This is a genomic window from Agromyces allii, assembly GCF_009749385.1.
Lineage (GTDB): Bacteria > Actinomycetota > Actinomycetes > Actinomycetales > Microbacteriaceae > Agromyces > Agromyces allii.
The window spans coordinates 1-109824 of the sequence record NZ_WBIN01000006.1 but is presented as its reverse complement, the minus strand read 5'-3'; the positions used below and the strand labels follow the sequence as shown (position 1 = coordinate 109824).

Annotated in this window: 124 protein-coding genes and 1 tRNA gene (1 of these 125 only partly in view); 24 read left to right on the top strand and 101 right to left on the bottom strand. The window is 69.0% G+C overall.

Annotation, left to right across the window (positions count from 1 at the left end; genetic code table 11):
- From GQR16_RS08720 to topA, 9 genes are all read right to left on the bottom strand, one after another.
- Nucleotides 1-16 carry the beginning of a DMT family transporter gene (locus GQR16_RS08720; protein WP_157414758.1) on the bottom strand. 317 nt of this gene lie to the left of the window's left edge, so 16 of the gene's 333 nt are visible here — the first part of the coding sequence; it begins with the start codon at nucleotides 14-16; its stop codon lies beyond the left edge, outside the window.
- The gene (locus GQR16_RS08715) at nucleotides 13-435 is read right to left on the bottom strand and encodes a DMT family transporter (protein WP_157414757.1); all 423 of its coding nucleotides are present in this window, start codon (nucleotides 433-435) and stop codon (nucleotides 13-15) included. Before GQR16_RS08715 ends, GQR16_RS08720 begins: the two co-directional genes overlap by 4 nt.
- 61 nt (nucleotides 436-496) lie before the next feature.
- Nucleotides 497-886: a PPOX class F420-dependent oxidoreductase gene (locus GQR16_RS08710; protein ID WP_157414756.1), complete on the bottom strand. Its 390-nt coding sequence runs from the start codon at nucleotides 884-886 to the stop codon at nucleotides 497-499.
- 97 nt (nucleotides 887-983) lie between these two features.
- The gene (locus GQR16_RS08705; RefSeq protein ID WP_157414755.1) at nucleotides 984-1130 is read right to left on the bottom strand and encodes a hypothetical protein; all 147 of its coding nucleotides are present in this window, start codon (nucleotides 1128-1130) and stop codon (nucleotides 984-986) included.
- A gap of 116 nt (nucleotides 1131-1246) precedes the next feature.
- A tRNA-Thr gene (locus GQR16_RS08700) sits at nucleotides 1247-1319 on the bottom strand.
- Nucleotides 1320-1396: 77 nt separating this feature from the next.
- Nucleotides 1397-2962 (bottom strand): alpha/beta hydrolase, encoded by a 1566-nt coding sequence (locus tag GQR16_RS08695; RefSeq protein ID WP_157414754.1) that lies wholly within the window; start codon nucleotides 2960-2962, stop codon nucleotides 1397-1399.
- A complete protein-coding gene (locus GQR16_RS08690) occupies nucleotides 2959-4146 on the bottom strand; it encodes a DNA polymerase III subunit delta' (protein WP_157414753.1) in 1188 nt (395 codons plus the stop codon). Before GQR16_RS08690 ends, GQR16_RS08695 begins: the two co-directional genes overlap by 4 nt.
- A gap of 73 nt (nucleotides 4147-4219) precedes the next feature.
- A complete protein-coding gene (gene tmk / locus GQR16_RS08685; protein WP_157414752.1) occupies nucleotides 4220-4840 on the bottom strand; it encodes a dTMP kinase in 621 nt (206 codons plus the stop codon).
- On the bottom strand, nucleotides 4837-7743 hold the full coding sequence (gene topA / locus GQR16_RS08680) for a type I DNA topoisomerase (protein WP_157414751.1): 2907 nt from the start codon (nucleotides 7741-7743) through the stop codon (nucleotides 4837-4839). Before topA ends, tmk begins: the two co-directional genes overlap by 4 nt.
- 207 nt (nucleotides 7744-7950) lie before the next feature.
- Here topA and GQR16_RS08675 point away from each other — a divergent pair, with 207 nt between their 5' ends.
- Nucleotides 7951-8187: a hypothetical protein gene (locus GQR16_RS08675; protein WP_157414750.1), complete on the top strand. Its 237-nt coding sequence runs from the start codon at nucleotides 7951-7953 to the stop codon at nucleotides 8185-8187.
- Nucleotides 8188-8281: 94 nt separating this feature from the next.
- The gene (locus GQR16_RS08670) at nucleotides 8282-8722 is read left to right on the top strand and encodes a VOC family protein (protein WP_157414749.1); all 441 of its coding nucleotides are present in this window, start codon (nucleotides 8282-8284) and stop codon (nucleotides 8720-8722) included.
- Nucleotides 8723-8799: 77 nt separating this feature from the next.
- Here the strand turns inward: GQR16_RS08670 and GQR16_RS08665 are convergent, their stop codons facing one another.
- From GQR16_RS08665 to GQR16_RS08645, 5 genes are all read right to left on the bottom strand, one after another.
- A complete protein-coding gene (locus tag GQR16_RS08665) occupies nucleotides 8800-9153 on the bottom strand; it encodes an Rv3654c family TadE-like protein (RefSeq protein WP_157414950.1) in 354 nt (117 codons plus the stop codon).
- Complete coding sequence (locus GQR16_RS08660; protein WP_157414748.1) at nucleotides 9153-9461, bottom strand: TadE family type IV pilus minor pilin; 309 nt, start codon at nucleotides 9459-9461, stop codon at nucleotides 9153-9155. Before GQR16_RS08660 ends, GQR16_RS08665 begins: the two co-directional genes overlap by 1 nt.
- Before the next feature lie 16 nt (nucleotides 9462-9477).
- Nucleotides 9478-9651, bottom strand: coding sequence for a DUF4244 domain-containing protein (locus GQR16_RS19900; RefSeq protein ID WP_246200688.1), 174 nt, complete (start codon nucleotides 9649-9651; stop codon nucleotides 9478-9480).
- 166 nt (nucleotides 9652-9817) lie between these two features.
- Complete coding sequence (locus GQR16_RS08650; RefSeq protein ID WP_246200659.1) at nucleotides 9818-10909, bottom strand: type II secretion system F family protein; 1092 nt, start codon at nucleotides 10907-10909, stop codon at nucleotides 9818-9820.
- On the bottom strand, nucleotides 10906-11664 hold the full coding sequence (locus tag GQR16_RS08645; RefSeq protein ID WP_343032904.1) for a TadA family conjugal transfer-associated ATPase: 759 nt from the start codon (nucleotides 11662-11664) through the stop codon (nucleotides 10906-10908). Before GQR16_RS08645 ends, GQR16_RS08650 begins: the two co-directional genes overlap by 4 nt.
- A gap of 35 nt (nucleotides 11665-11699) precedes the next feature.
- On the opposite strand from GQR16_RS08645, the gene GQR16_RS08640 reads away from it, so the two are divergent.
- Both GQR16_RS08640 and GQR16_RS08635 read left to right on the top strand, forming a co-directional pair.
- Nucleotides 11700-11990: a hypothetical protein gene (locus GQR16_RS08640; protein ID WP_157414745.1), complete on the top strand. Its 291-nt coding sequence runs from the start codon at nucleotides 11700-11702 to the stop codon at nucleotides 11988-11990.
- A gap of 30 nt (nucleotides 11991-12020) precedes the next feature.
- Nucleotides 12021-12914 (top strand): AbiTii domain-containing protein, encoded by an 894-nt coding sequence (locus GQR16_RS08635; RefSeq protein ID WP_157414744.1) that lies wholly within the window; start codon nucleotides 12021-12023, stop codon nucleotides 12912-12914.
- Between the two features lie 3 nt (nucleotides 12915-12917).
- Here GQR16_RS08635 and GQR16_RS08630 read toward each other — a convergent pair whose 3' ends face one another.
- Together GQR16_RS08630 and GQR16_RS08625 are read right to left on the bottom strand one after the other, a co-directional pair.
- Complete coding sequence (locus tag GQR16_RS08630) at nucleotides 12918-13232, bottom strand: hypothetical protein (protein ID WP_157414743.1); 315 nt, start codon at nucleotides 13230-13232, stop codon at nucleotides 12918-12920.
- A gap of 305 nt (nucleotides 13233-13537) precedes the next feature.
- Nucleotides 13538-13906, bottom strand: coding sequence for a hypothetical protein (locus GQR16_RS08625; RefSeq protein ID WP_157414742.1), 369 nt, complete (start codon nucleotides 13904-13906; stop codon nucleotides 13538-13540).
- Between the two features lie 110 nt (nucleotides 13907-14016).
- Here GQR16_RS08625 and GQR16_RS08620 point away from each other — a divergent pair, with 110 nt between their 5' ends.
- From GQR16_RS08620 to GQR16_RS08600, 5 genes are all read left to right on the top strand, one after another.
- A complete protein-coding gene (locus GQR16_RS08620) occupies nucleotides 14017-14538 on the top strand; it encodes a hypothetical protein (protein WP_157414741.1) in 522 nt (173 codons plus the stop codon).
- 84 nt (nucleotides 14539-14622) lie between these two features.
- Nucleotides 14623-15252, top strand: a complete 630-nt coding sequence (locus GQR16_RS08615; protein WP_157414740.1) for a hypothetical protein — start codon at nucleotides 14623-14625, stop codon at nucleotides 15250-15252.
- Nucleotides 15246-15866 carry an RES family NAD+ phosphorylase gene (locus GQR16_RS08610; protein WP_157414739.1) on the top strand — a complete coding sequence of 207 codons (621 nt, stop codon included), beginning with the start codon at nucleotides 15246-15248 and terminating at the stop codon, nucleotides 15864-15866. The genes GQR16_RS08615 and GQR16_RS08610 overlap by 7 nt, the downstream gene beginning before the upstream one ends.
- Nucleotides 15867-16337: 471 nt before the next feature.
- Nucleotides 16338-18902, top strand: a complete 2565-nt coding sequence (locus GQR16_RS08605) for a tetratricopeptide repeat protein (RefSeq protein WP_157414738.1) — start codon at nucleotides 16338-16340, stop codon at nucleotides 18900-18902.
- A gap of 713 nt (nucleotides 18903-19615) precedes the next feature.
- A complete protein-coding gene (locus GQR16_RS08600) occupies nucleotides 19616-19840 on the top strand; it encodes a hypothetical protein (RefSeq protein ID WP_157414737.1) in 225 nt (74 codons plus the stop codon).
- 507 nt (nucleotides 19841-20347) lie between these two features.
- Here GQR16_RS08600 and GQR16_RS08595 read toward each other — a convergent pair.
- Nucleotides 20348-21265 carry a hypothetical protein gene (locus tag GQR16_RS08595; RefSeq protein WP_157414736.1) on the bottom strand — a complete coding sequence of 306 codons (918 nt, stop codon included), beginning with the start codon at nucleotides 21263-21265 and terminating at the stop codon, nucleotides 20348-20350.
- A gap of 332 nt (nucleotides 21266-21597) precedes the next feature.
- Here GQR16_RS08595 and GQR16_RS08590 point away from each other — a divergent pair, with 332 nt between their 5' ends.
- On the top strand, nucleotides 21598-21972 hold the full coding sequence (locus tag GQR16_RS08590) for a hypothetical protein (RefSeq protein ID WP_157414735.1): 375 nt from the start codon (nucleotides 21598-21600) through the stop codon (nucleotides 21970-21972).
- 350 nt (nucleotides 21973-22322) lie between these two features.
- Here the strand turns inward: GQR16_RS08590 and GQR16_RS08585 are convergent, their stop codons facing one another.
- The 3 genes from GQR16_RS08585 to GQR16_RS08575 form a co-directional block, all read right to left on the bottom strand.
- Nucleotides 22323-23363 (bottom strand): hypothetical protein, encoded by a 1041-nt coding sequence (locus GQR16_RS08585; RefSeq protein WP_157414734.1) that lies wholly within the window; start codon nucleotides 23361-23363, stop codon nucleotides 22323-22325.
- Between the two features lie 137 nt (nucleotides 23364-23500).
- The gene (locus GQR16_RS08580) at nucleotides 23501-24376 is read right to left on the bottom strand and encodes a bifunctional DNA primase/polymerase (protein WP_170298445.1); all 876 of its coding nucleotides are present in this window, start codon (nucleotides 24374-24376) and stop codon (nucleotides 23501-23503) included.
- Between the two features lie 105 nt (nucleotides 24377-24481).
- Nucleotides 24482-24736, bottom strand: coding sequence for a MerR family transcriptional regulator (locus GQR16_RS08575; RefSeq protein ID WP_157414732.1), 255 nt, complete (start codon nucleotides 24734-24736; stop codon nucleotides 24482-24484).
- Between the two features lie 346 nt (nucleotides 24737-25082).
- Here GQR16_RS08575 and GQR16_RS08570 point away from each other — a divergent pair, with 346 nt between their 5' ends.
- The 3 genes from GQR16_RS08570 (at nucleotide 25083) to GQR16_RS08560 (ending at nucleotide 27102) form a co-directional block, all read left to right on the top strand.
- Nucleotides 25083-25265 carry a hypothetical protein gene (locus tag GQR16_RS08570; RefSeq protein ID WP_157414731.1) on the top strand — a complete coding sequence of 61 codons (183 nt, stop codon included), beginning with the start codon at nucleotides 25083-25085 and terminating at the stop codon, nucleotides 25263-25265.
- Nucleotides 25262-26323, top strand: a complete 1062-nt coding sequence (locus tag GQR16_RS08565) for an LPO_1073/Vpar_1526 family protein (RefSeq protein ID WP_157414730.1) — start codon at nucleotides 25262-25264, stop codon at nucleotides 26321-26323. Before GQR16_RS08570 ends, GQR16_RS08565 begins: the two co-directional genes overlap by 4 nt.
- Before the next feature lie 71 nt (nucleotides 26324-26394).
- Nucleotides 26395-27102 (top strand): hypothetical protein, encoded by a 708-nt coding sequence (locus tag GQR16_RS08560; RefSeq protein ID WP_157414729.1) that lies wholly within the window; start codon nucleotides 26395-26397, stop codon nucleotides 27100-27102.
- Here the strand turns inward: GQR16_RS08560 and GQR16_RS08555 are convergent.
- From GQR16_RS08555 to GQR16_RS20130, 5 genes are read right to left on the bottom strand one after another with little or no spacing between them, the layout of a single operon-like run.
- Nucleotides 27079-27825, bottom strand: coding sequence for a class I SAM-dependent methyltransferase (locus tag GQR16_RS08555; protein WP_170298444.1), 747 nt, complete (start codon nucleotides 27823-27825; stop codon nucleotides 27079-27081). The genes GQR16_RS08560 and GQR16_RS08555 overlap by 24 nt on opposite strands.
- A gap of 11 nt (nucleotides 27826-27836) precedes the next feature.
- A complete protein-coding gene (locus tag GQR16_RS08550) occupies nucleotides 27837-29420 on the bottom strand; it encodes a recombinase family protein (protein WP_170298443.1) in 1584 nt (527 codons plus the stop codon).
- A complete protein-coding gene (locus GQR16_RS19580) occupies nucleotides 29417-30004 on the bottom strand; it encodes a hypothetical protein (RefSeq protein WP_170298442.1) in 588 nt (195 codons plus the stop codon). Before GQR16_RS19580 ends, GQR16_RS08550 begins: the two co-directional genes overlap by 4 nt.
- Nucleotides 30004-30210, bottom strand: a complete 207-nt coding sequence (locus GQR16_RS08545) for a hypothetical protein (protein WP_157414726.1) — start codon at nucleotides 30208-30210, stop codon at nucleotides 30004-30006. The genes GQR16_RS19580 and GQR16_RS08545 overlap by 1 nt, the downstream gene beginning before the upstream one ends.
- A gap of 9 nt (nucleotides 30211-30219) precedes the next feature.
- A complete protein-coding gene (locus GQR16_RS20130; protein WP_157414725.1) occupies nucleotides 30220-30612 on the bottom strand; it encodes a hypothetical protein in 393 nt (130 codons plus the stop codon).
- A 465-nt stretch (nucleotides 30613-31077) separates the two neighbouring features.
- Here GQR16_RS20130 and acs point away from each other — a divergent pair, with 465 nt between their 5' ends.
- Nucleotides 31078-33033: an acetate--CoA ligase gene (acs, locus tag GQR16_RS08535; RefSeq protein WP_157414724.1), complete on the top strand. Its 1956-nt coding sequence runs from the start codon at nucleotides 31078-31080 to the stop codon at nucleotides 33031-33033.
- A gap of 110 nt (nucleotides 33034-33143) precedes the next feature.
- Here the strand turns inward: acs and GQR16_RS08530 are convergent, their stop codons facing one another.
- Nucleotides 33144-34220, bottom strand: a complete 1077-nt coding sequence (locus tag GQR16_RS08530) for a glycerophosphodiester phosphodiesterase family protein (RefSeq protein ID WP_157414723.1) — start codon at nucleotides 34218-34220, stop codon at nucleotides 33144-33146.
- 159 nt (nucleotides 34221-34379) lie between these two features.
- Between GQR16_RS08530 and GQR16_RS08525 the strand changes: the two genes are divergently transcribed.
- On the top strand, nucleotides 34380-35189 hold the full coding sequence (locus GQR16_RS08525) for a Bax inhibitor-1/YccA family protein (RefSeq protein WP_157414722.1): 810 nt from the start codon (nucleotides 34380-34382) through the stop codon (nucleotides 35187-35189).
- 139 nt (nucleotides 35190-35328) lie between these two features.
- Here GQR16_RS08525 and GQR16_RS08520 read toward each other — a convergent pair whose 3' ends face one another.
- The 7 genes from GQR16_RS08520 to GQR16_RS08490 all read right to left on the bottom strand — a co-directional run bounded on the left by GQR16_RS08520 (nucleotide 35329) and on the right by GQR16_RS08490 (nucleotide 44288).
- Nucleotides 35329-36273 carry an L-lactate dehydrogenase gene (locus GQR16_RS08520; protein ID WP_157414721.1) on the bottom strand — a complete coding sequence of 315 codons (945 nt, stop codon included), beginning with the start codon at nucleotides 36271-36273 and terminating at the stop codon, nucleotides 35329-35331.
- A gap of 111 nt (nucleotides 36274-36384) precedes the next feature.
- On the bottom strand, nucleotides 36385-37965 hold the full coding sequence (gene guaA, locus GQR16_RS08515; RefSeq protein WP_157414720.1) for a glutamine-hydrolyzing GMP synthase: 1581 nt from the start codon (nucleotides 37963-37965) through the stop codon (nucleotides 36385-36387).
- Nucleotides 37962-38456, bottom strand: a complete 495-nt coding sequence (locus GQR16_RS08510; protein ID WP_067878798.1) for a DUF3817 domain-containing protein — start codon at nucleotides 38454-38456, stop codon at nucleotides 37962-37964. Before GQR16_RS08510 ends, guaA begins: the two co-directional genes overlap by 4 nt.
- Before the next feature lie 9 nt (nucleotides 38457-38465).
- Nucleotides 38466-39335, bottom strand: coding sequence for an SURF1 family cytochrome oxidase biogenesis protein (locus GQR16_RS08505; RefSeq protein ID WP_170298441.1), 870 nt, complete (start codon nucleotides 39333-39335; stop codon nucleotides 38466-38468).
- A 148-nt stretch (nucleotides 39336-39483) separates the two neighbouring features.
- Nucleotides 39484-41253, bottom strand: a complete 1770-nt coding sequence (locus tag GQR16_RS08500; RefSeq protein ID WP_157414718.1) for a glycerol-3-phosphate dehydrogenase/oxidase — start codon at nucleotides 41251-41253, stop codon at nucleotides 39484-39486.
- Nucleotides 41254-41351: 98 nt separating this feature from the next.
- Nucleotides 41352-42479, bottom strand: coding sequence for a GuaB3 family IMP dehydrogenase-related protein (locus GQR16_RS08495; RefSeq protein WP_157414717.1), 1128 nt, complete (start codon nucleotides 42477-42479; stop codon nucleotides 41352-41354).
- Nucleotides 42480-42563: 84 nt separating this feature from the next.
- Nucleotides 42564-44288 carry an ABC-F family ATP-binding cassette domain-containing protein gene (locus GQR16_RS08490; protein WP_157414716.1) on the bottom strand — a complete coding sequence of 575 codons (1725 nt, stop codon included), beginning with the start codon at nucleotides 44286-44288 and terminating at the stop codon, nucleotides 42564-42566.
- Between the two features lie 162 nt (nucleotides 44289-44450).
- Here GQR16_RS08490 and GQR16_RS08485 point away from each other — a divergent pair, with 162 nt between their 5' ends.
- Nucleotides 44451-45611, top strand: a complete 1161-nt coding sequence (locus GQR16_RS08485) for a MalY/PatB family protein (RefSeq protein ID WP_157414715.1) — start codon at nucleotides 44451-44453, stop codon at nucleotides 45609-45611.
- A 6-nt stretch (nucleotides 45612-45617) separates the two neighbouring features.
- On the opposite strand, the gene guaB is transcribed toward GQR16_RS08485, so the two are convergent.
- Nucleotides 45618-47120: an IMP dehydrogenase gene (guaB, locus tag GQR16_RS08480; RefSeq protein ID WP_157414714.1), complete on the bottom strand. Its 1503-nt coding sequence runs from the start codon at nucleotides 47118-47120 to the stop codon at nucleotides 45618-45620.
- Between the two features lie 376 nt (nucleotides 47121-47496).
- Between guaB and GQR16_RS08475 the strand changes: the two genes are divergently transcribed.
- The 4 genes from GQR16_RS08475 (at nucleotide 47497) to GQR16_RS08460 (ending at nucleotide 51555) form a co-directional block, all read left to right on the top strand.
- Nucleotides 47497-48780, top strand: a complete 1284-nt coding sequence (locus GQR16_RS08475) for a branched-chain amino acid ABC transporter permease (RefSeq protein ID WP_157414713.1) — start codon at nucleotides 47497-47499, stop codon at nucleotides 48778-48780.
- 9 nt (nucleotides 48781-48789) lie between these two features.
- The gene (locus GQR16_RS08470) at nucleotides 48790-49770 is read left to right on the top strand and encodes a branched-chain amino acid ABC transporter permease (RefSeq protein ID WP_157414712.1); all 981 of its coding nucleotides are present in this window, start codon (nucleotides 48790-48792) and stop codon (nucleotides 49768-49770) included.
- Nucleotides 49771-49858: 88 nt separating this feature from the next.
- Nucleotides 49859-50818, top strand: a complete 960-nt coding sequence (locus tag GQR16_RS08465) for an ABC transporter ATP-binding protein (RefSeq protein ID WP_246200686.1) — start codon at nucleotides 49859-49861, stop codon at nucleotides 50816-50818.
- Nucleotides 50815-51555 carry an ABC transporter ATP-binding protein gene (locus GQR16_RS08460; RefSeq protein WP_157414711.1) on the top strand — a complete coding sequence of 247 codons (741 nt, stop codon included), beginning with the start codon at nucleotides 50815-50817 and terminating at the stop codon, nucleotides 51553-51555. Before GQR16_RS08465 ends, GQR16_RS08460 begins: the two co-directional genes overlap by 4 nt.
- 630 nt (nucleotides 51556-52185) lie before the next feature.
- Here GQR16_RS08460 and GQR16_RS08455 read toward each other — a convergent pair.
- The 3 genes from GQR16_RS08455 to groES all read right to left on the bottom strand — a co-directional run bounded on the left by GQR16_RS08455 (nucleotide 52186) and on the right by groES (nucleotide 55255).
- The gene (locus GQR16_RS08455; RefSeq protein WP_157414710.1) at nucleotides 52186-53472 is read right to left on the bottom strand and encodes an ABC transporter substrate-binding protein; all 1287 of its coding nucleotides are present in this window, start codon (nucleotides 53470-53472) and stop codon (nucleotides 52186-52188) included.
- Nucleotides 53473-53756: 284 nt separating this feature from the next.
- Complete coding sequence (gene rarD, locus GQR16_RS08450) at nucleotides 53757-54728, bottom strand: EamA family transporter RarD (protein ID WP_157414709.1); 972 nt, start codon at nucleotides 54726-54728, stop codon at nucleotides 53757-53759.
- Nucleotides 54729-54958: 230 nt separating this feature from the next.
- Nucleotides 54959-55255 (bottom strand): co-chaperone GroES, encoded by a 297-nt coding sequence (gene groES / locus GQR16_RS08445; RefSeq protein ID WP_067878828.1) that lies wholly within the window; start codon nucleotides 55253-55255, stop codon nucleotides 54959-54961.
- Nucleotides 55256-55402: 147 nt separating this feature from the next.
- On the opposite strand from groES, the gene GQR16_RS08440 reads away from it, so the two are divergent.
- The gene (locus tag GQR16_RS08440) at nucleotides 55403-56611 is read left to right on the top strand and encodes a class I SAM-dependent methyltransferase (protein ID WP_157414708.1); all 1209 of its coding nucleotides are present in this window, start codon (nucleotides 55403-55405) and stop codon (nucleotides 56609-56611) included.
- On the opposite strand, the gene GQR16_RS08435 is transcribed toward GQR16_RS08440, so the two are convergent.
- From GQR16_RS08435 to glmS, 10 genes are all read right to left on the bottom strand, one after another.
- Nucleotides 56602-57132 (bottom strand): hypothetical protein, encoded by a 531-nt coding sequence (locus GQR16_RS08435; protein ID WP_157414707.1) that lies wholly within the window; start codon nucleotides 57130-57132, stop codon nucleotides 56602-56604. The two genes, GQR16_RS08440 and GQR16_RS08435, sit on opposite strands and share 10 nt — an antisense overlap.
- 4 nt (nucleotides 57133-57136) lie before the next feature.
- Nucleotides 57137-57793: a DUF4190 domain-containing protein gene (locus GQR16_RS08430; RefSeq protein ID WP_157414706.1), complete on the bottom strand. Its 657-nt coding sequence runs from the start codon at nucleotides 57791-57793 to the stop codon at nucleotides 57137-57139.
- A 28-nt stretch (nucleotides 57794-57821) separates the two neighbouring features.
- Nucleotides 57822-58289, bottom strand: coding sequence for a DUF4190 domain-containing protein (locus GQR16_RS08425; protein ID WP_157414705.1), 468 nt, complete (start codon nucleotides 58287-58289; stop codon nucleotides 57822-57824).
- Nucleotides 58290-58423: 134 nt separating this feature from the next.
- A complete protein-coding gene (gene tsaD / locus GQR16_RS08420) occupies nucleotides 58424-59479 on the bottom strand; it encodes a tRNA (adenosine(37)-N6)-threonylcarbamoyltransferase complex transferase subunit TsaD (RefSeq protein ID WP_157414704.1) in 1056 nt (351 codons plus the stop codon).
- Complete coding sequence (gene rimI / locus GQR16_RS08415) at nucleotides 59476-60051, bottom strand: ribosomal protein S18-alanine N-acetyltransferase (protein ID WP_157414703.1); 576 nt, start codon at nucleotides 60049-60051, stop codon at nucleotides 59476-59478. Before rimI ends, tsaD begins: the two co-directional genes overlap by 4 nt.
- Entirely contained in the window at nucleotides 60048-60668 is a 621-nt protein-coding gene (gene tsaB / locus GQR16_RS08410; RefSeq protein WP_157414702.1) for a tRNA (adenosine(37)-N6)-threonylcarbamoyltransferase complex dimerization subunit type 1 TsaB, read from the bottom strand. The genes rimI and tsaB overlap by 4 nt, the downstream gene beginning before the upstream one ends.
- A gap of 9 nt (nucleotides 60669-60677) precedes the next feature.
- Nucleotides 60678-61184: a tRNA (adenosine(37)-N6)-threonylcarbamoyltransferase complex ATPase subunit type 1 TsaE gene (gene tsaE, locus GQR16_RS08405; protein WP_157414947.1), complete on the bottom strand. Its 507-nt coding sequence runs from the start codon at nucleotides 61182-61184 to the stop codon at nucleotides 60678-60680.
- Between the two features lie 29 nt (nucleotides 61185-61213).
- On the bottom strand, nucleotides 61214-62413 hold the full coding sequence (gene alr / locus GQR16_RS08400; RefSeq protein WP_157414701.1) for an alanine racemase: 1200 nt from the start codon (nucleotides 62411-62413) through the stop codon (nucleotides 61214-61216).
- Nucleotides 62410-62775, bottom strand: coding sequence for a holo-ACP synthase (locus tag GQR16_RS08395; protein ID WP_157414700.1), 366 nt, complete (start codon nucleotides 62773-62775; stop codon nucleotides 62410-62412). The genes alr and GQR16_RS08395 overlap by 4 nt, the downstream gene beginning before the upstream one ends.
- 19 nt (nucleotides 62776-62794) lie before the next feature.
- On the bottom strand, nucleotides 62795-64645 hold the full coding sequence (gene glmS / locus GQR16_RS08390) for a glutamine--fructose-6-phosphate transaminase (isomerizing) (protein WP_157414699.1): 1851 nt from the start codon (nucleotides 64643-64645) through the stop codon (nucleotides 62795-62797).
- Between the two features lie 185 nt (nucleotides 64646-64830).
- On the opposite strand from glmS, the gene coaA reads away from it, so the two are divergent.
- Nucleotides 64831-65736: a type I pantothenate kinase gene (coaA, locus tag GQR16_RS08385; protein ID WP_211373479.1), complete on the top strand. Its 906-nt coding sequence runs from the start codon at nucleotides 64831-64833 to the stop codon at nucleotides 65734-65736.
- Between the two features lie 180 nt (nucleotides 65737-65916).
- Here coaA and glmM read toward each other — a convergent pair whose 3' ends face one another.
- The 34 genes from glmM to rpsJ form a co-directional block, all read right to left on the bottom strand.
- Nucleotides 65917-67284: a phosphoglucosamine mutase gene (gene glmM / locus GQR16_RS08380; RefSeq protein ID WP_157414697.1), complete on the bottom strand. Its 1368-nt coding sequence runs from the start codon at nucleotides 67282-67284 to the stop codon at nucleotides 65917-65919.
- Between the two features lie 21 nt (nucleotides 67285-67305).
- Complete coding sequence (gene rpsI / locus GQR16_RS08375) at nucleotides 67306-67791, bottom strand: 30S ribosomal protein S9 (RefSeq protein WP_067878864.1); 486 nt, start codon at nucleotides 67789-67791, stop codon at nucleotides 67306-67308.
- A 41-nt stretch (nucleotides 67792-67832) separates the two neighbouring features.
- Nucleotides 67833-68279, bottom strand: coding sequence for a 50S ribosomal protein L13 (rplM, locus tag GQR16_RS08370; protein WP_157414696.1), 447 nt, complete (start codon nucleotides 68277-68279; stop codon nucleotides 67833-67835).
- Nucleotides 68280-68414: 135 nt separating this feature from the next.
- A complete protein-coding gene (gene truA / locus GQR16_RS08365; RefSeq protein ID WP_157414695.1) occupies nucleotides 68415-69353 on the bottom strand; it encodes a tRNA pseudouridine(38-40) synthase TruA in 939 nt (312 codons plus the stop codon).
- 123 nt (nucleotides 69354-69476) lie between these two features.
- Nucleotides 69477-69995: a 50S ribosomal protein L17 gene (rplQ, locus tag GQR16_RS08360; RefSeq protein ID WP_157414694.1), complete on the bottom strand. Its 519-nt coding sequence runs from the start codon at nucleotides 69993-69995 to the stop codon at nucleotides 69477-69479.
- 47 nt (nucleotides 69996-70042) lie between these two features.
- Nucleotides 70043-71032 (bottom strand): DNA-directed RNA polymerase subunit alpha, encoded by a 990-nt coding sequence (locus GQR16_RS08355; protein WP_157414693.1) that lies wholly within the window; start codon nucleotides 71030-71032, stop codon nucleotides 70043-70045.
- Between the two features lie 176 nt (nucleotides 71033-71208).
- Entirely contained in the window at nucleotides 71209-71607 is a 399-nt protein-coding gene (gene rpsK, locus GQR16_RS08350) for a 30S ribosomal protein S11 (RefSeq protein ID WP_156999966.1), read from the bottom strand.
- A gap of 32 nt (nucleotides 71608-71639) precedes the next feature.
- Nucleotides 71640-72020, bottom strand: a complete 381-nt coding sequence (rpsM, locus tag GQR16_RS08345) for a 30S ribosomal protein S13 (RefSeq protein WP_055860129.1) — start codon at nucleotides 72018-72020, stop codon at nucleotides 71640-71642.
- A gap of 171 nt (nucleotides 72021-72191) precedes the next feature.
- Nucleotides 72192-72305 carry a 50S ribosomal protein L36 gene (gene rpmJ, locus GQR16_RS08340; protein ID WP_047561540.1) on the bottom strand — a complete coding sequence of 38 codons (114 nt, stop codon included), beginning with the start codon at nucleotides 72303-72305 and terminating at the stop codon, nucleotides 72192-72194.
- 68 nt (nucleotides 72306-72373) lie between these two features.
- Nucleotides 72374-72595 (bottom strand): translation initiation factor IF-1, encoded by a 222-nt coding sequence (gene infA / locus GQR16_RS08335; RefSeq protein ID WP_011186713.1) that lies wholly within the window; start codon nucleotides 72593-72595, stop codon nucleotides 72374-72376.
- Nucleotides 72596-72760: 165 nt separating this feature from the next.
- Nucleotides 72761-74416, bottom strand: coding sequence for a phosphoenolpyruvate--protein phosphotransferase (gene ptsP / locus GQR16_RS08330; protein ID WP_157414692.1), 1656 nt, complete (start codon nucleotides 74414-74416; stop codon nucleotides 72761-72763).
- 120 nt (nucleotides 74417-74536) lie between these two features.
- Nucleotides 74537-75364, bottom strand: coding sequence for a type I methionyl aminopeptidase (map, locus tag GQR16_RS08325; RefSeq protein ID WP_281351379.1), 828 nt, complete (start codon nucleotides 75362-75364; stop codon nucleotides 74537-74539).
- 6 nt (nucleotides 75365-75370) lie between these two features.
- A complete protein-coding gene (locus tag GQR16_RS08320; RefSeq protein ID WP_157414691.1) occupies nucleotides 75371-76003 on the bottom strand; it encodes an adenylate kinase in 633 nt (210 codons plus the stop codon).
- On the bottom strand, nucleotides 76000-77319 hold the full coding sequence (gene secY, locus GQR16_RS08315) for a preprotein translocase subunit SecY (protein ID WP_157414690.1): 1320 nt from the start codon (nucleotides 77317-77319) through the stop codon (nucleotides 76000-76002). Before secY ends, GQR16_RS08320 begins: the two co-directional genes overlap by 4 nt.
- Nucleotides 77320-77436: 117 nt before the next feature.
- Entirely contained in the window at nucleotides 77437-78108 is a 672-nt protein-coding gene (gene rplO, locus GQR16_RS08310) for a 50S ribosomal protein L15 (protein WP_082462280.1), read from the bottom strand.
- Complete coding sequence (gene rpmD, locus GQR16_RS08305) at nucleotides 78108-78293, bottom strand: 50S ribosomal protein L30 (RefSeq protein ID WP_055860148.1); 186 nt, start codon at nucleotides 78291-78293, stop codon at nucleotides 78108-78110. The genes rplO and rpmD overlap by 1 nt, the downstream gene beginning before the upstream one ends.
- The gene (gene rpsE, locus GQR16_RS08300) at nucleotides 78293-78964 is read right to left on the bottom strand and encodes a 30S ribosomal protein S5 (protein ID WP_255353513.1); all 672 of its coding nucleotides are present in this window, start codon (nucleotides 78962-78964) and stop codon (nucleotides 78293-78295) included. The genes rpmD and rpsE overlap by 1 nt, the downstream gene beginning before the upstream one ends.
- A gap of 26 nt (nucleotides 78965-78990) precedes the next feature.
- The gene (gene rplR, locus GQR16_RS08295) at nucleotides 78991-79350 is read right to left on the bottom strand and encodes a 50S ribosomal protein L18 (RefSeq protein ID WP_067878886.1); all 360 of its coding nucleotides are present in this window, start codon (nucleotides 79348-79350) and stop codon (nucleotides 78991-78993) included.
- Between the two features lie 2 nt (nucleotides 79351-79352).
- On the bottom strand, nucleotides 79353-79889 hold the full coding sequence (gene rplF / locus GQR16_RS08290) for a 50S ribosomal protein L6 (protein WP_116083646.1): 537 nt from the start codon (nucleotides 79887-79889) through the stop codon (nucleotides 79353-79355).
- 4 nt (nucleotides 79890-79893) lie between these two features.
- Nucleotides 79894-80292 (bottom strand): 30S ribosomal protein S8, encoded by a 399-nt coding sequence (gene rpsH, locus GQR16_RS08285; protein ID WP_157414689.1) that lies wholly within the window; start codon nucleotides 80290-80292, stop codon nucleotides 79894-79896.
- A 168-nt stretch (nucleotides 80293-80460) separates the two neighbouring features.
- Nucleotides 80461-81048, bottom strand: coding sequence for a 50S ribosomal protein L5 (gene rplE, locus GQR16_RS08280; RefSeq protein ID WP_157414688.1), 588 nt, complete (start codon nucleotides 81046-81048; stop codon nucleotides 80461-80463).
- On the bottom strand, nucleotides 81048-81407 hold the full coding sequence (rplX, locus tag GQR16_RS08275) for a 50S ribosomal protein L24 (RefSeq protein ID WP_157414687.1): 360 nt from the start codon (nucleotides 81405-81407) through the stop codon (nucleotides 81048-81050). The genes rplE and rplX overlap by 1 nt, the downstream gene beginning before the upstream one ends.
- Nucleotides 81408-81410: 3 nt before the next feature.
- Complete coding sequence (gene rplN / locus GQR16_RS08270) at nucleotides 81411-81779, bottom strand: 50S ribosomal protein L14 (RefSeq protein ID WP_156999952.1); 369 nt, start codon at nucleotides 81777-81779, stop codon at nucleotides 81411-81413.
- Between the two features lie 32 nt (nucleotides 81780-81811).
- A complete protein-coding gene (gene rpsQ, locus GQR16_RS08265) occupies nucleotides 81812-82117 on the bottom strand; it encodes a 30S ribosomal protein S17 (protein ID WP_157414686.1) in 306 nt (101 codons plus the stop codon).
- Between the two features lie 2 nt (nucleotides 82118-82119).
- A complete protein-coding gene (rpmC, locus tag GQR16_RS20055) occupies nucleotides 82120-82443 on the bottom strand; it encodes a 50S ribosomal protein L29 (protein ID WP_157414685.1) in 324 nt (107 codons plus the stop codon).
- Nucleotides 82443-82862, bottom strand: a complete 420-nt coding sequence (gene rplP, locus GQR16_RS08255; RefSeq protein ID WP_149161171.1) for a 50S ribosomal protein L16 — start codon at nucleotides 82860-82862, stop codon at nucleotides 82443-82445. The genes rpmC and rplP overlap by 1 nt, the downstream gene beginning before the upstream one ends.
- Before the next feature lie 2 nt (nucleotides 82863-82864).
- Nucleotides 82865-83617: a 30S ribosomal protein S3 gene (gene rpsC / locus GQR16_RS08250; RefSeq protein WP_055860178.1), complete on the bottom strand. Its 753-nt coding sequence runs from the start codon at nucleotides 83615-83617 to the stop codon at nucleotides 82865-82867.
- Nucleotides 83617-83982: a 50S ribosomal protein L22 gene (gene rplV / locus GQR16_RS08245; RefSeq protein WP_055860181.1), complete on the bottom strand. Its 366-nt coding sequence runs from the start codon at nucleotides 83980-83982 to the stop codon at nucleotides 83617-83619. The genes rpsC and rplV overlap by 1 nt, the downstream gene beginning before the upstream one ends.
- Before the next feature lie 25 nt (nucleotides 83983-84007).
- Nucleotides 84008-84289 (bottom strand): 30S ribosomal protein S19, encoded by a 282-nt coding sequence (rpsS, locus tag GQR16_RS08240; RefSeq protein WP_055860184.1) that lies wholly within the window; start codon nucleotides 84287-84289, stop codon nucleotides 84008-84010.
- A 12-nt stretch (nucleotides 84290-84301) separates the two neighbouring features.
- Nucleotides 84302-85141 (bottom strand): 50S ribosomal protein L2, encoded by an 840-nt coding sequence (gene rplB / locus GQR16_RS08235; protein WP_067878922.1) that lies wholly within the window; start codon nucleotides 85139-85141, stop codon nucleotides 84302-84304.
- 16 nt (nucleotides 85142-85157) lie between these two features.
- Nucleotides 85158-85460 carry a 50S ribosomal protein L23 gene (rplW, locus tag GQR16_RS08230; RefSeq protein ID WP_157414684.1) on the bottom strand — a complete coding sequence of 101 codons (303 nt, stop codon included), beginning with the start codon at nucleotides 85458-85460 and terminating at the stop codon, nucleotides 85158-85160.
- Nucleotides 85457-86119 carry a 50S ribosomal protein L4 gene (gene rplD / locus GQR16_RS08225; protein WP_157414683.1) on the bottom strand — a complete coding sequence of 221 codons (663 nt, stop codon included), beginning with the start codon at nucleotides 86117-86119 and terminating at the stop codon, nucleotides 85457-85459. The genes rplW and rplD overlap by 4 nt, the downstream gene beginning before the upstream one ends.
- A 3-nt stretch (nucleotides 86120-86122) precedes the next feature.
- Entirely contained in the window at nucleotides 86123-86779 is a 657-nt protein-coding gene (rplC, locus tag GQR16_RS08220) for a 50S ribosomal protein L3 (protein ID WP_067878929.1), read from the bottom strand.
- Between the two features lie 8 nt (nucleotides 86780-86787).
- On the bottom strand, nucleotides 86788-87096 hold the full coding sequence (gene rpsJ, locus GQR16_RS08215) for a 30S ribosomal protein S10 (RefSeq protein WP_017201594.1): 309 nt from the start codon (nucleotides 87094-87096) through the stop codon (nucleotides 86788-86790).
- A 599-nt stretch (nucleotides 87097-87695) separates the two neighbouring features.
- Between rpsJ and GQR16_RS08210 the strand changes: the two genes are divergently transcribed.
- The gene (locus GQR16_RS08210) at nucleotides 87696-88160 is read left to right on the top strand and encodes an OsmC family protein (protein ID WP_157414682.1); all 465 of its coding nucleotides are present in this window, start codon (nucleotides 87696-87698) and stop codon (nucleotides 88158-88160) included.
- 55 nt (nucleotides 88161-88215) lie between these two features.
- Here GQR16_RS08210 and GQR16_RS08205 read toward each other — a convergent pair whose 3' ends face one another.
- The 6 genes from GQR16_RS08205 to GQR16_RS08180 form a co-directional block, all read right to left on the bottom strand.
- On the bottom strand, nucleotides 88216-89442 hold the full coding sequence (locus GQR16_RS08205) for an acyltransferase family protein (protein ID WP_157414681.1): 1227 nt from the start codon (nucleotides 89440-89442) through the stop codon (nucleotides 88216-88218).
- A gap of 151 nt (nucleotides 89443-89593) precedes the next feature.
- Nucleotides 89594-90787 carry an elongation factor Tu gene (gene tuf, locus GQR16_RS08200; RefSeq protein WP_157414680.1) on the bottom strand — a complete coding sequence of 398 codons (1194 nt, stop codon included), beginning with the start codon at nucleotides 90785-90787 and terminating at the stop codon, nucleotides 89594-89596.
- Nucleotides 90788-90921: 134 nt separating this feature from the next.
- A complete protein-coding gene (gene fusA / locus GQR16_RS08195; protein WP_157414679.1) occupies nucleotides 90922-93036 on the bottom strand; it encodes an elongation factor G in 2115 nt (704 codons plus the stop codon).
- Nucleotides 93037-93119: 83 nt separating this feature from the next.
- A complete protein-coding gene (gene rpsG / locus GQR16_RS08190) occupies nucleotides 93120-93590 on the bottom strand; it encodes a 30S ribosomal protein S7 (RefSeq protein WP_055860217.1) in 471 nt (156 codons plus the stop codon).
- A complete protein-coding gene (rpsL, locus tag GQR16_RS08185; protein WP_022889720.1) occupies nucleotides 93590-93964 on the bottom strand; it encodes a 30S ribosomal protein S12 in 375 nt (124 codons plus the stop codon). Before rpsL ends, rpsG begins: the two co-directional genes overlap by 1 nt.
- Nucleotides 93965-94211: 247 nt before the next feature.
- Complete coding sequence (locus GQR16_RS08180; protein WP_157414678.1) at nucleotides 94212-94859, bottom strand: spermidine/putrescine ABC transporter substrate-binding protein; 648 nt, start codon at nucleotides 94857-94859, stop codon at nucleotides 94212-94214.
- Nucleotides 94860-94966: 107 nt separating this feature from the next.
- Here GQR16_RS08180 and GQR16_RS08175 point away from each other — a divergent pair, with 107 nt between their 5' ends.
- Nucleotides 94967-95608 carry a YigZ family protein gene (locus GQR16_RS08175; RefSeq protein ID WP_157414677.1) on the top strand — a complete coding sequence of 214 codons (642 nt, stop codon included), beginning with the start codon at nucleotides 94967-94969 and terminating at the stop codon, nucleotides 95606-95608.
- A gap of 27 nt (nucleotides 95609-95635) precedes the next feature.
- On the opposite strand, the gene GQR16_RS08170 is transcribed toward GQR16_RS08175, so the two are convergent.
- The 14 genes from GQR16_RS08170 to GQR16_RS08105 all read right to left on the bottom strand — a co-directional run.
- Nucleotides 95636-96112 carry a DUF6121 family protein gene (locus GQR16_RS08170; protein ID WP_157414676.1) on the bottom strand — a complete coding sequence of 159 codons (477 nt, stop codon included), beginning with the start codon at nucleotides 96110-96112 and terminating at the stop codon, nucleotides 95636-95638.
- 76 nt (nucleotides 96113-96188) lie between these two features.
- Nucleotides 96189-96902, bottom strand: a complete 714-nt coding sequence (locus GQR16_RS08165; RefSeq protein WP_157414675.1) for a hypothetical protein — start codon at nucleotides 96900-96902, stop codon at nucleotides 96189-96191.
- Nucleotides 96903-96948: 46 nt separating this feature from the next.
- Nucleotides 96949-97386: a hypothetical protein gene (locus GQR16_RS08160; RefSeq protein WP_157414674.1), complete on the bottom strand. Its 438-nt coding sequence runs from the start codon at nucleotides 97384-97386 to the stop codon at nucleotides 96949-96951.
- An 11-nt stretch (nucleotides 97387-97397) separates the two neighbouring features.
- Nucleotides 97398-99209: an alpha/beta hydrolase gene (locus tag GQR16_RS08155; protein WP_157414673.1), complete on the bottom strand. Its 1812-nt coding sequence runs from the start codon at nucleotides 99207-99209 to the stop codon at nucleotides 97398-97400.
- Nucleotides 99209-99493, bottom strand: coding sequence for a hypothetical protein (locus GQR16_RS08150; protein WP_157414672.1), 285 nt, complete (start codon nucleotides 99491-99493; stop codon nucleotides 99209-99211). The genes GQR16_RS08155 and GQR16_RS08150 overlap by 1 nt, the downstream gene beginning before the upstream one ends.
- A 123-nt stretch (nucleotides 99494-99616) precedes the next feature.
- Nucleotides 99617-100498 carry a hypothetical protein gene (locus GQR16_RS08145; protein WP_157414671.1) on the bottom strand — a complete coding sequence of 294 codons (882 nt, stop codon included), beginning with the start codon at nucleotides 100496-100498 and terminating at the stop codon, nucleotides 99617-99619.
- Between the two features lie 67 nt (nucleotides 100499-100565).
- The gene (locus tag GQR16_RS08140) at nucleotides 100566-101447 is read right to left on the bottom strand and encodes a hypothetical protein (protein WP_157414670.1); all 882 of its coding nucleotides are present in this window, start codon (nucleotides 101445-101447) and stop codon (nucleotides 100566-100568) included.
- Entirely contained in the window at nucleotides 101444-102013 is a 570-nt protein-coding gene (locus tag GQR16_RS08135) for a hypothetical protein (RefSeq protein WP_157414669.1), read from the bottom strand. Before GQR16_RS08135 ends, GQR16_RS08140 begins: the two co-directional genes overlap by 4 nt.
- Nucleotides 102013-102621, bottom strand: a complete 609-nt coding sequence (locus GQR16_RS08130; protein WP_157414668.1) for a hypothetical protein — start codon at nucleotides 102619-102621, stop codon at nucleotides 102013-102015. The genes GQR16_RS08135 and GQR16_RS08130 overlap by 1 nt, the downstream gene beginning before the upstream one ends.
- Before the next feature lie 9 nt (nucleotides 102622-102630).
- The gene (locus tag GQR16_RS08125) at nucleotides 102631-103986 is read right to left on the bottom strand and encodes a hypothetical protein (RefSeq protein ID WP_157414667.1); all 1356 of its coding nucleotides are present in this window, start codon (nucleotides 103984-103986) and stop codon (nucleotides 102631-102633) included.
- Nucleotides 103987-103995: 9 nt separating this feature from the next.
- On the bottom strand, nucleotides 103996-104319 hold the full coding sequence (locus GQR16_RS08120) for a hypothetical protein (RefSeq protein ID WP_157414666.1): 324 nt from the start codon (nucleotides 104317-104319) through the stop codon (nucleotides 103996-103998).
- Nucleotides 104320-104442: 123 nt separating this feature from the next.
- Nucleotides 104443-104730, bottom strand: a complete 288-nt coding sequence (locus GQR16_RS08115; RefSeq protein WP_055860250.1) for a WXG100 family type VII secretion target — start codon at nucleotides 104728-104730, stop codon at nucleotides 104443-104445.
- A gap of 92 nt (nucleotides 104731-104822) precedes the next feature.
- A complete protein-coding gene (locus tag GQR16_RS08110) occupies nucleotides 104823-109334 on the bottom strand; it encodes a type VII secretion EssC family protein (protein WP_157414665.1) in 4512 nt (1503 codons plus the stop codon).
- Between the two features lie 3 nt (nucleotides 109335-109337).
- The coding region (locus GQR16_RS08105) for an FHA domain-containing protein (RefSeq protein ID WP_157414664.1) at nucleotides 109338-109824 on the bottom strand (487 nt) is incomplete at its 5' end.

Here is a 109824-nt window from a genome sequence, read left to right as displayed (position 1 = left end):
GCAGCACCCAGCTCATGCGCCCGCCCCGTCCGTGGTGTCGGATGCGCCCGCTGCGGCAGCGGCATCCGTGCCGGTCACGATGCGGGAGGCCTCCGCGCGCCGCGCAGCCCGCTGCGATCCGAGTTCGATGAGCAGCACGCCGGCCGCGATGAGGCCGATGCCCGCGAGCATCGTCGGCGTGAGCGGGTCGCCGAAGAGCGCCCACGCGAGCACGGCCGTGAGTGCGACCCCGGTCGCTCCCCAGATGCCGTACGCGACGCCGAGCGGCATGCCCATGCGCAGCACCTGCGAGAGCAGCACGAACGATCCGGCGTATCCCACGATCACGACCGCGTAGAGCCACGGATGCCGCTGGGCGGCGTCGAGGCTGAGGGTCGCCGTGACCTCGAGCGCGATCGTCGCGGCGAGCACGGCCCAGGCGCCGGTGCGCGGCATCCGCTCTCCTTCGGTTGAGGGAACTGTTCGGTGGGGCGCCCTCGCGTGGCGGGTCGGGGGGTCAGTCGAGCGTGACGCGCAGCATGACGTCGGGGGCGGCATCCTTGCCGCGGGGCCGGATGATCGCGTGCGCGAGCGTGTACATGAAGCCGTAGCGGCGTCGCAGGAGCCCCTGCAGGCGCGTGGCCTCGGCGGCATCCGTGACGATCTCGGCCGTACCGGCCTGCTCGGGCGCTCCGGCGGGCACGCGCCCGCGCATGTCGCAGGGCGCGATGACCACGCGGGTGTCGCGGCGCAGGCGCTTCAGCTTGCCGGTGCCCGCGGGGGTCTGCACGACGACGCGGCTCCCGTCGAGCGCGAACCACACGGGGGTCGGCACGGGCGTGCCGTCCTTGCGGAACGTCGTCAGGGCGACGTACTTGCCCGCCGTGATGGCCTCGGACGTCGTCATGTGCAGCTCCCGTTCGTGTGATGCCGGCCCGAGCCTCGTTCGGACCACGGTTCAGGCTAGTCGACGCTTCGGGACCGGTTCACGCCGCGAGCCGGGTTCAGAACGGGTACCTCCCCGGCCCGCTGCTCACGGTCGTGAGCCTCAGCTCGGTGAAGTCCTCGACGGAGTACAGGCCCGATCGGCCCCAGCCGCTGTCCTTCACGCCGCCGACCGGCAGGGCCGCCTCGCTGGCCATCGAGCGCATCGCGGACCCGCTCCTCGATCTGCTCGACGACGTGACCGCCTGAGACCGGGTGTCCGCCGCTGGGTGCCGGTGGAAACACGAAGGGCCCGGATCTCTCCGGGCCCTTCGTGTGTCGGAGCCGCCTGTGGGAATCGAACCCACGACCTTCTCATTACGAGTGAGATGCTCTGCCGACTGAGCTAAGGCGGCGTGCGTGACCGATGCTTTCAGCACCGATCGGCACGAGAGTCAATGTTAGCGGATGTCTGAGCCTCCGTTGACCACTCTCAGCAGGTGGTGCCGTCGGTCGGCACGGTTCCGTCGATGAAGTACTGCTCGACGGCGCCCGCGACGCAGTCGTTGGACTTGTTGTACGCCGTGTGGCCCTCGCCCTCGTAGGTCACGAGCACGCCGCTGTCGAGCTGGTCGGCGAGCGAGACCGCCCAGGCGTAGGGCGTGGCGGGGTCGTTCGTCGTGCCGATGACGACGATCGGCGCCGCTCCCTCGGCGGCGATCGGGGCCCGCTCGACGTCGGACTGGAACGGCCACGAGATGCAGCCGAGGTCGCCGTAGCCGAAGTACGGGCCGATCACGGGGGCGGCCTCGGTGATCTCGGCCGCCTTGGCGCGCATGACGGCGACGTCGGACTGGTAGCTGTAGTCGAGGCAGTTGATCGCGAGGAACGACTCGGTCGAGTTGTCGAGGTACGTGCCGTCGGCATTGCGGCCGTAGTAGCCGTCGGCGAACTGCAGGGCCGCGTCGGCGTCTCCGAGCATGACGGCATCGAACATCTGGCTGAGGTAGGGCCACGAGTCGGCGCTGTAGAGCGGGTAGACGATGGCCGTCACGAGGGTGTCGGCCCCGACCTCGCGACCGTCGGTGCCGCGCATGGGGCTGGCGTCGACGGAGGCCAGCAGCCGGCTGATCTCATCCATCGCCGCGTCGACGCTGCCCGTGAACGGGCAGTCGGTGCCCGCGAGGCAGTCGGCGAGGTACGCACGCAGGGCGGACTCGAAGCCGACGGCCTGCTCACGCGAGACGTCTTCTTCTTGCGCCGCGGGGTCGATCGCGCCGTCGAGCACGAGCCGGCCGACCTTGTCGGGGAACAGCCCGGCGTAGGTGGCGCCGAGGAACGTGCCGTACGAGTAGCCGAGGTAGTTGAGCTGCTCGTCGCCGACGGCGGCACGGAGCATGTCGAGGTCACGGGCTGCACTCGTCGTGTCGACCTCGCCGAGCAGGGCTCCGGTGTTCTCGCCGCATGCGGCGCCGAAGTCGGCCTTGACCTTGCCGACGTTCTCGATCCACTCGTCGCTGCCGCGTTCGCCCGGCACGATGTCGAACAGGAAGGAATCCATGCCAGCGGAGTCGTAGCAGGCGACCGCCGACGAGCGCCCGACTCCGCGGGGGTCGAAGCCGATGACGTCGAAGCTCTGCTGCAACGGCTCGCCGACGGCGTAGTCGAGCGAGTCCTTGACGAAGTCGTAGCCCGACCCGCCGGGGCCGCCCGGGTTCACGAGCAGCGAGCCGATGCGATCGCCCGTCGCGCGGTGGCGCACGAGCGCGAGCTCGATCTCGCCGTCGCCCGGCGCCTCCCAGTCGAGCGGGGCCTTCGCGGTGGCGCAGTCGAACTCCCCGCCGCAGTTCTCCCAAGCCAGCACCTGCCCGTAGAACGGCTGCAGGTCGGCTGCGACGTCTTCACCGGTGGGCGTCGACTCGGAGGTCTGCGGCTTCAGGAACGACGGGACGCACCCGGTCATCACGAGCAGGGCGACGAGCGCTCCGGCGAGCGCTGCGGCGCGGACTGCTCGGCGGCGCGGGCGCCGCATCGACATCGGGTCTGGTGTCGCGATCATGCGGCCCCTCGTTCGGAATCGGGTCGTCGGATGGCTGAGACGAGCATCGCCTCGAGCGCGAGTGCGGGCGCGACGTTGCCCTCGATGCGCTCGCGCGCCTCTTGGATCGCGTCGAGCGTCGCGAGCGTGCGCATCGGGGCGACGGATGCCGCGGCGCGCCGCAGTTCGTCGACGAGCTCGCGGTTGACGAGCTCGACCTCGGCGCCGAGCTGGAGCAGCAGCACGTCGCGGTAGAGCGAGGTGAGGTCGACGAGGATGCGGTCGATGCCGTCGCGCAGGCTGCGCGTGGCCCGACGCTTCTGGTCGTCTTCGAGGGCCTTGATCTGGGGTCGCAGCGCGGCGGGAACGGCCTGCCCCGGCGCGATGCCGAGCGAGTGCAGGGCGTGCTCGCGCTCTTCGGCGTCGCGCAGCTCGGTGATCGCCTTGGCGTCGTCGCCCGCGATCGCGAGGAATCGCGCGGCCGTCGAGACCGCGGTCGCCGCCGAGCGCACCTGCAGCGCGAGCCGCAGCGTCTCTTCACGGCGACGACGGGCGTCTTCGCTGGTGGCGAGGCGGTGCGCCATGCCGATGTGGCTCTGCGCCTCGCGCGCGGAGCGCTCGGCGAGCACCGGATCGACGCCGTCGCGCCGCTCGAGGAGCGCCGCGACATCCGCGATGCTGGGCATGAGCAGCCGCACCGAACGCACGCGCGAGCGGATCGTCGGGATCAGGTCGGCCTCGCTGGGTGCGCAGAGGATCCAGACGGTGCGCTCTGGCGGCTCTTCGAGCTCCTTCAGCAGGAAGTTCGAGGTCTGCTCGGTCATGCGGTCGGCGTCTTCGACGATGATCACGCGGTGCCGGCCGATCGACGGCGCGTAGTGCGAGCGCTTCACGATGTCGCGCACGTCGTCGCGCTTGATGATGACGCCCTCGGTCGCAAGCACGTGCAGGTCGGGGTGGCTGCGCGCCTCGACCTGGATGCGGGTCGGCTCGTCGCCGTCGGGGTCGCCCGAGATGAGCGCCACGGCGAACGCGTAGGCGAGGTTCGACCGCCCCGAGCCCGGCGGCCCGGTGACGAGCCACGAGTGCGTCATCTGCTGCGACGGCTGCGCACCCTGCGACGAGCGGGCCCGGGATGCCTCGGCCGCCGCCCGGAAGACGGCGATCGCCTGCTCCTGGCCGGTCAACTCGCTCCACACGCTCACGGAATCACGCTACCTTCCACGGGCGACATCCGCCCGACGGGCCGAAGCCCCTCGAACACGCCCCTGCACGGGATCAGACGAGGCTGGAGATCCGCGCGCGGATCTGCGCCTGGATCTCGTCGACGGGCGCCGACGCGTCGAGCACGAGGAACCGCTCGGGCTCGCGACCGGCGAGCGCGAGATACGCCTCGCGCACGCGGTCGTGGAACTCGGATGCCTCGGCCTCGAGCCGGTCGTACCGCGTGCGCGCGCTGTCGAGGCGCGCCCTGGCCGACGCGGCGTCGAGGTCGAGCAGCACCGTGAGGTCGGGCTGCAGGCCCTCGGTCGCCCACTCGGACAGCCCGCGCACGGCCTCGGGGTCGAGCACGCGCCCGGCGCCCTGGTAGGCGACCGACGAGTCGATGTAGCGGTCCTGGATCACGACGTCGCCGCGCTCGAGCGCGGGGCGCACGAGCGTGGCGATGTGGTGCGCACGGTCGGCCGCGTAGAGCAGCGCCTCGGCGCGCGGCGCGATGTCGCCGCGGTGGTGCAGCACGATCTCGCGCACCTCGACGCCGACGTCGGTGCCGCCGGGCTCGCGCGTGCGCACGACCTGTCGGCCCTGTTCGCCGAGCCAGGCCGCGAGCAACTCGGACTGCGTGGTCTTGCCGGTGCCGTCACCGCCCTCGAGGGTGATGAAGACGCCGCGGGTCACGCCTCGCTCGGCTTCGTCGCGGTCTTGCGCACGGCGGGCTTCCTCGCAGCCGCGGTCGTCGACGTCGTCGCAGCGCTCTTCGCCGCCGTGGTCTTCGCCGCGGTCGTCGTCTTCTTGGCCGCAGCGCTCGTCTTCGCCGCCGGCTTCTTGGCGGCGGGCTTCTTCGCGGCCGGGGCCTTCTTCGCCCGCGGCGCAGCCGGACCCTTGTCGCGCTTGATCTGCAGCAGCTCGACGGCGCGCTCGAAGGTGATCTCCTCGACCGTCTCGGCGCGAGGGATCGTCGCGTTCGTCGTGCCGTCGGTGACGTACGGGCCGAAGCGGCCGTCCTTCACCTTGATCGGCTTGCCGCTCACCGGGTCTTCGGCGAACTCCTTGAGCGCGCTCGAAGCGCGGCGGGCGCCGTACTTCGGCTGGGCGAGCAGTTCGAGCGCGCCGGGCAGGTCGATGTCGAAGATCGCGTCCTCGCTGGGAAGCGTGCGGGTCTCGGCACCCTTCTTGAGGTACGGACCGTAGCGCCCGTTCTGCGCGGTGATCTCGTCGCCCGACTCGGGGTCGAGCCCGACGATGCGCGGCAGGTCGAGCAGCTTCAGTGCGGTGTCGAGGTCGATCTCCTCGATCTGCATGCTCTTGAAGAGCGAGGCGGTGCGCGGCTTGACCGCGACCGGCTTCTTGGCGCCGCGCTTGGGCTTCGGCGCTTCGATGACCTCGCCGGTCTTCGGGTCGACGGATGCCGCGGCATCCGCCTCGGGCTCGGGCTCGAGTTCGGTCACGTACGGGCCGAAGCGGCCGTCCTTGACGACGACCTGCTTGCCGTTCTCGGGGTTCACGCCGAGCACGCGGTCGGTCTGCACGGGGGCGTCGATGAGTTCGCGCGCCTTGGCGGGCGTGAGCTCGTCGGGCGCGAGGTCCTGCGGCAGGTTCACGCGTCGGGGCGTGGCGTCGGGCCCGGCCTCGGGATCGACGGTCTCGAGGTAGGGGCCGTAGCGGCCGATGCGCAGGGTCACGCCCTCGCTGATCGGCATCGAGTTGATCTCTCGCGCGTCGATGTCGCCGAGGTTGTCGACGACCTGACGGAGGCCGCGGTGAGTCTCGTTGCCGAAGTAGAACCCGTTCAACCAGTCGACCCGGTCGGCCTCGCCCGAGGCGATGCGGTCGAGGTCGTCCTCCATCTCTGCGGTGAAGTCGAACTGCACGAGGTCGCCGAAGTGCTCCTCGAGGAGGCGCACGACCGAGAACGCGATCCAGCTGGGCACGAGGGCCTGGCCCCGCTGGGTGACGTACCCGCGGTCGAGGATCGTCGAGATGATCGAGGCGAACGTCGACGGGCGACCGATGCCGAGCTCTTCGAGCCGCTTCACGAGGCTCGCCTCGGTGTAGCGCGGCAGCGGGGAGGTCTCGTGGCCCTTGGCCTCGAGCTCCTCGAGCGTGATCTCCTGGCCCTCCTTGAGCGGCGGCAGCTTCGCCTCGCCCGATGCGTCGTCGGCGTTGCGCTCCTCGTCGCGGCTCTCCTCGTAGGCGGCGCGGAAGCCGGGGAAGGTGATGACCGTGCCGCTCGCGGTGAACTCGGCGATCGTGCCGCCGATCGCGGCGGTCGCGGACTCGGGGGCCGCCGCGTCGGCCGCCGTCGGGCCGACCTCGATGGTCACGGTGGCCGTCTGGCCCTTGGCGTCGGCCATCTGCGAGGCGACGGTGCGCTTCCAGATCAGGTCGTAGAGGTCGAACTCGCGTCCGCGCAGCGAACCCTTGAGCGACGACGGGGTGCGGAACTCCTCGCCCGACGGGCGGATCGCCTCGTGCGCCTCCTGGGCGTTCTTCGACTTGCCCGCGTAGGTGCGGGGGGCGTCGGGCACCGAGTCGGCGCCGTACAGGGCCGTCGCCTGCGCACGGGCCGCGTCGATCGCCTGCTTCGAGAGCGAGACCGAGTCGGTTCGCATATAGGTGATGTAGCCGTTCTCGTAGAGCGACTGCGCCACGCGCATGGTGTCCTTCGCCGAGAGGCGCAGCTTGCGGCCGGCCTCCTGCTGCAGGGTCGACGTCGTGAACGGCGCCGACGGGCGGCGGGTCCAGGGCTTCTGCTCGACCTTGGAGACGACGCGGCGCACGCCGGGCGCCTGCAGCGCCTCGACGAGGGCGCGTGCGGTCGCCTCGTCGAGCACGGCGGCCTTCGACTTCAGCTTGCCGAGGTCGTCGAAGTCGCGACCCGTGGCGATGCGGTCGCCGCCGAGGCGCACGAGCTTCGCATCGAACGCCGAGCCGGATGTCACGGGCGCGAAGCGCCCCAGGAGGTCCCAGTACTCGGCCGAGACGAATGCGAGTCGCTCGCGCTCTCGCTCGACGACGAGGCGGGTCGCGGCCGACTGAACGCGGCCCGCGGAGAGTCCGGGGCCGACCTTGCGCCAGAGCACGGGCGAGACCTCGTAGCCGTAGAGCCGGTCGAGGATGCGTCGGGTCTCCTGCGCGTCGACGAGCGCGGTGTCGAGCTCGCGGGTGTTGTCCTTGGCTTTCTGGATCGCGTCCTTGGTGATCTCGTGGAAGACCATGCGGCGCACGGGGATCTTGGGCTTGAGTTCCTGCAGCAGGTGCCACGCGATGGCCTCGCCCTCGCGGTCCTCATCTGTTGCGAGCAGGAGTTCGTCGGCGTTCTTCAGGGCGCGCTTGAGTTCGGCGACCGTCTTCTTCTTCGAGTCGGAGACTACGTAGTAGGGCTCGAACCCGTTGTCGACGTCGACCGAGAACTTGCCGAGGCCGCCCTTCTTGAGCTCGGGCGGCAGGTTCTTCGGCTCGATGAGGTCGCGGATGTGGCCGACCGACGAGAGCACCTCGTAGCCGTCGCCCAGGTACTGGGCGATCGACTTCATCTTGGTCGGCGACTCGACGATGACCAGTTTCTTCGCGCCTGACACCAGACTCCTCTTATATGTTCCGTGATGGAGATCGCACGCGGACCGCGCCCCCGAGCGGTGTGCCGCCGAACGGCTTCGATCGCCGTCCGACAAGCCACACCATACACACACAGACCGGGAGCGGACCGAATTCTCCCCCGCACGATCAGGCTCGGGATGCCGCGTGGCAGCCCTTGCGATCCTGCGGCACGAGAGGAGAATCGAAGCATGGAAACCTCTACCACGAGCTCGTACACCGCGAAACTGATCGACGGTCCGCTCGAGGGCAAGACGGTAGCGACCGCCTTCCTCGAGACGGGCGAACCACGCCCTCGACTCGAGTTGAGCGGTGAGCACGGCAAGCGATACGTCTACAGCCGCGCGGGCGGTCTGGAGTTCTCCTCCGAGAACGACGACCGGCCGTCGGCGGTCGAGTACCGCTTCCTCGAAACCGTCTTCGACTGATCGACGGACCGCTCTCGACTCGTCCTCGGGGGCGGTCCCCGCGGCGCCCACGGTTGTCGGCCGCGGGCTCGGCGCCCGGGCGTAGGCTCGCGCCATGACCGTACTGCGCCTTGACAACGTCGCCATCGTGGTCGCCGATCTCGACGCCGCGATCGCCTTCTTCACCGAGCTCGGCCTCGAGTTCGAGGATCGCGCCGAGATCGAGGGCGTCTGGGCGGATCGCACGGTCGGGCTCGACGGCGTGCGGAGCGAGATCGCGATGATGCGAACGCCCGACGGCCGTAGCCGACTCGAGTTGACGCAGTACCACCGCCCGGCGGCATCCGCCCCTGAGCCCGCGATCCCACCGTCGAACACGCTGGGCCTGCACCGCCTGATGTTCGCCGTCGACGACATCGACGACACGATCGCCCGCCTTCGCACGCACGGCGCCGAGGTGCTCGACGAGGTCGTCGACTACGAGGACGTCTATCGGCTCTGCTACCTGCGCGGCCCCAGCGGCATCATCCTCGCCCTGGCCGAGCAGCTCGGCTGAGCCGGACGGCGTGCCTTCCGGCCGTCGCCCCGGCACTCCGCCTCCCGTCACCCCGGCCACGGCCGCGCGCTTCGGCGTCACGTGCTGCCCGGCGGCCCGGCTCGGGCGGAGGCCTCGGCATCCAGCCCCGGGAGCCGACCCGGCACCACGACGGCCACCCGGCTGATGGCCTCGTCGTCGATGCTGCACGAGACGAGACGGGCGCCGTTCCGAGCCGCGACCTGGTCGGCGACCTCGCACGGCAGCCCTGAGACGGCTCCGGTGGCCGCATCAGTTGCGGCGAGCGCGGCCGCGTCGGCCGCGGCCGCCGCCCGCCTGGCGTCGACGTACACCGCGACGACGCCGAGCGTGAGCGTCGTGAGCAGCACGATCGCCGCGATGAGGCCGACGGAGACCACGGATGCCGCGCCGCGCTCGCCCGATCGCCGCATCAGTGCCCGCCCGACATCGCGCACGCTTCGCTCGTGAGCCGGATCGACGCGAGCAGGCCGCCGCCCGATGCGGTGAGGGTCACGCAGGTGAACATGCCGTCGTCGGTGTGCGACAGGTCGGCCGGGCCCGCGATGCGGCCGACGATGCCCGCCGCGGCATCGGCACCCTCGCCGCGGCCGAGTGCACGCGCGGCGGCGGCCGCGGCATCCGTGAGCCGCACCTGCACTGTCACGAGATGCACCGACGCGAGGCAGATCGCGAGCACGAGCATGATCGCGGGCAGCGCGACGGCGAACTCGGCCGTCACGCTGCCCCGCTCGGCGTCAGCCGACCGTGAGGGCATTCCGCACGAGGTCGGTGAGGATGCCGCGCACCTCGTCGCCGCGCAGGATGACGACGAGCAGGCCGGCGAAGCCGACGGCGGCCATCGTGGCCACCGCGTACTCGGCGGTCGCGGCGCCGCGCTCGCCCGCGAGGGCGACGGCCACTCGGCGGATGGTTCGACGCCGCGCCGGGACGGCGGCCGTGGCGACGATGGGCACGGCTGCGCCGGCTCCGGCGTCGGAGGCTCCGTCGGCGAGACGGTCGGTGGTGGAGACGGGCATGGGTGGTTCCTTCCGGTGGGGCCGGGAATCCGGCGGTTGGCGGCACGACTGGGCGGGATCACGCGGCACCGCCGAGGGTGCCCGTGACGACCGAGATGAGGAGGGGCGCGACGCCGAGCAGCACGAAGGCGGGCAGCACGCACAGGCCGAGCGGCAGCATGAGCCGCACGCCGAGCGCGGCTCCGCGCGTCGCGGCGTCGGTGCGCGCGATGCGGCGTCCGCGCTGCGCCTCGGCGCGGAGCAGCTCGACCAGCGGAGCACCGGCGCGTTCGGCCAGGCGCACGGTCTCGTCGAGGCGAGCGGAGGCCGCGGCCCGGCGTTCGCCGTCGCCCGCGGACCCATTCCCTGCGGGTCCGTGCCCGTGCCCCGCGAGTCCGTTCCCCGCGAGTCCGTGGGCTTCGAGCGCCGACGCGACCACGGCGCGCGCCCGTTCGACCGATGCGCCGCCAGCCATGCCGATCGCGAGGAGCTCGAGCTCGAGTCCGGCTCCCTCGTCGAAGTCCGCGGCGCGCGCGGCCAGGGTCCGGCTCCAGCGGAACGCGACCCAGAGGAAGAGGAGTCCGAGCAGCAGGCACCCGATGCCGATCGGGTTGCCGAGCAGCACACCCGCGGTGTCGAAGCCCAGCACGGATCCGAAGCCGAGGGCGACGAGCGGCAGCGCGAGCACGAGGCGCGCACTCGCGGCGGGCCCGGCGAGCGACGTGCGTACCTCGCGCCGCACCTGCGCCTCGTCGCGCATGGCGCCGGCCAGGTCGCGGAGGCTCGTCGTGAGCGGCGCGCCCGCCTCGCTCGCCACCTGCCAGGCCGCGCCGAGCACCGCCCAGCCTGCGCCGTCGAGCCGGGCGGGGCCCGAACCTGTTGCCCCGGCTCGGGCGGTGGCGGCGGGAGCCGCGGCAGCGGCAGCCCCGGCGATCGCTGCCGCGATCGGCTCGCCGCGATCGCCGGCCACCGCTGCGGCGACGAGCATCGGGTCGGGCTCGCCGGACTCCGAGAGGTGCCGCCAGGCCACCGACGCGGGAACACCCGCCGAGAGCAGCACGGCGAGCCGTTCGACGACGCCGGCGACGTGGTCGACGCCGGCGGCGGCATCCGGAGCCCTCCGGAGCATCGGCACGTGCGAACGCACGAACTCGATGCATCGACCGATCATGCGGCGGCCTCGACGGGCCCGACCGAGAGCGCGCCGTCGATGAGCCGGAACGCGCCGATGCCCGCGACCCGGCGGCGGCCGTCGACCCGTTCGAGGTGCACCACGAGGTCGAAGGCGCTCGAGGCCTGCCGCGCGACGGCCTCGGGCGAGAGGCCGGCCGACGAGCCGAGGGCCTCGAGCCGCGCGACGACGTCGTCGAGGGAGTTCGCGTGCAGGGTGCCGGCTCCACCGTCGTGGCCGGTGTTCAGCGCCGAGAGCAGTTCGCGCAGCTCGGGCCCTCGGCACTCGCCGACCACGAGCCGGTCGGGCCGCATGCGCAGGGCCTCGCGCAGGAGCGCGTCGAGCCCGATGCGACCGGACCCCTCGATGTTCGGCTGCCTGGCCTCGAGCGAGACCACGTGCGGATGCGCGATCTGCAGCTCGGCCACGTCTTCGATGACGACGATGCGCTCGGCGGCAGGAGCCTCGGCGAGCAGCGCTGAGAGGAGCGTGGTCTTGCCGGTTCCTCCGGCGCCCGTGACGAGCAGGTTCCTGCGCGAGCGCACGGCGTCGCGGAGGACCCGTTCGTGGTCGCCGGAGAGCATGCCCGTGCGAGCGAGCGCGTCGAGTCGCAGACGGGCGGCCCGCGGGATGCGGATGGACAGCAGCGTGCCCGTGGTCGACACGGGCGGAAGCACGGCGTGAACGCGGATGCCGCGACCGAGCCGCACGTCGACGGCGGGCGTCGCCTCGTCGAAACGCGCAAAATTACATATTTCCGACCAGGGGTTTCCATCGATTTGGTTCGAGCATGGACGAAGAAGTCATCGCATACTTCATTGCACGTCAAGCAGCCGTCGACCCGTGTGCCGTCAGCCGCTACAGCGTGTACCTCAACAACTTGAAGGTCCAGGTGACGATTCATGATTACGGCGAATCTGCAGGCGCCACTCGGTTCATGGCTGAAGCGCGATACGTCGAGCAGCCAGACGAGCGCGAGATCGAGATGAACACATGGGGGCTCAGCCTGGGCAATGCCGACTCCACGGTTCGTGGCGCTCTCGACAATGTGCATTGGAACGTGTTCCGGCCACTCGACTGACGAGTGGGCAGGCGGGGCTATGTTCTTCCCATGACCATCCTCGACGAGATCATCGACGCCAGCACCGATTCGTCAGTCGCTGTGTCCGATCTTCTCCGGAAGGTCCAGATTGCAGCGCACCGTCTTCATGCGAACGACCTCACATTCTGGGCGAAGCAGGAGCTGTCCGGGTATGGAGGCGGTCTAGACGTTCCCGCATATCGCGTCATCCCCGCGCCTGTGGAAGGTATCTTCGCTGGTCCGATGCAGTCCTTCCGACCTGTGATGCTCACCGTGCCACTCCCCTCGATCGAGGCTTGGTGGGAGGCGGAACTGCGTCAGCCGATTGTGGAACTTCAAGCTCTCGCGAATGGACTTGGTGATCGGGATCCTGTTCGTGAATGGCCCGCGTACATCGTCGACGAATACGAGAAGTCCGGGATCTTGCGGCTCGAGTACCACCGGTTGTACTCGGCGCGGAACGTCATCTCCCGACAGAGCCTGCATGGCGTTCTCGACGTGATCCGAAGCAAGGCGCTCGAGTTCGCGCTCGACTTGCAAAGCGCCGACCCGGACGCAGGCTCATTTGGGGGCCCGACGCTCTCAACTGAACCTCAACTTGCAAGCGTCGTCTACAACGTCACCAACAACATCTACGGCGACGGCGCCAACGTTGCTTCCGGGTCGCACATCAATCAGCGCTCACGGGTGATTAAAGGCGACGCCGCAGCGCTGAAGCGTGCCGTTGAATCGTTGGGACTTTCTCCGCGCGATGCAGATCAGGTCGTCGCGGCGTTGAAGGACGAGAAGAGTGTCGACAAGCCCAAGTTCAAGCAACTGCTGCACAAGGTGCGCACGGGCTCGATCGTGCTCGCAGGCGGCCTGGCAACGGACGTCGCGGCTGGCGCACTGATCGAGCTCGGGAAGGAATTCCTCGGGCTGTAGGACTCACCAGTCCCCGTGGAACAGGAGCGCCTGCAGTGCCGGGATGCTCATGTGCGCCCAGCGCGTAGCCGAGGGCCGCTCGCGGGTGTCGGCCCACGCGACCACGCCGGTCAGGTGCGGCTCGTGCGGGCGCTTGCGGCGTGCGAGCTGGTCGGGGTCGGCCACGTCGCAGACCGAGCGTTCGAGCTGGCTGGGACCGATCGAGCCGAACTGGTCGAGCAGGCGGGCGTCGTCCGTGCAGACATGCCCACGCGTGTACTTCTTCCCGAGGTGCCGCCCGCGCCACCCCCGGTGGCCACGTCCTCGATCGCGGCCCACGCCTCCGACTCGCGCCGGGCCGTTACCGTCTCGATGCCGCAGGCCACGCAGCCTGCCCAGCGGCTGGTGCGCGGCGTGGGCCACGCCTTCGGCGGCATCCGGTCCCGCAAGTGCTTGGCGGCCTGACGCTTCTAGTGCGAACGACTCGGTGGGACGGATGGAACCAGTGAGACGCATGCAACGAGCCCACAGCGAGGAACCCGACGCCGGAATCATCACCTCAACATGGGAGGCATCCTCGTCTCTCCCGCGAACTTCACCCAGTTCGATAGCTCCTGCGACCACTTGCACGTCGACGTCGCCGGCTAGCTCGGATTCTCGCGCGCGGCGGCGATCGCCGCCCGCAGGGCAAACATGGCTGGCGCGAGAACCACCAAGAACATGAGCCCCACGATGACCGCTATAGCTAGAAACTTGGGGGTTTCCAGGTCGAGCCACGGGGACGGCAGATCGGCAAGGTAAGCGAGACCCACTACCTCGGCCGCGGCAGCATTGACGATCAGAACAAAGAACCCGACGAACCCGGCCAGGACGAAGACTGGGAATCTTCGCGAGCTTGCGACCAGGTCAAGGACGAGGTTGAGCCACGTCTTGTACTCAAGCGCCAGGGCGAGCAACAGCACGGGGATGATCTGCACTACCGCAGACCAGTACGCGCGATCGTCTTCCGACACGAGGCCGAGCCTAGCGACGGCCTTCACACCAGCAACAGAATCACAAAGCACATTCGAACACGTGTTCTAAACTCGGACTGTGAACCACCATCGAGGAAAGGCGTCGCCAGGTGCGTTACTGGCAGCCGAAGCTCCGCTCGGTCGAACGAGGCACATGGCTGCAGTTCGACGGCTCGCGTCGCATCGCGATCATCGAGCGGGTGGAGAAGAGCCACCCGCCCCGACAGCTGCTCCGCGCGCAGACCTGGGCTCAGGACGCCGCACAGCGCGAACTGATCGGATACTTCCCCGTCGACGAGCTAAGGCTCGCCGCAGAATGCGTCTGGGACGAATACCAGGCAGCGACCGCGGCCACCGACCAGAATCCCGAGCCAGCGATGCCTGAGCAGAAGAAGGCCGGCAGCTGGCATCCACTACTCGCCACCGACGAACGACAACCTGGCGTGTGGTTCCTCGTCGACGCGCAGGGCCGCGACTACGGCCGCGTCAGGATCGTCCGCGATGCTCAGGCTGTGCTGTACGTCGCCGAGCGTCCCGGAGAGCGCGTCGGCCGGTACTCCACGCTGCGCGCGGCGGTAGAGGCGGTGCATACGGCTTTCATCGCCGCGCACACTCCTGGCCTCAGAAGATGAACGCTCGGAGAATGGATAAGTCGCCTCATCCTACGAAACCGGCGCTATGCTTGAGTGTATTGAAACGTAGGGACGAGTGGAAGTATGCCAGATGTAGCTCAACGACCCGCCACCGATGTGGAGCGTATTCAGGAATCGCTCACGCATCTCTCTGGTGTTGATCTAGAGCCACTGCAGGGGGTGCTCCAGCAGCTCGGATTTCAGCATTCGCCCGCTGATGCGGCCCGCATCGTTCAGGTCGCCCTAGTGCGGAGCACGATCAGGGATTACGCAGCCGTACTGGCGAAATTCGACGCCGACGTTCCGCCAGCTATGGCTCGTGCCCTCCAGGCCACCGAGAACGCTACGCGGGCGATCCGCGACGAGTTCGAACTACTTGATGCTCCGAACGTCGCCCGTCTTCTCGGTCACCGAGGTAGCTCGCATCGGGCCTTCATGGCGGACCTGAGGAAGAAGGGGGAGGTCCTGTATCTGCGTCGATTGAACGCATTCGTCTACCCCGGATTTCAGTTTGATCCGTCCCGCCGCCGAGTGAAGCCTGTCGTGACGAAAGTGATCGAGACAGCCAACGAGGCTGGCTGGGATATAGAAGACGTGACCGACTGGCTCTGTTCACCAACGACCTACTTGCAGGGCGACCGTCCAGTCGACCATCTTGATTTCGGTGACGATGTGGTCGAAGTTGCGCGCAAGGCCTGGTTCGTCGAGTGGTAGCGGCCACGCCCCCGGATCCGTTCGAAGCGGGGGAGCTCGTGCTCGATGCGGGGCACGAGCTCTTCCGCGTTCATAGCCTCATGCGTGGCGGCGACGAGTTCAATCCCGGGGTGGGCTCGCCGACGCGCTTTGCTTTCTTCGGTGACCCCAAGGTCCCCGTACTCTACGGGGCCGACACCGAACGCGCCGCGATATGCGAGTCGCTGCTTCATGACATGCCGCTTTCCGGTGGCACTCTCGCGCCTTCCGCGTACAACAGGCATCGCATGTCTCGTCTGGTTGTGGGCCGAGACCTTCGCCTGGCTGAGCTATTCGGCACCGGTCTGCGACGTCTTGGTGCGCGCCCCTCAGAGGTCACCGATACCGATGCGTCGGAGTACCAGACGACTGTCCTATGGGCGGAGGCGGCTCATCGCGCCGGCTTCGACGGAATTGCCTACATGAGTCGTCAGTGCAACAGCGACCGAGCGTATGTGTTCTTCGGTGACCGAGTGATGCCGGGAGATATCACGAGCGATACCGCATACGACTGGGCCTTCGGCGACGAGGACAGTGGCCTGCAAAAACTCATCGTCTTCTGCGAGGTCCTCAAAGTCGACGTTCACGTGCGCTGAGGCCTCGGCGCTCAGTGCACACATATCCGATCACCCGTATGGAGGCTCGGCGTCAGAGTCCGCGCCCGCCGCTGAACAGTCGGATCAGTGACACGAGTCCATATACGCTCAGGAACGGTCGTAAGTCGAGTCGGTCCTAGCACCGGGCCATCATTCAAATCGCATAACCGCCGAGCGTGGCATCCGGGCGCTCCTCGCGATCAATTGAGGAGCTTAGGCGACTCCGAACGGGGTCCTCACCGCTATCGTCCAAGTGTGAGGAAATGGGTCGCGGGGGGATCGTCAGAGCGCGTGTTGTTCCGGCTGGGGGAAGCTTTTGACCAAGTGAGTTCAGGAGCGCCATGCTCCCGCGTGCTGGCGCTGCGCGGCAGAACTGGCTCGGGGCTGACAGGGTCGTTGCAAGCATTTTACGAGTACGCAGCCGCCCGCCAGAGCGGTCAGTCGTACTGGCCACCCGAATTGGCGCCAGGCATGTTCAACGCCGCGAATTCGACGACGCTGCGTGATGTAATCGTGCCCGACGGGTTCGAGGTGAAGGGTGGCGCGCGTCTCCCATGGTTGTGGTGGGGTCTAGACGGCCACGATGAACTGGCCGTAGCGGAGGCGGATGCGCAGTTATCCCGCCACGCCGGCCCGTTCGGCGCCGCGCTCGAGAGCATGGACGCACTGACGGCCCAACGGGTGGCATTCGCGGTGGATTCAACCTTGCTGTTGGCGGGACTCTCCGCGGTACTGGCGCCTGCAGCGACAATACTCTCCGCAGCCCGGCTGGCCAGTCAGGCCCCCCGCGTCTTCCAATCCAAACGCTCACGACTCCATGCGGCATTACGCGTCGATGCGAAGAGACGATTCTCTGCGAGAGACGACGCCATCTCGGCTGCTGCGTCTGACGGGCGTTTGTTGGCGCAACTGACGCGGTGGGTGCCGCTGGTGGCCGTCGTTGACCACGCCGAGAGCCTCGATCCCACGACGCTCGCACTGCTAGGTGGACTGGTGCGTTCCTCGGCGTCCAGGGTCCTTGTTGTGTTCGCGACCGACATCGACCGTGCCGAGAACAGCGCCTTGGACAAGTTCCTGGAAGGGTTGGACGACCGCGTCGTCGAGAGGGTCGAGATCGACCCGTTCACTGACGCCCAACTCGCAAGCATTTGCGCTGCAACGTTCGATCAGCTCCAGCCAGGCTGCGACCTGGATTCCGCAGGGGCGTCGGCGGTGGTGTCGACTGCCGACGGCGCGCCTGGAGCTTTGGCAAATTTGCTCTCCCATAGATCAGTGCTGGAAGCGCTTTCTAGCCGCGCCAGCCTCCCGCCGAACCTGCGAACGCTTGCGATACGAAGTCGCGAGGAGGACTCGTGGGCGGCTCTGCCAACTCCGGCACGCGTCGCTCTAGCCGCGCTGGCCATCCACGGCCCACGGACGCTCGCCGCCCTGGTGGATCCAGCGATCGCGAGGTTCGCGCTCGAGACGGGGTGGGTAGCCTCACTTACGGGTGGGTCAACCACGGGTGGTGAGCTCGCATTCCGCGGGCCAGTCCTATTCGAGACCACGCGCGGGCATATCGACGACACGCTCAGCCACGAAGAGCGGACTGCCGAGTCACGTCGGGTCGAAGCCGGTCTGATGGCCATCGCCGAAACGGGGATGTGGGACGAGGTACCGGTGGATGTTGCTCTAGACCTGCTACAGCATATGGCCGACACCGATGCCGCAATGCCCCCCACGCTGCAGGCGGCATTGCTTCGGTTGCGTCGCGCCGCCGGTCTCCGCGAGGTTGACCGGGCTCGGTTAGAGGAGATCCTCGAACGTGGGGCAAACGGGGAACTACTCCTTGCCACCGCCGAGGCCCTGGCGGATGCAGGGTGGGCGCACCGCAGCGTCGACCTCTACACCCGAGAACTCGCCCGCGCTGAGGAGAACTATGGGCGCGGAGACCCGCGCACCCTGTCGCCGCTCCATAATCTCGCAGCCTCCACCGCCGCCTACGCTCGATCACTCTCGCCAACCGAACGGACTGCCGCGTACGAGCAGGCATTCCAGCTTTACGTGAGACTCATATACGGATACCAACAGCACGCCACTACCAGCCGTCGTCTCCCCGACACGCGAGCGGAGCTCGCGGCGCTCTACCAGTCGGTCGGGAGGTTCGCAGACGGGTATACGACCTTGTTGCCCGCGATCGCCGAATACAGTCAGGCTCTAGGCCCGGACCGTCCTGACACCCTGGCCAGCCGGAGTAACCTCGCCATGTTGCACGCTCGCGCTGGCGACTTGGGCGCGGCACTGGCGGAGATGAAGGAATTGGCGCCCACGATGGCTCGGGTCTTGGGGCGCGAGCACCCGGGCACCCTCACCAATCGGAGCAACCTCGCCGCCGCTCTGGCGCTTGCTGGCGACCCTGGCGGCGCGCTGGCAGATCTGAAGGAACTAGTCCCAGTTAAGGCGCGGGTCTTGGGCGTCGAACACCCGGACACTCTCACCACCCGGATGAAGCTCGCCGCCACGCTGGCGCTGACTCGCGACTCCGACAGTGCACTGACCATCCTCGAGGAACTGATTCCAGTGATGGTGCGAGTGCTGGGTGCCGACGACCTGGACACCCTGCTGGCTCGGAACAACCGAGCCGGTGCGCGTGTGTATTCGGGTGATGCTGTCGGCGCGGTGGCGGAACTCGAGGAACTGATTCCAGTGATGGTGCGCGTACTGGGTGCCGAGTACCCACAAGTCCTGACCGCTCGTAACAACATCGCCAATGCCCGAACGATAGTCGGCGACGCGACTGGCGCGTTGGCGGAGCTGAGGGAACTGATCCCAGTGATGGTGCGAGTGTTGGGCGCGGAACACCCGGACACTGTGACTGCCCGAATCAACCTCACCACCGCCCGTAACGCTGCGGGCGACGCGACCGGTGCACTTACAGACTTGGATGCGTTGATCCCTACCGCGATCCGGGTGCTGGGTGCCGAACATCCGAACACCCGCGTCGCCTGGAGCAATCTCGCGACCGCGCGTAGGGCTCTAGACGAGTCAGGATGCTGATGCCGCTAGCGGCTAGGGGTGTGGACCTCTACAACACAGGCGCCACCCCGCAATCGGTGCCACGCCCCTCAGTGAATCAACAATCTAGCTGGACACGACACCGAGAAACTTCGAGATGAGCTAGGTGTGGCATCGAACCGCGTGACGCCGCAGTTTAGGGAGCCGGCATTGCGCACGGTGAACGAGTCGGGCAAACGGATTGCTTTGTGGAGCGTACTACGTCACGCGTTCTGACCAGTTCGTTGGCGTATCCATCGATTGTTGCTCCCAAAAAGCCTGCTGCAGGCAGCTCCAGGAGCCTGTCATTCTGCTACAGGACCTGGTGGCAGGATCCTTGCACGCGTACGATTCCCGCCATGGCGACCACTACCCCTGTCGCTGCTCACCGCTCACGAGGGGCGCGGCCGGACGTGACTTCCCGCCTCCTCGCAGGCGGACGCGACCTCCGTGCCACGGACCCGCGAAGTGACCAGCGTCGAGTGCAACGGGCCGGCTATGAGCCCGTCAGCCTCGCTCTGCGCCCGGCACGCCGAGGCTCTGGCCTCCGATCGGCATACTTCCGCGGCCGGGTGGGAGCGGGGCCGTGCGGCCGAGCAGCGTCGGGCCGAGCGCCTCGCGCGGTTCAACGGCAGCCGGGCTCGCGCTGGCGCGTGAGCGTCGCCCTGGAGAAGCGGGACACCGAGAAGCACCCGCACACGATGAAGGAGATCATCATGAGCACGACCGGCACTACCTCGAGCCCGCCCACACCCGCCGGAGGTTCGCCCGCTGCGCTCTCTATCTCAGTCACCGCCTCGGGCGCTCCGGCGAGCGTGACGATCGACCTGACGGCGTACCGGCCAGCGGGGCGGCTGCCGCGCTCGCCCCTCGACGCGAACGGTCTGTTCGACTTCGAGGCCTACCGACTCGCTCGCCAGGGCTCTCCTCGACGGTTCTGATGCATGGTCTCAACCGCTTAACCCACCCGACCGGTCGAGGTCCTCCTGCACGCTGAGATCACCGCGCGCTCCTATGTTTCGGATGAGTTCGCTGTTTCGGGTGAGTCCGCCGCAGTAGCGGTGATCTATTTCTCTTGGTAGAGATACTCAGCGATCTTCAACCATTAGTCACTTTCGGTTGGCGCTTCGGCGGTGAAGCGAGACTGCACCTTTGCCCCAGGTGCTCGATCTTCAGCCGATACAGAAACCACCAAGCACGTGCCGCCTGCACTGGATCACAACTCTTGGCGGCATAGAGGACCGTCCCCGTCGCCTTTCCAAATCAGCCACGTTGATGCGGATTTGAGGCCCTCAATCAAGTTGCAAGTGCCATCAGCTGGCGAGTTTCGCTGCAGTTAACGCGAGTCGTCGACCGGCGCGCACGTGGTCAGCAAGACGGCGGATAATCGAGGACGCCGAGGCTACGGCTACTAAAGACCCGGGGACCGTCACTAGACCCGGGGACCGTCATCGCTGCGTTCTTGGTTGACGGCGAGGATCTCTACTTCGCGCTTCGCGATCCCTGTCAAGCGCTTGGAGCTCCGCGTAGATCCCACCGCCGACGAGGCCGAGCAGCGCGCCCAAGACAAGCAACATCGCCTCCTTTTCCTCTTGATAGCCCGTTCGTTCCCAGACCGCGTAGGAGGCGGGAACGGAGAAATCTATCTCCGACTCGATAGCTGTGTCTTGTGTTCCAGTAATTGCACAGTCCCAATTTGAGACAACGCTTGACGTGTCCTTCGAGACACACGTGCTGCCCGACGACGGAAAAAGGGTTGCCTTCCGCAATGAGAAGGCGTCGCGCGTCTTTAGAAGATAGCTAAGTCGCAGCTCGTCAAGATCAAGACTGTAGGCGGTCGTCATTATCACGGGCGACCGCTCCGGTAGCTCTTCGAATTTGCCGTCAACGATGACACGTCGGTCCACCGAGATGAAGGTAGGAGGGCTATACGACCACGCGTATGGACCTGCCGTACCCAGGTTGTGAGCTGGCCAACTGAGCCGGATTTCATTCGAGTTCGCGCACTCGGAGTCTTGTGAGCGTTCGAGGACCGGCCATCGCGAGGCTGTCTGGTAGATCGACCAACAGGCGTCATCCGTCAGGTTGTTCCCAGACCAGACGTCGGGGATGTCACTGCTGGGCACAATTCTCATCACGAGCGAGGTGTTCAATGAGAACGAGAGCTCCTCGACGTCTGCGCCAACAGTCAAGACGACGGCATGGCGCGGGCCTTGCACGCGGTATTCAATCGCCTTTACATTCCCGACGATGTGGAAGAAGCCGAGTCCGACGGGGGGAGGCCCCGGCGGCGCGGGCGGGAAGACAAACAACGCGAGCGGGATGATCGCAACTACCGATGCGATCAGTAGCAGCCAACGCCCCATGCGTACAACGAGCCGACCTCGACCACTTCGCGGTGAAGGTGCACTAGACCTCGGTCGGCGCACGCGAGTCCATGCTGACGCTCTTAGTCGGATTCGCGCGGCGGGCACGGAGTAAATGTATCGGCCGCGCGGGCGACGTACCTTCGAGACACTCTCACTCGTGGGGCGTTCAGAACGTGTTCTCGTGGTACCTGCGGGCGGGCGACCCAGTGCGCTATGCTCGCTCGCCGACCAGCAGTCCGCCGTCCTGCCGGGCATTGACAAGACAACCTGTGTAGCGATCGGCAAGATTCGCCAGCGACCGAGCACGGAACCCGATTTACTTATCAGTCATGAGCACCAAGAAATCAAATGCGGTACTGCTAAAGCCCTCCGGTGAAGCCCCGGTATGGGGCAAGGAACTTGGGTCGTCAACATCAGTCGACGAAGAGATTGCATCAGCTCGCGACGCCACGCTTGATGAACAGAAAAGACTGTTCCGTCGGCTCGTCCGTGCGTTGTACGACCAGCAGTTTCGCGTGCCGGCGGAGGACCGAGATGACCCGTCCGACATCCCTGAATGGATCGCAACCCTGGCGCACTGGTTTGGATGGAGTGACGAGCTCCGCGATCGCGAGCATGAAAAGGCACGGGCAGATGCAGCAGAAGTCTCCGAGCATGAGATCAAGGACGCCCTAAGGAAAAACGAGGCGAATTCCGCGAGGTAGCGCATGCGTCTTCCAGCATCAGGGGCAGGTGCTTCCGTAGCGTCAAAGTACGCGGCTGGGCCAGGCGTGTTTCTCAAGATTTGGAGATCATGGAGGAGGTCACGCGGTCGCGGGACCGGACGACTCCAGCCGCCGTTCGCGACTCGCTCCCCTGTGATCCTGGGTGGTGCGTGGATCGGTAGAGACCATCGTTCCCGTTCCCGTTCGTAGATATTCATGATGGGAATGGATGAAGGTGGGAGCTGAGGTGGAGAAGAAGCCGTGGGCGAGCGCATTACGCATTAATGGGAGCCTGCCGTTCCTTTCCCATTCCCGTTCCCATGTCGATATAGGGAACGGGAACGGGAGGTTCATTGGGCGGCTCCGAGGTCCACGCTCAGCCACGCGTCTGGGTCCTTCAGCCGGTAAAAGACCTGCTTCCCCTGCTTACGCCACTCCAACTGGTCGGCGTTCACCATGTCGGCACGCGCCTGCACGTGCCACTCCGAGCGCCCGCCGCACTGGTTCCTCAAGGTGCTCGCGCTCAACTCGCCCTTCTCCTTCAGGACCTCGACGATCTTCGTGCGCGCCTTGAGCAGGTGCTCGGCCTCCGACTGGTCCTGATCGGTGGGAGCGATCAGCTTGAAGCCATGCGGGCCCATGTTGAATCGGGCGACCACCTCCCCCTCGCGGTAGTAGGCGCGCTGATCCTTCGTGCACGTGATGGTGGAGTATCCGTCGGTGTCCACGCTCGACGGGACTACCTTCTTCACGAGGTACTGCGCACCCTGCACTGCGTTGTACTTCGCGGCGCTGCCGGTCGGCATCAGCGCCTCAGGCGCGCCCTTTGCGATGTGATCGAGCATGTTCGCGGCGACCATCGGCCAGGCCTCCGTCACCAGGTCGGCGCTGCTGGCGAGTGCGGCGATCACGTCTGCGGTGTCATTCGGGTTCAACCCCTGCATGATCTTGTTGAGCGCGTCGAACATCGCGAAGGTGAGCGGCACTCCGAGGCCAGCGATGTGCCTCTTCATCGCCAGCAGGTCCTTTGCGGGATTCCCGGACGGCCGGAAGTAGACCGACCGCACAAGCTCGTCGTCGGTCGCGCCGAACAGGCGCAGCCGCCGCTTGAACTCGGACTTGCTGAGCTCGCGGTTGTAATCGAGGAAGGCGTTGGCCTTCCTCGCCTCCTGCAGACCGATGAACAGACCGATATTGGTCTTCATGGCCCCGCCACGGGCATGCATGCCGTTCAGCGCGCCTCCGTAGAAGAGGTGGCAGGGCCTGCCCTGCTCGTCGAGCTTGCCCTCGATCAACCCGATGCTCGGGATCTCGACGGTCTCGTCCTCGATATCGCTCGCCGACAGGATCTCCGGCTCGCCACCCGCCTCGAGGTTGAGGTCGGCGCGCACCAGTATCCTCGTCCGCTCCTGGTTCCTCACGTTCCGGTAGGCGGTGCTTGCGCGCAGCTCCTCGTCTGTTGGCTCAGGGTTGTTCGACGTCGGACTGAAGTCCCAGACGTTGCCTCCGCCTCCGCTCCAGTCGGCGTTCAAGAGGCCTCCCGGTCTGGGCCCGCGCGGAACACGTCGCGCCGAGCCTGCGCCATCGCACTCTCGACCGTGCGGCCTACCTCGGAGACGTCGAGCCCGCAGGCGTGCCCGGCCTCCTCGAGGTCGGCCCTGACGGACTCCTCCGACGGCCGCGAACTCGGTCGGGTGGTGAGCCAGCAGCCCCACGTGACCCGTGCACCCCACCAGAGCATGCTGTTGCGCTTGTGGCTGTCCTCCGGCGTGGTGGCGATCCGGCGCAGCAGCGCGTCGTACCGGCTCGCCGTCATCGGTCGACCGGCGCTAGCCAGCTGACGCTCGATGTACCCCGCGCTCCGACCACGCGGCGAAGCATCAGCGCGCCACTGGACCAGCCACGCGGGCTCGGCGGGGATCAGTCGACCCTGCAGGCTCCGACGCTCCCCGAACGCCTGCACCAGGCCTCCCCGGCCGCGCCAGTCGACCGGAAGGTCGTGCAGCCGGACGTTGTTGCGGTCGGCGTCCGGATCGGCCGGCGAGCGGTAGTAGACGTGCCACCCTCCCCTCGGCGTGCGACCCACCAACTGCTCGGGCCTCGGGAACCGGTCGTCGGCTTCTGCCGCGAGGTCGACCATCGCGTCGAACGCTGCCGGGCCGTCGAGGTCGAGCACCGAGACCACCTCGCCGGTGAGCAGGCCGAGCCCGCCGTAGCGGCCAGCCGCCTCCTCCACCTGTGCGACGAGCGTGGACAGGTCTGCCGTGGCGGAGTCCTGCCAGCCGGTGAAGCACGGGCGCTTGTCGGCGCGGGTGGGGAACGCACGCACGCCACGGCGCATTAGCGGCAGGAGACCCTCGGGAGCGATGACCTGGCGCTCGCCAGCGGTCACGATCTCAACCATGGTCGGCCTCCTGCTCCGCGATGGGCGGCTTCGGGGGTACGAGGCTGAGCAGCGCGGCGACCCTGATGCACTGCGCATCGGTGAGGACGATCGTCGGCGCGCTCATCAGTCGACAATCTCGACGATCCGGACATTGCCCGAGGTCTTCCGGCCGTCGCGCATCTTTGTGCGACCGAATCGGATGAACGCGCCCTCGAGTTCATCGAGGTCGACCAGCAGCTCACGGCTGTTCTGACGCCGGTACGCCTTGATGAAGCGCTTGGAAACCCAGTTCTCGATGGAGCGGGGAGAGACCTCGCAGTAGGCGGCTGCCTCAGCGAAGGTGGCAAGCTTCCGGCGCTCGCCGATGACGTTGGACATGGTGATCCTGACTCTGAAGAGTGGATCACACGCCCGCATTTGGTCTCGTGACGGCGCCTTGTCCGCTACGTGTCCGGCCTTTGCCGTCGTCTGCGGTGGTCTTACCGTCCGGCCCCGTTGGCGGGGTCCGGCTGCGCTTGCTCATGTGATGAGAATGGCCCGCTCGCGCGTGCTGTTCCCAGTCTCAATTCTACCGCCTGGGACGCTCTACGCGCCCGTCTGAGGCGGCAATTGCACGGCTGTTCGCGGCTGCACCCACAGAGCACATTCCGAGTTTCGAAACCGAAGTGCGCGTAGTCCCAGATATGGTCATCTCGCAGGCACACGAGTGGAGAGCGGTAGGCACGTGGAGTGGTTCTTCGATGGGCTCGGGACGATGCTGCTGGGCCTCATGCTCGGCGCAGCAGGCGGAAGCGTGATCACCTGGCGCGTGATGGTCAAGAAGACCAAGGTCGTTCAGAAGCAGAAGGCTGGCGACAACTCGACCCAGATCCAGGCTGGGCGTGACGTGAACGGCCTCGAGAAATGATCGGCGACCGCCAGGTGCAGCGCGCCGGTTCGGGTTCGACGCAGGTCCAGGGCGACATCAACGTGACCTACACGGGGATGACCGTCGCAGAGGTCTGGAGCCTCATGACCGTGTTCGACCAGCAGGTCATCCAGGCTCGCGAGCACGAACAGCAAGCACGAGCGACGCTCGAGCTCCGGCTGCAGGCCTTCGAGGGCCGTCTGATCCCGTCCCTCGCCGAGCATGGTCTGCTCGATGCGTTCGCAGATCCTGCCTTCATACGCGCGCTCAAGAAGGCGCAGGAGGCGGCGGCTTCGACCGAGCGGGAGGCGGACTATGACATGCTCACCGCGCTCCTGAAGGACCGCGCAGAGCACCCGCGTGATCGCCCCAAGCTCGCCGGAATCGAGCGCTCCATCGAGATCGTGGATCGAGTGGACGACGAAGCCTTACGCGGCTTGACTGTGTTTGTCGCACTGACCGGGTGGCGGCCGGGATTCGACATCTCAGGCGGGCTCGACGCATACGACAAAGCGCTCGCCTCACTCTTGGACGGGCCTCTTCCAATGGGCTCAGACTGGCTCGATCACCTCGACATTCTCGACGCCGTGCGTCTGAACACGCTATCGAGCATGAAGGACTTCGATACATACGTCGCGGAACGAATGCCGGGATTCCTGGCGCCAGGCGCTGATGCCGCCGCCGCGCCGACCACGATCGGCGGCGCATTTCCCGACATGAGGTGGGGGGAACTGATCGGGCCGCATGATCTGATTCCCGGCAAGATCCGAGTACGTACGCTCGACGAAGAGAGCCTGCGCGTCCAATTCGCTGGCCAACCGCAAGACCTGATCGACGCAATCGTCGAAGGCGCGAAGCGAGACTTCGGCCTTGGGCAGCAGGACGCCGATGCGCACGCCGAACTCATGCGGCGAATCCGGGCAATGCCCGCCCTCGGTCCAATCGCGGAGTGGTGGGGCCAGATTCCGTCCGCGTTCGGCCTGACAGTCGTCGGTCGGACGCTCGCTCGAGCGAACCTGTATCGCATCGACGAGAGCGAGGCGTTCCCTCGTCCGTAGTCAGAGGACGATGGTGAGCGCAACCCGGCGGTGAGCGCGGACAGCGCGCAATGACCGTCAGAATGGCGAATGTGATTTTGACGCTGCAGGTTGCCACCGAGCCGACCACCTTCGACTGGTGGGTGGGCGTGTGGATTCCGATCATCGCGGGCGCGGCGTCGATCCTGCTCGCTGTGCTCGCGCTCGTGTTCGCGGTCGCCGCGAACAACCAGGCGAAGGCGGCCAACACTACGGCGCAGACGGCGCTCAAGCTGTCGAAAGATATCGCCGACATGGAACAACGCGAACGCGAACGCGATCGCGTCGCGGTGCTGCGCGAGCGACGGCATCGGATTGCACTCCAGACCAATCAGGCCTTCCAAGCCTCGGTAACCGCGAATACCCCGCCGACGACCTACAACGACGCCCTGTACGCGATGGCCCGCATAACGGATGCCCTTCGAAATGCGTCCATCAGCGAGGGCCTGCCGCTGGAGGACCACGCAGATATTGCCGACTGGCTTGTCCGCGCGGGCGACGAGGTTATCGTGCAGATCGTCGCAGAGAGCCAACCTGACCGGGCTTCGGGTCCGCACCCATGGACACAAACGGGTTGGCTGGAGATGGGCGCGGCGCTGGCATTCCAACTGCACTTCTGGCAACAAACGGGCGAGATCAGGCGCGATTTGAACATCGCACGCTTCATGGATCCGGACACGCGCGCAGAGGAGTTCGTCAGGATGAATATCTTCCTAAGAGGAGATCGAGAGCGTCAATCAAACGACGATGGTCAAGCCTGACGGGATCGCCTCCACGCGCTCGATCTGGTCGGGCGTCAGACCGGTGTCCACAGCGAGCACGAGATCGTAGTCCGGCGCGAGCAGCGTGCGGGGCACGTCCTCGAAGCGCGCTGGGATCAGGCGACGCACGCCGGGGTGCTTGCGCACGAGGGCGTTCAACATGGCTTGGCTGGGGTCGATGCCGGTGTAGCGGCCCGGCGTCGTGAGCCCGAGGTCGAGTACTCGGCCGGTGCCGCAGCCGATGTCGAGGGTGCGCGGAGGGCGCGCGCCGAACTCGCTCCGCACTGCGTCGATCAGCGCCTGGTCGAAGTCGTCGTCGGCCGGCGTGCGTCTGGCGGTCTGCGCGGCATCGTAGGTGGTGCCGAGGGCGTCGTGCTCGACCCAGCCGCCATGGAAGGTGCGAGGGGCGTCCTGCACGCCATAGACGCGATCGTTCACCGCTCGGTTGATCAGGTCGGTGTCGTCGAGGTCGGCGTCCATCGTCCAGTACCGGTGCGGGCCGACCACGAGGTAGGTGTTGGTCGAGCGCCAGAACCGGCCCGGCTCCCCGAACGTGTGGATCACGTGCGCCGCGCGCTGGAAGCCCTCCCGAGTGAGGCCCGGCGTGCGCGGATGCACCACGTACTCGTGCGGGGCGCTCTGCGCGTAGGTCTTGGCGCACGTCCACGGCATCGCCGGATTCGTCATGCGGCGGATGAACCATTCCAGATCACTGGGGCTCATCCGCCGGGGCCTCATCGGTCGGTCACCGCTCCCCCGCCGACAGGCTCGAGTCGTATCCGGTCCGAGGACCACGCTCGGCCCCGACCGACGGTCTGTGGCGTCACGGTCACGCGCACCACCGACGCGAGCACAGCGCGCTGGATATCGACCGGCGCATCGAGGAAGGCCTGCCCGGGGTCAGGTGCGCCGAGGATCGGGTTCGAGGCGCTCCGATGGGCCGCGTCGGCCAGCTTCTTGTCGATCGCGGCGAGCTCGGCGTTCAGCTTGGTCGTCTTCTCCCGGTGCCGTCGCGCGTCGATCAGGTCTTCGTCGTAGTCGTGATCCGTGCGCTTCAGTCGAGCCAGGAGCACTGCGCGAGCGTCGCGCTCAGGTTGGACGTCGACGGCGGTGGTGGGGCTCAGCCCGGCGACGATCCGCGGGTCGCGCACCAGTTCGGCGACCTGCCCGAGCACATACGCATCGGTGGACTCCTGAGCGACGGTCAGGTGCGCGCGCTCGGAGCAGCGGTACAGCATCCGGCGCGGTCCCTTCCTCGAGCCGGTCCCGCCATGCGGCGCAGTGCGCAGCTTGCCGCCGCACACCTCACCCTCGGGGGCGTCGGTGTTCTCGCGAGTGAGTGGCACGCCGCAGCGGTAGATGCCGGTCCCGAGCCAGCGCACGTCGCTGTTCACATTGGTGCGGCGACTCTGTTCGGTCAGCACCGCCTTGAGCGCCCGCCATACGTCCTCATCGAGAACCGCGGGCCATGCTGCAGGGCCGATCTCCTTGTACTTCTTCGTGCTGTTGTTCGTGGTGGCATTCCGGTTCGGGAGTCCATGCGCGAGGATGCCCGCGTTGCGAGGTCGGAGCAGCATGTCCCGGAGATTCCCGGCCTTCCACCTCGGAGGCGTCTTCTTCAGGTCGCGGTCCTTGCGGTTCGTCGACGCCGGCCGAATCCCGCGCTCGTTCAGCTCCCGCGCGACCGCAGCGAGCGACCGACCCTCCAGCACAGCGGAGGCGGCATACGCGATCGCCTCGGCCTCCTTCGGCCGCACCTTCATGCCGCCGTTCTCGTAGCCGAACGGCCGCGGGCCGCCGCGGTACTCCCCCTTAAGGACGTTCTCCGCCTTGGCCCGCCTGACGCGCTCGCTGGTGCGCTCAGCCTCGGCGGTGGCCTCACCCGCGAGGAAGCGCGCCATGCGCCGACCGTCGGCCGTGGAGAGGTCGAACGAGCCTGACGCCACGGTGTGGAACTGGATCCCCGTGCGCTCGTGCAAGTCGATCAGATCTTCGAACTCACGAGGTCGCCGGGTGAGGCGGCTGTTGCTATACGAGAGGATCGCCTCGAACGCTCCGGCCCGGGCTGCGTCGAGCATCGCGTCGTAAGCCGGGCGGGGCTTCGTGCTCTTCGTCGAAGCCGAGATGTCGTTGTCGCGGTAGACCTGCACGACCTCGAACTCGTGACGCTTCGCGAGCGCCCGGCAGTCGTCCTCCTGCCTCGCCACACCCTGCGCGTCGCCCTCCTTGTCGGCCGAGATACGGCTGTAGATCACACAGCGACGTGGCCCGATGCGCCCGGTGCCCTTGAACCTGGCCGGAGCCTTAGAGGCGCTCATGCTCGCTCCCGACGCTCCACCTCTGCCCGCACCTTCTCGCCGAATGCATCGAGCGTACTGGCCCCGACCTTGTGGAGGTTCGCTCCTAGCCAGCCGAGCACGTCGTCGGCAGTAATGCTCGCCACCGTCGGGTGCGCGGCAATGATCCGGTCGACCTGCTCCTCGAGCTCGTCGACGGTCAGCGTCGGGCCGGCGATCAGCGCGTCCCGGTGACTTGCCACACCCCGCGCCGTGTAAGTGGCCAAGCGCATGGCGGGTCCGATCGACCGGACCGTGGGCCGGCCCGCGACGCTCGCAATGGCCCATGCAGCGGCCCGCTGCGTTACTGCTATGTGCGTGATCCTCGTCCCGCCAGAGACCACCGAGGTGCGCATCGCGTTTGCGTGCTCCTCTGGCTGCGTGAGCTCGTCGAACCGCTGGTCCGCCAGCGCCCGGGTGGTTTGCTCGGCGAAGATCTTCGCTGCCTCGTTCCGCGGAGCGCCGGTCAGCCGGCCAACCGCCTCGAAGGCGATCCGGCACCGCTCTAGCGTGATCTCACGGTCGTCGTCGCCGTTGGCGTTCACGTACTCCGTGATCAGGTCCATCAGCGGAACTCCACGTACCGGCGGCCGTTCCACTGCCAAATGCGGCATTCGCCAGCCGCGGCGCGGCGGCGCATCTTGTGGCCGAACGTCTGCCGCGGGGTGGTGGGCTCGGTGGACCGGTGGTATTCACTGAGCAGGAACACGCCGGGGCTGTCGACGCTGTCATAGCTGGTCATCTCGTCCTCTCCTTCGGCACTCTTCCTCATGTGTCTATTTTACAGTTTCGACTCGTCGATGTGCCGACCGCCGCGGGCGATGAGCCGCACGGCGAGCGCGCGCACCGCTGCCTCGTCGGCGGTCCAGCTCGGCTCGTGCTCGGGCCCGGAGCCGCGGTCGACCCAGAGTCCGGCGGACCCGTTGAGGAAGAGGTCCGTGACGTCTGCGGTCGCGAACGCGGCGAGCGGCCCGAGCACGCCGAGGTCGTGCCCGATCGGGTCGGCGGTCTCGACACCAGCGGGCCGCCCGACGACCGACGCGGGCAGCAGGCCCGGCCGTACGGCCGATCCGACCGATCCGACCGGCACGGCACGCGGCGGAGCTCCGGGAGCGAGCGCGGGCAGACGCGGGGGCTCCCACGACGGGGTGGCGACGAACGGTGCGACGGGCATGACGCCGACGCTACGAACCGCGGCGGCCCCGGCGGCATCCGCCCGGCTGCAGAAATGGAAAGAGCCTCCCCCACACCGTTGTGGAGGAGGACTCGATCTTGCAGCACCGCTCGAGAGCGGTACCCCCTAACGAAAGGGGGCGGCACCCATTGGGGGGAACAGGTGCCGCCTCGGCAGCACAAGGATTGGGGGGAATCACGAGTGCTGCAGGCCACGAAAACGAATGTTCGGGCGGTATTCAGCATAGAGCCTGCGAATACATTCGCAAGTACTTTTTGTCCTCATTTGTGCGGACACACAGATTTCTCTGCGCAAAGGCACAGTAACCCTCGGTTCTCCACAAGCCAAGGCCCGCTGACGCACATCGTCATGCACGAGTCGTCGGTCCCTCATGCGGCGGGTAGGGTGCTCTTGGGGCAGGCGACCCACCGATGATCCATATCGCGAAGGAGCGACTGAAGAACCATGACCGTTCAGATCGATCACGCGCTCGAGGAGATCAGGCGATTCCGCCCGAGCCCCGAGTTCGCCGCCAATGCCGTTGCCGACAGCGCCCTCTACGAGGCCGCGCAGGCCGACCGGGTCGGGTTCTGGGCCGACCAGTCGCGCGACCTGCTGCACTGGGACAAGCCCTTCACCAAGACCCTCGACTGGACCAACCCGCCGTTCGCGAAGTGGTTCGAGGACGGCGATCTCAACGTCGCCGTCAACTGCCTCGACCGCCACGTCGAAGCCGGCAACGGCGACCGCGTCGCGCTGCACTGGGTCGGCGAACCGGGCGACACCCGCGACATCACCTACGCCGAGCTGACCGACGAGGTCAAGCGCGCCGCGAACGTGCTGACCGACCTCGGCGTCGGCTCGGGCGACCGCGTCGCCATCTACCTGCCCATGATCCCCGAGGCCGTCGTCTCGATGCTGGCCGTCGCCCGCATCGGCGCGATCCACTCGGTGGTGTTCGGCGGGTTCAGCGCCGACAGCCTCGCCTCGCGCATCGACGACGCCGAGGCATCCCTCGTGATCACCGCCGACGGCGGCTACCGCAAGGGCAAGGTGTTCGCGCTGAAGCCCGTCGTCGACGACGCCCTGACGAAGTCGGTCGGCGACAGCGTGCGCAACGTGCTCGTCGTCAAGCGCGGCGAGAACGAGGTCGAGTGGACTGAGGGGCGCGACCTCTGGTGGCACGAGACGGTGGCCACCGCGTCGTCCGAGCACGAGGCGCAGGCGTTCGAGGCCGAGCACCCGCTGTTCATCCTCTACACGTCGGGCACCACCGGAAAACCCAAGGGCATCCTGCACACGAGCGGCGGCTACCTCACGCAGGCCGCGTTCACGCACAAGAACGTGTTCGACCTGCACCCCGAGACCGACGTCTACTGGTGCACGGCCGACGTCGGCTGGATCACCGGCCACTCCTACGTCGTCTACGGCCCCCTCGCGAACGGCGCCACCCAGGTGCTCTACGAGGGCACGCCCGACACGCCGCACCCCGGCCGCTGGTGGGAGATCGTCGAGCAGTACAAGGTCTCGATCCTCTACACGGCGCCGACCGCCATCCGCTCGTTCATGAAGCTCGGCCGGCAGATCCCGCACGCGTTCAACCTGCGCTCGCTGCGTCTGCTGGGCTCGGTCGGCGAGCCCATCAACCCCGAGGCCTGGATCTGGTACCGCCACGTCATCGGGGGCGGTTCGATCCCCGTGGTCGACACGTGGTGGCAGACCGAGACCGGCGCGATCATGATCTCGGCGCTGCCCGGCGTGACCGACCTGAAGCCCGGCAGCGCGCAGGTCGCGGTGCCCGGCATCTCGATCGACATCCTCGCCGACGACGGCACGCCCGTCGAGGGCGAAGACGGCGGACTGCTCGTCATCACCGAGCCGTGGCCGTCGATGCTCCGCGGCATCTGGGGCGACCCCGAGCGCTTCAAGGAGACGTACTGGGAGAAGTTCGGCGACAAGTACTTCGCCGGCGACGGTGCACGGCGTGACGCCGACGGCGACATCTGGCTGCTCGGCCGCGTCGACGACGTCATGAACGTGTCGGGGCACCGCCTCTCGACCGCCGAGATCGAGTCCTCGCTCGTCGCCCACCCCTGGACCGCCGAGGCCGCCGTCGTCGGCGCCGCCGACGAGACCACGGGCCAGGCGGTCGTCGCGTTCGTCATCCTGAAGGCCAGCCAGGCCGCACAGGTCACCGACGTCGCCGCCGCGAGCGAAGAGCTGCGCAAGCACGTCGCAGGCCAGATCGGCGCCATCGCGCGCCCCCGCCAGGTGTTCATCGTGAACGAGCTGCCGAAGACGCGCTCGGGCAAGATCATGCGTCGCCTGCTGCGCGACCTCGCCGAGGGCCGCGAGGTCGGCGACACCACGACGCTCGCCGACACCTCGATCATGCAGGTCATCAGCGACCAGGTGAAGTAGGCGTCAGCCACGAACGACGGATGCCGCGGCGGGAACGATCCCGACGCGGCATCCGTCGTTCGGGCGAGGGGCCGACGCCGAGGTCGGCGGCGACGTGGGCGACAGCGCCCTCAGCCGCCCGACAGCTCCGCGCGGATCTCGACCCCGAGGTCGGGCTGGTCGACGAAGACCCCGTCGACGCCCGTGGCCAACACCGCGCCGAACGCGCCCTGCCAGTCGCCCCACGCGGACTTGCCCTTGCCCCGGCGGAACCGGGCGGCCAGGAACTTGTTCTCGGGGCGCAGGGTCCACGTGAACACGGTGAGTCCTACGGCGTGGGCGGCATCGACGAGCGCGGCCCCGCGCAGGGGTGCGTCGGCGGGCGCCCCGCCCCCACGCGCAGCCGACGCGCCGCGCGCGGCCGCGCCATCCGCGTCGAGGAGTCTCGGTACCCCGACGCTCACCCCGTCGAACCGGCCCACGAGCGCCCGCAGACCGGCATCCGTCACGAAGGAGTCGTACGAGGGGGCGCCCGACCCGCCGGAGCGCACGAGGTCGGCCGGCGACCCGGCCCCCTCGACGAGCAGGACCTTCGGGCCCCCCACGCCGCGTGCGGCGAGTTCGTCGAGCACCGTGGGCTCGAAGGCCTCCGAGATGAGCCGCTCGCCGCCGTCGCCCCACCCCGCCGCGTCGAGCTCCGCGGCGAAGAGCTCGTCGAGCGGCAGTCCGATGCCCGCGAAGTAGGACGCGTGCTTGAACTCGGCGACCAAGCGCAGCAGGCGGCCGCGCTCGTCGGCGGCACGGTCGACGATGTCGAAGAGGTCGCGTAACCGGATCACCGGGTAGCGACCGTCGAAGCTCGCACTCGTGTGACGCAGCGCGCCGAGGCGCTCCGTCGCCCGGAGCGTCGAGAGCTCGGCCCACGTGAAGTCCTCGGTGAACCACCCGGTGAGCGCCACGCCGTCGATCTCGCGCGTCGTGCGGCGCCCGGCGAACTCGGTGCGATGCGCGACATCCGTCGTTCCCGAGATCTCGTTCTCGTGCCGCAGCACGAGCACGCCGTCGCGCGTGGCGACCAGGTCGGGTTCGACCGCGTCGGCGCCGAGGGCGAACGCCAACTCGTAGGCCGAGCGGGTGTGCTCGGGGCGATAACCCGAGGCGCCTCGGTGGCCGATCACGAGCGGATGATGCGTCCGGGGGTGCGACATGCGCCTCAGCGTAACCGTCGAACCCTTCGCTCTCGGCGGAAATCCGCGTGAACTCACGGCGTCGTCACGGAAATCTCCGGTTAGATTGGTAGCAGCACCGGATCCAGCATCCGACCCCTTCCCCCGCACCGACGACAGCCGAAAGCAGAGGAACACCCCATGGCTCTCGACAATCCCGCCTTCTCGCGGAACGACGCCTTCTCTTCCAAGCAGGGAGCCGTGGCCGTCGCGCAAGACATGTCCGCGCAGCAGCTGCAGGAGATCTACAACCAGCCCGCGACGCTGCCCGACCGCGAGGTCATGCAGATCGAGACCACCATCCAGAAGTCGGTCGTCGGGTTCGGCCTCCTGCTCGTGGGTGCCGCGCTCGGTTGGGTGACCGTCGACAGCGTCCCCTTCCTCTGGATCGGCGCCGGCCTCGTCGGCTTCGTGCTCGCCCTGGTCAACATCTTCAAGAAGCAGCCCTCCCCCGCACTGGTCCTCGCCTACGCGGGCGTGCAGGGCGTCTTCGTCGGCGGCATCTCGGCCTGGTACGAGCTCATGTACGGCGGCGGCATCGTCGCGCAGGCCGTCATCGCGACGCTCGTCGTGTTCGGCGTGACGCTCGCGCTCTTCGCCTCGGGCAAGATCCGCGCATCGAAGAAGGCGACGAAGGTCTTCCTCATCGCGATGGTCGGCTACCTCGTGTTCTCGGTCATCAACATGATCCTCATGTGGACCGGCGTCAACAACGACCCGTGGGGCCTTCGCGGCGCCGAGATCGCCGGCATCCCGTTCGGTCTCATCCTCGGTGTGCTCGTCGTGATCATGGCCGCGTACTCGCTCGTGCTCGACTTCGACTTCATCCAGCAGGGCGTTCGCAACCGCGCTCCCAAGAAGTACGAATGGACCGGCGTGTTCGGCATCATGGTCACCGTCATCTGGCTGTACCTCGAGATCCTGCGCATGATCGCGATCACCCGCGACTAGCACTCGACTCGCTCGACGAACGGGGTCGCCTTCGGGCGGCCCCGTCCGTCGTTTCGCCGGGCGCACGATGAAACGGCAGAGGGGCGGATGCCGCGGCCACGCGGCATCCGCCCCTCACCGGTCGTGCGACCGAGGCCCGTCAGAACCCGAGCGAGGCGAGCGACGTGCGGATCACCTCGGCCGAGGTCTCGAGCTGGACCCCCTCGAGCTCGGACATCGGCGCCTCGGCGAGCGGGAACGCCCCCTCGCCGCCGACGATGCTCGGCAGCGACAGCGCGATGCCGTCGAGGCCGCGGATGCCGCTCAGCACCGTGCTGACCGGCAGCACCGCCCGCTCGTTGTTCACGATCGCCTCGACGATGCGGGCGCCCGCGAGGCCGATGGCGTAGTTCGTCGCACCCTTGCCCCGGATGACCGTGTAGGCGGCGTTGCGCACCTCGTCGGCGATCCGGTCGAGCTCTGGGAGGGTGAACGGCTCGCTGCCGCGCCACTCGAGGATCGGCACGGGGCCGATACCCGCCTGCGACCAGAGGGGGAACTCGGTGTCGCCGTGCTCGCCGACGATGGCCGCGTGCACGCTCGAGGTCGAGACGCCCGCACGCTTCGCGAGCAGCCACCGCAGCCGCGAGGTGTCGAGCACCGTGCCCGACCCGAAGATGCGGTTGGCCGGCAGACCGGAGATGCGCTGCGCGGCGACCGTCATGACGTCGACGGGGTTCGTGACGAGCACGTAGATCGCGTCGGGTGCGCGCTCGAGCAGGTTCGGGAGCAGCTTCTCGAGGATTCGCACGTTCGTGCCCGCGAGGTCGAGCCTCGTCTGGCCCGGCTGCTGCTTCGCGCCCGCCGTGATGACGACGACGTGCGAGCCCTCGACGACCGCGAGATCGGCGCCGCCGCTCACGCTCGCGCCGGTGAACTGGGTGCCGTGCGCGAGGTCGAGCACCTCGGCTTCGACCTTCTCACGGGCGATGTCGTAGAGCGCGACCTCGCTCGCGGCTCCCCTGATGAGCGTGGCGTAGGCGAGGCTCGTGCCCACGCTTCCGGCTCCGACGACGGTGACCTTGGCATTCTCGACGACATTCACCTTTCCCATCCTGCCGTGCGCGGCGTCGGATGTCAGGAGCACCCACCGGAATGCCCGGTGAACGACGAACGGCCGCCCGAGGGCGGCCGTTCGCTTCGCGTCAGTACGCGATCACTCCCACTCGATGGTTCCCGGTGGCTTCGACGTGACGTCGAGCACGACGCGGTTGACATCGGCGACCTCGTTGGTGATGCGGTTCGAGATGCGCGCGAGCACGTCGTACGGGAGGCGGGTCCAGTCGGCGGTCATCGCGTCTTCGGACGAGACCGGGCGCAGCACGATCGGGTGGCCGTAGGTGCGGCCGTCGCCCTGAACGCCCACCGAGCGCACGTCGGCGAGGAGCACGACGGGGCACTGCCAGATCTCCTGGTCGAGACCCGCCGCAGTCAGTTCTTCGCGCGCGATCGCATCGGCCTGGCGGAGCAGATCGAGACGATCACGGGTGACCTCGCCCACGATGCGGATGCCGAGGCCTGGCCCCGGAAACGGCTGACGCCCCACGATCTCTTCGGGCAGGCCGAGTTCGCGGCCGATGGCGCGCACCTCGTCCTTGAAGAGCGTGCGCAGCGGCTCGACCAGTTCGAACTGCAGGTCTTCGGGCAGGCCGCCCACGTTGTGGTGACTCTTGATGTTCGCCGTGCCCGTGCCGCCGCCCGACTCGACGACGTCGGGGTAGAGCGTGCCCTGCACGAGGAACTTGATCGGCTGGCCATCGGCAGCCGCCTCGGCGATGAGGTCCCGCTCGGCCTGCTCGAACGCGCGGATGAACTCGCGGCCGATGATCTTGCGCTTCTCCTCGGGGTCGGTCACGCCTGCGAGCGCATCGAGGAAGGTGTCGACCGCGTCGATGGTGACGAGGCGGACGCCCGTCGCGGCGACGTAGTCGTTCTGCACCTGCTCGCGCTCGCCCTGGCGGAGCAGCCCGTGGTCGACGAACACCGCGGTCAGCTGGTCGCCGACGGCCTGCTGCACGAGCGCGGTCGAGACCGCGGAGTCGACTCCGCCCGACAGCGCGGAGATGACGCGAGCCGAACCGACCTGCTCCCGGATGCGGGCGACCTGCTCGGCGATGACGTTGCCGGAGTTCCAGTCGGCGGGGATGCCGGCGGCGCGGTGCAGGAAGTTCTCGATGACGCCCTGGCCGTACTCGGAGTGCTTGACCTCGGGGTGCCACTGCACGCCGTAGAAGCCCTGCTCGTCGTTCGCGAACGCGGCGACGGGCGTGGTCGCGGTCGACGCGAGCACCTCGAAGCCCTCGGGCGCGACCGCGACGGAGTCGCCGTGGCTCATCCACGTGATCTGGTGCTCGGGCTGCCCGCCGAGGAGCTGGTTGTCGTCGGTGCGCAGCGTGGTCTCGGTCGAGCCGTACTCACGGTGGCCGGTGTGCGCGACCTCGCCGCCGAGCTGCTGCGCCATGACCTGGAAGCCGTAGCAGATGCCGAGCGTGGGCACGCCGAGCTGCAGGATGCCCTCGTCGAGCGACGGCGCGCCCTCTTCGTAGACCGACGACGGCCCGCCGGAGAGCACGATGCCGATCGGGTTGCGGGCGCGCACCTCATCGGCGGTGATCGTGTGCGGCACGATCTCCGAGTACACGGATGCCTCGCGCACGCGTCGGGCGATCAGCTGCGCGTACTGCGCGCCGAAGTCGACGACGAGGACTGGGCGCTGCTCGGTGGGCTGGTCGGTCACGGCTGGGCCTCCACGGGGTCGGCGTCGGATGCGGGAACGGGCTGCGCTGCGGCCTCACGGGCTTCGCGCGAGTCGAGGTACCCGGTCACCTCGCGGGCGATGCGCACCTCGAGGAAGAACGAGAGGAACGGGATGATGCCGCCGAGCGCGATGAGCACGAACCGCGTGAACGGCCAGCGCATGAGGCTCCAGAGGCGGAAGTCGCTGAACAGGTAGAGCACGTAGAACCAGCCGTGGGCGATGAGGATGCCCGTGGAGAGGTTCACGCCCTCGCCCGTGGAGACGAGCCCTGCGGGCGTCTCGACGACGGGCGCCAGGGTGAGGAAGCCGGCCGGGCCGAACCCGAAGAGCTCGTAGTGGAACACGTACTTCAGCAGCATCTCGGCGCAGAGCAGCAACAGCATCACGCCGGTGATGACCGACGTGACCTTGTAGAGCTTCAGCGCCCCGCGAATGCGCGGCAGATCGGCGGATTTCGGCTCGAGGGGCATGGGCCCAGTCTACTTCGCCTCGGCAGCGGCGGAGTCCGCGGGGTCGCCGGCGGAGTCCGCAGCAGCGCCGGGCGCCGCGTCGGCCGCTGCCGCGGCGGCGGCCTCCTCGGCCTCCTGCTGCTCGCGCTCGACCGCGTCGCGTACGAGGCGGTACCAGAGGTACACCGCGAAGCCCGCGAACACGGCCCACTCGACCGCGTAGAAGACGTTCAGCCAGTTGAGTTCGAACGTGTGCTCGGGCGGCGGCGAGGCGATCGCCTCGAGGCCCGGCGCGGCATCCGTCGTCGTGATGTAGCCGAAGTACACCGGGCGGTCGTCGTAGTCGGCCCACACGTTGATGAGCTGCGCCACGGCGACCGTCGTCATGGCGAACGGGTCGCCGTCTTCGTCGGGCGCGACGGGGGCCTCGCTCGGGAGGAAGCGTCCGACGACCTGCGTCTCGGCGCCGACGCCCGCAGCGTCGGCCCCGACCTCCTCGACGACCGAGGCGTCGAAGGCATCTGCTGCATCCTGCGCGGTCTCGCGGTCGGCCGCCCAGCCGAGGGCGACGGGCAGGCCGCCGGCCGCGGCATCCGTCACCTCGAGGTGCGCGACCACCCAGTAGCCGGCGACGCCGTCGTTGAGCCGGCCCTCGACGAGCACGGTGTCGCCGGGCACGTACACGCCCTCGACCTCGACGCGCTGCGCCGTGGCGACCTGCTCGGTCGCCGTGTCGGGTTGAACCAGATCGCCGAGCGGCAGCACGTCTTCGGTGGGCCGCTCGATGGTCGTCGACTGCTCGACGGCGCGCTCGATCTGCCATTGTCCGAGCAGCGCGAAGGCCGCGGCGACCGCGAGGGCGAAGAGGAGCGCGAGCACCCATCGGGGGCGCAGCATCATCTGCAGCATCAGACCCCGATGCCTCGCGCGTGGGCGGCGGACAGGGCTTCGGGCATGCCGACAAGTCTACTTCGCGAACCCTGAGCGCCAGGACGGCAGGGCCCGGGCGACCGGCGGTGCGGCGCCCGCCACGGGCGCCGCACCGGAGTCAGTCGACCTTGACGATGTCGGGCGCCCCGAGCCGCACTCGGTCGGCCGATTCGTCGTCGGGCTGCAGCTGCGAGTCGCGCTCGGCGGCGACGCGCTCGAGGTAGCGCTCGACCTCGAGCTGCTCGCGCTCGGCGTCCCAGCCGAGCACGTCGGCCATGAGCCGCGCCGCGACGGGCGCCGCGGAGACGCCGCGGTCCCACGCCTCGATCGAGATGCGCGTGCGGCGCGCGAGCACGTCGTCGAGGTGCAGCGCGCCCTCGTGGGACGCCGCGTACACGACCTCGGCCGCAAGGTAGTCGTCGGCCCCGGGCAGGGGCTCGCCGAGCGAGGCATCCGCCTTGATGAGGTCGAGCAGTTCGTCGGTCAGGGTGCCGTACCGGTTCAGCAGGTGCTCGATGCGCACCTTGTGCACGTCGAACGCCCTGGCGATCTTGGCGCGCTTGTTCCACGCGGCCTGGTAGCCCTCGGCGCCGAGGAGCGCGATGTCCTGCGTCGTCGAGACCGGCACGCGCCCGTCGAGCGCATCGGCGGCGGCGTCGATCGCGTCTTTCGCCATGATGCGGTACGTGGTCCACTTGCCGCCCGCGACGACCACGAGCCCCGGCACCGTGTGCGCGACGATGTGCTCGCGCGAGAGCTTCGAGGTCTGGTCGCTCTCGCCGGCGAGCAGCGGCCGCAGGCCCGCGAACACGCCCTCGACGTCTTCGCGCGTCAGGGGGATGGCGAGCAGCGCGTTCACGTGCTCGAGCAGGTAGTCGATGTCGGCGGCCGTCGCGGCCGGGTGCGCCTTGTCGAGGTTCCAGTCGGTGTCGGTCGTGCCGATGAGCCAGTGCCGGCCCCACGGGATGATGAACAGCACGCTCTTCTCGGTGCGGAAGATCATGCCCATCGCCGACTGGATGCGGTCGCGCGGCACCACGAGGTGGATGCCCTTCGATGCGCGCACCTTGAACGTGCCCCGCTCGCCCACCATGCGCTGCGTGTCGTCGGTCCAGACCCCGGTGGCGTTCACGACCTGCTTGGCGCGGATCTCGAAGTGCTCGTCGGTCTGGAGGTCGTGCGCCTTGACGCCGACCACGCGCTCGCCGACCTTGATGAAGCCCTCGACCTTGACCCGCGAGGCGACGTGCGCGCCGTACGACGAGGCGGTCCGGGCGAGGGAGGCCACGTAGCGGGCGTCGTCGACCTGCGCGTCGTAGTACGTGAGGCCGCCGACGAGCGCGTCGTTCGAGAGCGACGGGATCGCCCGCATGACCTGGCGCTTCGAGAGGTGGCGGTGGTGCGGAACCCCAGGCGGCCGGCCGCCCGTGTAGCTGAAGACGTCGTACAGCAGCATGCCCGCACCGATGTAGATGCGCTCGAACACGCGCTTCTTCAACGGGTAGAGGAACCGCACTGGCTTGACCAGGTGCGGCGCGATGCGCTGGAGCAGGAGTCCGCGCTCGATGAGCGCCTCGCGCACGAGCCGGAAGTCGAGCTGCTCGAGATAGCGGATGCCGCCGTGCACGAGTTTCGACGAGCGGCTCGACGTGCCCGACGCCCAGTCGCGCGCCTCGAGCAGGCCGGTCGAGAGCCCTCGTGTGACGGCGTCGAGCGCCGCACCCGTGCCGACGATGCCGCCGCCGACCACGAGGATGTCGAGTTCCTTCTCCTTCAGCCGCGCGATCGCTGCCGAGCGCTCCTCAGGACCGAGTTTCGTCGAGCGGGCCACGGATGCCGGGGCACCCGCTCCCGCCTTCGTCGTCGATCCGGACCTCTGTGTCGCCATCGTCGTCCCCATCCTCGCGATCGCAGACGGCGACCGCGTGATCCGACTTCAACGCTACCCGAGCGGGGGCCGGATCAGGAGGGTGAGGGCGACCGAGTTCAGAACGACTGGTACGGCGCGACGACGACCTCGACGCGCTGGAACTCCTTGAGGTCGGAGTAGCCCGTCGTCGCCATCGAGCGACGCAGCGCACCCACGAGGTTCGCGCTGCCGTCGGCGGCGGGAGCCGGGCCGTAGAGCACCTGCTCGAGCTCGCCGATCTGGCCGACGTGCACGCGGCGACCGCGCGGGAGCTTCGAGTGGTGCGCCTCGGCGCCCCAGTGGTAGCCGCCGCCGGGCGCATCGGTCGCCCGCGCGAGCGCCGCGCCGAGCATCACGGCGTCGGCGCCGCAGGCGATGGCCTTCACGATGTCGCCCGAGGTGCCGAGGCCGCCGTCGGCGATGACGTGCACGTAACGGCCGCCCGACTCGTCGAGGTAGTCGCGACGCGCGCCCGCGACATCCGCCACCGCCGTGGCCATGGGCGCGTGGATGCCGAGCGTCGCGCGCGTGGTCGAGGCCGCGCCGCCGCCGAAGCCGACGAGCACGCCCGCCGCGCCCGTGCGCATGAGGTGCAGGGCGGCCGTGTAGGTCGAGGCGCCGCCGACGATGACCGGCACGTCGAGCTCGTAGATGAAGCGCTTGAGGTTCAGCGGCTCCTGGTTCTTCGACACGTGCTCGGCCGACACCGTGGTGCCGCGGATCACGAACAGGTCGACGCCCGCGGCGACGACGGTCTCGTAGAGCTCCTGCGTGCGCTGCGGCGACAGCGCACCCGCGACCGTGACGCCCGAGGCGCGGATCTCGGCGAGGCGCTGCGTGACGAGCTCGGGCTTGATCGGCTCGGAGTACAGCTGCTGCATGCGCTGCGTCGCCGCTTCGGGCGCGAGGTTGCGGATCTCGGCGAGCACGGGCTCGGGGTCTTCGTACCTGGTCCAGAGGCCCTCGAGGTCGAGCACGCCGAGGCCGCCCAGCTGGCCCATCATGATCGCGGTCTGCGGCGACACGACGGAGTCCATCGGGGCCGCGAGGAACGGGATGTCGAACTGGTACGCGTCGATCGACCAGGCGACCGAGACATCCTCTGGATCGCGCGTGCGCCGGCTCGGCACGATGGCGATGTCGTCGAATGCGTAGACACGACGGCCCCGCTTGGAACGGCCGATCTCGATCTCCTGAGTCACCATGCCAGCCTATCGAACGGATGCCGCGGGCCGAACGGACGCGGCGGCCGGGCACCCCTGGGGTACCCGGCCGCCGGCCCGCCCGGGTCAGCGCACCCGGTCGACCCGCGCCTCGTCCCACACCGGGGCATCGGTCTCGACGACCTGCCCGTCGGAGCGGAACACGACGAACCGGTCGAAGCTGCGCGTGAACCAGCGGTCGTGCGTGACCGCGAGCACGGTGCCGTCGAAGCGCGACAGGGCGTCCTCGAGCGCCTCGGCCGAGACGAGGTCGAGGTTGTCGGTGGGTTCGTCGAGGAGCAGCAGGGTCGCCCCCGAGAGCTCGAGGAGGAGGATCTGCAGCCGCGCCTGCTGCCCGCCCGAGAGCTCGTCGAAGCGCTGCAGTGCGGCGCCCGCGAGCCCGTAGCGGTCGAGCGCCGAGCTCGCGGCCTCGCGCGCCATGCCGTCGCGGTTCGCGTCGCCGCGGTGCAGGATGTCGAGCAGCGTGCGTCCGCGGAACTCGGGGTGCTGGTGGTTCTGCGCGAACCAGCCGGGCACGACCCTCGCGCCGAGGACGGCGCGCCCCTCGTGCGGCACGCGCGCGAGCGTCTCCCCCACGCTCGTGACGTGCCCGAGCGTGCGGTCGGGCACGGTGCCGCCGCCCGCGAGCAGGCGCAGGAAGTGCGACTTGCCCGACCCGTTCGACCCGAGCACGGCGACGCGGTCGCCGTACCAGACCTCGAGGTCGAACGGCTTCATGAGCCCGCTGAGCTCGAGCTGCTCGCACACCACGGAGCGTTTGCCCGTGCGCGAGCCGCGCAGCCGCATCGACACCGCCTGAGCCGGTGGGCGCTCCTCCGGCGGGCCGGCGTCCTCGAAGCGGCGCAGTCGCGTCAGGGCCGCCTGGTACCGCGAGGCCATGCCGTCGTTGTACGTCGCCTTGACCTTGAGCGTGTTCACGAGGGTCTTCAGCGCGAGATGCTGCTCGTCCCACCGGCGACGCAACTCGTCGAGGCGCTCGAAGCGCTCCTCGCGCGCGGCGTGGTACCCGCTGAAGTTGCCGCCGTGCACCCACGCCGTACTCCCCGCGGCCCCCGCCTCGAGCGTCACGATGCGGTCGGCCGCGCGCGCGAGCAGCTCGCGGTCGTGCGAGACGAGCAGCACGGTCTTGGGGGTCGCGCGCAGCGCCCCCTCGAGCCAGCGCTTGCCCGGCACGTCGAGCGAGTTGTCTGGCTCGTCGAGCAGCAGGACCTGCTCCGGTCCGCGCAGCAGCGCCTCGAGCGCGAGCCGCTTCTGCTCGCCGCCCGAGAGCGTCGACAGGTCGCGCCACCGCGCCTGCTCGAACGGGATGCCGAGCGCGGCCGACGTGCAGTGGTCCCACACGACCTCCTGCTCGTAGCCGCCGGCTTCGGCGTACTCGGCGAGCGCGGTCGCGTACCGCATCTGGTTCGTCGTGTCATCCGCCTCGATCAGCGCGTTCTCGGATGCCTCGAGCTCGCGAGCGGCGCTCCGGATGCGCGTCGGCGCGACCGACACGAGCAGACCCGCGACCGTCGTCGGCGCGGAGGCCGCGGCATCCGTCGACGCGTCGACCTCGGACGGCTGTCGACCGACGAACTGGTCCATGACGCCGAGGCCGCCGTCGACCTGCACGCTGCCCTCGTCGGGGCGCAGGTCGCCGCGGATGATGCGCAGCAGCGTCGACTTGCCGGCGCCGTTCGCGCCGATGAGCGCGGTCGTGCGGCCGTCGACGACGCGGAACGCGAGGTCGGCGAGCAGTGGCCTGCCGTCGGGCAGGGAGAAGGAGACGCCGTTGACGTCGATGAAACCCATGGGTGATCCGTTTCACTTCACGACGCGCGTGGTTGTCGCACGCGTCGCGGCGCTGAGGCAGCCGATCAGGATACATGCCCGGTGAGCAGGCCGCGAGCCGCGAGCCGACGGCCCCCGCACGTTCCGGGTGCCGCCGAGCCGGCGATGCAGCATGCTGGAGGCATGCACGGCTTGCATCGCATCGAAGCGGACCCCATCGACCTGCTGCGCGCGCGCACGAGCGCGAAGTGGCGGCTCTACGACGAAGACGTGCTGCCGCTGCCCGTCGCCGAGATGGACTACCCGCTCGCCGAACCCATCGCCGCGGCGCTGCACCGGGCGATCGACCGCTCCGACACCGGATACAACGCCGGTCCCGAGGCCGTCGCGCACGCGTTCCAGGGGTTCGCGGCCGCCCGCCTCGGCTGGGAGCTCGACCCGAGCCGCGTGACCTGCACGGCCGACGTGTCGATGGGCCTCGTCGAGGTGCTCCGGCGTGCCATCGCGCCCGGCGACCGCGTCATCGCGACCTCGCCCATCTATCCGCCGTTCTTCGACCTCGTGACCGAGGCGGGCGGCGTCGTCGAGGAGATCCCGTTGCAGGGCGGCATCCGCGACGGATGGTCGCTCGACCTGCTCGGCATCGAGGCCGCGTTCGCCTCGGGGGTGCGCGCGATGCTCCTCTGCAACCCGCACAACCCGACCGGGTGGGTGCCCGCGCGCGACGACCTCGTGCACCTCGCCGACCTGGCGGCCGGTTTCGGCGCGACGATCGTGAGCGACGAGGTGCACGGCCCCCTCGCACAGCCCACGACCCCGTACACGCCGTTCCTCACGGTGTCGGATGCCGCGCGCGAACACGGCGTCGCCGTCACCGCCGCGACCAAGGCGTTCAACATCGCCGGGCTGAAGGCCGCGCTCATCGTCACCGCGAGCGAACGCGGCGACCGCCTGCGCGACGCGATGCCCTACGAGGTGTCGTGGCGCATGAGCCAGTTCGGCTCGATCGCCACGGTCGCCGCCTTCACCGACGGCGGGCCGTGGCTCGACGGAGTGCTCGGCAGCCTCGACGACAACCGGCGCCTGCTCGCCGACCTGCTCGCCGAGGAACTGCCCGGCGTCGGCTACCGCATTCCGGATGCCACCTACCTCGCGTGGCTCGACCTGACGGCGCTCGGTTGGGGCGACGACCCCGCGGCCGTCGCCCTCGAGCGCGCGAAGGTCGCGCTCATGAGCGGACCCGCGTTCGGCGCCGAGGTCGGTCGCGGCCACGCGCGCCTGAACTTCGCGTGCTCGCCCGAGGTGCTCGGGGAGGCGGTCACGCGGCTCGCTGACGCGCGGTGACCCGGGCTACCTCTTGTAGTTCGGCGCCTCGACCACGATCTGCACGTCGTGCGGGTGGGACTCCTTGAGCCCGGCCGCCGTGATGCGCACGAACTTGCCCTTCGCCTTCAGCTCGGCGATGGTGCGGCCGCCGACGTAGAACATCGACTGACGCAGCCCGCCGATGAGCTGGTGCGTCACCGCCGCGACCGAACCGCGATACGCGACCTGGCCCTCGATGCCCTCGGGGATCAGCTTGTCGTCGCTCGGCACGTCGGCCTGGAAGTAGCGGTCCTTGGAGTACGAGGTGTTCTTGCCGCGCGTCTGCATGGCGCCGAGCGAGCCCATGCCGCGGTACAGCTTGAACTGCTTGCCGCCCTGGAACACGACGTCGCCGGGCGACTCGTCGGTGCCGGCGAGCAGCGAACCGATCATGACGGTGTCGGCGCCGGCGACCAGCGCCTTCGCGATGTCGCCCGAGTACTGCAGGCCGCCGTCGGCGATGATCGGCACGCCGGCCTCGCGCGCCGCGAGGTACGACTCGTAGATCGCCGTGATCTGCGGCACGCCGACGCCGGCGACGATGCGGGTCGTGCAGATCGAACCCGGGCCGACGCCGACCTTGACCGCGTCGACACCCGCGTCGATGAGCGCCTGCGCGCCCTCGCGGGTGGCCGCCTGGCCGCCGATCACGTCGATGTGCTCGAACGTCGGGTCGGACTTGATGCGACGCACCATCTCGATGACGCCCGCGGAGTGGCCGTTGGCCGTGTCGACGACGATCACGTCGACGCCCGCATCGCGCAGTGCCTCGGCGCGCTCCCAGGCGTCGCCGAAGAAGCCGATCGCGGCGCCCACGCGCAGGCGGCCCTCGGAGTCCTTCGTGGCGTTCGGGTACTGCTCGGACTTGTCGAAGTCCTTGACCGTGATGAGACCGGTGAGACGGCCCGCGTCGTCGACGAGGGGCAGCTTCTCGACCTTGTGCTTCGCGAAGATCGCCAGCGCCTCGTCGGGGTTCATGCCCACGCGGCCCGTGATGAGCGGCGCCTTCGTCATGACGTCGGCGACGCTGGTGGTCGACTTCTCGAACTCGGAGACGAACCGCATGTCGCGATTCGAGATGATGCCGACGAGGATGCCGTCGGCGTCGACGACCGGCAGACCGCTGACGCGGTAGGTCGCGCACAGCGCGTCGACCTCGGCCACGGTCGCATCGGGCGTCGTCGTGACCGGGTTGGAGACCATGCCCGACTCGCTGCGCTTCACCCGGTCGACCATCTCGGCCTGGTCGGCGATGGACAGGTTGCGGTGCAGGATGCCGATGCCGCCCTGCCTGGCCATGGCGATCGCCATGCGCGCCTCGGTCACGGTGTCCATCGCAGCGGAGAGCAGCGGCGTCGCGACGGTGATGCGACGCGTCAGCCGGGAGCTCGTGTCGGCCTCGCTCGGGATGACGTCGGTGGGCCCGGGGAGCAGCAGCACGTCGTCGTACGTGAGTCCGATGAATCCGAACGGGTCGTGCTGGTCCATTGGGGCGCCCCTTTTATCGCGTGGTCGGCATCGAGTGCACCGCCGCCGGCGCGAAGGGCCTTGCACGGTGTCTACCGAGTCTAATCGAGGCGGCGCTGGGAGTATTCCCCGTGCGCGTCGTGCGCGCCGCGCGGGCGCGCGCACGCCCGCGAGGCCGCCGCGCACATCCCGTGCGCGAGAGCGCGCCCACCTGCAGGTGCGTTGCGTTTCTCACGATTCGGCAGCGGTTCCCGAACGTGGGGGATGCGAAACACGGACGACACACTACGCTCATAACGTCTCCTTCACGGCCGATGGGACTCCTATCGCCGTGGTGTCCCAACCTGGAGGTTTCGTGAGATCCCCATCCCCTGCCGTCGCGTACCCACCCGGTCGCATGATCAGGCTGTTCGGCGTCATCCTCGCCATCACAGCCGCCATGCTCGGCGTCTTCGCACTCTCCGCATCCCCGGCCATGGCCGCCGAGGGCGATCCGTACCGCATCAGCGGAAACGTCCAACTCGACGGCGAACCGCTCGAAGGCGTCCGGCTCGTGATCGACGGACCGGGGGGTGAACAAGAGGTCGAGACCGACGAGAACGGCCAGTGGCGCGTGAGCGTGCCCGAGAAGGACGACTACACCGTCACGCTCGACGAGGAGACCCTTCCCGAGGGCATCGCGGTCGTCGACCCCGAAGACGACAGCCCCAACGAGAAGGACGTCACGGTCGGCGCCGGCGGGCGCGTGACCGTAAACTTCTTCATCGGCGAGGGCGAACGCAACGTCACCAGCCTCTGGGACCAGTTCATCCAGCGCTTCGTGCAGGGCCTGAACTTCGGCCTGATGCTCGCACTCGCGGCGGTCGGCCTGTCGCTCGTGTTCGGCACGACCGGCATCTCGAACTTCGCGCACGGCGAGATGGTCACGTTCGGCGCGGTCGCGGCCTCCTTCCTGGTGAGCGCAGGGTCGATGGCGCTCCCGCTCTGGATCGGCCTCCCGCTCGCCGTGGTGCTGAGCGCGGGCCTCGGACTCCTGCTCGACGTGATCCTCTGGCGACCACTGCGGCGCAAGCGCGTCGGCGTCGTGCAGCTCATGATCGTGAGCATCGGCCTCTCGCTGGCGATGCGCTACATCTTCCAGTTCTTCATCGGCGGCGGCACCACGCAGCTCCCGTACGCGACGGCACCGAAGCTGTCGTTCGGCCCGATCCAGCTGAGCGGCATCGACATCGCCTCGATCGTGATCTCGATCGTCGTGATCGTGGCCTTCGCCATCTGGCTCACGCGTTCGCGTCTCGGCAAGGCCACCCGCGCCATCAGCGACAACCCGTCGCTCGCCTCGGCCTCCGGCATCGACGTCGACCACGTCGTGCGCGTCGTGTGGATCATCGCCGGCGCCCTCGCGGGCCTCGCGGGCATCCTGTACGCGTACTACCGACCCGGCATCAAGTGGGACATGGGCGCGCAGGTGCTGCTGCTGATGTTCGCCGCGGTCACCCTCGGCGGTCTCGGCACGGCCTACGGCGCACTCATCGGCTCGCTCATCGTGGGCGTGATCGTCGAGGTGTCCGGCCTCTGGATCCCCGACGACCTCAAGTACGCGGGTGCTCTCGTCATCCTCATCGTCATCCTGCTGTTCCGGCCACAGGGCATCCTGGGCCGACGAGAGAGAATCGGTTAGGCGCGCATCATGGACTGGATTCAGATCTTCTCCAATACGGCATCGTCGATCCTCAGCCCGGCGACGATCGGCTACGCACTGGCCGCCCTCGGCCTGGCCGTGCACTTCGGCTACGCGGGCCTGCTCAACATGGGCATCGCCGGCTTCATGGCCATCGGCGCCTACGGCTACGCGATCTCGATTCTGACGTTCGACCTGCCGTGGTGGCTTGCGGCCATCATCGGCCTCACGGCAGCCTCGATCTTCGCCCTCATCCTCGGTGTCCCGACCCTGCGGTTGCGAGGCGACTACCTCGCGATCGTGACGATCGCGGCCGCCGAGGTCGTCAGGCTCCTCTTCCTGACGACGGCGTTCGACGAGGTCACCGGCTCGGCCGACGGCCTCAGCGGCTACCACGCGAGCTTCCGCGCCTCGAACCCGATCCCCGAGGGCACGTACGGCTTCGGACCGTGGGTCTACAACGCGAACGACTGGTGGGTCCGCATCCTCGGCCTCATCACGCTCGCGATCGCCGTGCTCGTGGTCTGGCTGCTCATGCGCAGCCCCTGGGGCCGCGTGCTCAAGGGCATCCGCGAAGACGAGGACGCCGTGCGCGCCCTCGGCAAGAACGCGTTCGCGTACAAGCTGCAGGCCCTCGTGCTCGGTGGCGTGATCGCCGCGGCCGGCGGCATCATCTACGCACTGCCCTCGGCGGTCAGCCCCGGCGTCTACGTGACCTCGCTCACGTTCTTCGTCTGGACGGCCCTCCTGCTCGGCGGCGCGGCGACGGTCTTCGGACCGCTGCTCGGCTCGCTGATCTTCTGGGTGCTGCAGACCTTCCTCAGCAACTTCCTGCCCGCACTCGTGCAGGCCGGCGTGCTGCCGTTCATGACGCAGATCCAGGCGGGCACGCTGCGCTTCATCCTCGTGGGTGTCGCGCTCATGCTGCTCGTGATCTTCATGCCGCAGGGCCTCCTCGGCAACAAGAAGGAGCTGACCTTTGTCAAGTGAGATCCCGGCTCCCACCGAGCCCACGACGGATGCGACGGTCGACACTTCGACCGGTGCCGCACCCGTCCCCCGCCCCAAGACGACGGGTCTGCACGTCGGCGACGCCAAGCCGGGCGTCGCCAAGGTCGACCCGATCATCGTCGCCGACGGCGTGCGTCGCACGTTCGGCGGCCTCACCGCCGTCGACGTCGAGCACCTCGAGATCCCGCGTGGCGCCATCACGGCCCTCATCGGACCGAACGGCGCCGGCAAGACCACGCTGTTCAACCTGCTGACCGGGTTCGACAAGCCCAACGAGGGCACGTGGACCTTCGAGGGCCGCTCGCTCTCGGGCGTTCCGGCCTTCAAGGTCGCCCGCATGGGCCAGGTGCGCACGTTCCAGCTCACCAAGGCGCTCGGCCTGCTCACCGTGCTCGACAACATGAAGCTCGGTGCCAAGGGCCAGCGCGGCGAGCGCTTCTGGCAGAGCCTGATCCCCGCCGCCTGGCGCGGTCAGGACGCCGAGATCGAGAAGCGCGCCATGGGCCTGCTCGCCAAGTTCAAGCTCGACACCAAAGCGAGCGACTTCGCCGCCAGCCTGTCGGGCGGTCAGCGCAAGCTCCTCGAGATGGCCCGCGCGCTCATGAGCGAGCCCAAGCTCGTCATGCTCGACGAGCCGATGGCCGGCGTCAACCCGGCGCTCACGCAGTCGCTGCTCGACCACATCCTCGACCTGAAGGACGAGGGCATGACCGTGCTCTTCGTCGAGCACGACATGCACATGGTCCGCCACATCGCGGACTGGGTGGTCGTCATGGCCGAGGGCCGCGTGGTCGCCGAGGGCGATCCGTACACCGTCATGCAGGATCCCGCCGTCATCGACGCCTACCTCGGCGCGCACCAGGAGCTCGACCTCGGTGTCGTGACCGGGCGCGTGACCGCCGAAGAGGCCGACCCGACGACGGATGCCTCGGCATCCGAGGCGGTCGACGCCGCCGAACTCGCGAGCCAGGGCACGGCCGAGGCCGAAGCCGAGTTCGGAGCAGACAGCAAGGAGAAGGACCAGTGAGCAACGCGACTGCGACCAGCACGCCCGTCGTCTTCATCGACGACGTGCACGCCGGCTACCTGCCGGGCGTCAACATCCTGAACGGATGCTCCCTCGTCGCCGAACAGGGCGAGCTCATCGGCATCATCGGCCCGAACGGCGCCGGCAAGTCGACGCTGCTGAAGGCGATCTTCGGCCAGGTCAACATCCGACAGGGCACGGTCTCGCTCCAGGGCGAGGACATCACGGGCCTCAAGGCGAACAAGCTCGTGGCACGCGGCGTCGGGTTCATCCCCCAGACGAACAACGTGTTCCCGAGCCTGACCATCGAGGAGAACCTGCAGATGGGGCTCTTCCAGGCCCCGGGCATGTACAAGGAGCGCCTCGAGTTCGTCACGGGCATCTTCTCGGAGCTCGGCAAGCGCCTGAAGCAGCGCGCCGGTTCGCTCTCGGGCGGCGAGCGCCAGATGGTCGCCATGAGCCGTGCGCTCATGATGGACCCGAAGGTGCTGCTGCTCGACGAGCCGTCGGCCGGCCTCTCCCCTGTTCGTCAAGACGAGGCGTTCATCCGCGTCTCCGAGATCAACAAGGCGGGCGTGACCTGCATCATGGTCGAGCAGAACGCCAGGCGCTGCCTGCAGATCTGCGACCGCGGCTACGTGCTCGACCAGGGCCGCGACGCCTACACGGGCACCGGCCGCGAGCTGCTGAACGACCCGAAGGTCACCGAGCTGTACCTCGGCACGCTCGGCACCTGACCGGGCACGACCCCGTCACGAAGGGCGGGTCCTCGCGAGAGCGAGGGCCCGCCCTTCTTCGTGCTCGCCGCGAGCTGCACCACCGGCACCGCCGCCTGACGCGGAAGCGTGTCCACGCGTCCCCCCTCTATCCGAGTGCATCCGGGAAGGCTCGCAGGACAGCCCAGCAGCCCTCTGGGACGCCCCATCGTGCGCCGAGGGGACACGGTCTGCTGTGTCACGCCGGACTCCGGCAGATCGTGCTCTCTCGGTGCACGGCGGCGGCGTGTCCTCCCGCGAACCGCCACGATGCGGTTCGGGACCGACTCGGTGCCCTCAGGCGCATCTCGAGTCCGGGAGACACCGGGACGAGTCCGGGAGGCATCTGCACGATTCCGGCAGGCACCTGCACGGCGCGGGGCGCGTCGCGCGTACAGGCGCGCGTGCGGAGCCAGGAGGAACGCCCGCGGCGATGTGGACGCGAGCGTCGATGAGGATGCGAGCGTCGCGCGAAGACGTTGACGCTGCGCGCCCGCGGGCCGCGCGGGCCCACCTTCGTGCGGGAAGCCCTTCCACGGCAGGCGACCGCCCCCGGGCGCGCAGAAGGGCCCCGGTCCGAAGACCGGGGCCCCTCCGCTGATTACGTTGGGATCAACCCTCGTAGGCGGCGTAGTTGTTGTCGTCGCCGTACTGGTAGATGCCGATCGACGCCTCGGTCGGGTCGCCGACCTCGTCGAACGTGATCGGGCCCGAGATGCCGTCGTAGTCGGCCGTGCCGCCACCGACGATGATGTCGGCGCACTCGGCGAACGTGGAGCACTTCTCGCCGTCGCCCGAGCCTCCGGAGACCTCGATCAGCTTCGCTGCGATGTCGGCCGGGTCGGTCGAGTTCGCGGCCAGCGATGCGAGGGCGAGGAGGACGGTGGCGTCGAACGACTCAGCCGCGTAGCTGTAGTCCTCGAGTGCCGGGGTGCCTTCTTCTTCGAGGAACGCGTCGAGCTCACCCGTGAAGTCGGAGATCGAGTCGATCGTCAGACCGGGCAGGGTGCCCTTGGCGCCCGTGAGGGAGCCGGTGGGGAACGCGTCGGCGAAGTTCTTCAGGTTGCCGTCGACGAAGTACAGCTTGTCGGCGGGGAACTGCCCGAAGAGGCTGGGGAGGATGGTCGAGACCTCGTCGAACGTCACCAGGGCGATGGCGTCGGGGTCGGCCGCGAGGACCTCGCTGACCTGTGCGTCGAACGTCGTGTCACCCGTGTTGTACGTGGGTGCTGCGACGACCTCGCCACCGGCGGCCTCGAAGGCCTCGGTGATGTACTTCGCGAGGCCGGTGCCGTACGAGTCGTTCAGCACGATGAGGCCGAGCGTCTGGTTGCCGTCTTCGGCGATCAGGTTGCCGAGGACCTCACCCTGGAGCACGTCGGACGGAGCCGTACGGAAGTACAGGCCGTTGTCGTCGTACGTGGTGAACGCGTCGGACGTGTTGGCCGGCGAGAACTGGATGACGCCCGCACCGACGACCTGGTCGATGAACTGGAGCGAGGTGCCCGAGGACGCGGCGCCGATGATGGCCGAGACGTCTTCGCCGAGGAGGCGGGGGATCTCGGTCTCGTACGCCTTGTTGTCGGTGTCGCCCGAGTCGCCGTAGACGACGTCGAGGGTCAGCCCGGTGTCGGCCGTGGCCGCGTTGATCTGCGACGTCGCGTAGGCGACGCCGGCCTCTTCGGGCGGGCCGAGGAAGGCCAGGTTGCCGGTCTGCGGCAGGGCCGTGCCGATGGTGAGGGCCAGCTCGTCGCGCTGGCCCGAGCTGTCGCCCGATCCGGAATCGGTCTCGCCGCTCGCGCAGGCGGACAGGAGGAGGGCGCTCGTCGCGGCGACCGCGACCCCTGCCCAGACCTTGCCGCGCGAACGAGCGGGTCGGGACGTGCCGAATACGCTCATGTTGCTCCTTGGGACTGAAGGAAATGTGGTTCAAACCAGCGGGCTGAGGCTCGCCGTTCTGTCACAGTATTCGGCGAGCGCCCCACTGCAAAGGAATCCCGGTCACAACCCGATAACACTGTCTGAAGTGTTACCTCACCGTCACATTCCGACCGTCTCGAGGGCGTTTCACGCACGATTCCACCGTTTGCGCACCGTTCGACCACCCCGATTCGGGGGTGGACCGGACGTCGGGATGACGCAGGGTGACGATGCGCTCACGGCGGCACCGCGGCATCCGTCGCTCAGGTGAGCTCGACGACCTGTCGTCGGGCCGCCCGCGCCCCGCGGAGGAGGTCGAACGTCAGCACGATGAGCGCGACCCAGACCAGGCCGAAGCCGACCCACCGCTCCGGCGGCATCGGCTCCTGCAGCACGACGACGCCCACGAGGAACTGGATGAACGGTGCGAAGTACTGGATGAACCCCATGTAGATGAGCGGCAGGCGACGCGCCGCCGCCGCGAACAGCAGCAGGGGGATCGCGGTGATCGCCCCGGCGCTGAGGAGCAGCACGGTGTGCCACGGGCCGTGGGCTCCGAGCGACAGGCCCGACGTCGAGCCGACGACGACGAGGATGACCACGGCGATCGGCGTGAGCCACGCCGTCTCGAGCGTGAGGCCCGACACGGCATCGACCTTGGGGCCGACGCGCTTCTTGATGAGGCCGTAGGTGCCGAACGAGAACGCCAGCACGAGCGCGATCCACGGCGGCTGGCCGTAGCCGACCGCGAGCACGACGACCGCGAGGATGGAGATGCCGACCGCGACCCACTGCGTGACGTTCAGTCGCTCGCGCAGCACCAGGACGCCGAGGAACACGGTCACGATCGGGTTGATGAAGTACCCGAGGGCGGCCTCGACGACCTGCCCCGACACCGTCGCGTAGACGTAGGTCTGCCAGTTGACGTAGATGAGCGCGCCCGCGAGCCCCATGGTGAGCACGATGCGGCGATCGCGCAGGAGCGCCGCGAACGGGCGCCACGCGCGCGTGACGGTGAGCAGGAGCGCGCAGAACACGAGCGAGAGCACGACCCGCCAGCCGACGATCTCGAACGGCCCCGACGGTGCGAGCGCGATGAAGTAGATCGGCAGGAATCCCCAGAGGACGTACGACCCGATCGCGAAGGCGAGACCCGGGCGGCTGACCTCGCCGCCCTTCGAAGCGGTGCCGGCGTTCGTTCGGTCGGTGCTCGTGGGGTCGGTGCTGGAGGTCACCGGTCAACCGTACGCCCGCCCGGAGACACGGCGTCGCCGTCGGGCTGCCGTCCTTCGACGACTTCCGGCCGCGGTCGCGGCGAGCCGCGGTCGCGGCGGCCCGGACACCACCGGCCCGGACACGACGAGGCCCGGATGCTCCCCGTGCCACTCCTCACATCGCTGCGCGATGCGCGGAGCCTCCGGCACGTGGGCCCAGCATCCGAGCCTCGGAAGGTGCGGGGTCGGCCTTAGCGGACGACGACCGCGAGCACGTCGCGAGCCGACAGCACGAGGAAGTCCTCGCCCGCGAACTTGACCTCGGTGCCGCCGTACTTCGAGTAGATCACCTTGTCGCCGACGGCCACGTCGAGCGGAACACGGTTGCCGTTGTCATCGATGCGACCGGGGCCCACGGCCACGACCTCGCCCTCCTGGGGCTTCTCCTTGGCGGTGTCGGGGATGACCAGACCGGACGCGGTGGTCTGCTCTGCCTCGACCTGCTTGATGACGATGCGATCCTCGAGCGGCTTGATGGAAACCGACACGGTTCACCCCTTCTGTTGATGAGAAACTGTCTCGATGAAGACTGGTTAGCAGCCTCAGAGCGAGAGTGCTAAAACGAGTCTAGGCGCGATTTGGCACTCGTGCAACGTGAGTGCCAACTGCGTCGGGCAGGGTGCTAGCGTGGCCGGGTGGACCGCTCCGAGCTCGTCGAACTGCTCTCTCCCGAAGGCCTGCGACTGCTCGACTCGCTGCCCGAATGGCACGCGAAGACCGACATCGTCGCCGCGGTCTCCGACCTCCGCCGACAGGGCCACTCCCCCTCGCTCGTGGCCGCCGTGCTCACGCAGTCGAAGCTGCGCGCCAAGGCGCGCGCGAAGTTCGGCGAGTTCGCTCCGAGCATGCTCTTCACCGAGGCCGGACTCGAGCAGGCCACGCGCCTGCGCGTCGCGGCGCTGCACGCGGGCCGCTTCGCACGAGCGGGCATCCGCCACGTCGCCGACCTCGGCTGCGGCATCGGCGGCGACTCGCTCGCCCTCGCGGCCGTCGACCTCGAGGTCACCGCGGCCGAGGCCGACGAGGTGACCGCGGCGATCGCCGCCTTCAACCTCACCCCGTTCGAGCACGCACGCGTGCTGCACACGACCGCCGAAGAGGTGCACCTCGGCGGCATCGGCGGCGCCTGGCTCGACCCCGCGCGCCGCGTCACGAGCGGCGGGCGCACGAGACGGCTCGCGGATGCCGCGGACTACACGCCGAGCCTCGACTTCGCGTTCGGCCTGGCCGACCGCATGGCCGTCGGCGTGAAGCTCGGCCCGGGCACCGATCGCGGCGTCATCCCGGCCGACGCCGAGGCCCAGTGGATCTCGGTCGGCGGCGACGTCGTCGAGCTCGGCGTCTGGTTCGGCGCCGTCGCCCGCCCCGGCATCCGTCGCGCGGCCCTCGTGGTCGGCGATCAGGGCGCCGACGAGCTCACGGCGGCGGCCGACAGCGAGGACGCCCCCGTCGGGCCCCTCGGCGACTACCTCTACGAGCCCGACGGCTCGGTGATCCGCGCTCGGCTCATCGGCGACCTGGCCCGGGCGCACGGCGCGTGGATGCTCTCCGACGGCATCGCCTACCTCACGGGCGACACGGCGTTCCAGTCGCCGTTCGCGCAGGGCTTCCGAGTCATCGAACGCCTGCCGGTCGACGAACGTCAACTGCGGCAGGCGCTGCGCGCCCGCGACATCGGCACGCTCGAGATCAAGAAGCGCGGCATCGACATCGACCCCGCGGTGCTGCGCACGAAGCTCAAGCTGCAGGGCGCGGCATCCGCGACGCTCGTCATGACCCGTGAAGAGGGCCGTCACGTCGCGCTGCTCGTCGAGCGCTTGCCCCGCGATCCTGCTCAGACCTGAAGCGTGCCGAACACGATCGCGTAGTACCCGATCCACACGGCCGAGAACACGAGCCCGCCGACGCCCGTGCCGATCGCGACGAAGGCGAGCGTGCGGCCGGTCTCCTCACGGCGGAGGCCGAGCACGCCGAAGATGATCGCCACGATCGAGAGCGGCAGCATCCAGCCGACGAAGAGCGACGCCGCGGCGCCGATGACGCCGAAGACGGCGCCGACCCAGCTGTAGACCCGTCGCTGCGTCTCCTCCTCTTCGACCTCGTCGGATGCCTCGGCATACGCCTCTGGCCGGTGCACGATGAGCAGCTGCCCGGTCGGCACCGTGCGCAGCTCGCCCGTGTCGAGCGGCATGTCCCACTTGCGCGGCGCGACGGCCATCGGAACGGGCGCCCCCTCGGCCGACGGAGCCGCCGCGCGGAGCGCCGACTCGTCGATCGGCCGCGTCGCCTCGCCGGCCCCGGACGCCTCGGTCGAGGCATCCGGAACCGGACGAGGTCGCGGCGGGTCCGCGGGGGGAATCGTCATGCGATCAGTAGTAGTACGAGTTCGACGCCGACGCGAAGATCAGCGCCCAGAACAGCAGCGAGATCAGGCCGATCGCGACGCCCACGAACCCGAGGATGATGCCGGTGAGCCACATGCCCTTGGCCGCGGGCTCGCGCTTGCGGCCGATGAAGCCGAGCACGACCGCGGCGGCGGGGATGAAGATCTGCATGATGCCGCCCACGAACGGGATGAACACCACGAAGAATCCCACGAGGCCGACGATGCCCGCGATGAGCGAGATCAGGCTGTACACGGGCGTGGCCTTGGCGGGCGCCGCAGGTGCATACGGCGAACCGGCCGCAGCGACCGGCGCTCCGTACGCGGGCGGTGCGGGCGGCGGCACCGGGGCGCCGTAGGCCGGCGCTGCGGGCGGCTGCGTTCCGTAGGGCTGCGGCGCCTCGGCGGCCGGAGGAACCGGCGCCGAGTACGCGGGCGGCTCGGGAGCGGCCGGGGGCTCCGGCGCTGCCGGGGGCTCCGGCGCCGCGGGAGGCGTCGGCGCGCCCGGAACCTCGGGCACGGACGGAACGTCGGGCGCCGCGGGGATGTCGGGCGTCGACACCTCGGGCGCGGCGGCCGACGCGGCCTCGGGGATCGACGCAGCCGGATCGGTGCCGTCGGCGGGAGTCTTCGGATCGCTCATGGTTCGACCTTCCGTGATGTGAGGTGGATCAGTACGTGTACGTGCTGCCGCCGTACGACGCCGCGATCGCGAAGATGACGATGAACACGATCGTCAGGATGATCGAGATCACGAGGCCGATGTACCCGATGACCAGGCCGGCGATGGCCATGCCGCGGCCCTGCTCGGCGGTCTTCTTGATCTGGCTGAGCGAGATGTGGCCGCACACGATGCCGACCAGGAAACCGATGCCCGTGAAGAAGCCCACGAGGGATGCCACGAGCGACACGATGGCGAGCACGTTGGTCTTCGCGGGGGTCGGCGCGCCGTACGCGGGAGCCGAGGCGTCGTAGGCCGGAGCGGTCGCGCCGTAGGTCGGTGCAGCCGGCGCGGCGGGCGCAGCCGGAGGTGCCGAGTAGGCGGGCGGTGCCGGCGGTGCGGGCGGCACGGGTGCGGCCGGCGCGGCGGGGATGTCGGGCGTGTCGCCGGACGGGTTGGGAACGTTGGGGTCGGTCACGGTGGTCTCCTCGATGCTGTACCGAACACGATGGGACGACCGTGTCGGATCGAATGCGTGCAGGAGCGATTTCCACCCCCGTTCGCCACTTTAGCGCGGCAGCAGTACCGAGCACACCTCCCGCGCAGGGCGGGTCAGGCCACCTGCACCTCGGTCGCGGGAAGGGTCGAATCCGCGCCGAACGACAGCCCGGACGGCGCGTGTCCGGCCATGATGAGCTGGGCGCCGAGCGCGGCGATCATCGCGCCGTTGTCGGTGCAGAGCGACAGCGGCGGAACGCGCAGCGCCACGCCCGCGGCATCCGCCCGCTCCTGTGCGAGCTCGCGCAGTCTCGCGTTCGCGACGACGCCTCCGCCGAGCAGCAGGCGCGGCACGCCGAGATCGGTGCACGCGGCGATGGCCTTCGTCACGAGCACGTCGGCGACGGCCTCGCGGAAGCTCGCCGCGACATCCGCGATCGGAACGGGCTCGCCGGCCGCCTCGCGCTGCTCGACCCAGCGGGCGACCGCGGTCTTCAGGCCCGAGAAGCTGAAGTCGTAGCGGTGGGCCGCCTGGTCTTTGGGCTGCGTGAGGCCCCGCGGGAAGCGGATGGCCCTCGGGTCGCCGCCGATCGCCGCGCGATCGATCTCGGGTCCGCCCGGGTAGGGCAGACCGAGCACGCGCGCGACCTTGTCGAAGGCCTCGCCCGCCGCGTCGTCGATGGTCTCGCCGAGCAGTTCGACGTCGGAGACGAGGTCGCGCACGACGAGCAGCGACGTGTGCCCGCCCGAGACGAGCAGCGCGATCGTCGGCGTCTCGAGCGGCGCGTCGGCGTCGAGCAGGTCGGCGCCGACGTGCCCGACGAGGTGGTTCACGGCGTAGATCGGCTTCTCGATCGAGAGCGCGAGCGCCTTGGCCGCGCCGACGCCGACCATGAGCGCACCGGCGAGACCCGGCCCGCTCGTGACGGCGACCGCGTCGAGGTCGTCGAGCGAGACTCCGGATGCCGCGAGCGCGGCGTCGATCGACGGCCCGAGCGCTTCGAGGTGGGCGCGGGCCGCGACCTCGGGCACGACGCCGCCGTAGCGCGCGTGCTCGTCCATCGACGAGGCGATGACGTTCGCCAGCAGCTCGGTGCCGCGGACGATGCCGACGCCGGTCTCGTCGCACGAGGTCTCGATGCCGAGCACGAGCGGGGCTTCGCGGTTCATCTCGTCGCTCCGGGGGTCGAGGCGCCGGGCCGCGAGGATGGCGCTCCGGCACGCGGCGCGGTCGTGCCGGCCGTGCCGGCCCCGCCGGCCGGCTGCGCGACGGCCTCGGGCACGTCGAGGCGCATGCTGACGGCGTCGACGTTGTCGGGCTGGTAGTAGCCGCGACGGATGCCGATCTCGACGAAGCCGAGCGAGTCGTAGAGCGCCTTGGCGATGGGGTTGTCGGCGCGCACCTCGAGGAAGATGCGGGAGACGTGCTTGCGACGCGCGTAGGTGATGAGCGCGTGCATGAGCCCGCGCCCGAGGCCGATGCCGCGCGTGAACGGGGCGACCGCGATCGTCTGCACGTCGGCGTCGCCCGCGCCGGCGGGCGCGTAGAGGCCCGCGTAGCCCAGGAGCCGCCGCTCGGGCTCGGCCTCGTCGTCGACCGCCACGAGGTAGTAGCCGTGCTCGCTCGCGAGCTCCGAGCGCATGAGGTCTTCGGACCAGGCGTCGGTCACGAACGTGTCGCGCTCGAGGCCCATGATCGCCTCGAGGTCGGCGGGCTTCGCCCGCCGCATGAGCACGCTCATCGCAGCACCTTCTTGCCGGCGGAGGGGGTGACGTCGGGCGCGCGCAGGTAGAGGGGCGCGTCGCCCGTGAGCGGAAGCCGGCCGCCCGCGAAGGCGTACTCGGCGATCATGCCGATGCCGCCGGCCGAGACGAGGGTCGCATCGAGACGCGTGCCCGTGCGCTCGGGCACCTCGTCGCGCGGCACGAGCACCGGGCCGTGCACGCGGATCGGCAGCCCGTCGGCGTCGATGCCGTCGTAGTCGGAGACCGCGAACTCCCGGCGCCGCGCATCGGTCACGACCTGCATCGGGCCCGATCCGCCGTCGCGGTACCACGTGAACGCCACCGCGTCGTGGCTCACGACGGGCACGAAGGGCTTGCGGATGCCGAGCGCGAAGGCGTGGGCCGCGGCGATGCCGACCCGCAGACCGGTGAACGGCCCAGGCCCCATGCCCGCGGCCACGCCCGACAGACGGGCGGGCGGGACGTGCGCGGACTCGAGCGCCTCGCGGATGAGTTCTCCGACGACCTCGGCGTGACGCATGGTGTCGGACGTGCCGACCTCGGCGATCACGCCGGCGTCGTGGTCGACCACGGCGACGCTCGTGCCCGTCGAGGTGTCGATCGCGAGCAGCATGCCTCAACCCTACCGAGCGTCGGCGTACGCGGTGCCCGCCCAGCGCGGGCCGAACCCGCGCAGGGTGACCACGCGCGGCTCGTCGGCGCCGAGCAGTTCGGCGTCGGCGGGGTCTGCGCCCGACCCCGTCGCGACATCCGTCGCCGTGGAGCCGCTCGCCGCAGCACCCTGCGGACGCTCGATCTCGACCTCGAGCCACGACTCGCTCACGTCGTCGAGGAGCCCAGCGCCCCACTCGACCACGACGACCGAGCGGGCGAAGTCGAGGTCGAGGTCCTCGACGAGTTCGGCGCTGCCGAGGCGGTACGCGTCGACGTGCACGAGCGGGGCGCCGCCGACGAGGCTCGGGTGCGTTCGGGCGAGCACGAAGGTCGGCGACTGCACGGGTCCGCGCACGCCGAGGCCCGCCCCGAGCCCGCGCGTGAGGGTCGTCTTGCCCGCGCCGAGCGGTCCGGTGAGGATGAGCAGGTCGCCGGCGACGAGCCGGGCGCCGAGGTCGCGGCCGAACTCCTCCATGGCCGCGGCATCGGCGACCTCCGTGCGGATCACGCGCCGCCCCCGTAGGTGCGTGGCACGCGGTGGCCGATGCGCGTGACGATCTCGTAGCCGATCGTGTCGGCGGCGTCGGCCCAGTCATCGGCCGACGGGGCGCCCGTCGCGGGGTCTCCGAAGAGCACGACCTCGTCGCCGACCGCGACCTCGTCGTCGCCGACGTCGACGACGAACTGGTCCATGGCGATGCGCCCGACGACCGGTCGACGGCGACCGGCGAGCAGCACCTCGGCGCGGCTCGAGGCATGGCGCGGGATGCCGTCGGCGTAGCCGAGCGGCACCAGCGCGAGTGTGGTCGCGCGTTCGGCGCGCCAGGTGTGGCTGTACGAGACACCGACGCCCGCCTCGACGCGTCGGACCGCGGCGACGCACGCGCGCAGCGTCATCACGGGGCGGAGCCCGAGGTCGGCCGCGGTCGTGCCGTCGCCGTAGGGCGGGATGCCGTACGTGCCGATGCCGAGCCGCACGAGATCGAAGCGCGACGCGGGCAGGCGCACGGCGGCGGCGGTCGACGCGAGGTGGCGCACCTCGGGTTCGAGCCCGGCGGCGGATGCCTCGGCGAGCGCCTCGTCGAACGCCGCGAGCTGCGCGCGGTCGGCCTCGTCGTCGGTGTTGGCGAGGTGGCTGAACACGCCCCGCACGCGGATGCGGCCCTGCTCCTCGAGCATCGCGGCGAACGCGACGGCTTCGATCCACTCCTCGGGCGGCACGCCGTTGCGGCTGAGTCCGGTGTCGATCTTCAGGTGCACGAAGGCCGGGCCGGAGGTCGCGGACGCCCCGCCGGAGCCGGCGGCCGAGGCCGCGACGTGCGCCGCGGCATCCGAGACCCGCCTGAGCTGGTCGATCGACGAGATGCCGAGGTCGATGCCGCGCACGATCGCGTCGGCGAACGGCGCGTCGGGGCCGTGCAGCCAGGCGAGCACCGGGGCCGTGACGCCCGCGTCGCGGAGTTCGAACGCCTCGTCGAGGTCGGCGACGCCGAGCCAGGTCGCGCCGCCGTCGAGGGCGGCATGCGCGACCGGCACGGCGCCGTGCCCGTAGGCGTTCGCCTTCACGACGGCCATGACCGCGGCCGGTGCGACCTGCGCGGCGAGCGCGGCGACGTTCGCGCGCACGGCGTCGAGGTCGACGACGGCCTCGCGGAAGGGAGGGGTCGGCACAGCTTGAGGGATCCGTGCGGCCGCCGCGCTCATCGCGCTCCCCCGCTCGACTCGAGGATCACGAACGCGCTCGCGATGCCGGCGTCGTGGCTCATCGAGAGGTGCACGCGGTCGATGCCGAGCGCGCGCACGTGGTCGGCGAGGCCGCCGCTGAGCTCGAAGTCGGGGTTGCCGTCGGCATCCTGCACGATCGTCATCTCGTGCCAGCGCACGACGGCGTGGCCGCCGAGCGCCTTGATGAGCGACTCCTTGGCCGCGAACCGCGCAGCCAGGGAACGGGCGGGGCGTCCGCGTTCGCTCTCAGCGAACAGGCGCTCGACGAGCGCCGGCGTCCGCGCGATCGACCGCTCGAACCGAGCGATGTCGACCACGTCGATGCCGATGCCCGCGATCACGCGAACGCCCCCGACCGAGTCACTCCACCGTCACCGACTTGGCGAGGTTGCGCGGCTGATCGACGTCGAGGCCCTTCGCCTGCGACAGCTCCATCGCGAACACCTGCAGCGGCACCACCGCGAGGAGCGGCTCGAAGAGCGGCGCGGCGAGCGGAATGCGGATCACCTCGTCGGCGTACGGCAGCACCGCGGCATCGCCGTCCTCGGCGATCGCGATGACGCGCGCACCGCGAGCGCGGATCTCCTGGATGTTCGAGACCACCTTCGAGTGCAGGTTCGCCGAGCCGCGCGGGCTCGGCACCACGACGAACACCGGCTGGCCGGGCTCGATGAGCGCGATCGGGCCGTGCTTCAGCTCGCCGGCGGCGAACCCCTCGGCGTGGATGTACGCGAGCTCCTTGAGCTTCAGCGCACCCTCCATCGCGATCGGGTAGCCCACGTGGCGACCGAGGAAGAGCACCGAACGCGTGTCGGCCATCCAGTGCGCGAGCTCGGCGACGCGCTCGGACTGCCCCAGGGCCGTCTGCAGCTTCGCGGGGATCGCCTGGAGCTCGGCGAGCGCCTCGGCGAGCACCTCGGGTGCGAGCGTGCCGCGCACCCGTGCCAGGTGCAGGCCGAAGAGGTAGAGCGCCGTGATCTGCGCCACGAACGCCTTCGTCGACGCAACCGCGACCTCGGGCCCCGCGTGCGTGTAGACGACCGCGTCGGACTCCCGCGGGATCGTCGCCCCCTGCGTGTTGCAGATCGAGATCGTGCGCGCACCCTGCTCGCGCGCGTACTTCACGGCCATCAGGGTGTCCATGGTCTCGCCCGACTGGCTGATCGAGAGCACCAGCGTGCCGTCGTCGATCACCGGTTCGCGGTAGCGGAACTCGTGGCTGAGCTCGATCTCGACGGGCACGCGCGCCCACTGCTCGATCGCGTACTTCGCCACCTGGCCGGCGTACGACGCCGTGCCGCACGCCACGACCGTGATGCGACGGACGCCGCGCAGTTCGTCGTCGCCGAAGGACTCGAGCTCGGGGATGCGCACCTCGCCGTCGACGATGCGACCGCGGATCGTGTTCGCGACCGCGTCGGGCTGCTCGGCGACCTCCTTGCGCATGAACGAGGACCACCCGCCCTTCTCGGCGGCGGAGGCGTCCCACGCCACCTCGAACGGCTCGACCTCGACGGGCGCGCCGTCGAAGTCGGTGACCGTGACCTCGTCGGCGGTGATCGCCACGATCTGGTCCTGGCCGATCGCCACGGCGCGCTTCGTGTACTCGACGAAGGCCGCGACATCCGAACCGAAGAAGTTCTCTCCCTCGCCCAGCCCGATCACGAGCGGCGAGTTGCGGCGTGCGCCGACCACGAGGCCGGGGGCGTCGCGGTGCACGGCGAGGAGCGTGAACGCCCCCTCGAGCCGGTTGACGACGCGCAGGAAGGCCTCGCGGAGGTCGCCCGTGCGGCGCACCTCGCGCCCGAGGAGCACCGCGGCGACCTCGGTGTCGGTCTCCGACTCGAACGTGAAGCCCTCGTCGAGGAGCTCCTGCTTGAGCTCGGCGAAGTTCTCGATGATGCCGTTGTGGATGAGGGCCAGGCGACCCTCGTCGCCGAGGTGCGGGTGCGCGTTGCGATCGGTCGGACCGCCGTGCGTCGCCCAGCGCGTGTGGCCGATGCCCGTGCGCCCGACGTGCAGCGGGTGCGCCTGGAGTTCGTCGGCGAGCACCTGGAGCTTGCCCGCGCGCTTGGCGGTCTCGATCGCGCCGTCGTCGTCGACGATCGCCACTCCCGCCGAGTCGTAACCGCGATATTCGAGGCGCTTCAGGCCTCCCATGAGCACGTCGACGCTGCTGCGCTGCCCGACGTAACCGACAATTCCACACATGGGGTCGATTCTACGTCGGCACGCTCGACGCCCGCCCCGCAGCGCAGGACGACGGATGCCGCCGCCCGGCGCGGCGTCGAGGTGCACGACCCGGCCGCCACAGCACCCCGTGCCGCCGACAGTAGACTGTCGAGGTGCCGGACCCGCAGACCTCGTCGACTCCGATCGCGCAGATCTCACCGTTCATGGAGCTCCCACGAGCCGACTGGTCGGAGCTCGCACCGTCGGTGCCGGCCCCGCTCAGCGAGACCGAGATCGTGCAGCTCCGCGGCCTCGGCGAACCCCTCGACATGCGCGAGCTCGCCGAGGTGTACCTGCCGCTCAGCCGCCTGCTGAACCTCTACGTCGGCGGCACCAAGGCCCTGCGCAGCGCGACGGGCGAATTCCTGCGCGAACGCGTCGAGTCGACGCCCTTCGTCATCGGCGTCGCCGGCTCGGTGGCAGTCGGCAAGTCGACGATCGCCCGCGTGCTGCGCGAGCTCCTCGCGCGGTGGGAGCACACCCCCCGTGTCGAGCTCATCACGACCGACGGGTTCCTCTTCCCCAACGCCGAGCTCGAACGGCGCGGACTCATGGCGCGCAAGGGCTTCCCCGAGTCCTACGACCGACGCGCGCTGCTGCGGTTCGTCAGCGAGGTCAAGGCCGGCGCCCCCGAAGTGCGCGCGCCGTTCTACTCGCACCTGGCGTACGACATCGTGCCCGACGCGCAGATCACGGTGCGGCGGCCGGACGTGCTCATCGTCGAGGGCCTGAACGTGCTGCAGCCGCCCGGCCCCGGGCACCGGCTCGCCGTGAGCGACCTCTTCGACTTCTCGATCTACGTCGACGCCCGCACGAGCGACATCGCCCGCTGGTACGAGGAGCGCTTCCTCAAGCTGCAGCGCGGTGCCTTCACGAACCCGCGCTCGTACTTCCACCGCTACGCCAGCCTCACCGAGGAGCAGGCCCGTGCGCGCGCCGGTGAGATCTGGCGCAGCATCAACGAGCCGAACCTGCTCCAGAACGTGCGCCCGACCCGGTCGCGGGCCTCACTCGTGCTCCGCAAGAGCGCCGACCACAGCGTGTCGACGGTGCTGCTGCGCAAGCTCTGACTCGCTCGTCCACGCTGACGGCACGGATGCTGGAGCAGCTGCATGCGCCGGGGCCGATGTCGGCGTCGGCATCGGCATCGGTGTCGGCTTCGGCGTCGGCGTCGGATGCGACGAACGGATGCCGCGGCGACCGCACCGTCATCGGTGGGGCCGCACGCGGCATCCGTTCGTCGTGGTGGTTCAGCCCTCGAGGGCGAGCTGCGACCTGACGGTCTCCGCGAGGGATGCGGCGTGGCGCTCAGCGTCGTCCTGGCTGCGCGCCTCGACCATGACGCGGACCATCGGCTCGGTGCCCGACGGGCGCAGGAGCACCCGACCCGTATCACCGAGCTCGGCCTCGACCGCGGCGACCGCGGCCGCGATCGTCTCGTCGTCTGCGAGGGCGTGGTGGTCGACGCCGCGCACGTTCACGAGCACCTGCGGGTAGACCGTCATGACCGACGCGAGCTCGGCGAGCGACTTGCCGGTCCGCGCCATCTCGGCCACGAGGTGGAGGCCGGTCAGCACGCCGTCGCCGGTGGTCGCGAACTCGCTCATGATGACGTGGCCGGACTGCTCGCCGCCCAGCGCGAGCTTCTCGGCGGCGAGGGCCTCGAGCACGTATCGGTCGCCGACCTTGGTCTCGACCACGCGGATGCCGCGGTCGGCCATGGCCCGGCGCAGGCCGAGGTTCGACATGACCGTCACGACGAGCGTGTCGTCGGTGAGCGCGCCGCGTTCGTGCATGGCCACGGCGAGGATCGCCATGATCATGTCGCCGTCGACGATGTTGCCGTCGGCGTCGACGGCGAGGCACCGGTCGGCGTCGCCGTCGTGGGCGATGCCGAGATCGGCCCCGTGCTCGAGCACGGCCGCGGCCAGGTGGTCGAGGTGCGTCGAGCCGACGCCGTCGTTGATGTTCATGCCGTCGGGGTCGGCCCCGATGACGGTGACCTTGGCGCCCGCATCGCGGAAGGTCTCCGGCGACACGCCGGCGGCCGCGCCATGGGCGCAGTCGAGCACGACGTGGATGCCGTCGAGACGGTTCGGCAGCGTGCCGAGCAGGTGCACGACGTAGCGGTCTTCGGCGTCGGCGAACCGGCGGATCCGGCCGACGCCGCCTCCGATGGGCGCGAGCTTCTGCCGGCCGAGGTAGGACTCGATGCGGTCCTCGACCTCGTCAGGGAGCTTCGTGCCGCCGTACGAGAAGAACTTGATGCCGTTGTCGGGCGCCGGGTTGTGCGACGCCGAGATCATGACGCCGAAGTCGGCGCCGATCGAGTCGATGAGGAAGGCCGTTGCGGGAGTCGGGATGACCCCGGCGTCGAGGACGTCGACGCCCGAGCTCGCGAGGCCGGCCGAGACGGCGGCGGTGAGGAATTCACCCGAGACGCGCGGATCGCGCGCCACGACGGCGACGGGTCGTCGACCCGCCGCGCGGAGTTCGTCGGCGTGCCTGCCCTGCGTGAGCACGGCGGCAGCCGCCTGGGCGAGGCCCAGGGCCAGGTCAGCCGTGAGTTCACGGTTGGCCAGGCCCCGGACCCCGTCAGTTCCGAAGAGCCGAGGCATTCGGAGTTCCGGAGCGCTGGATCAGCGCTTCGAGAACTGGGGAGCCTTGCGGGCCTTCTTGAGACCGGCCTTCTTGCGCTCGATGACGCGGGCGTCACGCGTGAGGAAGCCGGCCTTCTTGAGGGCCGGACGGTTGTTCTCACGGTCGATCTCGTTGAGCGCACGGGCGATCGCGAGGCGCAGCGCGCCCGCCTGGCCCGAGGGGCCGCCGCCGGTGATCTTGCCGATCACGTCGTACGAGCCGGTGAGCTCGAGCACCGTGAACGGGTCGGTGATGAGCTGCTGGTGCAGCTTGTTCGGGAAGTAGGCGGCGAACTCACGGCCGTTGACCGTGATGTTGCCGGCGCCCGGAACGACGCGCACGCGTGCGATGGCCTGCTTGCGACGGCCGACGGCTGCGCCGGACACGTTGAGCACGGCACGGGGGGTGGTGGGAGCCGCCGCGGGGGCGCTCTCGGTGGTGTAGCTCTCCGGAGCCGCGTCGAGCTGGTCTGCGATCTTCGCCATGGTGGTGTGAATCCTTTTCGAGAACGTCGAGGGTGCCGGAATTACTGGGCGACCTGGGTGAGGGTGTACGGCGTGGGCTGCTGCGCCGCGTGCGGGTGCTCCGCGCCTGCGTAGACCTTCAGCTTCTTGAGCTGGGCACGACCGAGCGAGTTCTTGGGGAGCATGCCGCGGATCGCCTTCTCGACGGCGCGGACGGGGTTCTTCTCGAGGAGCTCGGCGTAGCCGACCGCCTTGAGGCCGCCCGGGTAGCCCGAGTGGCGGTAGGCCTTCTTCTGGAGGAGCTTCTGGCCGGTGAGGGCCACCTTCTCGGCGTTGACGATGATGACGAAGTCACCGGTGTCCATGTGGTTCGCGAAGGTCGGCTTGTGCTTGCCGCGCAGCAGGGCTGCGGTGTGGCTCGCGAGACGGCCGAGAACGATGTCGGTGGCGTCGATGATGACCCAGTCGCGCTGGATCTCGTTCGCCTTGGGGGTGTAGGTGCGCGTCACTATCGTGCTGCTTTCTGATCGAGTGAGGGGTTCGTGAATCCCACTCCGTGGGTGTTCGACCGCGATGCGGCCGAGCGGCCCGGTGGAGGGCTCAACTTCGGGTGCCGGCGCAGAGGGCGGCACCAAAGAGACAGCCTAGCCGATGACCCCGTGAACGTGCAATTCGCGCCGCGCCCTGGTCAGGGTCGCACGGGCGGCGAGCTCGTCGTCGTCGGGGTACCCGACCTCGGTGAGCACGAGCCCCTTCGCGGGCATCACCTTGAACGCACTCGTGCGCTCCGTGGCCCGCAGCAGCGCCAGGGGGTCGGATGCCTCGAGCCGCCCCTCCCCCACGGCCACGCACGCGCCGACGAGCGCCCGCACCATCGAGTGGCAGAACGCGTCGGCCTGCAGGGACGCGACGAGGACGCCGTCGGCCCGCCGGTGCCATCCGTAGTGCTGGAGGGTGCGGATCGTCGTGGCCTCCGCGCGGGGCTTGCAGAACGACGCGAAGTCGTGGAGGCCGAGGAGCGAGCCTGCGGCGGCGTTCATCGCCTCGACGTCGAGCGTTCGCGGATACGCGACCGTCGTGCGCCTGGTGAGCGGATCGCGCAGCGCCGCGAGGTCGGCGACGAGGTACTCGTACCGGCGCCAGATCGCCGAGAAGCGGGCGTCGAACCCCTCGGGAGCGAGGTCGGCGCCGGTGATCACCACGTCGGCGTCGGCCCCGATGATGCCCGTGAGTCGGCGTGCGAGCACCGCGGCGGGGCCGGTCTGCTGTCCGGGATGGCCTCGTCGCGGCCGGACGACCGCCATGAGCGCGGCTCTGGGCACGTCGAGGTGGGCGACCTGGCCGCGCGCGTGCACGCCCGCGTCGGTCCGCCCTGCGACCGTGAGCCGCGGCACGGCGCCCGTGCGCCGGAAGAGCGTTCCGAGGGCCTCCTCGAGGACCCCCTGCACCGTGCGCTGGGTCGGCTGCCGACTCCACCCGTTGAACTCGGTGCCGTCGTAGGCGATGCCGAGCCGGATGCGGACGACGGATGCCTCGGCCGCGGCATCCGCGACCGCACCCGTCTGCTCGTCGGCCGCACTCATGCCGACAAGCCTAGAACGACGCAGGAGGGCCTCCGTGCCGCCGACGGCCGGTTGCGCCCCGCACTGGGGACGCCGAAGGGCCCCGGTGCAGATGCACCGGGGCCCTTCGAACAACAGCGTCGACTACTTGGCGTCGGCGGACTCCTCGGCGGGAGCCTCGTCGGCGGCCTCAGGCGTCTCCTCGACCTCGGCGACCTCGACGGTCTCCTCGGCCTCGACGACGGGCGCCTCTTCGGCGACCGGCGCGGCGGCGGCCGGCTTGGCGGCGCGCACCTTCGGGGTCACGGGCTCGAGGACGAGCTCGATGACCGCCATGGGCGCGTTGTCGCCCTTGCGGTTGCCGATCTTCGTGATGCGGGTGTAGCCGCCCTCACGGTCGGCGACCTGGGGAGCGATGATCGTGAACAGCTCGTGGACGACGGCCTTGTCGCCGATCACAGCGAGGACGCGACGGCGGGCGTGCAGGTCGCCGCGCTTGGCGAACGTGATGAGACGCTCGGCGAGCGGACGAAGGCGCTTCGCCTTGGTCTCGGTCGTGGTGATCGACTTGTGCGTGTAGAGCGCAGCCGCGAGGTTGGCGAGCATGAGCCGCTCGTGCGAAGGTCCGCCTCCGAGGCGGGGGCCCTTGGTGGGCTTCGGCATGGTTCGTTATCTCCAGTAGTGGGGGTCGGTACGGCGGGCGAGAAGGACTAGTTGTTCTCTTCTTCGAAGCCCGTGTAGAAGTGGGCCCCGTCGAATCCGGGGACGGAGTCCTTCAGCGAAAGACCCATCTCGGTGAGCTTGTCCTTGACCTCATCCACCGACTTCTGACCGAAGTTGCGGATGTTCATGAGCTGCGACTCCGAGAGGGCGACGAGCTCGGACACGGTGTTGATGCCCTCGCGCTTGAGGCAGTTGTAGCTGCGCACCGAAAGGTCGAGGTCCTCGATCGGGATCGAGAGCTCGCTCGAGAGCACGGCGTCGACCGGCGCGGGGCCGATCTCGATGCCCTCGGCGGCCACGTTGAGCTCACGGGCGAGACCGAACAGCTCGGTGAGCGTACGGCCGGCCGACGCGATGGCGTCACGCGGGCTGATGGCGGGCTTCGACTCGACGTCGACCACGAGGCGGTCGAAGTCGGTGCGCTCGCCGGCACGGGTGGCCTCGACGCGGTAGGTGACCTTCAGGACCGGCGAGTAGATCGAGTCGACCGGGATCTGGCCGGCCTCGGAGTACTCGTTGCGGTTCTGGCTCGCCGAGACGTAGCCGCGGCCGCGCTCGATCGTCAGCTCGAGCTCGAACTTCGCCGACTCGTTGAGCGTGGCGATGACGAGCTCGGGGTTGTGCACCTCGACGCCTGCCGGAGCGGAGATGTCCGCAGCGGTGACCTCACCGGCACCCTGCTTGCGCAGGTACGCCGTGATGGGCTCGTCGTGCTCGCTCGAGACGACCAGGTTCTTGATGTTCAGGATGATCTCGGTGACGTCTTCACGCACACCGGGAACGGTCGAGAACTCGTGCAGCACGCCGTCGATGCGGATGCTGGTGACAGCCGCACCGGGGATGGACGAGAGGAGCGTACGCCGGAGCGAGTTGCCCAGGGTGTAACCGAAGCCCGGCTCGAGGGGCTCGATCACGAAACGCGAACGGAACTCCGAGATGTTCTCTTCGGTGAGCGTCGGACGCTGTGCGATCAGCACTGTGGATTCCTTTCGGCAGGGTGTCCGCTATATGACACCTGCGAGTTCGAGGATCTTGAGTTGTAGAACGTGCGTGTCGCCGGTCGAGGAGGCCCATCGGGACCGTATCGAGGCCCGCGGATGTCGCGGGGCCCCGATACGGGCGGCGGGCGCCCTCCTCGACCGACGAGGAGTGCTTAGACGCGGCGGCGCTTGGGCGGGCGGCAACCGTTGTGAGCCTGGGGCGTCACGTCGTTGATGCTGCCGACCTCGAGGCCTGCGGCCTGGAGCGAGCGGATCGCGGTCTCACGGCCCGAGCCGGGGCCCTTGACGAAGACGTCGACCTTCTTCATGCCGTGCTCCTGCGCCTGGCGTGCTGCCGACTCTGCGGCGAGCTGCGCGGCGAACGGGGTCGACTTGCGCGAACCCTTGAAGCCGACGCCACCGGAGGAGGCCCAGCTGATCACGGCACCGGTGGTGTCGGTGATCGAGACGATCGTGTTGTTGAACGTCGACTTGATGTGGGCCTGGCCCACGGCGATGTTCTTCTTTTCCTTCTTGCGCGGCTTGCGAGTAGCCGCCTTGGATGCTGCCATGTGTGAAATCTCCTAGATCTGGCGACGAGCGGTTACTTGCGGCCGGGCTTCTTCTTGCCGGCGACGGTGCGCTTCGGGCCCTTGCGGGTACGAGCGTTGGTCTTGGTGCGCTGACCGCGGACCGGGAGACCACGACGGTGGCGGATGCCCTCGTAGGAACCGATCTCGACCTTGCGGCGGATGTCGGCGGCGACCTCGCGGCGGAGGTCACCCTCAACCTTGTAGTTGCCCTCGATGTAGTCGCGCAGCGCGACGAGCTGGTCGTCGCTGAGGTCCTTGACGCGGATGTTCCCGTCGATACCGGTCTCCGCGAGCGTCTCCAGCGCGCGAGTGCGGCCGACGCCGTAGATGTAGGTGAGTGCGATCTCCACGCGCTTCTCGCGCGGGATGTCGACTCCTGCAAGACGTGCCATGTTCGGCTTCTCCTGTTTTCGAAGTGGAGGTGTGGAGCAACACCGGTGCTCGGGCCTCCGCCCCGAGGTGTCCCCACGGCATCCGGGATGCCGTGGTTCTGGTGTTGCCGATATGCAGTGTTCAGTTATGAGGACGAACCGCGCCCGAGGGAGGGTTCGAAAGTCTTCTGACTAGCCCTGGCGCTGCTTGTGGCGCGGGTTCTCGCAGATCACCATGACGTTGCCGTGGCGGCGGATGACCTTGCACTTGTCGCAGATGGGCTTGACGGAGGGGTTGACCTTCATGAGTGTTTCCTTGGATTCGCTGTCTTCGTGCCCGTGGGGTGCCTCGGGCCGTTACTTTCCAGCAGCGCTTACTTGTAGCGGTAGACGATGCGTCCGCGCGTCAGGTCGTAGGGGCTCAGCTCCACGATCACGCGGTCCTCGGGGAGGATTCGGATGTAGTGCTGGCGCATCTTGCCTGAGATGTGTGCGAGAACCTTGTGCCCGTTCGTGAGCTCAACCCGGAACATCGCGTTCGGGAGAGCCTCGATGACCGAGCCCTCGATCTCGATGACGCCGTCTTTCTTGGCCATAGCCTCACTATCGCTTGGAGTTTGGGATGCTGGTCGTGCGATGATGCTCAGTGTCGACCCGGCACGCGAGACGAGACGTCGGGCATGCCAAGGCGCACGTGCAGAGCACCAAGGGTCAACTTTACGACATTCCGCACGATTAAGCGAACCGAGGCCGCACCCGCCTCACCGCGCCTCAGCCGCGGCCCGCGCCGCCTGTCTGGCTTCGGTCGCCCCCTCGGCGGCGAGTGCCGCTCGGGCGATGCGCGCGGCATCCGCCAGGTCGTAGCCGCGCAGCGATGCGCGCACGTCCGCGATGGCCGACGGCGACATCGACAGGGACGTCACGCCGAGACCGACGAGCACCACGGCGAGCAGCGGGTCGGCCGCCGCCTCGCCGCAGACGCCGACGGGCTTCCCCGACGTCGCGCCCGCCGCACCGACCTCGCCGATGAGCCGCAGCACGGCCGGATGCCACGGATCCTGCAGCGCGGCCACCGACCCGAGCAGCCGATCGGCGGCCATCGTGTACTGCGTGAGGTCGTTCGTGCCGATCGAGGCGAACTCGGCGACTCCGAGCACCCGGTCGGCGATCAGCGCCGCCGCCGGCGTCTCGATCATCACGCCCGCGACCCGGATGCCGAGCTCGTGCGCGAGCTCGGTGAAGTAGCGCGTCTCCTCGACGGTCGCGATCATCGGGGCCATGACCTGCAGTTCGGCCTCGGTCTCGGCCTCCGCCTGTGCGAGCGCGGTGAGCTGATCGCGCAGCACCGGCTCCGCGGCGCGGAGTGCCCGGATGCCGCGCAGCCCGAGCGCGGGATTCGGCTCGGCGTCGTCGTTCACGAACGAGAGCGGCTTGTCGGCTCCGGCGTCGAGCACCCTGACCACGACCTTGCGCCCCGGGAACGCCTCGAGCAGGCGCACGTACTCCGCACGCTGCTCGTCGATGCCGGGCGCGCGCTCGGCGTCGAGGAACAGGAACTCGGTGCGGAACAGCCCGACCCCCTCGGCCCCGAGTCGCACGGCTGCGGCGGCACCGTCGGCCGAGCCGAGGTTCGCGAGCAGGGGCACCGCCGTTCCGTCGGCGAGGCGGCCCGGCTCGATCGGAGCCGTGGCGATGGCCGCGCGCTCGGCGATACGGTGTTCGGCGGCGGCGAGCTCGTCGGGCGTGGGTCCGACCGTGACGGTGTCGGCGCCCGCATCGACGATGACCGAGTCGCCGTCGAGGAGCGACGACGCACCCGCGACGCCCACGATCGCGACGATCGACTTCTCGCGCGCCAGGATCGCCGTGTGCGAGGTCGGCCCCCCGTCGACGGTCACGACCGCGCTGACCTGATCGAGGTCGAGTGTCGCGGTGTCGGCCGGCGAGAGGTCGCGGGCGACCAGGACGAACGGATGCCCCGGCGACGGCACTCCGGGCGCGGGCACACCCGCGAGATGCGCTCGCACCCGCTGCGAGATGTCGTCGAGGTCGGCGGCCCGTTCGGCCAGGTAACCGCCCATGCCGGCGAGCATGTCCCGATATCCGACAAACGCGTCAAACACCGCGCGTTCGGCCGTGGCGCCCGCCTGCACCCGATTCTCGACCTCGGTACCGAGCGACGGATCCGCGGCCATGAGCGCCTGCGCCTCGAGCACGTCCTTCGCGGTGCCGCCGGCCGTGAGCCCTCGTGCGGCGAGATCGGCCGCGGTGGCGGTGAGCGCGCTCGTGGCCCGTTCGGACTCGACATCGGGCGCGAGCTCGCTGACGCGGTCGGGCGGCTCCGGCAGCGGGTCCGCCATGCGGATCACCGAGCCGATCGCGACGCCGACGCCGACACCGGTTCCCCTGAGCTGCATGCGATGCCCCTCCCCGTCGCGGTCCGCCCTCGTCGCGAGCGACTCTGCTCCCCCGACTTCACCCTACCCAGCGGGCTCCGGCGTATGAAGCCCCGGCCGGCGAAGTTCGAGCAGGTCGGATCAGGAGATCGGCGCCGGCACGATGCCGTACGGCGCGAGCCCCTCGGCGCCGCCGTCTTCAGCCGTGAGGACCCAGATGCCGCCGTCATGCACGGCCACCGAGTGCTCCCAGTGCGCGGAATCGGCGCCGTCGGAGGTGGTGACGGTCCAGCCGTCGTCGCGGACGAAGGTCTCGATGGACCCCGCGACCACCATGGGCTCGATGGCCACGACGAGTCCAGGACGCACGGCGGGGCCGCGCCGATCGACGCGGTAGTTGAACACGGGCGGCTCCTCGTGCATGGACCGCCCGATGCCGTGGCCGACGAAGTCGGTCAGGATGCCGTACTCGCCGGCATCCTCGATGTACTCCTCGATCGCGTCGCCCACCTCGTTGAGCCGGCGGGCGGTCGCCAGCGCGGCGATGCCGCGCCACAGCGACCCCTCGGTCACCTCGCTGAGCCGGGTGCGGGAGGCGATGAGCTCCGGCCGTTCCGGATCGGGGATCACGACGGTGAATGCGGCGTCGCCGTTCCAGCCGTCGACCTCGGCTCCCCCGTCGACCGAGACGATGCCGCCCGCACGGAACGGCCGATCGGTCGGCACGCCGTGCACCACGTCGTCGTCGATCGAGACGCAGAGCGTGTGGTGGTAGCCGGGTTCGAGCTTGAAGTTCGATCGCCCGCCGAACTCCGCCACGACGCGTTCGGCCGCGGAGTCCAGATCGAGACCGGTCGAGCCCGGGGCGATGAGGCGGCGAGCCTCGGCCAGCGCAGCCGCGGTGGCGGCGCCGGCCGGGCGCATCGCCCGCAGCTCAGCCGCGGACTTGTAGATCGAACGCCGGAACACGCCGGTTCAGGCAGCCGCGCCGTTGCCGCCGGAGCGCTGTGCGACGAAGCCGCGGGCCGCGAGCGCGTCGAAGATGCGCTGCGTGACCTCGTCGAGCGAGCCGACGCCGTCGATCGCCAGCACGAGGCCCTGGCCGCGGTAGACGTCGAGGATCGGCGCGGTCTCACGCTCGTAGATGGCCAGGCGGTTCGCGATGACCTCTTCGGTGTCGTCGGTACGCCCCTGCTTGACCGCGCGGTCGTGGAGCCTGGTGATGCTCTCTTCGCGGGGCACCTCGAGCTCGATGACGGCGTCGAGGCCCTCACCGCGACCGCTCAGGAAGTCGGCGAGGTCGTCGACCTGCCCGCGGTTGCGCGGGTAGCCGTCGAGGAGGAAGCCCGCAGCCGCGTCGGGCTGCGCGAGACGGTCGCGCACGAGCTCGCTCGTGAGGGCGTCGGGAACCAGGTCACCGGCCTCGATGATCGCCTGCACCCGCTTGCCGAGCTCGGTGCCGCCCGACACGTTCGCGCGGAAGATGTCGCCGGTCGCGACCTGCGGGACGCCGAACGCCTCGGCGACGAGGACGCCCTGGGTGCCCTTGCCGGAGCCCTGCGGGCCCACGATCAGGAAGCGTGCGGAGGCGGTCGAACTGGCCGTCATCGGAGGAGCCCTTCGTAGTGGCGCTGCTGCAGCTGTGCGTCGATCTGCTTCACGGTCTCGAGACCGACGCCCACGATGATGAGGATCGATGCGCCGCCGAACGGGAAGTTCGCGTTGGCGCCGACCATGCTCAGGGCGATGAGCGGGATCAGGGCGATCAGACCGAGGTACAGCGAGCCGGGCAGCGTGACGCGGGTCAGCACGTAGTCGAGGTACTCGGCCGTCGGGCGGCCTGCGCGGATGCCGGGGATGAAGCCGCCGTACTTCTTCATGTTCTCGGCCACCTCGTCGGGGTTGAAGGTGATCGCCACGTAGAAGTACGTGAACCCGACGATGAGCAGGAAGTACAGGAGCATGTAGAGCGGGTGGTCGCCCTTGGTCAGGTAGTTCGTGATCCACACGACCCAGGCCTGCGGCTCCTCGCCTGCGGCGGGCTGGTTGAACTGCGCGATGAGCGCGGGCAGGTACAGCAGCGAGGAGGCGAAGATGACGGGCACGACGCCGGCCATGTTGACCTTGATCGGGATGTAGGTGTTGTTGCCGCCGTACGTGCGGCGTCCCACCATGCGCTTGGCGTACTGCACTGGGACGCGCCGCTGCGACTGTTCGACGAAGACGACGGCGACCACGATCAGCAGGCCGACCGCGAGGACGACGAAGAAGGTGTCGAGGCCGCGGGCCTGGGCGATCGACCAGAGCGAACCCGGGAACGTCGAGGCGATCGACGTGAAGATCAGGAGCGACATGCCGTTGCCGATGCCGCGCTCGGTGATGAGCTCGCCCATCCACATGATGAGGCCGGTACCGGCGGTCATGGTGATGACCATGAGCAGGATCGCGTACCAGGCGTCGTTCGTGATGAGCTGCGAGCACGAGGGGTCACCCGACGGGAACAGGGCACCCGAGCGGGCCACCGTGATCAGCGTCGTCGACTGCAGGACGCCGAGGGCGATGGTCAGGTAGCGGGTGTACTGCGTGAGCTTGCCCTGGCCCGACTGGCCCTCCTTGTAGAGGGTCTCGAAGTGGGGGATGACCACGCGCAGCAGCTGCACGATGATCGAGGCCGTGATGTACGGCATGATGCCCAGCGCGAAGATCGACAACTGGAGCAGCGCGCCGCCCGAGAACAGGTTGACGAGCTCGTAGAGGCCCGTGGTGCTCTGGCTCGCCGCGAGGCAGGCCTGCACGTTGCCGAAATCCACGAACGGCGCCGGGATGAACGAGCCGAGTCGGAACAGGGCGACGATGCCCAGCGTGAACCCGAGCTTGCGGCGAAGATCCGGCGTGCGGAAGATCCGCCCGATGGCGTTGAACACTCGTCCTCCTGTTGCTCCGTCATGGAGTCAGTTCCAAATATGGCTCGAGCCTGTCGAGACCCCCGTGAATCATACGCGAGGTCCCGACAGGCTCTGACCGGATGTGGTGCTTTGGTACTACTTGACCGAACCGCCGGCGGCGACGATCTTCTGCTCGGCCGAGCCGGAGACCTTGTCGACGACGACGTTCAGCTTCACCTGGAGGTCGCCGTTGCCGAGGACCTTCACGCGCTCGTTCTTGCGGACAGCGCCCTTCTCGACGAGATCGGCGATGGTGACATCGCCGCCCTTCGGGTAGAGCTCGGCCAGCTTGTCCAGGTTCACGACCTGGTACTCCACGCGGAACGGGTTCTTGAAGCCGCGCAGCTTCGGCGCACGCATGTGGTACGGAAGCTGTCCACCCTCGAAACCGGGGCGGATGTTGTTGCGGGCCTTCGAGCCCTTGGTGCCACGACCTGCCGTCTTGCCCTTGGAACCCTCACCGCGTCCGACGCGGGTCTTGTCCTTCTTGGCACCGGGAGCGGGACGAAGGTGGTGCACCTTCAGAACCTGCTCGCGCTTCTCGGCGACGTCCGCCTTGGGGGCGGCCTTCTTGGCAGGGGCCTTCTTCGCGGGAGCCTTCTCGGCAGCCGCGTCGTCGGCCTTCGCAGCAGCGGCCTTGGCCGGTGCCTTCTTCGCGGCGGCAGCCTTGGGAGCTGCAGCCTTCTCGGCGGCGGGCTTGGCCGCAGCCTTCTTCGCGGGAGCCTTCTTGGGGGCTTCTGCGGCGGCGTCGATCTTCTCGTCAGCCATTAGTCAATCTCCTCAACCTTCACGAGGTGAGCGACGGTGTTGACATACCCGCGGTTCTGCGGGTTGTCCTCACGCACGACCGACTGGCCGATTCGCTTGAGACCGAGGCTGCGCAGCGTGTCACGCTGGTACTGCTTCTCGCTCACCTTGGACTTGATCTGCGTCACCTTGAGCTGCTTGGCCATCAGGCACCTGCCTTCGCTGCTGCGGCGGCCTCGGCCGCCTGAGCCTCGGCACGCAGCAGACGAGCCGGTGCGACCTCGTCGTAGGCGAGGCCACGACGTGCGGCGACTGCGCGCGGCTCTTCGAGCTGCTTCAGGGCCTCGACCGTTGCGTGCACGATGTTGATCGTGTTCGACGAGCCGAGCGACTTGCTCAGCACGTCGTGGATGCCGGCGCACTCGAGCACGGCGCGCACGGGACCACCGGCGATGACACCGGTACCGGGCGATGCCGGACGAAGGAGCACGACGCCGGCCGCAGCCTCACCCTGGACGGGGTGGGGAATGGTCGCGCCGATGCGCGGGACGCGGAAGAAGTTCTTCTTCGCCTCCTCGACGCCCTTCGAGATCGCGGTCGGAACTTCGCGGGCCTTGCCGTAGCCGACGCCCACGAGGCCGTTGCCATCGCCCACGACGACGAGCGCCGTGAAGCTGAAGCGACGACCGCCCTTGACGACCTTCGACACGCGGTTGATGGTCACGACGCGCTCGAGGAACTGGCTCTTCTCGGCGTCGCGGCCACCGCGGTCGCGGCCACCCTGGTTGCGGTCACGACCGCCACCACGACGGTTGTCGCGCTCGTTGCGAGCCGGCTCAGAGGCAGCAGCCGTCTCGACGGGTGCCTCTGCAGTCACCTCGGTCTCCTTAACGGTGTTCTCACTCACAGGTTGAGCCCTGCCTCTCGCGCTCCATCGGCGATCGCTGCGACACGACCGGCGTACTTGTTGCCGCCGCGGTCGAAGACGACCGACTCGACGCCGGCCTTCTTCGCGCGCTCTGCGACGAGCTCGCCGACCTTCTTGGCCTTGGCGGTCTTGTCACCGTCGAACGCACGGAGGTCGGCCTCCATGGTCGAGGCGCTGGCCACGGTCAGGCCCTTGCTGTCGTCGACGACCTGCACGAACACGTGACGGGCCGAACGGGTGACGACGAGGCGCGGGCGCAGCTCGGTGCCGACGACCTTCTTGCGAAGGCGGGTGTGGCGGCGCGAACGCGCAGCCGTCTTGGTCTTCACAGCCATGATTACTTACCTGACTTTCCGGCCTTGCGACGCACGACCTCGCCGGCGTAGCGGATGCCCTTGCCCTTGTAGGGCTCGGGCTTCTTGATCTTGCGGATGTTCGCGGCGGTCTCGCCGACGGCCTGCTTGTCGATACCAGCGACCGTGAGCTTGTTGTTGCCCTCGACGGTCAGCGTGATGCCGGCAGGCGCCTCGACGGTGACGGGGTGCGAGAAACCGAGCGCGAACTCGATCGCAGTGCCCTTCTGCGCGACGCGGTAACCGGTACCGACGATCTCGAGGCCCTTGGAGTAGCCCTCGGTGACGCCGATGATCTGGTTCGCGATGAGCGTGCGGGTCAGGCCGTGCAGCGAACGCGATGCGCGCTCGTCGTCGGGACGCGTGACCAGGACCTGGTTCGCCTCGACCTTTGCCTCGATGGGCGAAGCCACGGTGAGCGAGAGCTCGCCCTTGGGGCCCTTGACGTTGACGGCGGAGCCGTCGACCTTGACCTCGACACCTGCGGGGATGTCGATGGGGAGTCGTCCGATTCGTGACATGGAATTACCACACGTAGGCGAGGACTTCCCCACCCACGCCCTTCTTCTCGGCCTGGCGGTCGGTCAGCAGACCGCTGGAGGTGGACAGGATCGCGACGCCGAGGCCGCCGAGCACCTTGGGGATCTCGGTCGACTTCGCGTAGACGCGGAGGCCGGGCTTCGAGACGCGCTTGATGCCCACGATCGAGCGCTCGCGGTTCGGGCCGAACTTGAGGGTCAGCGTGAGCTCGGTGCCGACGCGGGCGTCGGTCACCTCGAAGCCGGCGATGAATCCCTCTTTGGTGAGGATGTCGGCGATGTGCGACTTCAGCTTGGAGTTCGGCATCGTCACGGAGTCGTGGTGCGCCGAGTTCGCATTGCGAAGGCGGGTCAGCATGTCAGCGACCGGGTCGGTCATCGTCATGACAGATGTTTCCTTACGTTCACCAGGTTTCAGCACCCGTTACACGGAGGCTGACCTGTGGTGGTGGCGGTTCGCGGTTGCGTACCGCCGATATGCCGGTGCCGGCGGGGCCTCGGAAAGCTCCGAGACCCGCCGGCGCTGGCACAAACTCGTTGAGTCTACTACGAATTACTGAGCGGACTCAGCCGACTTGAACGGGAAGCCCAGCTGCTTGAGCAGCGAGCGGCCCTCTGCGTCGGTCTTGGCGGTGGTCACCACAGTGATGTCCATGCCACGGACGCGGTCGATCTTGTCCTGGTCGATCTCGTGGAACACGGACTGCTCCGTGAGACCGAAGGTGTAGTTGCCGGTGCCGTCGAACTGCGCGTCCGAGAGACCGCGGAAGTCGCGGATTCGGGGCAGTGCGAGCGACAGCAGGCGGTCGAGGAACTCCCACATGCGGTCGCCGCGCAGCGTGACGTGCGTGCCGATCGCCTGGCCCTCGCGCAGCTTGAACTGCGCGATGGACTTGCGGGCCTTGGTGACCTGCGGCTTCTGACCGGTGATCTTGGTGAGATCGGCGATCGCACCGTCGATGACCTTGCCATCGCGCGCGGCCTCGCCGACACCCATGTTCACGACGATCTTCACGAGACCCGGAACCTGGTGCACGTTGGTGTAGCCGTGCTCCTCGGTGAGGGCCTTGGCGATCTCGGTGCGGTACTTGGTCTTCAGGCGCGGCTGGATTTTGCCAGCCTGCGTAGCCGTTTCGGTCATCAGATGTCCTTGCCTGACTTCTTTGCGTAACGAACGCGGACCGTCTTGGTGACGCCGTCCTTCGTGATCTGCTCTTCGCGGAAGCCGACGCGGGTCGGCTTCTTCGTCTCGGGGTCGACGATCGCGACGTTCGAGACGTGGATCGGTGCCTCGTGGGTCTCGATGCCGCCGGTCTTCGAACCGCGCTGCGTCTGGCCGACGCGCACGTGCTTGGTGACGAAGTTCACACCCTGCACGACGACGCGGTTCTCGGCGACGAGCACCTCGATGACCTTGCCCTGCTTGCCGCGGTCTCCGCCGCGAGCCTGGCTGCGGCCCGAGATGACCTGAACGAGGTCACCCTTCTTGATGTTGGCCATGACTTAGATAACCTCCGGTGCCAGCGAGATGATCTTCATGAACTTCTTGTCGCGAAGCTCGCGACCGACCGGTCCGAAGATACGGGTGCCGCGAGGGTCACCATCGTTCTTCAGGATCACCGCGGCGTTCTCGTCGAACTTGATGTAGGAACCGTCGGGACGACGGGTCTCCTTGACGGTGCGGACGATGACGGCCTTGACCACATCGCCCTTCTTGACGTTGCCGCCGGGGATCGCGTCCTTGACCGTGGCGACGATGACGTCACCCAGGCCGGCGTAGCGACGCTTCGACCCGCCGAGCACGCGAATGGTGAGCAGCTCCTTGGCGCCGGTGTTGTCGGCGACCTTGACTCGTGATTCCTGCTGAAGCACTTCTGTCTCCTTCTTTCAAGCAAGCCAGAGGCTTACTTGGCCTTCTCGGCGATCTCGACGAGGCGCCAGCGCTTCGTGGCGGAGAGCGGACGGGTCTCGGAGATCACGACGAGGTCGCCGATGCCGGCGGAGTTCTGCTCGTCGTGGGCCTTGATCTTCGAGGTGCGGCGGATGACCTTGCCGTACAGCGGGTGCTTCACGCGGTCTTCGACCTCGACGACGATGGTCTTGTCCATCTTGTCGCTGACGACGTACCCACGACGAACCTTGCGGTACCCGCGAACGAGTTCGGCCGACTCGGCGACCTCGGCTGCAGCAGCCTTCTTGGTCTCAGCCATGATCAGGCCTCCTTCGTCTCTGCGACCTCGGCAGGGGCTTCCGCCTCGGCCTTGGCCTTCTTCGTCTTCTTCTCAGCCTTGGCCGGAGCCTCGACCGGTGCGGGAGTGGCACGGATGCCGAGCTCACGCTCACGGATGACCGTGTAGATGCGAGCGATGTCGCGCTTGACCGCACGCAGGCGGCCGTGGCTCTCGAGCTGGCCGGTGGCCGACTGGAAGCGCAGGTTGAACAGCTCTTCCTTGGCCTTCTTCAGCTCGTCGACGAGTCGCTCGTCTTCAAAGGTGTCGAGCTCGACAGTGGCGAGCTCCTTCGTTCCGACGGACATTATGCGTCGCCCTCCTCGCGCTTGATGATGCGTGCCTTGAGGGGCAGCTTGTGGATGGCACGGGTCATGGCCTCGCGAGCGAGTTCCTCGGAGACGCCCGAGACCTCGAAGAGGACGCGACCCGGCTTGACGTTGGCGACCCACCACTCGGGCGAACCCTTACCGGAACCCATGCGGGTTTCGGCCGGCTTCTTCGTGAGCGGACGGTCGGGGTAGATGTTGATCCACACCTTGCCGCCACGCTTGATGTGACGCGTCATGGCGATACGAGCGGACTCGATCTGACGGTTGGTCACGTAAGCGGGCGTCAGCGCCTGGATGCCGAACTCACCGAACGACACCTTGGTGCCACCGGTGGCCTGGCCCGAACGGCCGGGGTGGTGCTGCTTGCGGTACTTGACTCGACGGGGAATCAACATGGTTATGCCTCAACTCCTGCTGCCACCGGCTCCTGCGCCTTGGGCGCACGGCGGGGACGGTCATTGCGGTCGCCACGCGAGGGCTTCTGCGAAGCCTGCTCCCGTGCGAGCTCCTTGTTGGTGATGTCGCCCTTGTAGATCCAGACCTTCACGCCGATGCGGCCGAAGGTGGTCTTCGCCTCGTAGAAGCCGTAGTCGATGTTCGCGCGGAGCGTGTGCAGGGGCACACGGCCTTCGCGGTAGAACTCCGAGCGGCTCATCTCGGCGCCGCCGAGGCGGCCGGAGACCTGGATGCGGACACCCTTGGCGCCGGCGCGCTGAGCGCCCTGCAGGCCCTTGCGCATCGCGCGGCGGAAGGCCACACGTGCGGAGAGCTGCTCGGCGATGCCCTGCGCGACGAGCTGGGCGTCGGCCTCGGGGTTCTTGACCTCGAGGATGTTGAGCTGGATCTGCTTGCCGGAGAGCTTCTCGAGGTCGGCGCGGATGCGCTCGGCCTCGGCGCCGCGGCGGCCGATCACGATGCCGGGACGCGCGGTGTGGATGTCCACACGAACGCGGTCACGGGTGCGCTCGATCTCGATGCGCGAGACTCCCGCGCGGTCGAGCGAGGTCTGGAGCAGGCGACGGATCTTGACGTCCTCGGCGAGGTAGTCGGCGTAGCGCTGTCCGGGCTTGGTCGAGTCGGAGAACCACCGCGACACATGGTCGGTGGTGATGCCGAGACGGAAGCCGTACGGGTTTACTTTCTGACCCATTACTTCGTACCCTCCTCGGGCGTGGCGAGCACGACGGTGATGTGGCTCGTTCGCTTGTTGATGCGGAAGGCACGACCCTGCGCGCGCGGCTGGAATCGCTTGAGGGTGGTGCCCTCATCGACGAATGCGCGGCTGATGTAGAGGTCCTGCTCGTCCAGATAGGTGTTCGTTGCATCGGCCTTGACGCGAGCATTCGCGATGGCCGAGGCGACGAGCTTGTACACCGGCTCGCTCGCACTCTGGGGTGCGAACTTCAGGATGGCGAGTGCCTCCTGTGCCTGCTTGCCGCGGATCAGGTTGACGACGCGACGGGCCTTCATGGGGGTCACGCGGATGTGACGCACGCGTGCGATCGACTCCACCATTTCTCTCCTCCTTTTCGCCTCCGCGTTAGCGGCGGCGACCCTTCTTGTCGTCCTTCACGTGTCCACGGAAGGTGCGGGTGGGGGCGAACTCTCCGAGCTTGTGACCCACCATGGTCTCGGTGACGAACACCGGGATGTGCTTGCGGCCGTCGTGCACGGCGATCGTGTGCCCGAGCATGGCCGGGATGATCATCGAGCGACGGGACCACGTCTTGATGACGTTCTTGGAACCGGCTTCGTTTGCGACGACGACCTTGCGAAGCAGGTGCTCGTCGACGAAGGGGCCCTTCTTAAGACTGCGAGGCATCTTCTCTTACTCCTACTTGCGCTTCTTGCCGACGGTGCGACGACGGACGATGAGCTTGTCGCTTTCCTTGTTGGGGCGACGAGTGCGTCCCTCGGACTTGCCCCAGGGGCTGACCGGGTGACGACCACCGGAGGTCTTGCCCTCACCACCACCGTGCGGGTGGTCGACCGGGTTCATCGCGACACCACGCACGGTCGGGCGGACGCCCTTCCAGCGCTTGCGGCCGGCCTTGCCCCAGTTGATGTTCGACTGCTCGGCGTTGCCGACCTCGCCGATGGTCGCGCGGCAGCGCGCATCGACGTTGCGGATCTCGCCCGACGGCAGACGGAGCTGCGCGTAGGGGCCGTCCTTGGCGACCAGACGAACCGAGACGCCGGCCGAGCGGGCGAGCTTGGCGCCGCCACCGGGACGGAGCTCGATCGCGTGGATGACGGTACCCGTCGGGATGTTCTTCAGCGGCAGGTTGTTGCCCGGCTTGATGTCGGCGCCTGCGCCCGACTCGATCGGGTCGCCCTGCTGCAGCTTGTTCGGCGCGAGGATGTAGCGCTTCGTGCCGTCCACGAAGTGGAGCAGCGCGATGCGGGCGGTGCGGTTGGGGTCGTACTCGATGTGAGCGACCTTGGCCGGCACGCCGTCCTTGTCGTTGCGACGGAAGTCGATCACACGGTACTGGCGCTTGTGGCCACCACCGATGTGACGGGTCGTGATGCGACCCTGGTTGTTGCGACCACCGGTCTTCGAGAGCGGCTTGAGCAGCGACTTCTCGGGCGTCGAACGCGTGATCTCCGCGAAATCGGCGACGGAGGAACCGCGACGACCCGGGGTCGTGGGCTTGTACTTACGAATAGCCATGTTCTTCCTCTGCTCCTTAGCCGACAGCCGTGAAGATGTCGATCGAGCCGGACTTGAGGGTGACGATCGCGCGCTTGGTGTCCTTGCGCTTGCCCTGGCCGAACCGGGTGCGGCGGGTCTTGCCCTGACGGTTCAGCGTGTTGATCGACGCCACCTGGACGTTGAAGATCTTCTCGATGGCGAGCTTGATCTCGGTCTTGTTCGAGCGGGGGTCCACGGTGAACGTGTACTTGCCCTCGTCGATCAGGCCGTAGCTCTTCTCCGAGACGACCGGCGCGATGATGATGTCGCGCGGGTCCTTGTTGTGTGCGGCACTCATGCGGAGACCTCTTCCTTCTTCGCCGTCTTCGCGGCGATGAACGCCTCGAGCGCAGCGGTGCTGAAGACGATGTCGTCCGAGACGAGCACGTCGTAGGCGTTCAGCTGGTCGACCGGCAGCGTGTGCACGGTCGGGATGTTGCGGACGGCGCGCTCTGCGAGCTCCTCGCCACGGGCCAGCACCACGAGGTAGTGCTTCGCCGGGGCGATCGACGTCAGGAGCGCCAGGGCGTCCTTCGTCTTCGCGACATCGCCGGCCACGAAGGCGTCGACGGCGTGGATGCGGCCGCCGCGGGCGCGGTCGGAGAGAGCGCCGAGCAGAGCAGCGGCGATCATCTTCTTGGGGGTGCGCTGCGAGTAGTCACGCGGCTGCGGTCCGTGGACGATGCCACCACCGGTCATCTGAGGAGCGCGGATCGAGCCCTGACGAGCGCGGCCGGTGCCCTTCTGCTTGAACGGCTTGCGGCCGGCGCCGGAGACCTCACCACGGGTCTTGGTCTTGTGGGTGCCCTGACGCGCTGCGGCGAGCTGGGCGACGACGACCTGGTGGATCAGCGGCACGTTGGTCTGCACGTCGAAGAGCTCGGCGGGGAGCTCAACGGTGCCGGACTTCTTGCCGGTGACGTCGAGGGTGTCGATGGTGTTGGTCGCGGTAGCCATGGACTACGCCCCCTTCACTGCGTTGCGGACGAAAACGAGACGGCCACGCGCACCGGGGACGGCGCCCTTGACGAGCAGCAGACCCTTCTCGGCGTCGACGGCGTGCACGCGGAGGTTGAGCACGGTCACGCGCTCGCCACCCATGCGGCCGGCCATGCGCATGCCCTTGAAGACGCGGCTGGGCGTCGACGAGGCACCGATGGAGCCGGGCTTGCGGTGGTTGCGGTGCGAACCGTGCGAAGCGGAGACGCCCTTGAAGTTGTGGCGCTTCATGACACCGGCGAAGCCCTTGCCCTTGCTCGTGCCGACGACGTCGACGAGCTGGCCGGCCTCGAAGGCACCCTCGACGGGGAGCTCCTGGCCGAGCGCGTACGACGCGGCGTCCGCGGTGCGGACCTCGGTCACGTGGCGGCGGGGGGTCACGCCTGCGGCGGCGAAGTGGCCGGTCGCGGGCTGGTTGACCTTGCGGGGGTCGATGGCGCCAGCGGCGATCTGCACAGCCTCGTAGCCGTCCTTCTCGACGGTGCGGAGCTGGGTGACCACGTTGGGGGCGATCTCGATGACGGTCACGGGCACGAGCTTGTTGTTCTCGTCCCACACCTGGGTCATGCCGAGCTTCGTGCCGAGCAGACCCTTCACGTTCTTGGTAGCGGAAGACATCTGTTACCTCAGAGCTTGATCTCGATGTTGACGTCTGCCGGCAGGTCGAGACGCATGAGCGAGTCGACGGCCTTGGGCGTCGGGTCCACGATGTCGATGAGGCGCTTGTGGGTGCGCATCTCGAAGTGCTCGCGGCTGTCCTTGTACTTGTGGGGCGAACGGATGACGCACACCACGTTCTTCTCGGTCGGAAGCGGCACGGGGCCGACGACCGTGGCGCCCGCGCGGGTCACCGTGTCGACGATCTTGCGCGCCGAGGTGTCGATGACCTCGTGGTCATACGACTTCAGTCGAATGCGGATCTTCTGTCCCGCCATGTCGAGCTCTCTCTCTGTCAAGGCGCCATACCCCTTCCGAGGGCATCGGGCGCCGCGTAGCGACTTCTGATGAAGCAACCACTGTTCTTCTGTCAAAGGCTGTGATCGAGCCTGCCGAACCCACCGCATGGCGGTGACCTCGGCACGCTCGACCACGAGCCGTATCCCCGAATCCCTCGCTCGGACCCCTGCATTCCTCGCGGAAGACATGGTTTGCCCAAGGCTGTGTTGGTTTCGGTTCAGTCGTGTTCTGCTGCCCGCGGCCTAACCTGACCCCTGGCGCACTCCGACTCGAGGAGCCGAAGCCCTTCGGTGCTGGTGCACGGGTGGTTATGCACTGCCTGGCAGTGATCCGGACGCACGCACAGCGCACGCCCGAAATGTTGAACTCACCAAGTTTGCCATATTCGGGGCATTGCTGCAACCCGGGCGTGTCGCGCGTGATTCCGGGCGAAACCCGGGACGACTGCCAGAGCCGAGCGCTGCGGCCGAGCCGTCGCAACTTCGGTGTGATCCGATTGTCCCACGGGGGCCTGTGAGCACGCCGGGCATCCCTCCCCCACTACCCGGCGACGCCCGGCAGCGGCGAGGATGTCGGTATGACGAAGACTCCGGCCACCGGCATCCACCACCGCGAGAGCGCGAACGCGAGCGAGGGCAGCGTCTCCGCCGCCCGAACCGGTGAACGCACGTTCGAAGGGCGCAACGCGTCGGGCGCGACGGTCGCGATCGGCCCGCTCGGCACTCCCGGGCACTTCTCCCCCGGCGAGCTGCTCAAGCTCGCCCTCGCCGCCTGCTCGGGCATGAGCGCCGACCGGGTGATCTCGCGGCGCCTCGGCGACGACGTGGCGTTCACCGTCTGGGCCCACGGCACCTCGGAGCCCGACAACCGCTACGACCGCATCGAGGAGGAGCTGCTCATCCCGCTCTCGGCCCTGACGGACGCCGAGCGGGAGAAGCTCGCCCAGCTCGTCTCGGCCTCGATCGCACGCAGCTGCACGGTGGGGCGCAGCGTCGAGGAGGACATCGACGTCTCGCACGAGATCGTCGACGTCGGCGAGTGAGCCGCACGCGGCATCGGCACCCCGGCGACGGGCCGGAGCCGCGGCATCCGCTCGGCTAGTCCCCGTGGTTGCGTCGGTCGCAGGCGAGCTCCTCGGCGGCGATGCCGGGCGCCACCGAGCCGATCGCGAGCACGCCGGCGAGCGTGAACGCGAGCGCTCCCGCGAGCACGCGCGGATGCGAGCCGATCGGGCCGCCACGACGGCGGAACGGATCCTCGATGTACCGCTTCGACGCCCAGGCCACGAGCAGCGAGACGCCGACGAGCGCGACCATCAGCGCCGGCGGGCTCGGAACCCCCGTGATCATCGGCACGAACATGAAGATCGGCCAGTGCCAGAGGTAGAGCGAGTACGACACGTCCCCGACCCACTGCACCGGGCGCAGACCGACCACGCCGGCCGTCGACCAGCGGGTCGCGGGCATCCCGGCCCAGATGATCGCGAGCGTTCCCGACACCGGCAGCAGCACCCAGAGCCCCGGGAATGCCTCGGTGTCGACGAACGTGACGATCGGGACGATGATCAGCGCGAGCCCGAGCCACGAGACGAGGCTGCGGCCCGCCCTCCACCGATCCGCCATGAGCCCGGGCACGGCGTTCACGAGCAGCGCGAGCAGGCCGCCGACGCCGAACTCCCAGCCCCTGCCGAAGGTCGAGAAGTACGCGAGGTTGTGATCGCTCGCCGTCAGCACGAGCGACCACGCGAACGACAGCGCGGTGACCGCGCCGAGCACGATGGCGAGCGTGCGCTTCAACGATGCGCTCCGGCGGTGCACGAACCAGAGCGCCGCGATGACGAGCAGCGGCCACAGCAGGTAGAACTGCTCCTCGACCGACAGCGACCAGAAGTGCTGCACCGGCGTCGATTCGAGATCTGCGGATGCCGGCAGCTGCGAGTCCGCGGCCAGGCGCCAGTTCTCGACGTAGAACGCGCTCGCGACGATCTCGCGGAAGAACGGGTTCCACTCGCGATAGGGCGCGAACGCGAGCGTCGCCGCGGAGACGGCCAGCAGCACGGCCATCGCGGCCGGAAGAATGCGTCGGGCCCGCCGGAGGTAGAAGGCGCCGAGCGAGATGCGGCCGGTGCGGTCGACCTCCCGCAGCAGCAGCGCCGTGATGAGGTAGCCCGATACGACGAAGAAGACGTCGACGCCCATGTAGCCGGCGGGGGCGACCGCGGGCCACCCGTGGTGCAGCACGACCGCACCGACGGCGACGGCCCGGAGCGCTTGGATCTCGGGCCGCACGGTGGTCGTGCTCGGAGCCGTTGCGGGTACTGCCATCCGTCCCAGCGTAACCCGCTCGGGGGGAGACCGACATGTCGACGGGGTTACGGCCACCCGTGCATCCGGTGTGCGCTGAACACCCCGGGAACGACAGAACGGGGCCGGACCCGAAGGTCCGACCCCGCTCAAGGTCGCTGTCGCGAAGGAATTACTTGATGACCTTCGTGACGGTACCGGCGCCGACGGTGCGGCCACCCTCGCGGATGGCGAAGCCGAGGCCCTCTTCCATGGCGATCGGCTGGATCAGCGCGACCGTCATGTCGGTGGTGTCGCCGGGCATGACCATCTCGGTGCCCTCGGGCAGCGTGATGACGCCGGTGACGTCGGTGGTGCGGAAGTAGAACTGCGGACGGTAGTTCGCGTAGAACGGGTTGTGACGCCCACCCTCATCCTTGGACAGGATGTACGCGGTGCCCTCGAAGTCCGTGTGCGGGGTGACCGAGCCGGGGGCCACGACGACCTGGCCGCGCTCGACGTCTTCACGCTTGGTACCACGGAGGAGCAGACCGCAGTTCTCGCCGGCCCAGGCCTCGTCGAGCTGCTTGTGGAACATCTCGATACCCGTGACCGTGGTCTTCTGCGTCGGGCGGATGCCGACGATCTCGACCTCGGAGTTGATCTTCAGGGTGCCACGCTCGGCGCGGCCCGTGACGACGGTGCCACGACCGGTGATCGTGAACACGTCTTCGACCGGCATGAGGAACGGCTTGTCGCGGTCGCGCACGGGGTCCGGCACGGAGTCGTCGACAGCGGTCATGAGCTCGAGAACCGAGTCGACCCACTTCTCGTCGCCCTCGAGAGCCTTGAGGCCCGAGACGCGCACGACGGGAGCGTCGTCGCCGTCGAAGCCCTGGCTCGAGAGCAGCTCGCGAACCTCGAGCTCGACGAGCTCCAGGATCTCCTCGTCGTCGACCATGTCGGACTTGTTCAGCGCGACGAGCAGGTAGGGAACGCCGACCTGCTTGGCGAGCAGCACGTGCTCACGCGTCTGAGCCATCGGGCCGTCGGTGGCGGCGACCACGAGGATCGCGCCGTCCATCTGAGCCGCACCGGTGATCATGTTCTTGATGTAGTCGGCGTGACCGGGAGCGTCGACGTGCGCGTAGTGGCGCTTCGGCGTCTCGTACTCGACGTGCGAGATGTTGATCGTGATGCCGCGCTGACGCTCTTCGGGAGCCGAGTCGATCGACGCGAAGTCGCGCTGAACGTTGGTCGCCGACGGGTACTTGTCGGCAAGCACCTTCGAGATCGCTGCGGTGAGCGTGGTCTTGCCGTGGTCGACGTGACCGATCGTTCCGATGTTGACGTGCGGCTTGGTCCGCTCGAACTTGGCCTTAGCCACTGTGGGTCCTCCTCAGGACTCGTGTAGAACCTCCGGGCGCTGGATTGCGACCGGCGTGCTACGGGGTTTGTAGATATGTTACGCGAACCGGCTGGCTCGTGCGTCGGAGAGGGCCAAGGCCCCCGCCAGGGAGGTTATTCGCCCTTGTTCTTCTGGACGATCTCGTCGGCGACAGCCTTCGGGACCTCCGCGTAGCTGTCGAACGTCATCGAGTAGACGGCGCGGCCCGAGGTCTTGGACCGCAGGTCGCCGATGTATCCGAACATCTCCGACAGGGGCACGTTGGCGCGAATGACCTTCACGCCGCTCGCGTCCTCCATGGACTGGATCTGACCGCGGCGCGAGTTCAGGTCGCCGATGACGTCACCCATGTATTCCTCAGGGGTGCGCACCTCGACGGCCATCAGCGGCTCGAGCAGAACCGGGTTCGCCTTCCGAGCGGCTTCCTTGAAGCCCATCGAGCCGGCGATCTTGAACGCCATCTCCGAGGAGTCGACGTCGTGTGCGGCGCCGTCAAGCAGGCTTGCCTTGACGCCGACCATCGGGTATCCGGCCAGGATGCCGTACTGCATGGCGTCCTGGAATCCGGCATCGACCGAGGGGATGTACTCGCGGGGAACGCGTCCGCCGGAGGTCTTGTTCTCGAACAGGTAGGTCTGCTCGGCCGTGACCTCGAGGGGCTCCAGCGCGAACTGGATCTTCGCGAACTGGCCGGATCCACCCGTCTGCTTCTTGTGGGTGTAGTCGTGCTTCTCGACCGAGCGCTTGATGGTCTCGCGGTACGCGACCTGGGGCTTGCCCACGTTGGCCTCGACGTTGAACTCGCGCTTCATGCGGTCGACCAGGATGTCGAGGTGGAGCTCGCCCATTCCCTTGATGACCGTCTGACCGGTCTCCTGGTTCTGCTCGGTGCGGAAGGTCGGGTCCTCTTCGGCGAGCTTCTGGATCGCCGTGCCGAGCTTCTCCTGGTCGGCCTTGGTCTTCGGCTCGATGGCGACCTCGATGACGGGCTCGGGGAAGGTCATCGACTCGAGGACGACCTGGTTGTTCGGGTCGCTCAGGGTGTCACCGGTGGTGGTGTCCTTCAGACCGATGACGGCGTAGATGTTGCCGGCGGTCACCGAGTCGATCGGGATCTCCTTGTTGGCGTGCATCTGGAAGATCTTGCCGATGCGCTCCTTCTTGCCCTTGGTCGAGTTGATGACCTGGGCACCGCTGTCGAGGCGGCCGGAGTAGACGCGCACGTAGGTGAGGCGACCGAAGAACGGGTGCACTGCGACCTTGAACGCGAGCGCGGTGAACGGCTCGTCGGCGTCGGCGTGACGCATGACGACCTTCTCCTCGTCGCGCGCGTCGTGGGCCTCGATGGCCGGGACGTCGAGCGGCGACGGAAGGAAGTCGATGACGGCGTCGAGCATCGGCTGCACGCCACGGTTCTTGAACGCCGAACCGCAGAGGACCGGGTAGATCTCGGAGTTGACGGTGAGCTTGCGGATCGCAGCCTTGATCTCGGCGACCGTGAGCTCTTCGCCGCCGAAGTACTTCTCCATGAGGTCGTCGCTCGTCTCGGCGACGACTTCGAGCAGGGCCGTGCGGTACTCCGCGGCCTTCTCGACGAGGTCGGCGGGGATCTCCTCGATGGCGTACTTGGCGCCCATCTCGACGTCACCCTTTGCATCGCCGCGCCACGTGAGTGCGCGCATCTCGATGAGGTCGACGACGCCCTCGAACTGCGACTCCGAACCGATCGGGAGCTGCAGCACCAGGGGCTTGGCGCCCAGGCGGCTGACGATCGTGTCGACCGTGTAGTAGAAGTCGGCGCCGAGCTTGTCCATCTTGTTGACGAAGCAGATGCGCGGGACGTTGTACTTGTCGGCCTGACGCCACACCGTCTCGGACTGGGGCTCGACGCCCTCCTTGCCGTCGAAGACGGCGACGGCACCGTCGAGCACGCGGAGCGAACGCTCGACCTCGACCGTGAAGTCCACGTGGCCGGGGGTGTCGATGATGTTGATCTGGTTCTTGTTCCAGTAGCAGGTCACGGCGGCAGACGTGATCGTGATGCCGCGCTCCTTCTCCTGCTCCATCCAGTCGGTGGTCGAGGCACCGTCGTGCGTCTCACCGATCTTGTGGTTGACGCCCGTGTAGAACAGGATGCGCTCGGTGGTGGTGGTCTTGCCGGCATCGATGTGGGCCATGATGCCGATGTTGCGGACCTTGCTCAGGTCGGTGAGCACGTCTTGTGCCACGAGGGTTCCTCCGGGAAGTCAAGAAGGGAAAGAAAGGGGGGAGCGGATGCCACGAGCCGAGGCCGCGGCATCCGCTCGGCCTGCTACCAGCGGTAGTGGGCGAATGCGCGGTTCGACTCGGCCATCTTGTGCGTGTCTTCACGACGCTTGACGGCTGCACCGAGGCTGTTGGACGCGTCGAGGATCTCGTTGGTGAGACGCTCGGTCATCGTCTTCTCGCGACGGGCCTTCGCGTAGCTCGTGAGCCAGCGGAGGGCGAGGGTGTTGGCGCGGTGCGGCTTGACCTCGACGGGGACCTGGTAGGTCGATCCGCCGACGCGGCGCGAACGCACCTCGAGGGTCGGGCGCACGTTGTCGAGCGCCTTCTTGAGCACCGTGACGGCGTCCTGGCCGGACTTGGTGGCCACGTTCTCGAGCGCTTCGTAGACGATGCGCTGAGCGAGGTCCTTCTTGCCGTCGACGAGGATCTTGTTGACGAGCTGGCTGACGACCGGCGAGCCGTAGACGGGGTCTGCGACGACGGGGCGCTTCGGAGCGGGTCCCTTGCGAGGCATTACTTCTTCTCCATCTTCGCGCCGTAGCGGCTGCGAGCCTGCTTGCGGTTCTTCACGGCCTGCGTGTCGAGGGCGCCGCGGATGATCTTGTAACGGACACCCGGGAGGTCCTTCACACGACCGCCGCGAACGAGCACCATCGAGTGCTCCTGCAGGTTGTGGCCCTCACCGGGGATGTAGGCCGTGACCTCGGTGCCGTTCGAGAGCTTCACACGAGCGACCTTGCGGAGCGCGGAGTTCGGCTTCTTCGGGGTGGTGGTGTACACACGCGTGCACACGCCGCGCTGCTGGGGGTTGGCCTTCAGGGCGGGAGCCTTGGTCTTGGTGACCTTCGGCGAGCGACCCTTGCGGACCAACTGCTGAATGGTTGGCACTGCTTCTCCTTGTTGGTGCTGCACGGTGACAGCGTTTGATGGATTTCACATCACGACCCACCATCCGCTCGAGGTCGAGCGGACGTAGTGTGGTGGGTATGCCGTGGGGGCGAGACGCCCTGAATGCGCACGCCGAAGCGCGCACACCCGATCTATGGTAATGCCGCGTAACCTTGCGGTCAAATGGGGGCGGATGCCGCGGGCGGCTGCCCAGCGGTCTCGCAGGTGCCGCTCAGGCGGGCCGGGCTCAACCAGGCCAGCCCGGGGCGTCGAGCTCGCGGTCGAGGTCGGCGAGCATGTCGGCGACCTGCGGCTCGACGAGGCGTTCGATCGCGTTGCCGATGCGGTAGCGGTGCTGGGCCAGCTCGACGCAGATGCGCCGACCGAGCTGCTTCGCGAACTCGTCGGCGAGACGCACCTCCTCGCGGAGGGCCTCCTTCTCCTCGGGCGTGAACGGCCGCGGCGCGGGCTCGGCGGCCTCGGCGGCGGTCTCCTGCTCGAGCCCGCCGAGCGTGAAGAGGAACGGCTGGTCGGCCACCGGCTCTGGGTCGACCTCGAGGCCGGCGAACTCGGGGTCCAGCCCCTCGCCCGCGCGGTACGGACGACGTGCCTTGCGCTCCTCGGCGAGCCGGATCTCGCGGTGCAGCATCGGCAGGTTGCGGGCCGTGTAGTCGTCGACGGCGAGGTCGATGACGCCCTTCATTCGCATCGAGAAGGAGTGCTGCACCGGATGCGGCACGTCGACGTCGAGCCCCGCAGCGGCGAGGATCGGCGAGCCGAAGCAGCGCTGGCAGAGCCGCACCCTGGATCGATGCGTGCCGGGTCGCCACCGCGGCAGCCACTGCAGCCAGCGGTCGACCTCGTGGCTCACGCGCGCCTCGACCGAACCCTCCACGAGGATCACGATAGCGCCGCAGCCGCCCGACGGCGCGCGATGCGCCGCGCCCGGCCTGCCGCTGACCGCGTTCGGCCCCACGAACGCGGCTCCGGGAGAATGGACGCATGGCCGCGGCATCCGGAACGTACACGACCGTCGCGGCACGCGTTCGGACCGAGATCGAGATCGAGCGCTCGCGGTTCATCTGCGTGCTCGACCGCGTCGACGACGAGGATGCCGCGCGCGAGGTCATCGCGGCGGTGCGGGCCGCCGAGCCCAAGGCCCGTCACCACTGCACGGCGTTCGTCATCGGCGCACGCGGCGAGCTCGCGCGCTCGAGCGACGACGGCGAGCCGTCCGGCACGGCCGGACAGCCGATGCTCGAGGCGCTGCGCGGCGAGGGGCTCTCCGACGTCGTGGCCGTGGTGAGCCGCTACTTCGGCGGGGTGCTGCTCGGCACGGGCGGGCTCGTACGCGCCTACACCGCCTCCGTGCAGGAGTCGGCGCGGGCCGCGACCCGGGTGACCCGCAGCCTCAGGACCACGGTCGAGGTGCGTTCGGACTACGAGCGCGGCCCATCGCTCGAAGCAGAGCTGCGGCGCCTCGGGCACACCCCGCTCCACGTCGAGTACGGCGCCGACATGCGCATCGACGTCGGCGTGCCGACGGCCGACACCGACGGCTTCGCCGCGCGCATCGCGGAGCTCACGGGCGGTGCGGCGCGGGTCGCGGTCGCCGGAACGGTCTACGTCGACGATCCGGCCTGACGCGGCATCCGTCGAACGACCGGCACGTCACTCGTCTTCGTCGCGCTCCCACGGCCAGCGCGGGCGCCGCATGCCGTGGTCGCGGCCGCGCGCGACGAGCACCGCGAAGACCGCGACGATCGCCGCCGCGATCGGCACGAGCAGGCCGAACCAGCCGAGACCGAACAGGATGCCGAACGCGAAGCTCGCGGCCACGCTACCCGTCGAGCCGACCAGGTGACCGATGATCGCCGCGATCACGAGCGTCAGCCAGCTGCCGAGCGCCGTGAGCGCGACCGTGCCGGCCATGCGCTCGGGTCGCGCGAGGCGCAGCCCGAGCGTGAGCAGCACCGCCAGCGCGGATGCGCCGACCGCGACCGGCACGACGAGCACGCCCACCGAGGAGTCGGCCACGACCTCGACGTCGGCCAGCAGGCTCACGAACCCATAAGCGCACACCACGATCGCGAGATCGAGCGCCGTCGCGAACCCCGCGACGACCCAGGCCGTGCGACGAGGATCCATGCCTTCGAGCGTACGCCGACCGCTCGGCCCGCCGACCCTCGTCGCGGCGACCGCCGCGGACTCCGGTGTGCGCGGGTCAGCTGCGCGAGGCCGTGAGCTCGTCGCGCAGCGTCGGCGCGGCACGCCATTCGGCGGCCGCGACGATGCGGTCGAACAGCTCGAGCATGAGCGGCTCGAGCGCGGCGAGCACGCTCGAAAGGCTCACGAGCACGACCTCTGCACTGCCGGGCACCGTGATCCAGTAGTCGACGGTGATCGACTCGGCGGTCTCGTCGGAGGCCGCGGAGCCGGCGATGCCGGCATCGTCGGCGCGGTCGGCGACCTGTCGCGCGATGCGGCGCAGCACGATCGACTCGCCCTTGGCGAAGGCCACGCCGCCCTCTGCCGCGAACGCCGACCACGGGTCGTCCGCCGCGGCGCCCGCGCCCGCCGCGCCGCTCGTCAGCGCGCCGACGACGCGTTCGGCCAGCAGCGCGGGCTCGGCGCTCGTGCCGAACGCCGAGGGCAGGGCGTACTCGGTGATCGTCGTGGCGAAGGCGATGCCGCCGTCGTTGGACTCGGAGTGGTGCATCTGCACGGCGCCCGCTCGCACCGCCTCGTCGATCGAGCGTCCGAGGCGCGCGCGATGGTCGGCACGCGAGCGGGCGAGGTCGTCGCGCCGGCCGTAACGGGCTCCCACGAACTCCGCGATCGCCGCCGATCGGGTCTCGGCGTCGGCTTCGAGCGGCGCGCGCCACCAGGTGCCGGGCAGCACGAGGTCGAGCCTCGGTCGGCGGACGGTCTCGGTCATGGATCAGGCCTTCTTCACGATGTCGTGCGGTGTTCGACGGGGCAGTTCAGCGCTCGCCCGCGAACGACCTGATCGCGCTCGCGGGGATGTACGCCATGCGCGGGTTCACCATGAAGGTCTCGCTGAAGCCGATCGACTCGAGCACGACGTCGACGTCGAGCCGCTCGCCCGAGGCGGTGCTCGCGGCCACATGCACGCTGTCGTAGGCCTCGGGCAGCGCGCCGCCGACGGCCTGGAGCGTCGCGGTCACGCTCTCGGCCGGGAGTTCGTCGCCGGATGCGACCAGGTGGAGGAGCACGTGCCTCGAGAGGCCGTCCTTGCCCTCATCGACGCGAACCTCGTCGAGCCCGGCGGGCACGTCGCTCACCGCCGCCTCGACGGCCTCGAGCGGACGCTGCGAGGCCGGAGCGGCGCACCCCGCCGTCACTGCGAGCAGGCCGAGCGTGATGCAGCCCAGGATCATCGTGCCGAACGGCTTCTTCATGAATCGAACTCTCACTCCTTGAACGCGTACTGCTCATTCGACACGATATCTCCGTAGAACTGCGAGAAGCCGTCGTCGACCGTTCCGTCTTCTGCCTGCAACCGCAGTGCCGTCTGGCGGTACGCCTCGTTGTCGTGCGCCTGCGGGTACGGCTTTCCGGTGATCGGGTCGATCGGGACCGGCTCGGAGTACGTCGACCAGGTGTCGGTGTCGGGCGGACTCGGCGTGAGATCGAGCGTGTGCACGACATCGTCGTGGTGCTGCATCGAGACGACCTCGGTCTTCGGCGGGATCGCCATGTCGTCGATCGGGGCGCCGTAGGCGAGCACGCCCTGGAAGTTGAACTCGTCGGACCGGTTGGCCGCGAGGTGCCCGGCCAGGATGCCGCCCTGGCTGAACCCGACGAGCAGCACCGGGTCGGTCGGCTGGATGCCGGCCTGGCGCATGGCCTCGAGGACGGCGCGCTCGTACTGGGTGCGCACCTCGGGGAAGAGGCGGAGCACGATGTTCGTGTCGAGGTCGTTGACGGCTCCGTCGCCGTTCATGTCCTCGCCGAAGAAGACGCCGGCGACCTGCCAGTCCTGGGTGCTCGGCAACGTCACGATGTACCGCGGCGGATCGCCCTCGACGCGCATGATGTCGACCACCGTCTGCGACGAGCCGCCCATCTTGTCGGAGTACCCCTCGAGGGCGACGAGGTCGTCCATGCTGTCGATCCGGTCGACCGCCTCCGCGTCCTGCCAGGCGAGGTAGGACTCGTCGTTCGCCGGGTCGGGCGCGAACTCGTCCACCTCGGGGGTGGGGGCGAAGATCTCGATGGCCACGCGCCACGCCAGCACGACCCCGATGAAGGCGACCGTGGCGAACACGAGCGCCCAGAACAGCGGGCTGCTGAGGATGAGCACCGCGAGGCCCACGACCGCGGCGAGGATCACGCCGATCGCCGCCGCCACGAGGAGCACGAGCGCCGCGGTGACGAGCAGGAGTCCGACGACCAACGCGATCGCCACGAATGCGAGCAGCGCCGCCGCCACGACGACGATGAGCAGCGCGGCGATCGCGAGCGCCGCGACGATGAGCGCCGCGACGACCGCGAGGCCGAGCAGCACGATCGCGGCGACCACCACGAGCACCGCCGCGACCAGCACGATGACCGCCGCGACGATGGCCATGACGGCCGCGACGACGGCGCCCGCGATCGCCCGGATCGCATCGCCGATCGCGTCGAACACCGCGCCGATGGCTCCGCCCACGTCGTCCCAGAACGAGTCGTTCAGATCGCTCCCGTCGACGACGCCCCGGATGCGGTCGATCGCGACGCGCGCGGCACGATCGCGATCCGCGACCGCCTCCTCCCAGCGCTGACGGGCCGATTCGGCGGCGCCCTCGCTGCGATCGAGATCCGCGCCGACCGACGTGATCGATCGCTGGAGCGTGCGGATGTCGGCCGCCGACGTGTCGTCGGGCATCGCACGGAGCTTCGAGCGAAGCGTGCGCTCCCGCGCCTGGAGGGCCGCCGCGTCGCCGTCGGCGTCGTGGGCGTCGCGGATCGCGCGGTCCGCGTCGTCCTGTGCGCGATCGAGTGCCGCCGCGTAGTCGACGAGCGCGTCGCCGGTCTCGCCGTAGCGACGCTCGGCGGCTGCGATGTCGCGGGAGAGTCGCTCGGCATCCGCTCGCACCCGGTCGACGGCGACGCTCACCATCGCGGAGGGCTCGGCGATGCGATCGAGGGTCGCGACGGCGTCGCGGATGGCGGAGGCGGTCTCCGCGTAGCGCTGGCCCGTGCGGCGCAGCACCACGGGATCACCGGGAAGCGGGTGCATCAGTTCTCCTCACGGGTGGCCAGCGAGCGGTCGAGTTCGGTGAAGGCGCGGTCGATCTCGGTGAGCACGCCCGCGAGCTTGCCCAGGTTCTCGGCGAAGTCGCGTCGGCGGTCGTCCCAGGTCGACGCGAAACGCTCGATCGCGTCGGCGAGCTCCGGATGCCCCGCGGCGTCGGCTGCGGCCTGCGCGGTGTGCTCGCTCTGTTCGAACACCCGCTTGATCGCGCGGGCGTCGCTCGCGGCCCCGCCGATCGCACTCAGGTCGAGGGACACGAGGTCTGCCATGCGGACTCGCCTTCCATGTTCGGGGATCCTGGTCGAGCACCGGGACTCTGACGACCCTACGAGATCGGCGGCGCCCACGGGAATGGGGAGCACTCCCCTGCCGTGGTGCCGGGCGAGGACGTCTCAGGTCCAGTCGGCACGCGAGCGCACTCGCTGCAGCGCCTGATCGAACTGCGATGCCGTCAGCGTTCCGCGATCGCGGAGCACGGCGACGGCCGCTTCTTCGGCGGCGACCAGTGCCGCCCGTTCGGACTGGGTGCTCACCGAGAACACGTGCCTGCGCCACGTCACGACCCCGTCTTCGACAGCGGCTCGGAACTCGGGCAGTCCGGCGATCTCGGGCGGCACGCCGAGCCGGGGCTTGCGGCCCCCCGCCCACGTCGGGCGCTCACGATCGTGTCGGAAGGCGAACACGGCCAGGACGACGCTGCCGAGCGCGGAGAGGATCTGCAGCACGAGGCCCACCGCGGCCTCGGGAGAGACGTCGTACCGCGGTGCGGACCCGAGGACGATGAACGCGCCGATCGCCCAGAGGACCGCGGTGACCACGAAGAGCGGCGCGCCGAAGTCGCCGCCCCGATAGAGCGGGCTCGACGTCCGCCTCGGTTCGAGCCAGATGAACAGCACGAGCGAGAGTGCCATCAGGATGCCGGAGGGGAGCGCGCCGACCTCGGGCTCGAACGCCCTTCCGTTGCGGCCGGTCATGATCAGGGCGGGCGCGACGAGCGCGAGCACGAGGGCGGTGACGCTCAGCCAGAGGTACCCTCGCGACACCGTGCGCGGTCGTTCGTCGGGCGTGGTCGGGTGCAGGCGACCGAACTCGGCCATCTCGAGCCCGCGGCGCACGTTGGGGTAGGCCGCTGCCGCCTCTGGGTGAGCGGCGAGGATCGCGATCTGGGGCACGGCGGCCAGCGCCGCCTCGGCGGTCGCATCGGCCGGCAGGGCTTCGACGGCCGACGTCACCGCGGCCCGCACCTCGGGCGTCATCGCCGACGACGCGGTCATGCGTCGACCTCGGATGGCCCGACGAACGATGCCGGATCGAGGTCGCGGCGAAGCCGTTCTCGGGTGCTCACAAGGAGACGTCGTACCGCACCGCGGCGAGGTCCTTGCCGCGCAGCGCACGGACGACCTGCGGCACGAGCACACCGCGGGCGATCACCGCGCTCACGCCCTCCGCGACGGCCGCGTCGAACGCGGCGCGAGCGTCGGGGTCGAGCTCGTCGAAGTGGGCGCCCGTCTCGGCGCTCGACGCATGCTGCTCGACGCGCAGCCGCGCGCGGAGGTCGCCGTTCGAACGCGAGTCCGTCGCGCCGCCCGCGACCGCATCGCGATACTCGCGCGCGTCGGCGGCTCGCCCGAACCAGAGCAGGACCGCCGCGATCGCCACGAGCGCCGCCACCACGACCGACGGCACCAGGAGGTCGAGGGAAGCGCCACCGGCCTCGCGCAGCAGCAGACCCCCGGCGCTGATCACCGAGAATCCGGAGGTGAAGAGCAGGATCATGCGCCCCTGCGCCGCGGTGCTGCCCGGCTTCCGTGCCAGGAGCCCGTTGACCGCGTGGGCGAGGAGGGCGAGCACGAGGAGGCCGGCGACGAACGGGGCGAGCACTTCGGACCGCTGCATCCACCCGTCGGATTGGATACCGGCGTCGATGGACGTCGCCATCGCCCCGGCCGCGAGGAGCCCGCCGAGGGCGTCGAGCAGGAAACGCTGCTTGATGCGCACCGGTTCGGCCGGGGCCGTCTGCCGCGACGCAGCCGCCTCGATGCGGAGATCGCGGGCGAACTTGTCGAACCGCACGTCGACCGCGCGCACGCCGTCGGCGATCTCGCGATCGAGCTTCACGAGCGCGGCATCCTGGATGATCCGGATGACGGCGCTCGCGGTGTCGGCACGGTCGAGCGGCATCGTGCGTGCCCGCTCGATCGCGGCCGTCGTCGCCTCGGTCATGACGTCTCCTCGATTCGAATGCCGTCGACGAGGCGCTCCACGAACGGAAGGAGCACGGATGCCTCGGGCAGGCGGTCGGCGCTCGCGCTCACGACGACCACGCAGCCCGCGTGCTCGAACGCGTAGTTGATGCGACCGCCCACCGAACCGGGGGCGCTCGACGGCACCACGACGGCTGCGCGCCGGCCGGCACCGAGATGCTTCGCGTGCACGTCGTCGACGGTGGGCGTGAGCACGGCGCGATCGTCGATCGCGACCGCGCCATCGAGGTCGAGCGGAGTGGACGGGTCGCTCGGGGCCACGTGCACGGCGGCGATGCCGAGCACGGGGATGGACCTCGGGCAGAACAGGAGGAACTCGGTCGCCAAGGGCGAACGCTCGGCGCGCGCGAACGCGGCGAACTCGCGCAGCGTCTCGCGAGCGGTCTCGTCGAGCTCGCCGAGATCGCGCTCGTACTCCTCGACGAAGGCGTCGAGCCAATCGCCCTCGGATGCGAAAGCCGCGGTCGGGAACTCCGCCGGCGCGGGGAACCAGACCGCCGTGCTGTAGTCGATCGTGTACTGCATCAGTCGATGGGGTCCCACTCGAAGGTGCTGATGACGAGATCGCTGAGGTCGACGAGGGCGGCCGCCACCTGCTCGTCTTCGGCATCGGGATTCGCGGGCAACGGGATGCTGGTCGTGAACTGCAGCGCCCGACGGCGACCGGAACCGGGAATCGGGATGAGGTAGTCGAGCACCTTCGAGGATGCGCCGCGCAGGTCTCCCTTGCCGGCGACCTCGACCTCCCAGCGGACGACCGTCTGGTCGTCGCGGAGGAACTGCGCACCGTTCTCGCGGAAGAGCGCGCCGACCTGCCGGTCGAGCGTGCCGCCCAGCTGCCCCTCGACGACCGAGGCGGTGATCGACATCGGCATCGGGAACGCGTCGGAATCGGCGGTCTCGGTCTGCAGGTAGATCGCGAAGGCCCGTGCCGCCTGCATCTTCTTCGCCGACGACTCGAGCAGATTGCGCATCTCGACATCGAGATCGGGCCGGTGGCCGGCGCGGAGGACGGCGCTCGTTCGCTTGATGAGCTCGCCGACCCCCTCACGATCGGCCGGCAGCTCCTCCCACCCCTGCGGCAGGATCAGCCGGTACGCAGGCACGCCGAACTTGGTTGCGGATGACGACACCTCAGCACCCTACCCGGCGAGCTGGGCTCGCCACGCATCGACGGGGTCGCCACCGAAGAGCGAGCCGAGGACGGTTGCGGCGTCCTTGCCACTGGCGCCGGTCTTCACGGACACGTCGGCGAAGTTGATCGCCTGCTGGATGCGCGGGAGCGCAGCGGCCCCGTCGTCGAGGATGGCGCCGAGGGAACCGACCGAGCCGAGCTGCCCGCGGATGATGCCCTGGTGGTGGGCGGAGAAGTCGGCGAACTCCGTGGCGAGACGGCTCGACCACGCACCGCTCGTGCCGTTCAGGAGGTTCAGCCGGATGCCGGAAGCACCGTAGCCCTGCCACCGCAGTCCCTCGAAGAGCGACCCGACACGCGACGCGAGGCCGGCGCGAGCGGCCGAGCCGAGTCCGCTCCCGGTACCGAGCTCGTCGATGTTGCGCACCAGCCCCCGGAGGCCGCGGATCTGACCGACGGACTCGACGATGTCGCCCACCGGCCCCTTGAAGAACGCGAGGGCCTGCATGCGCTCGCCTGCCTTGAACAGCTTGCCGAGCTTTCCGAAGGGCAGCACGCCGACGATGGCCCAGGCCAGGTCGTCTCCGCCCTTTCGGCCCTTCGCGTAGAGGTAGGCCGTGCCGATCAGCGCGATGACGCCGATGACCGCGCCGATGAGCGCCAGGATCGGCCCGCCGATGATGATCGCCGCGATCGCGACGATGATGCCGACCACGGAGAGCACGTCGACCACGACCTCGACGACGCCCGCCAGGTTGTCGGTCCAGTCGTCGGTCACGTTGCCATGGGTGGCGTCGTTGATCGCCCGCAGCGCGTCGTCGTATGCGTCGTCCCAGCGGATCCACTGCGCATCGAACTCGTCGAGCTGTTCGTCGAGGTGTCGTCGGGCGGTGGTCACGTCGCCCGCCGCGTCGGAGGCGGCGGCTTCGAGTCGTCGTTTGCGCGACTCGGCGGCGTCATCGACCGGGACGCCGTCGGGCAGCGCGTCGACGCTGTGCTGCGCGGAGGCGGCCGCGGAGGTCTTCTGGTCGAGCGTGGCCTTGGCCTGCTCGGCCTCCGAGACGATGCCGCGCATCGCGGACTGGATCGACTCGAGGCGGCTGCCGTACCGCTTCATCGCGGTGCCGGTCGGCGCGTACCGGTCGCCGGCCTTCGAGAGCTCCTCATGGGCCTCGCCGACCTCGTCGCGGATCTTCTCGATCGAGCGGCCCTTCTCCTCCGACGCGCCACCGCTGATGGCGCGGAGGATCTCTGCCGCCGACCTCATCTGCTCGCCGAGGTCTTCGATCTCGGTGCCGCGCTGTTGGATGCCGCGCGCATCGCCCTCGATGACGTGCACGTCATGCCCGTGCTTCGTTTGCATGTTCTGCGCCTACCTGGTCGGCAGCGAGGCGTCGCTCGCGCTGAGTTTGAGGCTCTTCGCAGCCTCGAGGTCGAAGTCCTGCCAGCCGGTGCACGTCGACTCCACTGCGGCCTGGATGCCCTGCAGCTTGGCGACCAGCGCGTTGCGCCGGTCGTCCCAGCCGCCTTCGAAGTCGTGCGTGCGATCGCGCAGGCCGCCGCGGCCGTCTGGTCTGCCGATCATGTCCTGGAGGCGATCGGTGCGCCTGTCGGCCTCGTCGAACTCGACCAGGATCTGCTTGAGCGATCCGTTGAGTCGGTTGAGGTGCTCGACCTTCACGTAGACGTCAGCCAACGACGTTCCTCTCAGGAGATGGGGCCTGGCCGGCCGGTGTGGCGGGTGCGCTCATGAGCGCACCGAGGGGAGGACCGACGGCCCTCCCCTGTCGTGCGTCGCCCTTCGGGCGACGCCGCACGATCAGTTGCCGGCGAGTGCCTGGTCGGTGTCCTTGATCGCCTGCATCATCTTGCGGAGCGAGTCGCCCATGTCGCTGATGCCCTCGATCGCCTTCTCGAGGCCGGTGGTGAGTTCGGTGTAGCCCTCGCCGAACTTGCCCGACGCGTGCTGCGTCTTGAAGTCGTCGCCCAGGAGACGGTCGACGTCGTCCTTCAGGCGGCGGAGCACGTCGCCGATGTCCTCGCGCCCGCTGTCGAGCTTGCCGGCCATCGATTCCATCTCGCCGTAAGACGCCTTGAAGTCTGCCATCTTGCTACCTTTCCTTGATGTCTCGGCCCGCCGCAGCGTGCCCTGCCTCCCCCAAGATAGGCGCATCCCGCTGACGCACCCAATGGGGAGGACTACCCACCGAGCGGCTGCTCGCCGACGAGCGGCAGCTGCACGGTCACGAATGCGCCGTTCTCGACGAAGATGCCCCGGCCCTCGGGGTACTCGTGGCGGGCGACCTTCGGGAAGGGCACCTTGAACAGCGAGTCGCCGTCGTAGGTCTCGGGCCGAAGCGCGATGCCGCGCCGGCCGGCCTTCAGCTCGCCGACGAGGCCGTAGCCGGAGCTCAGCTGCGACACGTCGCCGTCGCCGACCAGGAAGTGGTCGCTCCGGTTGATCGCCTGGAAGAGCTCCTTGAGGGGGCGCTCGGCGTCGGTGTCGCCGAACTCGGTGACGTTCTCGACGACGATCATGATGCGCCCCGGGATCGACTCGTCGCCCACGATGCCGACGAGCTCCTTCGCGAGCGCCCTGGCGTCGTCGATGCTCGTCGCCGAGCGGCGCCACGGCGCGAACTCGCGCAGCACCGCTCGCCGACCGCCGAAGTGGAACAGCTCGACCGACGGGTCGAAACGCCGGATCGAGGTGACGAGCGCCCGCACGGCGTTCGACTTGCCGCTCTTCGGCGGCCCCGCGATGACGAACGTGCCGATCGGCTCGAACCCCTTGGGGCCGAGCACGTCGTCGGCGACGCCGATGACGGGTTGCCCGTCGAGCTGGTCGGGCAGCTCGGTCACGGCGAGCGAGGTCGGCAGCGCGCCGATCTCGGAGGCCTCGACCGCTCCGCGCGCGCGAAGGGCGTCGGCGAACTCCTGCATCGCGCTCGTCTGCTCGGCGACGTTCGCGGTGCCGCCGATGGCCGCGATCTGCGTCTCGAAGCCGTCGACGATGGCGCGCCCCGGGGCGCTGCGTTCGTTGAGCACGTCTTTCGGGGCGCCGAGGATCGCGTACGCACCGTCATCCGACATGCGCAGGATGATGCGCTTGCTGACGTTCGCGCTGACCGCGGTCGGCACGGCGCCGTAGCGGTCGGCGGTGACGACGGCGTGGATGCCGAGCGGGCGGCCCTCGCCGAGCAGCCGCATGAAGATCGCGTAGAACGGGGACCGCGCCGAGGTGGTCTCCCACTCCTGCTTGAACGTGCCGAAGCCGTCGATGAGCAGCAGGATGCGCGACTCGTCGGTGCGGCCGGTGATCGTGCGGTACTCCGACAGGGTCGCCGCGTTCACGGCCGAGAACCGCTTCGCGCGTTCGTCGAGCACGGAGCGGATGTTGCGGAGCAGGCGCTGCACGCGCTCCGCGTCGTCGCCGGGCACGATCGAGCCGACGTGCGGCAGGCCCTCGATCGCGCGCAGGGACCCGGTGCCGAAGTCGAGACCGTAGACCACGGCGCGCGAGAGGTCGGGCCGCGCGCCGGCGGCGATCGCGATCGAGCGCAGCGCGGTGGACTTGCCGGCGCCGCTCGTGCCGTAGACGAGCATGTGGCCGTCGGTGTCTGGCACGAAGTACATCGGCTCCTGGAGCTGGCGCTCGGGGATGTCGGCGAGGCCCAGCGGGATGCGCGAGTCGCCGTCTTGAGGCAGGCTGCGCAGGTCGACGGTGGTCGCCAGGTCGTCGAGCCACGGGCGGCGGGGCGCTGGGATGCGGGCCTCGGATGCCGCGGCGATGAGGTTCTTGACGAGACGCTTCTGGTCGTTCGGGCCCAGGTCCTCGTCGTGCGTGTCGGACTCGGCGTCGGCGTCGTTCTCCCACACGATCGCGCCGCCGAAGCGGAGCTCGGCGACCTTGGCCTGTGCGACGTCGGGCACGTCGCTCGTCCACCCGCCGGCGTAGCCGGACTGGAACGGCACGAGGCGTCCGGGCCCGGTCTTGGCGATGCCGCGTCCGGGGATCGACGGGTCGAAGGTGCCCGCGACGGGGTCGCCGACGACGTCGTTCGAGTCGGAGACATCCGCCATGCGCAGTGCGACGCGGAGGTTCGTGTTCGCGCGCAGGTTGTCCTTGATGACGCCGGCGGGGCGCTGGGTGGCCATGATCAGGTGGATGCCGAGCGAGCGGCCGCGCTGGGCGATGTCGACGACGCCGTCGACGAACTCGGGGACCTCGCCGGCGAGCGCCGCGAACTCGTCGATGACGAGCACGAGCGCCGGCGGGGTCTCTGGGTCCTGGCGCTTCTCGAGCTCGAGGAGGTCCTTCGCCTTCTTGCGGTTGAACAGGTGTTCGCGGTGGTGCAGCTCGGCGCGGAGGCTCGTGAGGGCGCGGCGCACGAGGTGCGGGCTCAGGTCGGTGACGAGCCCGACGCAGTGCGGCAGCTCGACGCAGTCGGCGAACGCCGACCCGCCCTTGTAGTCGACGAAGAGGAACGTGACCCGGTCGGGGCTGTACTCGGCCGCCATGCCGAGCACCCACGCCTGGAGGAACTCGGACTTGCCCGAGCCGGTGGTGCCGCCGACGAGCGCGTGCGGGCCCTGCGTGCGCAGGTCGAGCGACATCGCATCGGGGCTGCCCTGGCCGATGAACGCCTTGAGCGTGCCGGCGCGCTTCAGACGCGGACGCGTGCCGCGCGTGCGGTCGAGGATCGAGTTGTTCTGCCGCCAGCGCTCGACCGCGGTCGAGGGCTGGGCCGCGAGGTCGGTGCCGAGCAGGCGCAGCAGCGAGACGCTGCGGGGCAGGTCGGTGGAGTCGGCCGTGACCGAGCTCGAGTCGACGACGGGGGCGAGGCGCTTCGCGAACACCTCGGCGTACTGGTTCGAGACGCCCTCGATGACGGCCTCGCGGTAGTCCTCGCCGGCGCGCACGTAGCCGACGCGGGCCTTGTCGAGTCCGTCGGTCGCATCGATGAAGGTGCGGCACGCGGCGGGCAGCGACTCGACGGTGGGCGCGAGGAAGATCGTGAAGATCCCGGCATCCGCCCCTCGCTCGATGACCTGCGTGAGGCGCGGGCGGTCGACGGGCGCGTCGTTGGTGACGATGAGCACGAGAGCGAGGTCGCCGTCGAGTTCGCCGGCCGATCCGCTGGAGCCGCCGACGCGCGCGCCGAGCGACATGGTCGAGTCGTCGGTGCTGAGCGGTCCGCGGCGGGTCGCGGTGCCCGAGAGCCGGCCGAGGATCGTCTCTTCGAGGGCGTTCAGGAGCGCCGTGCCGGCCGACTGGCTGTCGGCGAGGGCGAGGTCGGCGAACGGGGACCGCGGGCTCGTGGTGTGCGGGAGCCACTTCATCCACTCGATCTCGCGCGCCCAGGCGGGGTCGACGATGGCGGCGGTGACGAGCTCGTTGGGCGCGTGCAGGCCGAACAGCTGCACGCCGAGGCCGCGCAGCACGTCGGCGGCGAGGTGGCGAGGGCCGGCGATGCCGATCGCGCCCGAGCTCGGGAGCATCTCGACGAGCGGCACGTCGTCGATGTACTCGTGGCGGTCGCGCAGCACGTCGACCTGACGTGCGAAGCGCGCGATGCCCTTCAGCTCGTTCGACTCGGCGACGGTGTTGCGGCTGCGGGCGCGGCCGACGCCGAGCCGCAGCGCGAGGAAGTTCCAGTGCTCGGGGCGCCTGGTCCAGAGCAGCGGACCGAGGCGCATGGCCTGCTCGTACACCGAGGCGACCGAGGGCGACTCCTCGTGGCGACGCGCACGCTCGACGACGGTCTGCTTGGCGAGCCGCTCCTCGAGGTCTTCGATCTGGGTCTCGAACGTGTCGATCTCGAGCCGCAGCTTCTTGCCCTGCTGGGTGCGCTGGCCGATGAAGTTGCCGAGCATCATGAGGGGCGACATCGCGACGATGATCAGCGACGTCGCACGCCCGGTGATGACGAACATCGCGAAGCCCAGCATGACCGGCGCGACGATCATGGGCCACGGGAACAGTCGCGGCTCGGCTTCGTTCGGAACGGTCGGATGCCGGTGCTCCATGCCCGGGTAGCGCTCCTCGACGCGCGGCGAGCGGTTGAACATCAGCGACCCGCCGCGTTCGAGCACGGGGTCGGCCGCGGGCACCGCGTCGCTCGCGGCGACGAGCGAGAACGAGATGTCGGTGTCGCCGATCGTGATCTTCTGGCCCGGGATCACGCGCACGCGCTGCACGAGGCCGCCGTCGACGAGGAGTCCGTTGGCCGAGTTCAGGTCGACGAGCTCGATCGAGGACTGGTCGACCTCGACGCGCGCGTGGCGCTTCGACGCGAGGGCGTCGACGAGCACGATGTCGGCGCCGGCTGCGCGGCCGATGATGCTCGCACCTCGCGGCAGCCCGAACTCGCGGCCCGCGTCGGGGCCGTTGTGCACGCGCATCACGGCGGCGACGGCCGACTGGCCGCCCTGCCCGCCCGCGGTGTGGCCGGCCACGACGGCCGCGTTGAAGCCCGAGCCGATGGCGGCGTCGCCGATGAGCACCTGCGGGTCGAGCACGACGGGCTCGCTCGAGGTCGGCGGCGCGACCGCGAGGCTGAGCCCCGTCGCCCCGCGGAGGCCGGGCGACGCGGGGTCGTTGTGCGCGATGGCCGAGGCGACGTCGCCGACGGTGGCCGTGGCATCCGTCGTGATGACGAGGTCGACGGGGGCGCCCTGCTGGCGGCGGAGACCGACTTTGAGCTTCATGCGTTACCTTCCGGGCTCGGTGACGATCGTGAAGCTGCGGCCGCCGACGGTGACCACGCTGCCGACCGCGACCGGCGTGCGCACGCCGGCGCGCAGGGTCTCGACGCGACCGTCGGGATGCCGCAGGTCGGTGCCGTTCGTCGACCCGCGGTCGGCGATCCAGAAGCCCGACGCGTCGGCGCCGAACTCGGCGTGCACCTTCGAGATGAGCATCGACGGGTCGTCGACCGGCACGAGCTGGACGTGCTCGCCGTGCGCGGCGACGGGCGCGCGGCCGAGCAGGCCGTACTCGGCGGGAACGAGGCGCGAGCCGTCGTCGAACGCGAGCACGAGGCGCGGCGCGTTGGTCGCGGGCTGCGGTGCCGGTGGGGCGGATGCCCGCGCAGGGGCGGCAACGGGTGCGGCCTCGGGGGCGGCCGGCGGCAGCGGCGCGGTGTGCGCCGGGGGCGCCCAGGTCTGGGTGGCCGGCGACAGCGGCGCGGGGACGGTC

Excerpts from the sequence above, each read along its gene's own strand:
- rplB (WP_067878922.1), bottom strand. The coding sequence starts at position 85,141 with ATGGCTATTCGTAAGTACAAGCCCACGACCCCGGGTCGTCGCGGTTCC.
- rpmC (WP_157414685.1), bottom strand. The coding sequence starts at position 82,443 with ATGTCCGTCGGAACGAAGGAGCTCGCCACTGTCGAGCTCGACACCTTT.
- rpmJ (WP_047561540.1), bottom strand. The coding sequence starts at position 72,305 with ATGAAGGTCAACCCCTCCGTCAAGCCCATCTGCGACAAGTGCAAGGTC.
- GQR16_RS08695 (WP_157414754.1), bottom strand. The coding sequence starts at position 2,962 with ATGATCGCGACACCAGACCCGATGTCGATGCGGCGCCCGCGCCGCCGA.
- GQR16_RS08530 (WP_157414723.1), bottom strand. The coding sequence starts at position 34,220 with ATGTCGCACCCCCGGACGCATCATCCGCTCGTGATCGGCCACCGAGGC.
- GQR16_RS08510 (WP_067878798.1), bottom strand. The coding sequence starts at position 38,456 with ATGCCCCTCGAGCCGAAATCCGCCGATCTGCCGCGCATTCGCGGGGCG.
- GQR16_RS08140 (WP_157414670.1), bottom strand. The coding sequence starts at position 101,447 with ATGACCGAGGCGACGACGGCCGCGATCGAGCGGGCACGCACGATGCCG.
- rpsS (WP_055860184.1), bottom strand. The coding sequence starts at position 84,289 with ATGCCTCGCAGTCTTAAGAAGGGCCCCTTCGTCGACGAGCACCTGCTT.
- rpsG (WP_055860217.1), bottom strand. The coding sequence starts at position 93,590 with ATGCCTCGCAAGGGACCCGCTCCGAAGCGCCCCGTCGTCGCAGACCCC.
- rplP (WP_149161171.1), bottom strand. The coding sequence starts at position 82,862 with ATGTTGATTCCCCGTCGAGTCAAGTACCGCAAGCAGCACCACCCCGGC.
- GQR16_RS20130 (WP_157414725.1), bottom strand. The coding sequence starts at position 30,612 with ATGCCCGTCGCACCGTTCGTCGCCACCCCGTCGTGGGAGCCCCCGCGT.
- GQR16_RS08635 (WP_157414744.1), top strand. The coding sequence starts at position 12,021 with ATGACCATCCTCGACGAGATCATCGACGCCAGCACCGATTCGTCAGTC.
- GQR16_RS08170 (WP_157414676.1), bottom strand. The coding sequence starts at position 96,112 with ATGGATCCTCGTCGCACGGCCTGGGTCGTCGCGGGGTTCGCGACGGCG.
- ptsP (WP_157414692.1), bottom strand. The coding sequence starts at position 74,416 with ATGCAGCTCAGGGGAACCGGTGTCGGCGTCGGCGTCGCGATCGGCTCG.
- GQR16_RS08455 (WP_157414710.1), bottom strand. The coding sequence starts at position 53,472 with ATGAGCGTATTCGGCACGTCCCGACCCGCTCGTTCGCGCGGCAAGGTC.
- GQR16_RS19580 (WP_170298442.1), bottom strand. The coding sequence starts at position 30,004 with ATGGACCTGATCACGGAGTACGTGAACGCCAACGGCGACGACGACCGT.
- GQR16_RS08155 (WP_157414673.1), bottom strand. The coding sequence starts at position 99,209 with ATGCACCCGCTTCCCGGTGATCCCGTGGTGCTGCGCCGCACGGGCCAG.
- GQR16_RS08435 (WP_157414707.1), bottom strand. The coding sequence starts at position 57,132 with ATGACGATTCCCCCCGCGGACCCGCCGCGACCTCGTCCGGTTCCGGAT.
- rplO (WP_082462280.1), bottom strand. The coding sequence starts at position 78,108 with ATGGCTGACGAGAAGATCGACGCCGCCGCAGAAGCCCCCAAGAAGGCT.
- GQR16_RS08210 (WP_157414682.1), top strand. The coding sequence starts at position 87,696 with ATGACGAAGACTCCGGCCACCGGCATCCACCACCGCGAGAGCGCGAAC.
- glmS (WP_157414699.1), bottom strand. The coding sequence starts at position 64,645 with ATGTGTGGAATTGTCGGTTACGTCGGGCAGCGCAGCAGCGTCGACGTG.
- GQR16_RS08650 (WP_246200659.1), bottom strand. The coding sequence starts at position 10,909 with ATGATCGGTCGATGCATCGAGTTCGTGCGTTCGCACGTGCCGATGCTC.
- glmM (WP_157414697.1), bottom strand. The coding sequence starts at position 67,284 with ATGCCTCGGCTCTTCGGAACTGACGGGGTCCGGGGCCTGGCCAACCGT.
- GQR16_RS08525 (WP_157414722.1), top strand. The coding sequence starts at position 34,380 with ATGGCTCTCGACAATCCCGCCTTCTCGCGGAACGACGCCTTCTCTTCC.
- rimI (WP_157414703.1), bottom strand. The coding sequence starts at position 60,051 with ATGAGCGTGCTCATGCGGCGGGCGAAGCCCGCCGACCTCGAGGCGATC.
- GQR16_RS08550 (WP_170298443.1), bottom strand. The coding sequence starts at position 29,420 with ATGAGCGCCTCTAAGGCTCCGGCCAGGTTCAAGGGCACCGGGCGCATC.
- tsaE (WP_157414947.1), bottom strand. The coding sequence starts at position 61,184 with ATGGAGGAGTTCGGCCGCGACCTCGGCGCCCGGCTCGTCGCCGGCGAC.
- GQR16_RS08575 (WP_157414732.1), bottom strand. The coding sequence starts at position 24,736 with ATGTCCAACGTCATCGGCGAGCGCCGGAAGCTTGCCACCTTCGCTGAG.
- GQR16_RS08150 (WP_157414672.1), bottom strand. The coding sequence starts at position 99,493 with ATGGCAGACCTCGTGTCCCTCGACCTGAGTGCGATCGGCGGGGCCGCG.
- rplD (WP_157414683.1), bottom strand. The coding sequence starts at position 86,119 with ATGGCTACCGCGACCAACACCATCGACACCCTCGACGTCACCGGCAAG.
- GQR16_RS08160 (WP_157414674.1), bottom strand. The coding sequence starts at position 97,386 with ATGAAGAAGCCGTTCGGCACGATGATCCTGGGCTGCATCACGCTCGGC.
- GQR16_RS08595 (WP_157414736.1), bottom strand. The coding sequence starts at position 21,265 with ATGGGGCGTTGGCTGCTACTGATCGCATCGGTAGTTGCGATCATCCCG.
- rpmD (WP_055860148.1), bottom strand. The coding sequence starts at position 78,293 with ATGGCCAAGCAGCTCAAGGTGACGCAGATCAAGTCCAAGGTGAGCGAG.
- GQR16_RS08205 (WP_157414681.1), bottom strand. The coding sequence starts at position 89,442 with ATGGCAGTACCCGCAACGGCTCCGAGCACGACCACCGTGCGGCCCGAG.
- GQR16_RS08490 (WP_157414716.1), bottom strand. The coding sequence starts at position 44,288 with ATGGGTTTCATCGACGTCAACGGCGTCTCCTTCTCCCTGCCCGACGGC.
- rpsQ (WP_157414686.1), bottom strand. The coding sequence starts at position 82,117 with ATGGCTGAGACCAAGAAGGCTGCTGCAGCCGAGGTCGCCGAGTCGGCC.
- GQR16_RS08555 (WP_170298444.1), bottom strand. The coding sequence starts at position 27,825 with ATGAGCCCCAGTGATCTGGAATGGTTCATCCGCCGCATGACGAATCCG.
- rplX (WP_157414687.1), bottom strand. The coding sequence starts at position 81,407 with ATGGCCAACATCAAGAAGGGTGACCTCGTTCAGGTCATCTCGGGCCGC.
- GQR16_RS08320 (WP_157414691.1), bottom strand. The coding sequence starts at position 76,003 with ATGACGGCCAGTTCGACCGCCTCCGCACGCTTCCTGATCGTGGGCCCG.
- GQR16_RS08710 (WP_157414756.1), bottom strand. The coding sequence starts at position 886 with ATGACGACGTCCGAGGCCATCACGGCGGGCAAGTACGTCGCCCTGACG.
- GQR16_RS08430 (WP_157414706.1), bottom strand. The coding sequence starts at position 57,793 with ATGAGCGATCCGAAGACTCCCGCCGACGGCACCGATCCGGCTGCGTCG.
- GQR16_RS08665 (WP_157414950.1), bottom strand. The coding sequence starts at position 9,153 with ATGCGGCGATCGGGCGAGCGCGGCGCGGCATCCGTGGTCTCCGTCGGC.
- tsaB (WP_157414702.1), bottom strand. The coding sequence starts at position 60,668 with ATGCTGCTCGCGATCGACACCTCGACGGGCACGAGCGTCGCCGTGGTC.
- GQR16_RS08125 (WP_157414667.1), bottom strand. The coding sequence starts at position 103,986 with ATGCAAACGAAGCACGGGCATGACGTGCACGTCATCGAGGGCGATGCG.
- GQR16_RS08500 (WP_157414718.1), bottom strand. The coding sequence starts at position 41,253 with ATGGCGACACAGAGGTCCGGATCGACGACGAAGGCGGGAGCGGGTGCC.
- GQR16_RS08175 (WP_157414677.1), top strand. The coding sequence starts at position 94,967 with ATGGCCGCGGCATCCGGAACGTACACGACCGTCGCGGCACGCGTTCGG.
- acs (WP_157414724.1), top strand. The coding sequence starts at position 31,078 with ATGACCGTTCAGATCGATCACGCGCTCGAGGAGATCAGGCGATTCCGC.
- infA (WP_011186713.1), bottom strand. The coding sequence starts at position 72,595 with ATGGCCAAGAAAGACGGCGTCATCGAGATCGAGGGCTCGGTCATCGAG.
- rpsH (WP_157414689.1), bottom strand. The coding sequence starts at position 80,292 with ATGACGATGACCGACCCGGTCGCTGACATGCTGACCCGCCTTCGCAAT.
- guaB (WP_157414714.1), bottom strand. The coding sequence starts at position 47,120 with ATGGACCAGCACGACCCGTTCGGATTCATCGGACTCACGTACGACGAC.
- GQR16_RS08670 (WP_157414749.1), top strand. The coding sequence starts at position 8,282 with ATGACCGTACTGCGCCTTGACAACGTCGCCATCGTGGTCGCCGATCTC.
- GQR16_RS08590 (WP_157414735.1), top strand. The coding sequence starts at position 21,598 with ATGAGCACCAAGAAATCAAATGCGGTACTGCTAAAGCCCTCCGGTGAA.
- GQR16_RS08145 (WP_157414671.1), bottom strand. The coding sequence starts at position 100,498 with ATGACCGCGTCGTCGGCGATGACGCCCGAGGTGCGGGCCGCGGTGACG.
- rpsK (WP_156999966.1), bottom strand. The coding sequence starts at position 71,607 with ATGGCAGCATCCAAGGCGGCTACTCGCAAGCCGCGCAAGAAGGAAAAG.
- GQR16_RS08705 (WP_157414755.1), bottom strand. The coding sequence starts at position 1,130 with ATGCGCTCGATGGCCAGCGAGGCGGCCCTGCCGGTCGGCGGCGTGAAG.
- GQR16_RS08505 (WP_170298441.1), bottom strand. The coding sequence starts at position 39,335 with ATGATGCTGCGCCCCCGATGGGTGCTCGCGCTCCTCTTCGCCCTCGCG.
- rplQ (WP_157414694.1), bottom strand. The coding sequence starts at position 69,995 with ATGCCGAAGCCCACCAAGGGCCCCCGCCTCGGAGGCGGACCTTCGCAC.
- GQR16_RS08165 (WP_157414675.1), bottom strand. The coding sequence starts at position 96,902 with ATGACCGAGACCGTCCGCCGACCGAGGCTCGACCTCGTGCTGCCCGGC.
- GQR16_RS08580 (WP_170298445.1), bottom strand. The coding sequence starts at position 24,376 with ATGGTTGAGATCGTGACCGCTGGCGAGCGCCAGGTCATCGCTCCCGAG.
- GQR16_RS08675 (WP_157414750.1), top strand. The coding sequence starts at position 7,951 with ATGGAAACCTCTACCACGAGCTCGTACACCGCGAAACTGATCGACGGT.
- rpsC (WP_055860178.1), bottom strand. The coding sequence starts at position 83,617 with ATGGGTCAGAAAGTAAACCCGTACGGCTTCCGTCTCGGCATCACCACC.
- GQR16_RS08485 (WP_157414715.1), top strand. The coding sequence starts at position 44,451 with ATGCACGGCTTGCATCGCATCGAAGCGGACCCCATCGACCTGCTGCGC.
- tsaD (WP_157414704.1), bottom strand. The coding sequence starts at position 59,479 with ATGAACCGCGAAGCCCCGCTCGTGCTCGGCATCGAGACCTCGTGCGAC.
- GQR16_RS08470 (WP_157414712.1), top strand. The coding sequence starts at position 48,790 with ATGGACTGGATTCAGATCTTCTCCAATACGGCATCGTCGATCCTCAGC.
- GQR16_RS08715 (WP_157414757.1), bottom strand. The coding sequence starts at position 435 with ATGCCGCGCACCGGCGCCTGGGCCGTGCTCGCCGCGACGATCGCGCTC.
- rpsM (WP_055860129.1), bottom strand. The coding sequence starts at position 72,020 with ATGGCACGTCTTGCAGGAGTCGACATCCCGCGCGAGAAGCGCGTGGAG.
- GQR16_RS08115 (WP_055860250.1), bottom strand. The coding sequence starts at position 104,730 with ATGGCAGACTTCAAGGCGTCTTACGGCGAGATGGAATCGATGGCCGGC.
- coaA (WP_211373479.1), top strand. The coding sequence starts at position 64,831 with ATGGAGCTCCCACGAGCCGACTGGTCGGAGCTCGCACCGTCGGTGCCG.
- rpsI (WP_067878864.1), bottom strand. The coding sequence starts at position 67,791 with ATGGCGAAGATCGCAGACCAGCTCGACGCGGCTCCGGAGAGCTACACC.
- GQR16_RS08475 (WP_157414713.1), top strand. The coding sequence starts at position 47,497 with ATGATCAGGCTGTTCGGCGTCATCCTCGCCATCACAGCCGCCATGCTC.
- rpsJ (WP_017201594.1), bottom strand. The coding sequence starts at position 87,096 with ATGGCGGGACAGAAGATCCGCATTCGACTGAAGTCGTATGACCACGAG.
- truA (WP_157414695.1), bottom strand. The coding sequence starts at position 69,353 with ATGAGTGCGGCCGACGAGCAGACGGGTGCGGTCGCGGATGCCGCGGCC.
- rplW (WP_157414684.1), bottom strand. The coding sequence starts at position 85,460 with ATGAGTGCCGCACACAACAAGGACCCGCGCGACATCATCATCGCGCCG.
- rplC (WP_067878929.1), bottom strand. The coding sequence starts at position 86,779 with ATGTCTTCCGCTACCAAGAACGTGAAGGGTCTGCTCGGCACGAAGCTC.
- GQR16_RS08600 (WP_157414737.1), top strand. The coding sequence starts at position 19,616 with ATGAGCACGACCGGCACTACCTCGAGCCCGCCCACACCCGCCGGAGGT.
- GQR16_RS08135 (WP_157414669.1), bottom strand. The coding sequence starts at position 102,013 with ATGCAGTACACGATCGACTACAGCACGGCGGTCTGGTTCCCCGCGCCG.
- GQR16_RS08495 (WP_157414717.1), bottom strand. The coding sequence starts at position 42,479 with ATGGTGACTCAGGAGATCGAGATCGGCCGTTCCAAGCGGGGCCGTCGT.
- GQR16_RS08605 (WP_157414738.1), top strand. The coding sequence starts at position 16,338 with ATGTTCAACGCCGCGAATTCGACGACGCTGCGTGATGTAATCGTGCCC.
- rplV (WP_055860181.1), bottom strand. The coding sequence starts at position 83,982 with ATGGTGGAGTCGATCGCACGCGTGCGTCACATCCGCGTGACCCCCATG.
- GQR16_RS08640 (WP_157414745.1), top strand. The coding sequence starts at position 11,700 with ATGGACGAAGAAGTCATCGCATACTTCATTGCACGTCAAGCAGCCGTC.
- rplR (WP_067878886.1), bottom strand. The coding sequence starts at position 79,350 with ATGGCTGTGAAGACCAAGACGGCTGCGCGTTCGCGCCGCCACACCCGC.
- GQR16_RS08565 (WP_157414730.1), top strand. The coding sequence starts at position 25,262 with ATGATCGGCGACCGCCAGGTGCAGCGCGCCGGTTCGGGTTCGACGCAG.
- GQR16_RS08615 (WP_157414740.1), top strand. The coding sequence starts at position 14,623 with ATGCCAGATGTAGCTCAACGACCCGCCACCGATGTGGAGCGTATTCAG.
- rplF (WP_116083646.1), bottom strand. The coding sequence starts at position 79,889 with ATGTCACGAATCGGACGACTCCCCATCGACATCCCCGCAGGTGTCGAG.
- GQR16_RS08110 (WP_157414665.1), bottom strand. The coding sequence starts at position 109,334 with ATGAAGCTCAAAGTCGGTCTCCGCCGCCAGCAGGGCGCCCCCGTCGAC.
- GQR16_RS08545 (WP_157414726.1), bottom strand. The coding sequence starts at position 30,210 with ATGAGGAAGAGTGCCGAAGGAGAGGACGAGATGACCAGCTATGACAGC.
- rplE (WP_157414688.1), bottom strand. The coding sequence starts at position 81,048 with ATGACCGAAACGGCTACGCAGGCTGGCAAAATCCAGCCGCGCCTGAAG.
- alr (WP_157414701.1), bottom strand. The coding sequence starts at position 62,413 with ATGAGCGCGGCGGCCGCACGGATCCCTCAAGCTGTGCCGACCCCTCCC.